Annotated in this window: 103 protein-coding genes, 1 tRNA gene and 2 pseudogenes (1 of these 106 running past the window's edge); 41 read left to right on the top strand and 65 right to left on the bottom strand. The window is 68.8% G+C overall.

The genetic code is table 11. The features are described from left to right. The 8 genes from SCI24_RS00595 to SCI24_RS00560 all read right to left on the bottom strand — a co-directional run. Positions 1-911, bottom strand: the 5' portion of a protein-coding gene (locus SCI24_RS00595; protein WP_318723431.1) for a septal ring lytic transglycosylase RlpA family protein. It extends 19 nt beyond the left edge of the window; only the first 911 of its 930 coding nucleotides appear in the window; its start codon is at positions 909-911; its stop codon lies off the left edge, out of view. Further along, a complete protein-coding gene (gene mltB, locus SCI24_RS00590; protein WP_318723430.1) occupies positions 908-1975 on the bottom strand; it encodes a lytic murein transglycosylase B in 1068 nt (355 codons plus the stop codon). The genes SCI24_RS00595 and mltB overlap by 4 nt, the downstream gene beginning before the upstream one ends. Before the next feature lie 29 nt (positions 1976-2004). After that, on the bottom strand, positions 2005-3165 hold the full coding sequence (gene rodA, locus SCI24_RS00585; protein ID WP_318723429.1) for a rod shape-determining protein RodA: 1161 nt from the start codon (positions 3163-3165) through the stop codon (positions 2005-2007). A 2-nt stretch (positions 3166-3167) separates the two neighbouring features. Next, a complete protein-coding gene (mrdA, locus tag SCI24_RS00580) occupies positions 3168-5075 on the bottom strand; it encodes a penicillin-binding protein 2 (RefSeq protein ID WP_318723428.1) in 1908 nt (635 codons plus the stop codon). 218 nt (positions 5076-5293) lie between these two features. Beyond that, positions 5294-5761, bottom strand: a complete 468-nt coding sequence (gene rlmH / locus SCI24_RS00575; protein WP_318723427.1) for a 23S rRNA (pseudouridine(1915)-N(3))-methyltransferase RlmH — start codon at positions 5759-5761, stop codon at positions 5294-5296. Beyond that, positions 5758-6126, bottom strand: coding sequence for a ribosome silencing factor (gene rsfS / locus SCI24_RS00570; RefSeq protein WP_318723426.1), 369 nt, complete (start codon positions 6124-6126; stop codon positions 5758-5760). Before rsfS ends, rlmH begins: the two co-directional genes overlap by 4 nt. 77 nt (positions 6127-6203) lie before the next feature. Next, a complete protein-coding gene (gene nadD, locus SCI24_RS00565; RefSeq protein WP_318723445.1) occupies positions 6204-6833 on the bottom strand; it encodes a nicotinate-nucleotide adenylyltransferase in 630 nt (209 codons plus the stop codon). A gap of 59 nt (positions 6834-6892) precedes the next feature. Continuing rightward, positions 6893-8200 (bottom strand): glutamate-5-semialdehyde dehydrogenase, encoded by a 1308-nt coding sequence (locus SCI24_RS00560; RefSeq protein ID WP_318723425.1) that lies wholly within the window; start codon positions 8198-8200, stop codon positions 6893-6895. A 97-nt stretch (positions 8201-8297) separates the two neighbouring features. Here SCI24_RS00560 and SCI24_RS00555 point away from each other — a divergent pair, with 97 nt between their 5' ends. From SCI24_RS00555 to SCI24_RS00545, 3 genes are read left to right on the top strand one after another with little or no spacing between them, the layout of a single operon-like run. Next, positions 8298-9164: a hypothetical protein gene (locus SCI24_RS00555; RefSeq protein ID WP_318723424.1), complete on the top strand. Its 867-nt coding sequence runs from the start codon at positions 8298-8300 to the stop codon at positions 9162-9164. Then, positions 9157-10092 (top strand): diguanylate cyclase domain-containing protein, encoded by a 936-nt coding sequence (locus SCI24_RS00550; RefSeq protein ID WP_318723423.1) that lies wholly within the window; start codon positions 9157-9159, stop codon positions 10090-10092. Before SCI24_RS00555 ends, SCI24_RS00550 begins: the two co-directional genes overlap by 8 nt. Before the next feature lie 42 nt (positions 10093-10134). Next, positions 10135-11538, top strand: a complete 1404-nt coding sequence (locus SCI24_RS00545; protein WP_318723422.1) for a bifunctional DedA family/phosphatase PAP2 family protein — start codon at positions 10135-10137, stop codon at positions 11536-11538. A 129-nt stretch (positions 11539-11667) separates the two neighbouring features. Here the strand turns inward: SCI24_RS00545 and SCI24_RS00540 are convergent, their stop codons facing one another. Genes SCI24_RS00540 through mpl form a run of 3 tightly spaced genes read right to left on the bottom strand, consistent with a single transcriptional unit; the run spans position 11668 to position 14289 of the window. Continuing rightward, positions 11668-12291 carry a LysE family translocator gene (locus SCI24_RS00540; protein ID WP_318723421.1) on the bottom strand — a complete coding sequence of 208 codons (624 nt, stop codon included), beginning with the start codon at positions 12289-12291 and terminating at the stop codon, positions 11668-11670. Further along, positions 12288-12905, bottom strand: coding sequence for a flavin prenyltransferase UbiX (locus SCI24_RS00535; protein WP_318723420.1), 618 nt, complete (start codon positions 12903-12905; stop codon positions 12288-12290). Before SCI24_RS00535 ends, SCI24_RS00540 begins: the two co-directional genes overlap by 4 nt. Next, complete coding sequence (gene mpl / locus SCI24_RS00530) at positions 12895-14289, bottom strand: UDP-N-acetylmuramate:L-alanyl-gamma-D-glutamyl-meso-diaminopimelate ligase (RefSeq protein WP_318723419.1); 1395 nt, start codon at positions 14287-14289, stop codon at positions 12895-12897. Before mpl ends, SCI24_RS00535 begins: the two co-directional genes overlap by 11 nt. 207 nt (positions 14290-14496) lie before the next feature. Between mpl and SCI24_RS00525 the strand changes: the two genes are divergently transcribed. Further along, positions 14497-15756: a 6-phosphofructokinase gene (locus SCI24_RS00525; protein ID WP_318723418.1), complete on the top strand. Its 1260-nt coding sequence runs from the start codon at positions 14497-14499 to the stop codon at positions 15754-15756. A gap of 212 nt (positions 15757-15968) precedes the next feature. Here the strand turns inward: SCI24_RS00525 and SCI24_RS00520 are convergent, their stop codons facing one another. Next, positions 15969-17624 (bottom strand): protein kinase domain-containing protein, encoded by a 1656-nt coding sequence (locus SCI24_RS00520; protein ID WP_412928711.1) that lies wholly within the window; start codon positions 17622-17624, stop codon positions 15969-15971. Positions 17625-17919: 295 nt separating this feature from the next. Between SCI24_RS00520 and ppa the strand changes: the two genes are divergently transcribed. Further along, positions 17920-18450: an inorganic diphosphatase gene (gene ppa, locus SCI24_RS00515; protein WP_106230354.1), complete on the top strand. Its 531-nt coding sequence runs from the start codon at positions 17920-17922 to the stop codon at positions 18448-18450. 91 nt (positions 18451-18541) lie between these two features. Here the strand turns inward: ppa and SCI24_RS00510 are convergent, their stop codons facing one another. Then, positions 18542-20008 (bottom strand): DUF2333 family protein, encoded by a 1467-nt coding sequence (locus tag SCI24_RS00510; protein WP_318723416.1) that lies wholly within the window; start codon positions 20006-20008, stop codon positions 18542-18544. A gap of 207 nt (positions 20009-20215) precedes the next feature. Between SCI24_RS00510 and dsbD the strand changes: the two genes are divergently transcribed. The 7 genes from dsbD to purH all read left to right on the top strand — a co-directional run bounded on the left by dsbD (position 20216) and on the right by purH (position 28443). Next, complete coding sequence (gene dsbD / locus SCI24_RS00505; protein ID WP_318723415.1) at positions 20216-22108, top strand: protein-disulfide reductase DsbD; 1893 nt, start codon at positions 20216-20218, stop codon at positions 22106-22108. Positions 22109-22312: 204 nt separating this feature from the next. Next, positions 22313-22771: an acetyl-CoA carboxylase biotin carboxyl carrier protein gene (accB, locus tag SCI24_RS00500; RefSeq protein WP_318723414.1), complete on the top strand. Its 459-nt coding sequence runs from the start codon at positions 22313-22315 to the stop codon at positions 22769-22771. Between the two features lie 39 nt (positions 22772-22810). Next, on the top strand, positions 22811-24151 hold the full coding sequence (gene accC, locus SCI24_RS00495; RefSeq protein ID WP_318723413.1) for an acetyl-CoA carboxylase biotin carboxylase subunit: 1341 nt from the start codon (positions 22811-22813) through the stop codon (positions 24149-24151). 230 nt (positions 24152-24381) lie between these two features. Further along, entirely contained in the window at positions 24382-25305 is a 924-nt protein-coding gene (gene prmA / locus SCI24_RS00490) for a 50S ribosomal protein L11 methyltransferase (protein ID WP_318723412.1), read from the top strand. Between the two features lie 82 nt (positions 25306-25387). Further along, positions 25388-26446 (top strand): tRNA dihydrouridine synthase DusB, encoded by a 1059-nt coding sequence (gene dusB / locus SCI24_RS00485; protein ID WP_318723411.1) that lies wholly within the window; start codon positions 25388-25390, stop codon positions 26444-26446. Further along, on the top strand, positions 26443-26781 hold the full coding sequence (gene fis, locus SCI24_RS00480; protein WP_318723410.1) for a DNA-binding transcriptional regulator Fis: 339 nt from the start codon (positions 26443-26445) through the stop codon (positions 26779-26781). Before dusB ends, fis begins: the two co-directional genes overlap by 4 nt. An 81-nt stretch (positions 26782-26862) precedes the next feature. Further along, the gene (gene purH, locus SCI24_RS00475; RefSeq protein WP_318723409.1) at positions 26863-28443 is read left to right on the top strand and encodes a bifunctional phosphoribosylaminoimidazolecarboxamide formyltransferase/IMP cyclohydrolase; all 1581 of its coding nucleotides are present in this window, start codon (positions 26863-26865) and stop codon (positions 28441-28443) included. A 173-nt stretch (positions 28444-28616) separates the two neighbouring features. Here the strand turns inward: purH and SCI24_RS00470 are convergent, their stop codons facing one another. The 3 genes from SCI24_RS00470 to folE form a co-directional block, all read right to left on the bottom strand. Further along, positions 28617-30074, bottom strand: a complete 1458-nt coding sequence (locus SCI24_RS00470) for an NAD-dependent succinate-semialdehyde dehydrogenase (protein WP_318723408.1) — start codon at positions 30072-30074, stop codon at positions 28617-28619. 113 nt (positions 30075-30187) lie between these two features. Further along, on the bottom strand, positions 30188-30598 hold the full coding sequence (folX, locus tag SCI24_RS00465; protein ID WP_318723407.1) for a dihydroneopterin triphosphate 2'-epimerase: 411 nt from the start codon (positions 30596-30598) through the stop codon (positions 30188-30190). Positions 30599-30620: 22 nt separating this feature from the next. Continuing rightward, positions 30621-31178 (bottom strand): GTP cyclohydrolase I FolE, encoded by a 558-nt coding sequence (gene folE / locus SCI24_RS00460; protein WP_106230364.1) that lies wholly within the window; start codon positions 31176-31178, stop codon positions 30621-30623. Between the two features lie 281 nt (positions 31179-31459). Between folE and SCI24_RS00455 the strand changes: the two genes are divergently transcribed. Beyond that, complete coding sequence (locus tag SCI24_RS00455) at positions 31460-32011, top strand: hypothetical protein (protein ID WP_318723406.1); 552 nt, start codon at positions 31460-31462, stop codon at positions 32009-32011. Positions 32012-32083: 72 nt separating this feature from the next. Here the strand turns inward: SCI24_RS00455 and SCI24_RS00450 are convergent, their stop codons facing one another. Both SCI24_RS00450 and SCI24_RS00445 read right to left on the bottom strand, forming a co-directional pair. Next, positions 32084-33070 (bottom strand): serine/threonine protein kinase, encoded by a 987-nt coding sequence (locus tag SCI24_RS00450; protein ID WP_318723405.1) that lies wholly within the window; start codon positions 33068-33070, stop codon positions 32084-32086. A gap of 282 nt (positions 33071-33352) precedes the next feature. Beyond that, entirely contained in the window at positions 33353-34069 is a 717-nt protein-coding gene (locus tag SCI24_RS00445; RefSeq protein ID WP_318723404.1) for a ComF family protein, read from the bottom strand. 70 nt (positions 34070-34139) lie between these two features. Between SCI24_RS00445 and bioB the strand changes: the two genes are divergently transcribed. The 7 genes and pseudogenes from bioB to bioA all read left to right on the top strand — a co-directional run bounded on the left by bioB (position 34140) and on the right by bioA (position 40381). Next, on the top strand, positions 34140-35282 hold the full coding sequence (gene bioB / locus SCI24_RS00440) for a biotin synthase BioB (RefSeq protein ID WP_318723403.1): 1143 nt from the start codon (positions 34140-34142) through the stop codon (positions 35280-35282). A gap of 6 nt (positions 35283-35288) precedes the next feature. Further along, positions 35289-36461, top strand: coding sequence for an 8-amino-7-oxononanoate synthase (bioF, locus tag SCI24_RS00435; RefSeq protein WP_318723402.1), 1173 nt, complete (start codon positions 35289-35291; stop codon positions 36459-36461). Further along, positions 36458-37165: an alpha/beta fold hydrolase gene (locus tag SCI24_RS00430; protein ID WP_318723401.1), complete on the top strand. Its 708-nt coding sequence runs from the start codon at positions 36458-36460 to the stop codon at positions 37163-37165. The genes bioF and SCI24_RS00430 overlap by 4 nt, the downstream gene beginning before the upstream one ends. Next, positions 37162-37974, top strand: coding sequence for a methyltransferase domain-containing protein (locus SCI24_RS00425; protein WP_318723400.1), 813 nt, complete (start codon positions 37162-37164; stop codon positions 37972-37974). Before SCI24_RS00430 ends, SCI24_RS00425 begins: the two co-directional genes overlap by 4 nt. A 1-nt stretch (position 37975) precedes the next feature. Continuing rightward, positions 37976-38677, top strand: a pseudogene (gene bioD / locus SCI24_RS00420) (dethiobiotin synthase); the annotation flags it as partial. Positions 38678-38907: 230 nt separating this feature from the next. Then, a tRNA-Leu gene (locus SCI24_RS00415) sits at positions 38908-38992 on the top strand. Positions 38993-39097: 105 nt separating this feature from the next. Next, positions 39098-40381: an adenosylmethionine--8-amino-7-oxononanoate transaminase gene (bioA, locus tag SCI24_RS00410; protein ID WP_318723399.1), complete on the top strand. Its 1284-nt coding sequence runs from the start codon at positions 39098-39100 to the stop codon at positions 40379-40381. Positions 40382-40392: 11 nt separating this feature from the next. Here bioA and SCI24_RS00405 read toward each other — a convergent pair whose 3' ends face one another. Both SCI24_RS00405 and SCI24_RS00400 read right to left on the bottom strand, forming a co-directional pair. Further along, positions 40393-42417 carry a CocE/NonD family hydrolase gene (locus tag SCI24_RS00405; RefSeq protein WP_318723398.1) on the bottom strand — a complete coding sequence of 675 codons (2025 nt, stop codon included), beginning with the start codon at positions 42415-42417 and terminating at the stop codon, positions 40393-40395. A gap of 28 nt (positions 42418-42445) precedes the next feature. Next, positions 42446-43750 carry an ATP-grasp domain-containing protein gene (locus SCI24_RS00400; RefSeq protein WP_318723397.1) on the bottom strand — a complete coding sequence of 435 codons (1305 nt, stop codon included), beginning with the start codon at positions 43748-43750 and terminating at the stop codon, positions 42446-42448. Between the two features lie 229 nt (positions 43751-43979). On the opposite strand from SCI24_RS00400, the gene SCI24_RS00395 reads away from it, so the two are divergent. From SCI24_RS00395 to SCI24_RS00375, 5 genes are all read left to right on the top strand, one after another. Then, on the top strand, positions 43980-44975 hold the full coding sequence (locus SCI24_RS00395; protein WP_318723396.1) for a hypothetical protein: 996 nt from the start codon (positions 43980-43982) through the stop codon (positions 44973-44975). A 17-nt stretch (positions 44976-44992) separates the two neighbouring features. Then, complete coding sequence (locus SCI24_RS00390) at positions 44993-45307, top strand: winged helix-turn-helix domain-containing protein (RefSeq protein WP_318723395.1); 315 nt, start codon at positions 44993-44995, stop codon at positions 45305-45307. Between the two features lie 14 nt (positions 45308-45321). Beyond that, positions 45322-46323, top strand: coding sequence for an alpha/beta hydrolase (locus tag SCI24_RS00385; protein WP_318723394.1), 1002 nt, complete (start codon positions 45322-45324; stop codon positions 46321-46323). A gap of 91 nt (positions 46324-46414) precedes the next feature. Next, positions 46415-48415 (top strand): hypothetical protein, encoded by a 2001-nt coding sequence (locus tag SCI24_RS00380; RefSeq protein WP_318723393.1) that lies wholly within the window; start codon positions 46415-46417, stop codon positions 48413-48415. A gap of 85 nt (positions 48416-48500) precedes the next feature. Next, a complete protein-coding gene (locus SCI24_RS00375) occupies positions 48501-49808 on the top strand; it encodes a carboxylate--amine ligase (protein ID WP_318723444.1) in 1308 nt (435 codons plus the stop codon). A 102-nt stretch (positions 49809-49910) separates the two neighbouring features. Here the strand turns inward: SCI24_RS00375 and SCI24_RS00370 are convergent, their stop codons facing one another. Further along, complete coding sequence (locus SCI24_RS00370) at positions 49911-50894, bottom strand: MDR family oxidoreductase (RefSeq protein WP_318723392.1); 984 nt, start codon at positions 50892-50894, stop codon at positions 49911-49913. Between the two features lie 68 nt (positions 50895-50962). Beyond that, positions 50963-51601, bottom strand: a complete 639-nt coding sequence (locus tag SCI24_RS00365) for a TetR/AcrR family transcriptional regulator (protein WP_318723391.1) — start codon at positions 51599-51601, stop codon at positions 50963-50965. Between the two features lie 197 nt (positions 51602-51798). On the opposite strand from SCI24_RS00365, the gene SCI24_RS00360 reads away from it, so the two are divergent. Both SCI24_RS00360 and SCI24_RS00355 read left to right on the top strand, forming a co-directional pair. After that, a complete protein-coding gene (locus SCI24_RS00360) occupies positions 51799-52203 on the top strand; it encodes a hypothetical protein (protein WP_318723390.1) in 405 nt (134 codons plus the stop codon). A gap of 314 nt (positions 52204-52517) precedes the next feature. After that, complete coding sequence (locus SCI24_RS00355) at positions 52518-52892, top strand: hypothetical protein (RefSeq protein WP_318723389.1); 375 nt, start codon at positions 52518-52520, stop codon at positions 52890-52892. Positions 52893-53003: 111 nt separating this feature from the next. On the opposite strand, the gene SCI24_RS00350 is transcribed toward SCI24_RS00355, so the two are convergent. Continuing rightward, entirely contained in the window at positions 53004-53363 is a 360-nt protein-coding gene (locus SCI24_RS00350; protein ID WP_318723388.1) for a hypothetical protein, read from the bottom strand. Between the two features lie 236 nt (positions 53364-53599). Here SCI24_RS00350 and SCI24_RS00345 point away from each other — a divergent pair, with 236 nt between their 5' ends. Further along, entirely contained in the window at positions 53600-54076 is a 477-nt protein-coding gene (locus SCI24_RS00345) for a nucleoside deaminase (RefSeq protein ID WP_318723387.1), read from the top strand. A gap of 5 nt (positions 54077-54081) precedes the next feature. Here the strand turns inward: SCI24_RS00345 and SCI24_RS00340 are convergent, their stop codons facing one another. The 8 genes from SCI24_RS00340 to SCI24_RS00305 form a co-directional block, all read right to left on the bottom strand. Beyond that, positions 54082-55233 (bottom strand): hypothetical protein, encoded by a 1152-nt coding sequence (locus SCI24_RS00340; RefSeq protein ID WP_318723386.1) that lies wholly within the window; start codon positions 55231-55233, stop codon positions 54082-54084. After that, a complete protein-coding gene (locus tag SCI24_RS00335; protein ID WP_318723385.1) occupies positions 55233-56066 on the bottom strand; it encodes a hypothetical protein in 834 nt (277 codons plus the stop codon). Before SCI24_RS00335 ends, SCI24_RS00340 begins: the two co-directional genes overlap by 1 nt. After that, complete coding sequence (locus SCI24_RS00330) at positions 56066-56920, bottom strand: glutathione S-transferase family protein (RefSeq protein WP_318723384.1); 855 nt, start codon at positions 56918-56920, stop codon at positions 56066-56068. Before SCI24_RS00330 ends, SCI24_RS00335 begins: the two co-directional genes overlap by 1 nt. Before the next feature lie 128 nt (positions 56921-57048). After that, complete coding sequence (locus SCI24_RS00325; RefSeq protein WP_318723383.1) at positions 57049-58014, bottom strand: putative zinc-binding metallopeptidase; 966 nt, start codon at positions 58012-58014, stop codon at positions 57049-57051. Positions 58015-58194: 180 nt separating this feature from the next. Continuing rightward, on the bottom strand, positions 58195-60006 hold the full coding sequence (locus tag SCI24_RS00320; protein ID WP_318723382.1) for an acyl-CoA dehydrogenase C-terminal domain-containing protein: 1812 nt from the start codon (positions 60004-60006) through the stop codon (positions 58195-58197). A 253-nt stretch (positions 60007-60259) separates the two neighbouring features. Further along, the gene (locus tag SCI24_RS00315; protein ID WP_318723381.1) at positions 60260-61027 is read right to left on the bottom strand and encodes an SDR family NAD(P)-dependent oxidoreductase; all 768 of its coding nucleotides are present in this window, start codon (positions 61025-61027) and stop codon (positions 60260-60262) included. Positions 61028-61042: 15 nt separating this feature from the next. Then, positions 61043-62707, bottom strand: a complete 1665-nt coding sequence (locus SCI24_RS00310; RefSeq protein WP_318723380.1) for an AMP-binding protein — start codon at positions 62705-62707, stop codon at positions 61043-61045. Between the two features lie 254 nt (positions 62708-62961). Further along, positions 62962-63528: a TetR/AcrR family transcriptional regulator gene (locus tag SCI24_RS00305; protein ID WP_318723379.1), complete on the bottom strand. Its 567-nt coding sequence runs from the start codon at positions 63526-63528 to the stop codon at positions 62962-62964. Between the two features lie 152 nt (positions 63529-63680). Between SCI24_RS00305 and SCI24_RS00300 the strand changes: the two genes are divergently transcribed. After that, a complete protein-coding gene (locus tag SCI24_RS00300; protein ID WP_318723378.1) occupies positions 63681-64868 on the top strand; it encodes an acetyl-CoA C-acyltransferase in 1188 nt (395 codons plus the stop codon). Continuing rightward, positions 64868-65650, top strand: coding sequence for an alpha/beta hydrolase (locus SCI24_RS00295; RefSeq protein WP_318723377.1), 783 nt, complete (start codon positions 64868-64870; stop codon positions 65648-65650). Before SCI24_RS00300 ends, SCI24_RS00295 begins: the two co-directional genes overlap by 1 nt. 18 nt (positions 65651-65668) lie before the next feature. On the opposite strand, the gene SCI24_RS00290 is transcribed toward SCI24_RS00295, so the two are convergent. Together SCI24_RS00290 and SCI24_RS00285 are read right to left on the bottom strand one after the other, a co-directional pair. Continuing rightward, the gene (locus SCI24_RS00290) at positions 65669-66472 is read right to left on the bottom strand and encodes an ABC transporter permease (protein WP_318723376.1); all 804 of its coding nucleotides are present in this window, start codon (positions 66470-66472) and stop codon (positions 65669-65671) included. After that, complete coding sequence (locus tag SCI24_RS00285) at positions 66463-67077, bottom strand: ATP-binding cassette domain-containing protein (protein WP_318723375.1); 615 nt, start codon at positions 67075-67077, stop codon at positions 66463-66465. Before SCI24_RS00285 ends, SCI24_RS00290 begins: the two co-directional genes overlap by 10 nt. Before the next feature lie 62 nt (positions 67078-67139). Here SCI24_RS00285 and SCI24_RS00280 point away from each other — a divergent pair. From SCI24_RS00280 to SCI24_RS00255, 6 genes and pseudogenes are all read left to right on the top strand, one after another. After that, a pseudogene (locus tag SCI24_RS00280) lies at positions 67140-67465 on the top strand (ATP-binding cassette domain-containing protein); the annotation flags it as partial. A gap of 93 nt (positions 67466-67558) precedes the next feature. After that, complete coding sequence (gene arsH, locus SCI24_RS00275) at positions 67559-68284, top strand: arsenical resistance protein ArsH (RefSeq protein ID WP_318723374.1); 726 nt, start codon at positions 67559-67561, stop codon at positions 68282-68284. Positions 68285-68297: 13 nt separating this feature from the next. Further along, complete coding sequence (gene arsB, locus SCI24_RS00270; protein ID WP_318723373.1) at positions 68298-69398, top strand: ACR3 family arsenite efflux transporter; 1101 nt, start codon at positions 68298-68300, stop codon at positions 69396-69398. Between the two features lie 65 nt (positions 69399-69463). Beyond that, positions 69464-70429, top strand: coding sequence for an arsenic resistance protein (locus SCI24_RS00265; protein ID WP_318723372.1), 966 nt, complete (start codon positions 69464-69466; stop codon positions 70427-70429). A gap of 36 nt (positions 70430-70465) precedes the next feature. After that, entirely contained in the window at positions 70466-71230 is a 765-nt protein-coding gene (locus tag SCI24_RS00260) for a permease (RefSeq protein WP_318723371.1), read from the top strand. Between the two features lie 40 nt (positions 71231-71270). Then, the gene (locus SCI24_RS00255) at positions 71271-71504 is read left to right on the top strand and encodes a thioredoxin family protein (protein WP_213312467.1); all 234 of its coding nucleotides are present in this window, start codon (positions 71271-71273) and stop codon (positions 71502-71504) included. 86 nt (positions 71505-71590) lie between these two features. Here the strand turns inward: SCI24_RS00255 and SCI24_RS00250 are convergent, their stop codons facing one another. From SCI24_RS00250 to SCI24_RS00240, 3 genes are all read right to left on the bottom strand, one after another. After that, positions 71591-71923, bottom strand: a complete 333-nt coding sequence (locus SCI24_RS00250) for a chaperone modulator CbpM (protein ID WP_318723370.1) — start codon at positions 71921-71923, stop codon at positions 71591-71593. Between the two features lie 3 nt (positions 71924-71926). Beyond that, the gene (locus tag SCI24_RS00245) at positions 71927-72868 is read right to left on the bottom strand and encodes a DnaJ C-terminal domain-containing protein (RefSeq protein WP_318723369.1); all 942 of its coding nucleotides are present in this window, start codon (positions 72866-72868) and stop codon (positions 71927-71929) included. Between the two features lie 173 nt (positions 72869-73041). After that, positions 73042-73392, bottom strand: coding sequence for a metalloregulator ArsR/SmtB family transcription factor (locus tag SCI24_RS00240; protein ID WP_318723368.1), 351 nt, complete (start codon positions 73390-73392; stop codon positions 73042-73044). Positions 73393-73516: 124 nt separating this feature from the next. Here SCI24_RS00240 and SCI24_RS00235 point away from each other — a divergent pair, with 124 nt between their 5' ends. Continuing rightward, positions 73517-74719: an MFS transporter gene (locus tag SCI24_RS00235; RefSeq protein ID WP_318723367.1), complete on the top strand. Its 1203-nt coding sequence runs from the start codon at positions 73517-73519 to the stop codon at positions 74717-74719. Between the two features lie 10 nt (positions 74720-74729). Here SCI24_RS00235 and arsJ read toward each other — a convergent pair whose 3' ends face one another. From arsJ to SCI24_RS00190, 9 genes are all read right to left on the bottom strand, one after another. Then, complete coding sequence (arsJ, locus tag SCI24_RS00230; RefSeq protein ID WP_318723366.1) at positions 74730-75965, bottom strand: organoarsenical effux MFS transporter ArsJ; 1236 nt, start codon at positions 75963-75965, stop codon at positions 74730-74732. After that, on the bottom strand, positions 75958-76998 hold the full coding sequence (locus tag SCI24_RS00225; protein ID WP_318723365.1) for an ArsJ-associated glyceraldehyde-3-phosphate dehydrogenase: 1041 nt from the start codon (positions 76996-76998) through the stop codon (positions 75958-75960). Before SCI24_RS00225 ends, arsJ begins: the two co-directional genes overlap by 8 nt. Before the next feature lie 39 nt (positions 76999-77037). Next, the gene (locus tag SCI24_RS00220; protein WP_318723364.1) at positions 77038-77460 is read right to left on the bottom strand and encodes an arsenate reductase ArsC; all 423 of its coding nucleotides are present in this window, start codon (positions 77458-77460) and stop codon (positions 77038-77040) included. A gap of 129 nt (positions 77461-77589) precedes the next feature. Further along, positions 77590-78429, bottom strand: coding sequence for a phosphate ABC transporter ATP-binding protein PstB (pstB, locus tag SCI24_RS00215; RefSeq protein WP_412928686.1), 840 nt, complete (start codon positions 78427-78429; stop codon positions 77590-77592). 64 nt (positions 78430-78493) lie between these two features. Then, on the bottom strand, positions 78494-79660 hold the full coding sequence (gene pstA, locus SCI24_RS00210) for a phosphate ABC transporter permease PstA (RefSeq protein ID WP_318723363.1): 1167 nt from the start codon (positions 79658-79660) through the stop codon (positions 78494-78496). 18 nt (positions 79661-79678) lie between these two features. Continuing rightward, positions 79679-80935: a phosphate ABC transporter permease subunit PstC gene (pstC, locus tag SCI24_RS00205; protein ID WP_318723362.1), complete on the bottom strand. Its 1257-nt coding sequence runs from the start codon at positions 80933-80935 to the stop codon at positions 79679-79681. 105 nt (positions 80936-81040) lie between these two features. Beyond that, positions 81041-82066: a substrate-binding domain-containing protein gene (locus tag SCI24_RS00200; RefSeq protein WP_318723361.1), complete on the bottom strand. Its 1026-nt coding sequence runs from the start codon at positions 82064-82066 to the stop codon at positions 81041-81043. Positions 82067-82268: 202 nt separating this feature from the next. Next, a complete protein-coding gene (locus SCI24_RS00195; RefSeq protein ID WP_318723360.1) occupies positions 82269-82730 on the bottom strand; it encodes a sulfite exporter TauE/SafE family protein in 462 nt (153 codons plus the stop codon). A gap of 266 nt (positions 82731-82996) precedes the next feature. Beyond that, positions 82997-84181, bottom strand: coding sequence for a Bcr/CflA family multidrug efflux MFS transporter (locus SCI24_RS00190; RefSeq protein ID WP_318723359.1), 1185 nt, complete (start codon positions 84179-84181; stop codon positions 82997-82999). Positions 84182-84317: 136 nt separating this feature from the next. Between SCI24_RS00190 and tal the strand changes: the two genes are divergently transcribed. Continuing rightward, a complete protein-coding gene (gene tal, locus SCI24_RS00185) occupies positions 84318-85256 on the top strand; it encodes a transaldolase (protein ID WP_318723358.1) in 939 nt (312 codons plus the stop codon). A 21-nt stretch (positions 85257-85277) separates the two neighbouring features. Here tal and SCI24_RS00180 read toward each other — a convergent pair whose 3' ends face one another. The 9 genes from SCI24_RS00180 to SCI24_RS00140 form a co-directional block, all read right to left on the bottom strand. Then, entirely contained in the window at positions 85278-85787 is a 510-nt protein-coding gene (locus SCI24_RS00180) for an STAS domain-containing protein (protein WP_106230419.1), read from the bottom strand. Continuing rightward, positions 85774-86988 (bottom strand): PP2C family protein-serine/threonine phosphatase, encoded by a 1215-nt coding sequence (locus tag SCI24_RS00175; RefSeq protein ID WP_318723357.1) that lies wholly within the window; start codon positions 86986-86988, stop codon positions 85774-85776. Before SCI24_RS00175 ends, SCI24_RS00180 begins: the two co-directional genes overlap by 14 nt. Positions 86989-87000: 12 nt before the next feature. Then, on the bottom strand, positions 87001-87768 hold the full coding sequence (locus SCI24_RS00170) for a VacJ family lipoprotein (RefSeq protein ID WP_318723356.1): 768 nt from the start codon (positions 87766-87768) through the stop codon (positions 87001-87003). A 38-nt stretch (positions 87769-87806) separates the two neighbouring features. Then, on the bottom strand, positions 87807-88928 hold the full coding sequence (locus SCI24_RS00165; RefSeq protein ID WP_318723355.1) for a beta-ketoacyl-ACP synthase III: 1122 nt from the start codon (positions 88926-88928) through the stop codon (positions 87807-87809). Then, entirely contained in the window at positions 88925-92971 is a 4047-nt protein-coding gene (hrpA, locus tag SCI24_RS00160) for an ATP-dependent RNA helicase HrpA (RefSeq protein ID WP_318723354.1), read from the bottom strand. Before hrpA ends, SCI24_RS00165 begins: the two co-directional genes overlap by 4 nt. A gap of 280 nt (positions 92972-93251) precedes the next feature. Then, positions 93252-94928, bottom strand: coding sequence for an AMP-binding protein (locus SCI24_RS00155; protein WP_318723353.1), 1677 nt, complete (start codon positions 94926-94928; stop codon positions 93252-93254). Between the two features lie 101 nt (positions 94929-95029). Further along, entirely contained in the window at positions 95030-95818 is a 789-nt protein-coding gene (locus tag SCI24_RS00150; protein WP_318723352.1) for a class II glutamine amidotransferase, read from the bottom strand. After that, positions 95811-97652 carry a vWA domain-containing protein gene (locus SCI24_RS00145; RefSeq protein WP_318723351.1) on the bottom strand — a complete coding sequence of 614 codons (1842 nt, stop codon included), beginning with the start codon at positions 97650-97652 and terminating at the stop codon, positions 95811-95813. Before SCI24_RS00145 ends, SCI24_RS00150 begins: the two co-directional genes overlap by 8 nt. A 24-nt stretch (positions 97653-97676) precedes the next feature. Beyond that, the gene (locus SCI24_RS00140; RefSeq protein ID WP_318723350.1) at positions 97677-98123 is read right to left on the bottom strand and encodes a hypothetical protein; all 447 of its coding nucleotides are present in this window, start codon (positions 98121-98123) and stop codon (positions 97677-97679) included. A 71-nt stretch (positions 98124-98194) separates the two neighbouring features. Between SCI24_RS00140 and SCI24_RS00135 the strand changes: the two genes are divergently transcribed. Then, positions 98195-100348, top strand: a complete 2154-nt coding sequence (locus SCI24_RS00135) for a S9 family peptidase (protein WP_318723349.1) — start codon at positions 98195-98197, stop codon at positions 100346-100348. 4 nt (positions 100349-100352) lie between these two features. Here SCI24_RS00135 and SCI24_RS00130 read toward each other — a convergent pair whose 3' ends face one another. From SCI24_RS00130 to SCI24_RS00080, 11 genes are all read right to left on the bottom strand, one after another. Next, complete coding sequence (locus SCI24_RS00130; protein WP_318723348.1) at positions 100353-100802, bottom strand: YcgN family cysteine cluster protein; 450 nt, start codon at positions 100800-100802, stop codon at positions 100353-100355. A gap of 112 nt (positions 100803-100914) precedes the next feature. After that, the gene (locus SCI24_RS00125) at positions 100915-101226 is read right to left on the bottom strand and encodes a YcgL domain-containing protein (RefSeq protein ID WP_318723347.1); all 312 of its coding nucleotides are present in this window, start codon (positions 101224-101226) and stop codon (positions 100915-100917) included. Further along, positions 101223-102350 (bottom strand): ribonuclease D, encoded by a 1128-nt coding sequence (gene rnd, locus SCI24_RS00120; protein ID WP_318723346.1) that lies wholly within the window; start codon positions 102348-102350, stop codon positions 101223-101225. The genes SCI24_RS00125 and rnd overlap by 4 nt, the downstream gene beginning before the upstream one ends. Before the next feature lie 26 nt (positions 102351-102376). Further along, a complete protein-coding gene (gene recR / locus SCI24_RS00115; protein WP_318723345.1) occupies positions 102377-102982 on the bottom strand; it encodes a recombination mediator RecR in 606 nt (201 codons plus the stop codon). Between the two features lie 22 nt (positions 102983-103004). Continuing rightward, positions 103005-103331 (bottom strand): YbaB/EbfC family nucleoid-associated protein, encoded by a 327-nt coding sequence (locus tag SCI24_RS00110; RefSeq protein ID WP_318723344.1) that lies wholly within the window; start codon positions 103329-103331, stop codon positions 103005-103007. Between the two features lie 46 nt (positions 103332-103377). Further along, on the bottom strand, positions 103378-103716 hold the full coding sequence (locus tag SCI24_RS00105) for a DNA polymerase III subunit gamma/tau C-terminal domain-containing protein (RefSeq protein WP_318723443.1): 339 nt from the start codon (positions 103714-103716) through the stop codon (positions 103378-103380). A gap of 8 nt (positions 103717-103724) precedes the next feature. Further along, the gene (dnaX, locus tag SCI24_RS00100) at positions 103725-105341 is read right to left on the bottom strand and encodes a DNA polymerase III subunit gamma/tau (RefSeq protein ID WP_318723343.1); all 1617 of its coding nucleotides are present in this window, start codon (positions 105339-105341) and stop codon (positions 103725-103727) included. A 97-nt stretch (positions 105342-105438) separates the two neighbouring features. Beyond that, the gene (locus SCI24_RS00095) at positions 105439-107742 is read right to left on the bottom strand and encodes a putative bifunctional diguanylate cyclase/phosphodiesterase (RefSeq protein ID WP_318723342.1); all 2304 of its coding nucleotides are present in this window, start codon (positions 107740-107742) and stop codon (positions 105439-105441) included. Between the two features lie 189 nt (positions 107743-107931). Continuing rightward, positions 107932-108903 carry a cysteine synthase A gene (gene cysK / locus SCI24_RS00090; protein ID WP_318723340.1) on the bottom strand — a complete coding sequence of 324 codons (972 nt, stop codon included), beginning with the start codon at positions 108901-108903 and terminating at the stop codon, positions 107932-107934. Between the two features lie 49 nt (positions 108904-108952). Then, positions 108953-109984 carry a histone deacetylase family protein gene (locus tag SCI24_RS00085; protein WP_318723339.1) on the bottom strand — a complete coding sequence of 344 codons (1032 nt, stop codon included), beginning with the start codon at positions 109982-109984 and terminating at the stop codon, positions 108953-108955. A 94-nt stretch (positions 109985-110078) separates the two neighbouring features. Then, on the bottom strand, positions 110079-110990 hold the full coding sequence (locus tag SCI24_RS00080; RefSeq protein WP_318723338.1) for a LysR family transcriptional regulator: 912 nt from the start codon (positions 110988-110990) through the stop codon (positions 110079-110081). 107 nt (positions 110991-111097) lie between these two features. Here SCI24_RS00080 and SCI24_RS00075 point away from each other — a divergent pair, with 107 nt between their 5' ends. Further along, a complete protein-coding gene (locus tag SCI24_RS00075; RefSeq protein WP_318723337.1) occupies positions 111098-112471 on the top strand; it encodes an aspartate aminotransferase family protein in 1374 nt (457 codons plus the stop codon). A gap of 5 nt (positions 112472-112476) precedes the next feature. Further along, on the top strand, positions 112477-112733 hold a 257-nt coding region (locus SCI24_RS00070; protein WP_318723336.1), incomplete at its 3' end, for a CoA-transferase.

The following is a 112733-nucleotide window of genomic DNA, read 5'->3' as shown; positions in this document are numbered from 1 at the left end:
ACAAAGGCCTGGGCAAAGCCCGCCCGGCGCAGCTGCTCGCGGACAGGGTCCACCTGGCCGGCATCGTCCAGGGGGCCGACCTGGACCCGATGCAGGCCGGTGGCACTGGCGACGCGCACGGGGCGGTCGATCTCGCCCTCCAGGCGCGACTTGAGCTGCCGGGCACTGTCGGCGGAGCCCAGGGCCGCGACCTGCAGGAAGACGCCGCCGCCGGCCATGGGCCGGACGCGGGCGGCCGCAGGAGCGGCGGGGGCCGGTGCCACGGCTTCGCTGCGGGGCGAGGGGCCCCCTGCCGCCCGGGAGGCATCGCCGTTGTCGGCGATCCAGCGCTCCACGTCGATGGCCTCTACCTTCACCCGGCCGGTGCCCTGCTCGAGGATACCCAGGCGGGCCGCCGCCGCGTAGGAGAGGTCGATCTCGCGGTCGCTATGGAAGGGGCCACGGTCGTTGACCCGCACGATCGCCGAGCGCCCGTTGTCCAGGCTGGTGACACGGACGAAGCTCGGCAGGGGCAGGGAGCGGTGGGCGGCGCTCATCTTGTACATGTCGTAGATCTCGCCATTGGAGGTCGCATAGCCATGGAACTTCTCGCCGTACCAGGAGGCCCTGCCCTGGCGGCTGTAGCCACTGGCATCCGCCATCACCTCATAGCGCTTGCCCCACACCTCGTAGGGCGACTTGTTGCCTCCCCTGGAGCGCGCCTCGCGACGCGGCTCCGCGTCGGGCACCTCGGCGACATCGGGCGGGTCCTCAGGATAGGCATCACCGGAGAGCGCATACCGCTCACCGCTTCCCGAGGTGACGGGCGCCTGGCCGGACGCCTCTCCCGAGGAAGGACGGGAACCACCACCACCTCCGGCACAGCCGGCCAGCAGCAGCAGCACGCTCAGGGCGGCAAAGGTGCGTCTCATGAGGCCTCCTCCGGAGTGGTGTCGGTGGCGTCGAGCCAGTGGGCCTCCAGGCCGCGCGCATCGGCAATCGCCTCGGCCAGCTCGGTCACCGCCATGGCATAGAGATGACTGTGGTTATAGCGGGTGATCACGTAGAAATTGTGCTCGCCGAGCACGTAGCGCCAGGCGTCCTCCCCAACCTCCAGCGCCACCGGCAGCAGGCGATGCTCGTCGGCCAGCGCGCCCGGGACCTCGAGGCCCGCCGCGGCGAGTTGTGCTGCCGGCACCGCGGGGGGCCGTGCGGCGCGATTGAAGTCGATCTCCTCGGGAGGCGTGGCGGGGCCCTCGGCCTCGTGGTAGATCGGCTCACCAGCGCGCCAGCCATGCTCGGCGAAGTAGTTGGCCACACTGCCGATGGCGTCCACCGGATTGGTCCAGAGGTCGCGCAGGCCATCGCCGTCGAAGTCCACGGCGTAGGCGCGGTAGCTGGTGGGAATGAACTGCGGATAGCCCATGGCCCCCGCGTAGGAGCCGGTCAGGCTGCCGGGAGCCCGCTCCTCCTCGTAGGCGATCTCCAGGAAGGCGGCCAGTTCACTGCGGAAGAAGCTCCCCCGGCTGGGGTGATGGAAGGCCAGGGTTGCCAGGGAATCGAGGACCCGGTGGCGGCCGGTGACGCCACCGTAGCGGGTCTCCACGCCGAGGATGGCGGCGATGACCTCCGGGGGCACGCCATACTCGACCTCGGCCCGCTCGAAGGCCGCCGGGTGGGCCTCGATGAAGGCGACCCCGTTGGCGATGCGTGGGGCATCCAGGAAGATGGCGCGATACTCGTGCCAGGTGAGGCGGCGTTCAGCGGCACCGGCCATGGCATCCAGGACCGTCTGGCGGAACTCGGCCTCCGCCAGGGCCGCCTGGAGCCAGTCGCGGTCGACGCCCTTGTCGACCAGCTCCTCCACCAGGCGCCGTGCCTCGGGATGGCGCTGAGGATCGAAGTCCGCCGCCAGGCCGGTCGTCGCCCCCCATGCCAGCAGCCCTCCCGCGAGCCAGGCCATCCAGCGCTTTCTCCGTGGTGACGACACCGTCATCGTTGCTCTCCCTGAATGCTGAATGCTGCCTAGCGCGGCAGCAGGCGGCGGTGGGCATGAATGGCCATGAGAATACCGAAACCCGCCATCAAGGTCACGCTGGAGGTCCCCCCGTAGCTGACCAGCGGGAGCGGCACGCCGACCACCGGCAGGATGCCGCTGACCATGCCCACGTTGACGAACACATAGATGAAGAAGGTCAGGATGATGCTGCCCGCCACCAGGCGCCCGAACGTCTCCTGGGCGGCGCCGGCGAGCCAGAGCCCGCGTCCCACGATCAGTAGGTAGAGCAGCAGGAAGGCCAGCATCCCCACCAGCCCGAACTCCTCGCCGAGCACCGCGACGATGAAGTCGGTATGGCGCTCGGGCAGGAACTCCAGCTGCGACTGGGTGCCCTGCAGCCAGCCCTTGCCCCAGAAGCCCCCGCTGCCGATGGCGGTGGTCGACTGGATGATGTTCCAGCCCGCGCCCAGCGGGTCGCTCTCGGGGTCGAGGAAGGTCAGAACCCGCTGGCGCTGGTAGTTGTGCATGTTCATCCACAGCAGCGGCAGCGCGGCCGCCGCCAGCGCGCCACAGAACAGGATGAAGCGCCAGGAGAGCCCCGCCAGCAGGATCACGAAGACCCCGGCAACGGTGACCAGCAGCGAAGTGCCGAGGTCGGGCTGCTTGGCGATCAGCACCACCGGCAGGCCGATGATCACCGCGCAGACCACCAGGTCGCGCCAGCGCGGGGGAAGCGGCTGGCGGCTCAGCCAGGCGGCGACCATCATCGGCATGGCCAGCTTCATCAGCTCCGAGGGCTGGAAGCGGATCACCCCGGGAATCACCAGCCAGCGCTGGGCGCCCATGCCCATGTCGCCGATCAGTTCCACGGCCACCAGCATCAGCACGCCGGCCACGTAGACCGGTGGCGTCCAGCGCAGCAGGGTCGTCGGCGAGAGCTGGGCGAGTCCTGCCATCACCACCAGGGCCACGCCGAAGCGGATCGCCTGGGCCGTCACCACCGGCAGGCGCTGGCCACTGGCACTGTAGAGCACCACCAGACCGGCCAGCATCAGCACGAGAAGCATGCCGAGCAGCCAGGGGTCCAGGTGGATCCGCTCCCAGAGGCTGCGCCGCCGGGCGATGCCGCTCAGGGAGGGCTTCACGGGATGGGCCCGCAGGCCACGGGTCAGCTCGCTCCAGCTCATCGTCAGTTCCCCGCCACCCGGCCGTCCTCGCGCTCGAGCACCTCGCGCACCTCCTCGGTATCCGGGGCCTCGTCCTCGAGCAGCCAGGCGTCGATCATCGCCTTGGCCAGGTGGGCGGCATGGGTGCTGCCCCCGCCGGCATTCTCGACGATCACCGCCACGGCAATCTGGGGATCCTCCACCGGGGCGAAGGCCATGAACAGGGCATGGTCGCGCAGCCGCTCCTTGAGCTCGTCGGCGTTGTACTTCTGGTCCTGGCCCAGGGAGAACACCTGAGCGGTACCGGACTTGCCGGCCATGCGGTACTCCAGGTCCTTGCCGATGCGCCGCGCGGTCCCCTCATGGCCCGAGACCACCTTTTCCATGCCGGAGAAGACCCGGTCCCACCACCCCTCGTTGCCGAGCGTGATATCGGGCGGGGTATCCGGCAGTTCGACGGGCACCTGCTCGTCACCGACCCGCCGGGCCAGGCGCGGCTTGACCCACTGGCCGCGGTTGGCCAGCACCGCCGTGGCGGTGGCCAGCTGCAGCGGGGTGAGCTGCCAGTAGCCCTGGCCGATGCCCACCGAGAGGGTCTCGCCGGGGTACCAGGGCTGGTTGAAGCGCCCGCGCTTCCAGTCCCGTGAGGGCATCAGTGCATCGCTCTCGCCCTGGACGTCATGGGCGACGCGCTGACCGAAGCCGAAGGCCGACATGTTCTCGTGGATGCGATCGATGCCCAGGTCATGGGCCAGGGAATAGAAATAGGTGTTGTTGGAGACGGCGATGGCGCGTTCCAGATCGACGCGGCCATGCCCCCAGCGCAGCCAGTTGCGGTAGCGCCGGGAGTCGTTGGGCAGCTGGTAGTAGCCGGGGTCGCGGATGGTGGTGTCGGGGGTGATCTTGCCCTCGGCCAGCCCCGCCAGCGCCAGGAAAGGCTTGATGGTGGAGCCCGGCGGATAGTGACCGCGGATCGCCCGGTTGTAGAGCGGCAGGTCCAGGTCCTCCTGCAGCGCCCGGTAGGAGGCGACGTCGATGCCGGTGACGAACTGGTTGCTGTCGAACCCCGGCACCGACGCCAGGGCGAGGATCTCGCCGCTCGGCGGGGCGATCGCCACGATGGAGCCGCGACGGCCGTCGAGCAGCTCCACGGCGAGCTTCTGCAGCTCGCTGTCCAGCGTCAGGGTCAGGTCCTTGCCCGGCACCGGGTCGGTGTGACCGAGCTCGCGCAGCACTCGGCCGCGGGCATTGGTCTCCACCTTGCGCAGCCCCGCCTGGCCGTGCAGTTCGTCCTCGTAGAAGCGCTCCACCCCCGTCTTGCCGATGAAGTGGGTGCCGGCATAGTTGCCCGAATCCAGGCCCGCGAGCTCCTCGGCGTTGATCCGCCCTACATAGCCCAGGGCGTGCACCATGGTCTCGGCATCGGGATAGTAGCGCAGCAGCTGGGCCTCCACCTCGACGCCAGGCAGGCGATGACGATTGACCGCGAGCCGGGCGATCTGCTGCTCCTCGAGGTCGCTCATCAGCAGTGCCGGCTGGAAGGGACGCTGGCGCTGGCGGGACCGTACCCGGAAGGCCTCGACCTCCTCCTCGGGAATCTCCAGCAGGTCGACCAGCAGCGACAAGGTGGCATCGAGGTCCTCGACCCGTTCGCGGACCAGGGTGAGGTTGTAGGTAGGGCGGTTCTCGGCCAGCAGCACGCCGTTGCGATCGTAGATCAGGCCACGCGTGGGCGGCAGCGGCTCGACCCGCACCCGGTTCTTCTCGGAGCGGGTGCTGTAGACCTCGTGCTGCACCACCTGCAGGTAGAACAGCCGCCCGCCCAGGAGCCCGGTCAGGCACACCACCACCAGCACGGCCAGCAGCGAGCGCATGCGGAAGACACGCAGCTCCTGTTCCGGGTTCTTCAGGGTTTCGCGGCGCCGACGCATGCTCGGTGATGACCTCGGTATTAATGAGCAGAAGAGCCTTCAGCGGCCCTGGAAAAAGAAGAGCCTTCAGCTGCTCTGGAACAAGAGAGCCTTTCAGTGGCTCTGGAAAAAGAGCCTTCAGCGGCTCTGGAACATGAGCCTTCAGCGGCCCTGGAACAAGAGCCTTCAGCGCAACTGGATCAGCGAGTCTGCCGCGATGACGGGGCAGAACTCGGGCGTCAGCGATGATAGGGATGGCCGACCAGCAGGGTCCAGGCACGGTAGAGCTGCTCGGCCAGCAGGATGCGCACCAGCGGATGGGGAAGCGTCAGCGGCGACAGCGACCAGTGCTGGTCGGCACTCGCCGAGAGCGACGGCTCCAGCCCATCCGGCCCCCCGACCAGCAGCACCACGTCACGCCCCTCGAGGCGCCAGGCGTCGGTTTCCCGGGCCAGTTGTTCGGTGCTCAAGGCCTTGCCCCCGACCTCCAGGGCGACCAGGTGCTCCCCACCCTTGAGGCGCCCCCGGATGCGCTCGGCCTCCAGGGCCATGGCCCGGGTCACATCGGCATTCTTGCCGCGCTGCCCCGGCGCGATCTCCTCCACCTCCAGGGAGAAGTCCCTGGGCAGGCGCTTGCGATACTCCTCGACACCCCGCGACACCCAGTCGGGCATGCGCGTGCCCACCGCCAGCAGGCGGAGCCTCATGAACCGGGCACCCCTTCCTCGAGACGGGATTCCGCATCGCTTGGCAGGTCGGCCCAGAGTCGCTCCAGGTCATAGAGCTGCCGGGTCTCGGGCAGCATCACGTGCACCACCAGGTTGCCCAGGTCGACCAGCACCCAGTCGGCGCCGTTCTCCCCCTCGACACCCAGCGGTGGAATGCCCTGCTCCTTGGCGGCCTGGACCACATGGTCGGCGAGCGCCGCCACATGGCGGCTGGAGGTACCGCTGGCCACCACCATCAGGTCGGTCACGCTAGTCAGCCGTGAGACATCCAGGACGGCAATGTCCTGGGCCTTGAGGTCCTCCAGTGCGTCGATCACCAGAGTCTTGAGTGCGTCGATATGCATAGCCCTTCGTGTCAGCCCTTCGTCAGCGGGAAATCCTCACCCCCATTGTACCGGCTCGACGCCCGCGTGGGCAGCACTCAGCCATGCCGATAGAGGCCCCGCGACAGGAGATGCGCCTCCACCGCCTCCGGCAGCAGGTAGCGCACGCTAAGGCCCGATGCCAGGCGCCGGCGCACCTCGGTGGCCGAGATCGCCATGCGCGATGGCAGCCTGAGGCGCAGCAGCCGCCCGGCGGGGCGGGCCATCAGCGCCTCGCCCTCCTCGACCTCGCGCCCGGCCAGCAGGTCGACCAGCGCCTCGGGCAGCGCCGCCTGGTGGTCCGGTCGATCGATCACCACGACATGGGCCAGCGCGAAGAGCCGCTCCGGCTCGTGCCAGTCGGCCAGCCGCAGGAAGGCATCGTGGCCCAGCGCCATTACCAGGCGCGCATCCGCGCCCAGCTCGCGGCGCAGGGAGGCAAGGGTATCGGCACTGTAGGAGGGACCCTCACGCTCGAGCTCCCGAGGGTCGGCGACCAGGCCCGGCGTGTCACCGATCCCCAGCCGCAGCAGGGCGAGGCGGTCGGCGGCCGAGACCCGGGGCTCGCCGCGCAGCGGCGGCATGGCGGCGGGCACCATGTGCACCCGATCCAGGGCCAGCGCCTCGCGAAGCTCCACGGCGCTGCGCAGGTGACCCAGGTGGACCGGATCGAAGGTGCCGCCGAGCATGGCGACCCGGGGCGGGCTCGGCGGGTCGCGCTCGGCCCTGACGGGCAGGCCAGTCAGGCTCACCGGCGCACCTGGCCGTCGCCGAGCACCACGTACTTGCGGGTGGTCAGCCCCTCGAGCCCCACGGGGCCCCGGGCATGCAGGCGATCGGTGGAGATGCCGATCTCGGCACCCAGCCCGTACTCGAAGCCGTCGGCGAAGCGGGTCGAGGCGTTGACCATCACCGAGCTCGAGTCCACCTCGGCGAGGAAGCGGCGCGCCAGGCCATAGTGCTCGGTGACGATGGCGTCGGTATGGCGCGAGCCATAGCGCTCGATATGCGCCATCGCGGCATCGATGCCATCGACCACGCGGATGGCCAGCACCGGGGCCAGGTACTCCGCCTGCCAGTCCGCCTCGGTGGCTTCAAGGATGTCACCGAGGATCGCCCGGGTCCGCTCGCAGCCGCGCAGCTCGACGCCATGCTCGCCATAGGCGCGGGCCAGGGTCGGCAGCAGGGTCTCGGCCACCGGCGCATCGACCAGCAGGGTCTCCATGGTGTTGCAGGTGCCGTAGCGATGGGTCTTGGCATTGACCGCGATGGCCAGGGCCTTGTCGGGGTCGGCACTGGCATCGATATAGACGTGGCAGACGCCGTCGAGGTGCTTGATCACCGGCACCCGCGCCTCCCGGGTGATGCGCTCGATCAGCGACTTGCCGCCACGCGGGATGATCACGTCGACGTACTCCGGCATGCTGATCAGGCGGCCCACGGCGGCCCTGTCGGTGGTGGCCACCACCTGGACGGCTCCCTCGGGAAGGCCGGCCCGCGCCAGGCCGGCGCGAATGCAGGCGGCGATGGCGGCGTTGGAGTCGCGTGCCTCGGACCCGCCCCGCAGGATGGCCGCGTTGCCGGACTTCAGGCACAGGCTCGCCGCCTCCAGGGTGACGTTGGGACGCGACTCGTAGATGATGCCGATCACCCCGAGGGGCACGCGCATCTGGCCCACCTGGATGCCGCTGGGCCGCGAGCGCAGGCCGTCGATCTCGCCGACCGGGTCCGGCAGGGCAGCGACCTGGGCGAGCCCGTCGATCATGGCATCGAGGCGCGTGTCGTCCAGCGCCAGCCGGTCGAGCAGCGCCGCCTCCAGGCCACTCTCGCGCCCCCGGGCGAGGTCGCGGGCGTTGGCGGCCAGCACCTCGCCCCGGGCCTGCTCGAGGTGCTCGGCCATGGCCAGCAGGGCGGCATTCTTGGCCGCGGTATCGACGCGACGCATCCGGGTGGCCGCCTCGCGGGCGCCCTGCCCCAGGCGCTGCATGTAGGCGTCGACATCGCCGATATCGGGGGTCGCGGGGTCGTGGTCCGAGCGGGAGGCTTGAGCTGTCATGCCGTTGCGTGTCTCCTGGGGCCGGCGACGCCGCGACAAGGGCGCTGCCGGCGTTATACTGTGCCGTAAACCGGGAAGGGAATCATACTAAGCCACCATGCAGACCAAGTACAAAGTCGGACTGCTGCGCGGCAACCTGCTGGTCGCGGCGCTGCTGCTGGCGCTGCTGGCCATCGTCACGACGACCCTGACCGAGGCCCTGCTGCTGTGGCTGGCCGCGACCTGGCTGGCCGTCACCGCACTGCTGCTCGCCTTCAACCATCGCCGCCCCGCCACCGTGCCCTGGCAGCTGCTGCCCGGCCTGCTGCTCGCCGCCCTGCTGTGGGTGGATCCCGAGCGGCACGTTACCTGGCTGTGGGCCTGGGCGGTGCTGCTGATGCTTCCCCAGCCCCGCTGGATCCTGCTGCTCGAGGCCCTGCTGGCCCTGGCCACCTGGTGGCCGCTGCGCGAGCTGCTGGGGCTCGAGCAGTGGGCCCTGGCCGGCCTGCTGCTCGCCGCCCTGATGCTGCTGGGGCTCTCACGGGCCCTCGACCTTCGCGCGCTGCGCCAGAGCAGCCTGCGCCGAGCCCGACTGGTCCCCGGCCTGCCGCTCTGGCCCGGCGCCAGGCTGGACCAGGACCTCGCCCTCGAGCGGGGCCGCAGCCGTCGCGAGGAGGTACATGCCGAACTGCTGCTGCTGCACGCCCCGCGACACCGCTGCTGGTCCCTGGCCCACCGGCTCTGCCGCCTGACCCACAGCTTCGAGCCCTGCTACCGCCTCGACCCGCGAACCCTGGCGGTGATCCTGACCAGCCGCAACCGCCGCGAGGCCGGGGAGCGTCGCGAGGCGCTATGGCGCCATCTCGACACGCGAGGCCCGGCGCGGGTGATCGCCCTGCCCGACCTGGCGTCGCTGGAAGACGAGCAACAGGCGCTGGCGCGACAGGTCGCAGGGCTACAAGTCACTGGAGCCGGCGATGCCTGAACGCCGATTCCGCTTCCTGCGGCTGTTCGCGGCCTGGTACGCCAGCGGCGCGCTGCTGCTGCTGGGCATGGCCCTGTGGCTCTACCTGATGGGCGAGTACGAGCGCATCCCCCTCCCCGCCGCCCTCTCCCTGCTGATGCTGGTGGCCACCCTGCTGAGCGTGACGCGCGAGGATCACTCGCGGCTGGCCGCCTATCTGGTGCTGATCTGCGGTTACCTGCTGATCGCCGTGGAGCTGCCCCGACAGTCGGGACTGCCATCGCTCTGGGTGGGGGTGCCGCCGGTCCTCACCCTGCTGCTGCTGCCGCTGGGCCCGGCCATGCTGCTCAACGTGGCGCTGACACCGGTCTGGCTGGCCCTGCTCGGCAATGGCGAGCTCGACCGGAACATGCTGCTGGGCTACCTGACGCTGGTGGTGGTGGCGGCCCTGGTCCCCTGGGAACAGGTCCGCCAGCATGCCCTGCTGCGGGCCACCGACCCTCGCGACCCCGAGTGCCCGGCGGTGGGACGCGAGGCCCTGCACGAACGGCTGGCCAGCGAGGCCGAACGCGCCGCGCTGCTCGGCCAGCCGCTGGCCGTGCTGCTGCTCCACCTGCCCCAGCTGGAGATGGCGGAGGAGCAGTTCGGTGCGCGGGCGCGACAGGCCCTGCTGGACGTCCTCTGCCAGTCCGTCGCCAGCCGCTGTCGCGACCACGACATCCTGGGCCGTGAGGGCCCGGCGGATTTCTGGCTGGTGCTGCCGGACACCACCGAGAGCGGCGCCCTGCTGGTGCAGCAGCGGCTCGGCCAGGCCCTCGAGCAGGCCACCCTGATGGAGACCGGCCCGCTGGAGGCACGGCTGCGCCTCTGCCGGCCTCGCCCGGGAGAGTCCCGGCAACGATTCGAGCAACGCCTGCAGGCCGTCAGCCAGTCCCTGGCCGATGGCTGAGCCGCGGCACCGCGAGCGCACGGCACGGCAACGGAGCACCTCTTGAGCATCGCCGACACCCTCTTCCAGCTGTCGCCCTCCCCGGAGCTGCTGCTGCTGATCATCGCCGTCATCGCCCTGGTGGAATCGCTGGCGCTGGTGGGGCTGCTGGTACCGGGGGTGGTCCTGATGACCGCCGCCACCTCCCTGGCCGGCCACCAGGAGCTGGCCGTGGGTCCGGTGCTCGGCGCGGCCTTCCTCGGCGCGGTGGCCGGCGACGGCCTGAGCTTCCTGCTCGGCTACACCCAGCGCGAGCGGGTGACCTCCCTGTGGCCGCTGTCGCGACATCCCGAATGGCTCGCGCGGGGCGCCCGCTTCTTCCAGCGCCACGGCCCGCTGTCGGTCTTCCTGGGCCGCTTCGTGGGGCCGGTGAGACCGGTGGTGCCGCTGATCGCTGGCATGCTGAGGATGTCGCCCCGCACCTTCACCTGGGCCAACCTGGGTTCGGCACTGCTCTGGGCACCCGCCTACGTGCTGCCGGGCTTCCTGTTGGGGCGCACCTGGCAGCAACTGCTGGACCTGCCCGAGGGCCTCAAGCCCTGGCTGGTCGCCCTGGGCGTGCTGGTGGTCATTCTTGCCGTGGTGTTCTCCTGGTGCCGTCACCTGGTGACCCGCGACGGGCTCGCCTACCGCGGCCTCGCCTGGCTGTCGCGGCGCACGCCCCTGGGCCGGCGCCTCTGGCGGCTGCTCGCCCCACCCCACGAGGAGGAGCCGCCCCTGGCCTCCTGGCTGCTGCTGATCCTCTCCCTGGCGGCCTTCTCGGCCTGGACCCTGGTGGTGATCCACCACCAGGGGCCATTGGCCATGGACCTGCGTCTCGCGGGACTGATGGGGAACCTCGCGCTGCCTGGCCTGGACGCCTTCGGGGAGGTGATGGCCAGGGCCGGCGACCTGCTGGGCGTGCTCGCCCTGACCCTGCCCTGGGCAGCCTGGCTGCTGCGGCGCCGCCACCGGGCGGCCTTCTGGCACATCGGCGGCGGGCTCGCCGGCATCGCGCTGCTCAACACCCTGCTCAAGGCGACCATCGGCCGGGCGCGGCCGGACACGCCCGCCCACCTGGCCGACTCGCTCTCCTACCCCAGCGCCCACACCTCGACCGCGGTGGTGCTGTTCGGCATGGCCGCGGCCTTCGCCAGCCGGGAGCTGCCCTACGGCAGGCGCTTCCTGGCCTACTGGGCCGCCATTGCCGTGATCCTGCCGATGGCCCTGTCACGCCTGCTGGTCGGCGTGCACTGGCTCAGCGACCTGATCGGCGGCGCCCTGCTCGGCCTGGTGGTCTGTGCGCTGGTACAGTTGGCCTGGCAGCGACATCCGCGCCTGCGCCTCGCCCCCTGCCCCTGGCACCTGCTGGGCGTGGCGTCGCTGGTGCTGGTCGCGGCCCGCATCGCCTGGCTGCCGCTGGTCTAGCGCCGAGCGCCGAGCGCCGAGCGCCGAGCGCCGAGCGCCGAGCGCCGAGCGCCGAGCGCCGAGCGCCGAGCAGAATGATGGCATCGGCCGTCATGACCTCAAGGCTGCTTGGCTGCTTATGGCTTCGGGTTACCCCAGGGCCAGCCAGAGCCCCACGCCGACCATCAGGCTCCCGGCGACGCGATTGAGGAGCCGCACATTGCCGCTCTCGCCGAGCAGCCGGCGCAGGGTGCGCCCGCCAGTGGCATAGAGCAGCAGGCAAAGGAATTCGATGGAGAGAATCACCGCGATCAGCGCCAGCAGCTGGCCGACCAGCGGGCGCGAGGCATCCAGGAAGGGCGGCAGCAGGGCCATGAAGAAGGCCCAGCCCTTGGGGTTGGCCACTGCGGTGACCAGCCCCTGCAGGGCCAGCTGGCCCCGGGCGGCAGGCGGCCCCGCCTCCAGGGTCTGAGGGATCGCCATGCGTCCCCGGGAACGCCACATCATCACCCCCAGATAGCCGAGGTAGGTACTGCCCAGCCACTTGAACAGCGCAAAGAGCTCGGGCTGGCGAAGCATCAGGGCCGCCACCCCGGCACCGGCGGCGAAGGCCACCAGGCCCACACCCACCAGCTCGCCGATCATCATCCACAGGGTGCGCCTCACGCCCTGGGTCATGCCCAGCACCATGGCCAGGGTCATGCACATGCCGGGGGTGAGCGAGACCAGCAGGAAGGTCGGCACGAAGACCGTCAGCACCGACAGCGGGATCATGCCTCGCCCCAGCGGGGCATCAGGCGATGCGCGACCCCCAGCTGGTTGAGGATCCGCGCCACGATGAAGTCGACCAGGTCGTCCACCGAGGTCGGCTGGTGGTAGAAGCCCGGCGCCGCGGGCAGGATCACCGCCCCCATGCGGGTCAGGGCGAGCATGTGCTCCAGGTGGATCGCCGAGAACGGGGTCTCGCGGGGTACCAGGACCAGCTTGCGTCGCTCCTTGAGCGCCACGTCGGCAGCGCGCTCGATCAGGTTGTTGCTGGCCCCGGTGGCGACCGCCGAGAGGGTCCCGGTGCTGCAGGGGCAGATCACCATGGCCGAGGGCGCCCCGGACCCGGAGGCGACCGGCGCCATCCAGTCCTCCCGCGCGAAGCAGCGGATCTGGCCGGGCGTCGCCCCGCTGCGCTCGGTGAGGACCTCGGCCAGCCGGGCGGGGCGCGCCGGCAGTTCGCGGTCGGTCTCGGTGGCGATCACCAGGTGGGCGGCCTTGGAGATCATCACCCAGACCTGGTGGTCGGCCGCCACCAGCGCCTCGATCAGCCGCAGGCCATACTGCGCCCCGGAGGCGCCGGTCAGGGCCACCGTGACCGGGTCACGCAGCTCAGTCGGCATGGGCCACCTCCAGCGCCGCCAGCAGCTTCTCGTGGATGCCGCCGAAGCCGCCGTTGGACATCACCACGATGCGATCCAGGGGTCGTGCCTCGGCGACCAGGGCCGCCACCAGGGCATCGAGGTCGTCGAGCAGCCGGGCCGGTACCGGGCTCGCCTCGAGCACCGGCGACAGCGACCAGTCGAGCCCCGGCGGCTGGAACCAGAAGGCGGCATCGGCGGCGGCGACGCTTGCCGCCAGCCGGTCGCGCAGGGTCCCCAGCCGCATGGTGTTGGAGCGCGGCTCGATCACCGCCAGCAGCCGCCCGCGCGGCGTCGCGGCACGCAGCCCCTCCAGGGTGGCGGCGATCGCCGTGGGATGGTGGGCGAAGTCGTCGATCACCTCGATGCCCGCCACCTCGCCGCGCAGTTCCTGTCGACGCCGCGGGGTCGCGAAGCGCGACAGGGCCGCCGCGCCGCGCGGCAGATCGATCCCGCAGGCGCTCGCTGCCGCCAGCGCGGCCAGGGCGTTGCGGGCATTGTGGGCACCGGTCAGCGCCCAGTCGACCACCGCATCCTCGTTCACCTCGGCTTCGCCATCGTGGCGCTCATGGATCACCCGGAAGCGGGAGGCATCCTCGCGCTCGAGCTCAAGCCGCCAGGGGCTTGTCGCCTGGGTGCCGAAGCGCTCCACCGGGGTCCAGGCGCCCATCTCGAGCACCCGGTCCAGGGCCGGCTCGCCATCCGCCACCAGCAGACGGCCCCGCCCGGGGACGGTACGCACCAGGTGATGGAACTGCCGCTCGATGGCGCCCAGGTCGTCGAAGATGTCGGCGTGATCGAACTCCAGGTTGCCCAGGATGGCGATCTCGGGGCGGTAGTGGACGAACTTGGAGCGCTTGTCGAAGAACGCCGTGTCGTACTCGTCGGCCTCCACCACGAAGGGGGCATCGTGGGCGCCGAGGCGCGCCGAGATGCCGAAGTTGCGCGGTACCCCGCCGATCAGGAAGCCCGGCGCCTGGCCGCCGGACTCCAGCAGCCAGGCCAGCAGGCTCGCCGTGGTGGTCTTGCCGTGGGTACCGGCCACGGCGATCACCCGCCGCCCCGGCAGCACCTCCTCGGCCAGCCACTCGGGCCCCGAGACGTAGGGCAGCCCCTGGTCCAGGACCGCCTCGACCTCGGGGTTGCCGCGGGAGAGGGCATTGCCGATCACCACCCGGTCCGGCCGCGGCGAGAGGTTGTCCGCCGAGTACCCCTCGCACAGCGCGATGCCCGCCTCCTCGAGCTGGGTGCTCATGGGCGGGTAGACGTTGGCATCCGAGCCGCTGACGGTGAGGCCCATCTCTCGGGCCAGCAGGGCCAGGCTGCCCATGAAGGTACCGCAGATACCGAGAATATGAAGGTGCATGCGCTCTCCGGGAATCTTTTCGCCGCCAGCCGCGGCGCGACCTGCGCGAGACTAGCATGGCGCCCTCGGCGCGCTCCAGCCGCCACCGTCGCCCGCTGCGCCCAAGGCGACTTGGGCCTGGGGGGCACGCGGGTGCAGCCAATGCCACTTTCGGCTAGACTCACGGGCTTTCGGAACCCTCGACGTGACCAGGAACAGGTAAGCCCCATGGCCCAGCACAATGCCTTCTACGCCCAGTCCGGCGGCGTCACCGCCGTGATCAACGCCAGCGCCTGCGGCGTGATCGAAGCCTGCCGCCGCCATCCGGACCGGATCGGCAAGGTCTTTGCCGGCCACAACGGCATCATCGGCGCCCTCACCGAGGACCTGATCGACGTCAGCCAGGAATCGGACGAGACCATCGCCGCCCTGCGCCACACGCCCGGCGGCGCCTTCGGCTCCTGCCGCTACAAGCTCAAGGACATCGAGTCCCACCGCGCCCAGTACGAGCGGCTGATCGAGGTCTTCAAGGCCCACGACATTCGCTACTTCTTCTACAACGGCGGCGGCGACAGCGCCGATACCTGCCTCAAGGTCTCGCAGCTCTCCGAGAAGCTCGGCTATCCGCTGACGGCCATCCACGTGCCCAAGACCGTGGACAACGACCTGCCGATCACCGACAACTCCCCGGGCTTCGGCAGCGTGGCCAAGTACATCGCCACCTCCACCCTGGAGGCCTCGCTGGACATCGCCTCGATGTGCGCCACCTCCACCAAGGTCTTCGTGCTCGAGGTGATGGGCCGCCACGCCGGCTGGATCGCCGCCGCCGGGGCGCTGGCCGGCCAGGGCGAGGGCGAGCCGCCCCACCTGGTGATCTTCCCCGAGGTGCACTTTGACCGCGCCAGGGTGATGGCCCGGGTGGAGGAGTCGGTCAAGAAGTACGGCTACTGCGTGATCGTGGTCTCCGAGGGCGCGCGCTACGAGGACGGCACCTTCCTCGCCGACTCCGGCAACACCGACGCCTTCGGCCACCGCCAGCTGGGCGGCGTGGCGCCGACCCTGGCCGGCATGGTCAAGCAGGATCTGGGCTACAAGTACCACTGGGCCGTGGCCGACTACCTGCAACGCGCCGCCCGCCACCTGGCCTCGAGGACCGACGTCGAGCAGGCCTACGCGGTGGGTGAGAAGGCCGTGGAGCTGGCCATCGAGGGCAAGAACTCCATGATGCCGGCGATCAAGCGCGTCAGCGAGACCCCCTACGAGTGGCGCATCGAGGCGGCTCCGCTGGCCGAGGTCGCCAACCGCGAGAAGTTCATGCCGCGGGAGTTCATCCGCGAGGATGGCTTCGGCATCACCGAGGCCTGTCGCCGGTACCTGTCGCCGCTGATCCAGGGCGAGGATTTCCCGCCCTTCGAGAACGGCCTGCCGAAGGTGGCGCACCTCAAGCTGGCCCGGGTCGAGCGCAAGCTGCCGGAATTCAAGATCTAAGCAGCCAAGCAGCCAAGCAGCCAAGCAGCCAAGCAGCCAAGCAGCCAAGCAGCCAATGATGAAAGATCGGCGCTAGCAGCGTTGCCAACGAGTCCCCGCACGGTATCAACTCCGGCGGGGGCTTTTTTGTTCTCGGCACGATCTCGCGACTTACCGCCTTCACCAGACTGCTCGGCGCTCGGTGCTTGTAGCTTGAAGCTGCCCGAAGGGCGTTATCGCAACAACCAGGAGAGCACCAGCAGCAACAGCAGGATGCCCGCCACCCCCTGCCAGAAGCGGTTTGGCTCCCCCGACCTGCGAGACCCGCCCTCTCCCGCGTCACGGGCCGGGTCCCGCGGCGGGCGCAGCGCACGACGGAACTCCGACATGCGCCGGAAGCGCAGCGCACGCTGGGGATCCAGGGCCCGGCGCAGGGCATCGTCCAGGGCCACGGGCACCTCCGGGTTGAGGGTGCGGGCGCTGCGATAGGCCAGCTGCTCCAGGTCGGTATGGCTGCGCAGCCGGTTCGGCGCGAGTGCATAGGGCAGCTCGCCGGTGAGCAGCCAGTAGATGGTCGAGGCCAGGGAGTACTGGTCGCTGCGCCGGCCGACATCATCCTCCAGCGCATACTCCGGCGCGCTGTGCTCGGTCAGCCCGAGCTGGCGAACCAGATCGCGGGAGCGGCGGTGGCCGTCCACGTCACGCAGGTGGCAGGCGCTGAAATCGGCCAGCACCACCTGACCATGCATATCGATCAGCACATTGTCGGGGTGGATCCGCTGGTGCAGCAGGTCGCGGTGGTGCAGCGCCTGCACCGCCTTGCCCAACTGGTTGGCAATGTCGAGGCGCTGCTCGAGGCTGGCCTGCGGGTGGCGCCTGGCCCATTCTGCCAGGGTCTCGCCCTTGACGTGGGCCATCAGGTAGTAGAGGAAGCGCCGCGGCCGCGAGGGCTCCATGATGCGCACCACGAAGGGCGACTTGACGCGCTCCACCACCCACTGCTGCAGCAGGAAGTGCTCGAGATAGGCATTGCGGCTGGAAAGCTCGGGACTCGGCGCCTTCATCACCATCTCGCGCCCGCTGTGCAGGTCGCGCACGTGATAGACCCGCGACTGGGCCGTGCGCGAGAGCGCCGACAGCACCTCGAGACCGTCGAGGCGATCACCGGGCGAGAGCTCCGGGGGGATCGGCAGGTCGCCGTAGACCCGGCCGGGCTTGTCCTCCGAGGCCTCATCGGGCAGGGCGTCGATGCGTACCAGCTGGAAGCAGAACTGGTCGCCGCCATACCCCCGCTCCTGGGCCCGCTCACGCGCCGCCACGCCCAGGCGCTCGCAGGCGGCATCCAGGTCACTGGCATCCTCGCGGATCAGCCGCACATAGTCCGAGGGCATCAGGGTGCCCTGTACGGCCTGGGTGGTGAAGAGGAAGATGTCCCCCTGCTTGAGCGGCATGCTGGCGTAATCGATCTCCAGGCCGCTGTCCATGCCCATGGCCCGGGAGGGATAGCGGTAGCCGCCCAGATCGGTGATATGATCCCGGGAGAGCTGCTCGAACTCGGCGCCGCGCAGGCGGAACACCAGGGTGTCCCCCATATGGAAGAGGTGTGCCTCGCGTCCCCGGTAGACCATGGCGGAGAGCGAGGACACATAGCTGCCGTCCGACATCTGGCGGTTCTGGCTGAAGCACCAGGCGTTCAAGGCCCGCAGCACGCGGGTCGCCGAGGTCTTGACGTCCCAGTGGTCGGGGGTGGAGAAGTAGTCGGCCAGGAAGCCCTTGACGCTGAGATCCCCCGCCTGCTTGGCCAGGTTGTTGCGCAGGGTGGAGTCACTGATCAGGGCGCAGGCGCCCTTCGCCGCGAGCAAGGGGGGCTCGGGGAAGCGCACCGACATCGAGCTGCGATGCCGCCGCCGATCAGGCGCGACGAACGCCTGTCCGTAGCTCAGTGACAGTTGCACGGGTGTCAAGGCAGTCTCCTCGGAGTCGACGCGATGCACCGGCCGGTGGCCGGCGCCTTCCATCGGAGACCCATGATACACCCTGCCCCGCCGGCTCGCCCATCGACCAAAGGCAAGGCCTCCAACCTAAGGCCCATTGGTAATCCCCGCCTCGGCTTCGTATAATTCGGCGGATTTTGCGCCTGCCCGATTCGCCAAGCCTCATTATTGCCAACCCAAGGAAGCGACGATGAACTTCGACAACATCCCCGCCGGCAAGGATCTCCCCAACGACGTCTACGTGGCGATCGAGATCCCGGCCAACCACGCGCCGATCAAGTACGAGATCGACAAGGACATGGGGGCACTGCTGGTCGACCGTTTCATGGCCACCCCGATGTTCTACCCGGCCAACTACGGCTTCATCCCCCACACCCTGGCCGACGACGGCGATGCCCTGGATGCCCTGGTGGTGACCCCCTACCCGGTCCAGCCCGGCGCCGTGATCCGTGCCCGCCCGGTGGGCATCCTCAACATGACCGACGAGGCCGGCGAGGACGCCAAGCTGGTGTGTGTCCCGCATCCCAAGCTCTCCAGCCTCTATGACGACGTCCATGAGGTCACCGACCTGCCCGAGCTGCTGCGCCAGCAGATCGCCCACTTCTTCGAGAACTACAAGGACCTCGAGAAGGGCAAGTGGGTCAAGGTGGAGTCCTGGGAAGGCTCCGAGGCGGCCTGCAAGGCCATCGAGAAGGCCGTGGCCGCCCACGAGAAGGCCTGAGCCCAGGCCAACCGACCTCGGCCGACCGCCTGAACGACAACGGGCCGCCCCTCTGGGCGGCCCGTTGTCGTTTCAGGGATAGCGGCTGTCCTCAGTTCGCCGGCTGCTCGCCCTCGGCGATGGCACCTTCGTCTGCGGTGGCCTCGTCGCTGCCATCCTCTGCGGCGTCGGGGGGCATCTGCTCACTCTTGGTCGCATCGCCGTCGGTCGCGGCGGCATCGTCGGCCGAGGCGTCCTCGCTGCCCGCCTCGGCGGGCGGCGGCTCGCTTTCGGAAGAGGCCGTGCCGCCCTCGCCGGAATCGTCGGCCTGCTGTGGGACGGCCGGTTCATCGGCGGCTTCCTCCCCAGCCGGCTCCGCCCCTTCGGCGGGTGCCGCGTCCTCGGATGCCTCGGCAGCGTCCGCGTCAGCGGCACCCTCGTCGGCGACGCCCTCCTCGGCGGGGGCGGCGGGCATCTGGGCCTCGCCCTGGTCAGCCGGCGCCTCTTCGGCGGCATCCTCGCTGCGCTCCACCTCCACCACCGGCGGCTCACTGGCCGTAGGGGTCGGGGCAGGCGTCACCTCGTCCAGGCCCTCGCTGACCTGCCTCGCCAGGTCCCGGGCACGCACCATGTGGTTGGCCAGCACCAGCGAGTGGTTGGCGAAGATGCCGAAGCCCGAACCGTTGAGGACCAGCGGGCTCCACAGCCGGCGCTGGCTGCGCTGGAGCTCGGCCACCAGCTGTTCCCAGCGCTCGGTGACCCCGGCCGAGGCCAGCACGTCGGCCTGGTCGCGCTGTACCGCCTCGAGCAGGTGCATCAGCGCCCAGGCCTGGCCGCGCGCCTCGAAGAAGACCTCGTCGACCCGATACCAGGGCGTCCGGGTCGGCAGGGCCTCGGCATCGATATCCAGGTCGCGCAGCTCATCGCGGCTGCCGATGCTCGCCGAGAGCCGCAAACCCAGGTCGTCCAGCGACCCGGTGATCGCCTCGAGCCAGGCCGCGAGGCCCTCCCCCTGGTCACCGAAGCCGGCGTCACCGCCCTCCCCGAGCGCAGCGAGGTAGTCGCCCAGCTCCTCCAGGGCCTGCTCCAGGCGCTTCTCGGTGGAGGGGTAGAGCCAGTCGCGGCTGTCCCCCATCAGGCGCTCCTGCACGCCTTCCAGCACCGGGGCAGAAGACTGCTCCATGGCCGGCAAGGACCTGGCGAGCCGGCGGGCCTGGTCGAGCACGCCCAACTCCCAGGCCGGCATGTTGTCGAGCCACAGCCCGGGCGGGGCGATGTCGTTGCGCAGGTAACCCCCCGGTTTCTCGAGCAGGGTCTCGACCAGGGTCATCAGGCCGGCGGTGGTCACGGCACCTCGGGCCGCCGGGCTGCCCGACGCCGCGCCACGCTGCTCGGCGACGGCCTGCTCCACGTCGAAGCCTGCCGGGGTCCGGCTCCACCAGATCCCCAGCCCCAGGCACACCACCAGATAGATGACCAGCAGTACCAGCAACGGCTTCCAGATCCAGCCATACTCCGGGCGCTCGAGCACCTCGGTCCGGCTGCGGCGCCTGGCGGCACCCTTATGCGACAACGCCATGGTCAGGTTCCCTTTGAAGATGAAAGCGTGCGGCGACGCGACAATACGGCGCAGCCTCCCAGGCGGGATGCCATCAACAGCCCCCTGCTACTGCGATATCCTAGCAGGACCTTGGCCTCGACGCCGATGGACGGAACCCGGCTTAGAGAAACGGGGTCCAATTCACGCCGTGCCACCCACCAAGTTCACCGCAATCAAGGAAGTGCCGTGCCGACCGCCCTGCGACTCACCCTGCTGATCACGCTGCTGCTGCCCCTGGGGGCCCAGGCCCAGTGGTTCTCCCAGGATGACGACGAGGCCTTTCTGCCGGTGCTGGAGGCCTTCCAGCCCAGCGCCTGGCACGATGGCGAGACCCTCCATGTGGGCTTCGAGAACGCCGAAGGCTACTACCTCTATCGCCACCAGTTTGCCGTCGAGACCGAGGTGGAGGGTCTCGATCTGGGGGACCCCGCGCTCCCCCCGGGGCTGGCCAAGAGCGACGAGTTCCTGGGCGACGTCAATGTCTTCTATGACAGCGTGGTCTTCGAGGTGCCCGTCGCGCCGGGCCACCAGGGCCCACTGGACATCACCCTGACCTTCCAGGGCTGCGCCGATGCCGGGCTCTGCTACCCGCCGGAACGGGTGGAGTTGACCGCCCCCGAGGGCGAGGCGCCGGCCACCTTCGCCGGCTGGACACCGAGCGATGATACGGGCACATCCGGTGGCGAGACGCCTGCCGCCAGCGAGGCGTCCGGCCGCGACGTCGCCGCGACCGGCGGCGGGGCCCCAGGCGCTGCCCCCCAGAGCGAGGATGGCCGCTTCCGCACCCTGATGGCCGAAGCCAGCCTGCCGCTGGTCCTCGGGCTCTTCTTCCTTGCCGGCCTGGGACTGACCTTTACCCCCTGCGTGCTGCCCATGGTGCCGATCCTCTCCTCGATCATCGTCGGCCAGCACCCGACCCGCCCCCGGGCCTTCGCCCTCTCGGCCAGCTACGTGGCCGGGATGGCGCTGACCTACGCCGCCGTGGGGGTGCTGATGGGCCTGTTCGGGGCGGGCCTCAACCTCCAGGCCCGCCTGCAGTCGGCCCCGGTGCTGATCACCTTCGCCGTTCTCTTCACCGTCTTCGCCCTGGCGATGTTCGGCGCCTTCGACCTGCGCTTCTCGTCCAGGCTGGCCGGCCGCATCGACGGCTGGCAGGCCCGCGCACAGCGCAGCGGCCCCGCCGGCCTGGCCCTGGCCGGGGCACTGTCGGTGCTGGTGGTCTCGCCCTGCGTCTCGGCGCCGCTGGCCGGCGCCCTGGTGTTCATCTCCACCACCGGCGATGCGCTGATGGGCGGGGCCGCGCTGTTCGCGCTGGCCCTGGGCATGGGCGTGCCGCTGCTGCTGGTGGGCACCTTCGGCACTACACTGCTGCCCCGCTCCGGCGCCTGGATGAATGGCGTCAAGGCCGCCTTCGGCATCCTGCTGCTGGGGGTCGCCATCTGGCTGGTGGAGCGGCTGCTGCCGGGCAGCATCGCCCTGCTGCTGTGGGCCGGACTGGCCATCGGCAGCGCCCTGGCCCTGGGGGCACTGACCGTCAACCAGGCCCAGGGCTGGCCGCGGGTCCGGCAGGCGGCGGGGCTGATGCTGCTGGCCTGGGGCATCGCCCTGGTAATCGGCGCCTCCCGCGGCGGGGAGGACCCGCTGCGCCCCCTGGCACCCGCCAACCCGGTGGCCGGCATCGGGGCCGGTGAGGCGGCCGACGTCGCCCGGGACGTCACCACCGTGGAGGACCTCGAGGCCCTGCAGGCCTCGCTGGCCGAGAGCGAGGAGCCGGCCTTCGTCAACTTCACCGCCGAGTGGTGTATCTCCTGCAAGGTGATGGAACGCGATGTCTACCCGGCACCCGAGGTGGCGGGCCAGTTGGCCAACTTCCGGCGCATCAACGTCGACGTCACCGACAGTGGCACCACCAGCCGCGAGGTGCTGGATCACTTCCAGCTGTTCGGCCCGCCCAGCCTGCTGTTCTTCGACGGCGGCAAGGAGCTGCGCGATGCCCGCGTTCAGGGCGAGGTGAATGCCCCCCAGCTGGCCAGCCACCTGGAGGGGGTGCTGGACTGGCTGGAGAGCCGGCAAGGCTGAACCCGCGACACACCCTGAGCGCCGCTCGAACAGTGTTCCTGCACGGCTGGACATCCTTGTCGATTTTCGGCAGACTCCGGCCTCATTGCTCTTTCATGGTCAATAGATGCATCAAGACACGTTATCTTGCCGCGATCTATTGCAAGTTGGCCGGGGTTGACAGCACCCCGGATCACCCCCAACCCCACCGGTCGAGACAACGTCATGGATATCCGCAAGGTCAAGAAGCTGATCGAGCTGCTCGAAGAGTCCAACATCAGCGAGATCGAGATCCAGGAAGGGGAGGAATCGGTCCGCATCAGCCGCCACCCCAACGGCACCAACTGGCAGGCGCCCATGCCGCAGCCCTATGAGGCACCGGCTGCAGCGACCCAGCAGGCGCCGGCACCGTCTGCCGAGCCCGCCGCCGATGCCGCGCCCGCCTACCAGGGACATACCGTCAACTCGCCGATGGTCGGCACCTTCTACCGTTCGCCGGCACCCGGCTCCAAGGCCTTCGTCGAGATCGGCTCGAGCGTCAAGAAGGGTGAGACCATCTGTATCGTCGAGGCGATGAAGATGATGAACCAGATCGAGGCCGACCGAGACGGCGTGATCGAGGCCTTCCTGGTCGAGGATGGCGAGCCGGTCGAGTTCGACCAGCCGATGCTCGTCATCGCCTGACGCCCCCGTCCTCATCATTCACCAACTGGCGGATTCCTAATGCTGGACAAGGTCCTCATCGCCAATCGCGGCGAGATTGCCCTGCGCATCCTGCGCGCCTGCAAGGAGCTGGGCATCAAGACGGTGGCGGTCCACTCGACGGCCGACCGCGAGCTCATGCACGTGCGCCTGGCAGACGAGGCCGTATGCATCGGGCCGGCGTCCTCGGCCAACTCCTACCTGAACATCCCGTCGCTGATCAGTGCCGCGGAAGTCACCGACTCCAGTGCCATCCACCCCGGCTACGGCTTCCTCTCCGAGAATGCCAACTTCGCCGAGCAGGTCGAACGCTCCGGCTTCATCTTCATTGGTCCCCGTGCCGAGACCATTCGCCTGATGGGCGACAAGGTCAGCGCCATCGAGTCGATGAAGAAGGCCGGCGTGCCGACGGTACCCGGCTCCGACGGCCCCCTGGGTGACGACGAGGGCGAGATCCTCGCCGTGGCCAAGCGCATCGGCTACCCGGTGATCATCAAGGCCGCCGCCGGCGGCGGCGGTCGCGGCATGCGCGTGGTGCACACCGAGGCGCACCTGCTCTCGGCGGTCAACGTCACCCGCACCGAGGCCTACTCCTCGTTCGGCGACGGCACCGTCTACATGGAGAAGTTCCTCGAGAACCCGCGCCACGTGGAGGTGCAAGTGCTGGCCGATGGCCAGGGCAATGCCATCCACCTCTATGACCGCGACTGCTCGCTGCAGCGCCGCCACCAGAAAGTGATCGAGGAGGCTCCCGCCCCGGGCATCGACGAGACCGCCCGCGCCGAGGTCCTCGAGGCCTGCCGTGAGGCGTGCATCACCATCGGCTACCGGGGCGCCGGCACCTTCGAGTTCCTCTACGAGGACGGCCAGTTCTTCTTCATCGAGATGAACACCCGGGTCCAGGTGGAGCACCCCGTCACCGAGATGGTCACCGGCGTGGACATCGTCCGCGAGCAACTGCGCATCGCCTCGGGTCTGCCGCTGTCGGTCCGACAGGAGGACGTCAAGCTCGCCGGCCACGCCTTCGAATGCCGCATCAACGCCGAGGATGCCCGGACCTTCATGCCCTCCCCCGGCAAGGTGACCCTCTACCACCCGCCCGGCGGGCTCGGCGTGCGCATGGACTCCCATGTCTACACGGGCTACACCGTGCCACCCCACTACGACTCGCTGATCGGCAAGCTGATCACCTGGGGCGTGGACCGGGAGACGGCGCTGATCCGCATGCGCAACGCCCTGGACGAGCTGCTGGTGGAAGGCATCAAGACCAACACCGACCTGCACAAGGACCTGGTGCGCGACGGCTACTTCCAGCAGGGCGGCGTCAATATCCACTACCTGGAGAAGAAGCTGGGGCTGTAACTCTCCCGCTTCATACCCAAGTGATTCAGCCCCGTGCGCGGAAGTGCTCGGGGCTGATCCGTCGACAGGCCTTCGAGGGGGCGCTGTGAACCCGTCCTTGGGCGCTACCGATGCCATCCCTGGCATAGGACCCCCTCTTCGGCCTGTCCCCGGCGCCCCTCGCTGCCAGCCCAAGCGACGACATCAGCCCGGCACTGGTTTCAACTCTCCTAGCGACCACGGAACGTCCCATGCCCTGGATGCAACTCAAGGCCCGCATCGCCCCCGAGCACGCCGAACTCCTCGAGGAACTGCTGCTCGCCGAGGGCGCCACCGCCATCACCCTGCAGGACGCCTTCGACGACCCGGTCTTCGAGCCGGAGCGGGGCACCACCCCGCTGTGGGACGAGACGGTGCTCACCGGCCTCTACGACGACCTGGAGGGCATTGATGCGATGCTCGACCGGGTCCGCCAGGCCTGGGCTGCCGAGTTTCCCGAGGAGCCCTGCCCCGAGGTCGAGGTCGAGCTGCTGGCCGACCGTGACTGGGAACGCGAGTGGATGGACGACTTCCACCCACTGCGGATGGGCGAGAAGCTGTGGATCGTGCCCAGCTGGCACGCCCCGCCGGAGCCTGACGCCGTCAACCTCCACCTGGACCCGGGGCTGGCCTTCGGCACCGGCACCCACCCCACCACGGCCCTCTGCCTGGCCTGGCTCGACGGCCTGTCGGTGGCCGGCGAGCTGCAGGGCCTGGCGGTGCTCGACGTGGGCTGCGGCTCGGGCATCCTGGCCATCGCCGCCCTCAAGCTCGGGGCCCGGCGGGCCACCGGCACCGATATCGACCCCCAGGCGCTGCAGGCCAGCCGCGACAATGCCGAGCGCAACGGCGTGGCTGAGGCCGACTTCCGGCTCTGCTATCCCGAGCAGCTCGAGCCGGGCGACTTCCCGCTGGTGGTCGCCAATATCCTCGCCGGGCCCCTGGTGGAGCTCGCCGAGGAGATCGCCGGCCGCGTGGCACCGGGGGGCCGCCTGGCCCTCTCGGGCATCCTCGAGGGCCAGGCCGAGGCGGTCCTCGAGGCCTACCGCGGACAGGGCCTGGTCATGGACGAGCCGGAGGTCCGCGAGGGCTGGGTGCGACTTTCCGGGCGGCGATCCGCAGGGCGCCGCCCCTGACAGGCATTCGCCTTGAGTAGCGGTTCACCAACGCCGACCGGGGGCGTATGATATGCAGCCCCTGACGCCAGCGACCCCGACCATGTCCGACTCTCGCCCCCTGCCCCGCATCGGCCGCCACCAGCTCCCCAACCGGGTGGTCCTGGCGCCCATGGCCGGGGTCACCGACCGCCCCTTCCGGACGCTCTGTCGCCGCCTCGGGGCCGGCCTGGTGGTGGGCGAGATGGTCACCTCGGACCCCGGCCTCTGGCATACTCGCAAGTCCCGGCTGCGCATGGACCACCGCGGAGAGCCGGGCCCGCGCAGCGTGCAGATCGCCGGTGGCGACGCACAGATGCTCGCCGAGGCGGCGCGCCTCAATGCCGAGATGGGCGCCGAGATCATCGACATCAACATGGGCTGCCCGGCCAAGAAGGTCTGCAACAAGGCGGCGGGCTCCGCCCTGCTGCGCGACGAGACCCTGGTGGCCGAGATCCTCGCGGCGGTGGTCGACGCGGTGGACGTGCCGGTGACGCTGAAGATCCGCACCGGCTGGTGCGCCGACAGCAACAACGGCGTGCGGGTCGCCCGCATCGCCGAGGAAGCCGGCATCCAGGCCCTGGCCGTGCATGGCCGCCATCGCCAGCAGCGCTACGGCGGCGAGGCGGAGTACGACACCATCGCCGCCATCAAGGCCGCCGTGGGCATCCCGGTATTCGCCAACGGCGATATCGATTCTCCCGCCAAGGCCGCCCGCGTCCTCGACTATACTGGTGCGGATGCGGTGATGGTTGGCCGCGCCGCCCAGGGCAACCCCTGGATCTTCCGCGAGATCGACCACTACCTGCGCCATGGCCAGCGGCTTGCCGCACCGGGGGATGGGGAGCGCGCCGAGGTCCTTCGCGACCATCTGGCGGCGCTGCATGGCTTCTACGGCGAGCATCTGGGGGTGCGCATCGCACGCAAGCATCTCGGCTGGTACCTGGCCGGAGATGGACGTTTCGACTACGCCGGGCGACGTGCCCTGCGGGCCACCTTCAATGGCCTGGAGAGTCGCCATGCCCAGCGCCGCTTCATCGATGAACTCTTTCGTCACGACCCCGCCGCGACCCCGGGTCGCATTGCCCGGGCCGTGGCACCGGATGGAATCTGTGCCGCATGACCAGCAGCCAATCCTTTGACCAGAATGCCGCGCTGCCCGAGCTGGATGCCCGGGCCTCCCGTGACCTCGCCATGCTGAGCGAGGGCGCGCGACCGGGCCCGTCGGACGACCGGCCCCTGCGCGAGGCAGTGGAGGCCTCGCTGGCCCGCTACTTCGACCATCTCGACGGCAGCAGCGTCAGCGACCTCTACGCCATGGTGATGGCCGAGGTCGAGGCCCCGTTGCTCTCCTCGGTCCTCGACCATACCCAGGGCAACCAGACCCGCGCCGCCGAGATGCTCGGCCTCAACCGCGGCACCCTGCGCAAGAAGCTCAAGCACTATGGCCTGATCTGACCGCTCCCCCGAGGGAGTCCGTGGCACTCCCTTCGCTTTCCCGCCGCTACCTTCACCACCACCGACAGAAGAGTGACCCCCATGGCTCAAGCCTCCTCCGCCGCGGTTCGCCGCGCCCTGATCAGCGTCTCCGACAAGACCGGCATCGTCGACTTCGCCCGCGGCCTCGTCGAGCAGGGCATCGCATTGCTCTCCACCGGCGGGACCTTCCGCCTGCTCCAGGAGAACGGCATCGACGTGACCGAGGTCTCCGAGCACACCGGGTTCCCGGAGATCATGGACGGCCGGGTCAAGACGCTGCATCCGAAGATCCACGGCGGCATCCTGGGCCGGCGCGGCCAGGACGATGCGGTGATGGCGGAGCACGGCATCGACCCCATCGACATGGTGGTGGTCAACCTCTACCCCTTCTCGGCCACCGTGGCACGGCCGGACTGCACCCTGGAGGACGCCATCGAGAATATCGACATCGGCGGCCCCACCATGGTGCGCGCCTGTGCCAAGAACCATGCCCACACCACCATCGTGGTGGATGCCGGCGACTACGCCCGGGTGCTGGGCGAGATCGCCGCCGGGGATGGCGCCGTGTCTGATGCCACCCGCTTCGACCTGGCAGTCAAGGCCTTCGAGCACACCGCCGGCTACGACGCCGCCATCGCCGACTACCTGGGACAGCGGGTACCCGGCGGCGAGGACGGTTTCCCGCGCACCTACAACCTGCAGTTCGAGAAGAAGCAGGCCATGCGCTATGGCGAGAACCCCCACCAGAATGCCGCCTTCTACGTGGAGGCCGATGCCAGTGAGGCCAGCGTGGCCACCGCGACCCAGCTGCAGGGCAAGGCGCTCTCCTTCAACAACGTCGCCGACACCGATGCCGCCTTCGAGTGCGTCAAGGCCTTCACCGACACCGCCTGCGTGATCGTCAAGCATGCCAACCCCTGCGGCGTGGCGGTGGGCGCCAGCCCCCGGGAGGCCTACGAGAAGGCCTTCGCCACCGACCCGACCAGCGCCTTCGGCGGCATCATCGCCTTCAACGTGCCGCTGGACGCCGAGACCGCCCGGGCCATCGTCGACCGCCAGTTCGTCGAGGTGATCATCGCCCCGGGGATCGAGGAGGCGGCGCTCGCCATCGTGGCCGAGAAGAAGAACGTGCGACTGCTCGATGTCGGCGCAAAGTGGCCCGGCGAGCGCGAGCACGCCCACGACTTCAAGCGGGTCACCGGTGGCCTGCTGGTGCAGGATCGCGACCTGGGGATGGTGGGGCGTGACGAGCTGACCGTGGTCACCGAGCGGGTGCCCAGCGAGCAGGAGATGCGCGACCTGGCCTTCGCCTGGAAGGTGGCCAAGTACGTCAAGTCCAATGCCATCGTCTACGCCAAGGATGGCCAGACCATCGGCGTGGGCGCCGGCCAGATGAGCCGGGTCTACTCGGCGAAGATCGCCGGCATCAAGGCCGCCGACGAGGGCCTCTCGGTCCCCGGCTCGGTGATGGCCAGTGACGCCTTCTTCCCCTTCCGCGACGGCATCGATGCCGCGGCGGCGGCCGGCATCGCCGCCGTGATCCAGCCCGGCGGCTCCATGCGCGACCAGGAAGTGATCGACGCCGCCAACGAGGCGGGCATCGCCATGGTGTTCACCGGGATGCGCCACTTCCGGCACTGAGCGACCCAGCAGCCAAGCAGCCAAGCAGCCAAGCAGCCAAGCAGCCAAGCAGCCAAGCAGCCAAGCAGCCAAGCAGCCAAGATGATTTTCGACTGCGCAAAAGCAAGCCCCGAAGGTCGCGGCCTTCGGGGCTTGCTTGTAGCTCGGCGCTTGGCGCTTTCAACTTGTCGCTGTCAGCCCAGGTCGATGCAGAGGTACTTGGTCTCCAGGAACTCCTCGAGGCCCTGGTGGCCACCCTCGCGCCCCAGGCCCGAGGCCTTGACCCCGCCGAAGGGTGCGGCGGCGTTGGAGATCAACCCGGTGTTGATGCCCACCATGCCGTACTCCAGGGCGTCGGCGACGCGCCAGACACGGCCCAGGTCCCGGGAATAGAAGTAGGAGGCCAGACCGTACTCGGTGTCGTTGGCCATGTTGACGGCGTCCTCCTCGTCATCGAAGGGGAAGACCGCCGCCAGCGGCCCGAAGGTCTCCTCGTGGGCCACCTTCATGCTGGTGTTGGCGAAGCTGATCAGGGTCGGCGTGAAGAAGTTGCCGCCCAGCGGGTGGGGATGGCCACCCAGCAAGAGCTCGGCGCCGTGGTCCACGGCATCATGGACATGCTCGCTGACCTTGGACACCGCCTTGTCGTCGATCAGCGGGCCGATGTTGATGCCCTCCTGGGTGCCGTCACCGACCTTGAGCTCGCTGTTCATGGCGACCGCCAGCTTCTCGCAGAAGGCGTTGACCACGCTGGACTGGACCAGGAAGCGATTGGTGCAGACGCAGGTCTGGCCGGCGTTGCGGAACTTGGCGGCCATGGCCCCCTCCACCGCGGCGTCCAGGTCGGCATCCTCGAAGACGATGAAGGGAGCGTTGCCGCCCAGCTCCAGTGAGATCTTCTGGATGTGCTGGGAGGCCTGGGCCATCAGCTGGCGCCCCACCTCGGTGGAGCCGGTGAAGGTGATCTTGCGCACCAGCGGCGACTCGGTCATCGCCGCGGCGATCTCGCTGGCCCGGCCCGGCACCACGTTGAACACCCCGCGCGGCACCCCCGCCCGCTCGGCCAGCTTGGCCAGAGCAGTGGCGGAGAACGGCGTCTGGCTGGCCGGCTTGACCACGATGGTACAGCCGGCGGCCAGGGCCGCGCCCGCCTTGCGGGTGATCATCGCCGCGGGGAAGTTCCAGGGGGTGATGGCGCCCACCACGCCGACGGGCTGCTTGGTGACCACGATGCGCTGGTTGGGCTTGGCGGCGGGCACGGTCTCGCCGTAGATGCGCCGCGCCTCCTCGGCGAACCAGCGCAGGAAGCTCGCCGCATAGGCGATCTCGCCGGCGGCCTCCTTGAGCGGCTTGCCCTGCTCGAAGGTCATGATCATGGCCAGGTCGTCCTGGTGCTCGAGCATCAGGTCGTGCCACTTCATCAGGATGTCGGCACGCTCCTGCGCGGTCATCGCACGCCATGCGGGCAGGGCGGCATCGGCCGCGGCGATGGCCCGCTCGGTCTCGGCCCGCCCCAGGCGCGGCACGTCCCCCATGGCCTCGCCGGTGGCCGGGTTGAGGACGTTGATCTGCTCGCCGCTGTCGGCGGCGACCCAGCTGCCGTCGATGTAGGCGAAGGGACAGTAGAGCTGCGTTTCCTTGAGGGCTTGCATGATCGTCTCCTGCCGCAAAGGCGGCCTCTTGTCGGTTTGCCCCCATGCTAAGCGAAAGACCCCGGTGCACCAAGCACCGGGGTCCTTTATCTGTCGCCGACGCGGGCCAGGGCTCAGCGTGGCCGGCGCGGCTCCCGGGTATCGGAGAGGGTGATGGAGACGGAGTCGGCGAAGCGCAGCGCATGGGGCTTGTCGATCTCCACCTGGGCGGTCAGCACCTGGTCGTGACCCATGATCAGGTCCAGCACCTCACGGGTCATGCGCTCGAGCAGCAGGAAGCGGTGGTCCTCCACCAGGGCGATCACCTGCTTGGTGATGGTGCGGTAGTTCAGCGCCTGCTCGATATGGTTGAACTCGACCGCCTTGTCGGCGCGATAGCGGATCACGGCATTGATCACCACGTCCTGGCGGTTCTTGATCTCGTCATCCTTGATGCCGATATGGGTCCGCAGCCGCAGGTTCTTGATGCGGATCGTGGCGAGGTCATGGTCGAAATGCTGGTCGTCCAGGGCATGCATCGGCATGGCGGGGCTCCTTGCAGGGGAATCAGCGGCCGTTGACCAGGGTGAGGAACTCCTGGCGCGTGCTCTGCTTCTCGCGGAAGGCACCGAGCATCACCGAGGAGGTCATGCTGGAGTTCTGCTTCTCCACCCCGCGCATCATCATGCACAGGTGGCGTGCCTCGATCACCACCGCCACCCCGCGGGCCTCGGTGACCTGCAGCACCGCCTCGGCGATCTGGCGGGTCAGGTTCTCCTGGATCTGCATGCGCCGGGCATACATGTCGACGATACGCGCGAACTTGGAGAGCCCCAGCACCTTGCCGCTGGGCAGGTAGGCGATATGGCACTTGCCGATGAACGGCAGCAGGTGGTGCTCGCACATGGAGTAGAGCTCGATGTCCTTGACCAGCACCATCTCGTCGGTCTCCGACTCGAACACCGCGCCATTGACGATCTCCTCCAGCGACTGGGTATAGCCGCGGTTGAGGAACTGCATCGCCTTGGCGGCCCGCTTCGGGGTGTCGCGCAGCCCCTCGCGATCGGGGTCCTCCCCCAGTTCGTGGATGATCCGGCGATAGTGGTTGGCGAGTTCTTCGGTCATGGTCAGGCCCCGTAGCAATGTCGGTGTCCGATGGGTCGTTGGTGGATGGCCTGGCCATCACAACATGTACAGAAGATATACAAGATTTTAATCTTGTACAATAAAAGAGTCTCGGGACTCGTTAGTCTAGCGCATGACACCCGACAACGCAGCGGCGGGCATTGCCTGAGAGTGACATCGTGTCGCGTCTTCGCCGCCACCGGCCGGCTGCCGGCCCGCCCGGCCTGTGATAAGGTAGCGACTGCTTCATGCTGTGCCCAAGTCACCCTCGAGAGCCCGACATGATCAAGACCCATGCCTCTCTGCTGATGGCCGCCATGCTGGCGATACCGACCCTGGCCATGAGCGATACCCTCGAACTGCCGGCCGATGCCACCGTCGACGTCCAGGTCATCGACGTGCTGACACTCTCCGCCCAGGCGCCGGAACGCAATGACGTGGTGCTCCACCCGGTGGCCGATGGCGACGCCTCCCACACCCTGCCGGAATACTGCGTGCTGATCGGCGACGCCCGCCTCGATGGCGAGCGCATCCGCCTGACCACCCAGTCGCTGACCTGCATCGAGACCGACGGCAGCGAGAGCGAGATCTACAGCGGCGAGATCTCCGCCGCCGCCTACGATGCGGACGGCAGCTTCGGACTCGCCGCCTGCCAGGAGGGCGACTGCAACCTGACCCCGGAGCAGACCTTCCAGCTGCGCCTGGCCAGCGACCTGGCCATCGAGCAGCAGGACAACCCCGCCGCCAGGATCAACGAGCAGCGCCGCCAGGCCGAGGGAGCCGGGGTCGCCAACCCGATCCCCGCCGAGGCACCGGATCCCGACGACGACTGAACGCCCCCGGCCACGACGAGACGCACCCTACGGGGTGCGTCTTTCATGCTGGCGGACAAGCCGCCGACCGCCTCAGGCCAGCCAGCGAGGCCGCGCCTCCAGGGCCTGACGCTGCTGCTCCAGCATGCGCAGGTGCCCGTCCCAGTAGCCGGCATCGGCCAGCCAGGGAAATGCCAGGGGGAAGGCCGGGTCCTCCCAGCGATCCACCAGCCAGGCGCTGTGGCGCAGCAGGCGCAGGGTGCGCAGCGGCTCCACCAGCGTAAGCTCACGGCGGTCGAAGTCGCGGTGCTGCTCGTAGCCTTCGGCCACCTCGGAGAGCTGCATCTGGCGCTCGCCCTCCTCCTGCGCGGTGAAGAGCATCCACAGGTCCTGGATGGCCGGGGCCATCAGGCAGTCGTCGAAGTCGACCAGTGCGAAGTGCTCGTCGCGGCCGAGCATGTTGCCGATATGGCAGTCGCCCTGCACGCGGATCGCCTGATCCGCGCTCCAGGCATGGGCTGCCAGGCGGCGATGCAGGGTCGCGGTGATCCGATCGTAGGCCTGGCGCTGGTGGCGGTCCAGCCAGCGGCTGGCCAGTACCTTGCCACGGGCCTCGAGCACCATGCCATCCAGGTCCAGGGCGCGGCGATGGACGAAGCGCCCCCGCTCGCCCACCGCATGCACCGCGCCGATCAACTCGCCCAGGGCAAACAGGTGGGCCGGGTTCTCCAGCTCGGGGGCCTGCCCCGGCAGGTGGGGAAAGAGCGTGAAGCGAAAGCCCTCGGCGCGGTGCAGGCTCTCGCCCGCCGCGTTGCGCCAGGGGGCGGCCACGGCCACCCCGGCCGCGGCGAGCTCGGCCAGGAAGTCATGCTCCTCGTGGATCTGGGCATCCGTCCAGCGCTCGGGGCGATAGAACTTCACCACCCAGCGGCGGCGCTCCTCGTCGTGCACAAGGAAGACCCGGTTCTCGTAGCTGTTGAGGGCAAAGGGCTCGCCGGGCAGCCAGAAGCCGAGCGACTCCACGGCCGCCACCACCCGGGCGGGCGAGAGCTGGGCAAAGGGATGAGGGGTGGTGTTCATGGGGGCTCCCGGGGCATCGAGGACCACATGCTAACAGGGAAGCGTCGGCCTGTGTCGCAGGAGGCGTGTCAGGCGCAGGGCTATCGCAGATGGAAGTAACGCTCGAAGCTGTTCCGGCGACAGGTCCCGAAGTGTCGGACCATCGAGGAGGCGCTGTGAACCCCTCCTTGGGCGCTACCGATGCCATCCCTGGCATAGGACCTCCCCTTCGACCTGTCCCCGGCGCCTCTCGCTTCGGGTAACTGCGATTGCCCTGGTGTCAGGCGGCGACCGTGCCGGTCGTCAATGTCGCCCTGCCGGCGTCCGGGCCACCGCCCAGGCCTGCACCTCCTCGGCACCGGCCTGGCGGCAGGCCACGGCCAGGGCATCCAGCGTCGCCCCGGTGGTCATGACGTCATCCACCAGCGCCACCCGCCGCGGCAGGCCTGGCGGGAGGCGAAAGGCGCCGCGCAGGTTGCGGCGCCGCTCGCCACGGTCCAGGCCGCGCTGGGTCCGGGTGTCGCGGGTACGCTGCGCCAGCGCCAGCGGACAGCCCAGCTGTCGTCCGAGACGTGAGGCCAGCCAGCGCGCCTGGTCGAAGCCCCGCTCGCGGGCCCGCCGGGGATGCAGGGGGACCGGCACCAGCGCCTCGGGCCAGCCTCGAGCCTCCGCCGGCAGCCCGGCGATCATCAGCTCCAGCAGCACCCGGCCAGCGCGTGGCGAGGCATCGAACTTGAAGCGCTGCACCAGGCCGGCCACCTCGGCGTCATACCGCAGCGGCACCCAGGCGCGGTCGAACCCTGGCGGGCGACGCAGGCAGTGACCGCAGCGACGTCCCTGCGCGGCCACCGGCTGGGGCTCGGCGCAGCCGGGACAGGCACTCGGGTTCCAGGACAACTCCCAGAAGCAGGCCTCGCACCAGGGATCCTTTCCCGGCAGGGGCGTCAGGCAGAAGACGCAGCGTCCGGGCAGGGCCCGTCCCAGCCAGCCGTCAACCCTGGCTTCCCAGGAGGTTGACATGGCCGCCGCAGGCCGTAGGCTATCCGTCAACCTGGATATGACCGACAAGTTGACCATAAGCGAGCCCACCATGCCCCCTGCGTCCCACGAATCCCGCACCGCTTCCCTGACCCTAGCCTCGCGGGGCGAGGTCCGCCACGACTGGACGGTCGAGGAGATCGAGGCGCTCTTCGCCCTGCCCTTCAACGACCTGCTGTTTCACGCCCAGCAGGTCCATCGTGCCCACTTCGACCCCAACGCCGTGCAGGTCTCCACGCTGCTCTCCATCAAGACCGGCGCCTGCCCCGAGGACTGCAAGTACTGCCCGCAATCGGGGCACTACAACACCGGCCTGGGCAAGGAGAAGCTGCTGGAGGTCGAGAAGGTGGTCGAGCAGGCCCGGGCCGCCCGCGAGGCCGGTGCCAGCCGCTTCTGCATGGGCGCGGCCTGGAAGAGCCCCCGCGAGAAGGACCTCGACGTGGTGCTGGAGATGGTCCGCCGGGTCAAGGCACTGGGCCTGGAGACCTGCATGACCCTGGGGATGGTCGACACCGACCAGGCCGGCCGCCTGGCCGAGGCGGGGCTCGACTACTACAACCACAACCTCGACACCTCGCCCGAGTACTATGGCGAGATCATCACCACCCGCAGCTATGCCGACCGACTGGCGACCCTGGGTAACGTGCGCGAGGCCGGCATGAAGGTCTGCTCGGGGGGCATCCTCGGCATGGGCGAGGCGCCCCGCGACCGCGCCGCCCTGCTCCAGCAGCTGGTCAGGCTCGAGCCGCATCCGGAGTCGGTGCCGATCAACATGCTGGTCAAGGTGCCCGGCACGCCGCTCGAGGACGTCGAGGACCTCGACCCCATCGAGTTCATCCGCGCCATCGCCGTGGCGCGCATCCTGATGCCGGCGAGCCATGTGCGCCTCTCCGCCGGTCGCGAGCAGATGAGTGAATCCACCCAGGCGCTGGCTTTCCTGGCCGGGGCCAACTCGATCTTCTACGGCGACCAGCTGCTGACCACGTCCAACCCCCAGGCGGAACAGGACCGGGCGCTGTTCGCCAAGCTGGGGCTGCATCCCGAGAGAGGAGAGACCTGCACCGACGATGCCCGTCAGCAGGCCGAACTTGAGGCCGCGCTTGACGCCAGTGCGGTACGCCAGGCCGTGACCGAGCTGGACACCGTTGCCAGCCGGCTCGCCTATGACGCCACCCAGTCCGCCACCCGGGCCTGACCCGCCATGCAGGATGCCTGGAGCACGTATCTCGCCGAGCGGGCCGCGGGGCAGCGCCAAAGCGGGCGTTGGCGCCGTCGCCACACCCGGCGCACGGGCGACGGATGCCATGACTTCGCCGGCAACGACTACCTGGGTCTTGCCGGCGACCCGCGCCTGGCCGAGGTCCAGGCCGAGGGCGCCCGGCGCCTTGGTGCCGGCGCCCGGGCCTCGCACCTGGTCAGCGGCCACCTCGAGGTGCACGAGGCCCTGGAACAGCGCCTGGCCACACTCACCGGCCGACCGGCAGCGCTGCTCTTCTCCACCGGTTACATGGCCAACCTCGGCACCCTGCAGGCGCTCTGTGACCCCGACACCCGTGTCTTCCAGGACCGCCTGAACCACGCCTCGCTGCTGGACGGCGCCAGGCTCGCCGGTGCCCGCTCGCGGCGCTTCCACCATAATGATCTTGGCGACCTGGAGCGGCTGCTCGCCCGCGCCCCTGGGGATACGCGCACGCTGGTGGTCAGCGACGGGGTGTTCAGCATGGATGGCGACGTGGCCGATATCGCCGGGCTGGCCGAGACGGCGGGCCGACACGGCGCCTGGCTGATGGTCGACGATGCCCACGGCCTGGGCGTGCTGGGCGAGGCCGGCGACGGCTGCGTGGGCCGCGCCCATGGCATCGACGAGGTGCCGGTGCTGGTCGGCACCCTGGGCAAGGCGCTGGGCTCCGCCGGCGCCTTCGTGGCCGGTAGCCGAGCGCTGGTCGACCACCTGATCCAGTTCGCCCGCCCCTACGTCTATACCACCGCCCAGCCGCCCGGGGTGGCCGCGGCCACCCTGAAGTCCCTGGACCTCCTGGAGGCCGAACCCGAACGACGCACCCGCCTGGCCACGCTGATCGCGCAATTCCGACGCGAGGCTGCCACCCTGGGCCTGCCACTGGCCGCCTCCACCACGCCGATCCAGCCGCTGGTGCTGGGCGATAGCCACCGGGTAATGGAATGGGCGGCGCGGCTGGCCGAGCGCGGGATCCTGGTCGGCGCGATCCGCGAGCCCACGGTGCCCCGCGGCCAGGCGCGACTGCGCATCACCCTGAGCGCCGCCCATACCGATGCCGACCTGGAGGCCCTGCTCGAGGGGCTGGCGGCCTGTCAGGCCCAGGACATCGCCAGCCGACGGGAGCTCACCCCATGACGACACTGGTGCTGCTCTCCGGCTGGGGCTGCGACGCGCGGCTCTGGCAGCCGCTGGCCGAGCACTGGCCGAGTGGCATGACGATCACCACCCCGGACTGGCCCGGCTACGGGGCGCGTCGCCCGCTGTCGGACCCCGGCAGCCTGGCCGAGCTGGCCGATGCCATGGCCGACGACCTGGCGCCGGACGCCATCTGGGTGGGCTGGTCGCTGGGCGGGCTGCTCGCCGCCGCGCTGCTCGACCAGCTGCCCGCGCCCCGAGCCCTGGTGCTGCTCGGCACGGGGGAGCGCTTCTGTCATGAAGCGGGCATCCCAAAAGCGGAGCTGGCCGCCTTCCGCCAGGCCTTCGCGCGTGCCCCGAAGGCGACCCACCGACACTTCCTGCGCTGGCAGCTCACCGGCGAGCCCGACCCACGCGCCGCCCATCGGCAATTGCGAGACTTGCTCGGCGATGATGGCGATGCCGACCGCGCCACCCTGGCCGCCGGGCTCGACCAGCTCGCCGGGCTCGATAACACTGGCCGCCTGGCCCGCGCGCCCTGCCCGGTATGGCGCGTTGCGGGAGAACGCGACCCGCTGCTCGCCCCGAGGCTGCGCAAGAGCGCCGACCATCGCCTGATTGAGGCCGGCCACTGCCCGATGCTCAGCCAGCCGGCCGCGCTCTCCGCCTGCCTCGCCGACATCGCTGGGGGGAGCGCGCCATGAGCGCCCTGCCGATTCCCACGCTGGCCTCCCGTAGCACGACCCCGGGAGATGACTGGCAGGCCCGTGTCGCCCGCGCCTTCTCCCGCGCGGCCCCGCGCTATGCCGAGTGCGCCGTCGCCCAACGGATCATGGCCGAGCCGCTGCTTTCCCGCCTGCCCGCGCGAGCCGGGAGGGTGCTGGACCTCGGCTGCGGGGCGGGCGAGCTGACCGCGAGCCTGGCCGGACGCTTCGGTCGCGGCTGCACGGTCATCGGCCTGGACCTGGCCCCGGGCATGCTCGAGGTGGCAAGGCGCACCCACGGAGACGCGGCCCGCTGGCTATTCGGCGATGCTGCCGCCCTGCCGCTGGCAGAAGCCAGCCAGGACCTGGTGGTCTCCAACCTGGCGATCCAGTGGTGCCCGGACCTCGACGCCGTGATGGCCGAGCTTCGCCGCGTCCTGCGCCCGGGGGGCCGAGCACTGGTCAACACCCTGGGCCCCGGCACCCTGGCCGAGGTGGGCCGTGCCTGGTCTCGCCCCGGCCGGCCCGCCGGCCTGCTGGCCTTCCGCGACGCCGCCCGTCACCGGCAAGCGGCCCGGGCGGCGGGCTTTCGCCGCCTCGACTGCCGGACACGGACGATGCGCTTCCACTATCCCGACCTCGCCGCGGTGATGGCCTCCATCAAGGGCATCGGTGCCCAGACATCACGGCCCGGCGGCCGGCTCACCCGCGCCGACCTGGCACGGGCGGCGCGCCGCTACGAGACACAGCGCGAGCCCGAGGGGCTGCCCGTGACCTATCGCCTGCTGACCCTGGAGCTTCACGCCTGAGATGAGCGCCTACTTCGTCACCGGCACCGACACCGACGCCGGCAAGACCCTGGTCACCAGCGGCCTGCTGGCCCTGGCGCGCCGTCGTGGCCTGACCACCCTGGGGCTCAAGCCCGTGGCCTCCGGCTGCGAGGCCACGTCCCAGGGCCTGCGCAATGCCGATGCCCTGGCGCTGCAGGCCCAGACCCGGCCTCCCCTGCCCTACGCGACCCTCAACCCCTTCGCCTTCGCCCCGGCCATCGCCCCGCACCTGGCCGCCCGCCGGGCCGGCGTAAGGCTGGCCCTCGCTGACCTGGTCGACCATGCCCGCCCGCTGCTTGCCGAGCAGCGCGACCTGGCCCTGGTCGAGGGCGCCGGTGGCTGGCGGGTGCCGCTGAACGAGCACGAGGACCTCTCGGGCCTGGCCGTCCGGCTCGAGCTGCCGGTGTTGCTGGTGGTGGGGCTGCGCCTGGGCTGCATCAGCCATGCACGGCTCACCTGTGATGCAATCCGGGCAGACGGCCTGCGCCTGGCGGGCTGGGTCGGCAGCCTGGTGGATCCCGGACTCTCCTTCGATGCGGCCGCCGACGAGGCCCTCTACCGTGACAACCTGGCCACCCTGGCGAACCACCTGACCGCCCCCTGCCTGGGCGTGGTGCCGCGGCTGACGGCGGAGTCTCCGGCTGTCATGGCCGAGGCCGCCGCCCATTATCTGATCCTGCCCGATGACGATTCCAAGCGAGGAGCGCCGGGTACAAGCCGAAGAGGAGGTCCTACGCCAGGGATGGCGTCGGTAGCGCCCAGGGAGGGGTTCACAGCGCCTCCTCGATGGTCCGACACTTCGGGGCTTGTGGACGGATCAGCTCCGAGCAATGGACACATGTTCAGTGAGCTTCCCGATGGCGATTGACTTGCGCGGGGGCGTCCGTAGAATGTGGTCGCCTGCCTGCCTGTGCGGATGTGGTGGAATTGGTAGACACGCCAGGTTTAGGTCCTGGTGCCTTCGGGCGTGGGAGTTCAAGTCTCCCCATCCGCACCATCTGACCTCCCCCCTATCGACGCGATCCTCTCCGTCATCTCAGCGAGATGTGCGGTGCTTTCGCGTGCCTGTCGTACCGCTTCATTTCTGCTACGGAGCCCACTGATGACCGCTCCCCTCTCCTCTCCCGTCTGGCACCCCTATGCCCATCTCAAGACCCAGCGCCCGGCGCCCAGGGTGGTCGGCGGCGAAGGGCCGCGCTTCACCCTCGAGAACGGCGAGACGCTGCTCGACGCCACCTGCTCCTGGTGGTGCATGATCCATGGCTACCGGCATCCTCGCCTCGTCCGGGCCATCCAGCAGCAGGCCGACGAACTCTGCCACGTGATGCTCGGCGGCCTGACCCACGAGCCCGCCGACCGCCTGGCCCGGGAACTGGTGCGTGTCACGCCCGAGGGCCTTAATCATGTCTTCTACTCCGACAGCGGCTCGGTGGGCATGGAGGTGGCCATGAAGATGGCCGTGCAGTACCACCAGCTACGCGGCCGGCCGGGCAAGCATCGGCTGCTCTCGCTGATGAAGGCCTACCACGGCGATACTGCCGGCTGCATGGCGGTCTGCGACCCCGATGAGGGCATGCACTCGCTGTTCGCCGGCTACCTGCCCCGCCACCACTTCGCCCCGGCGCCCACCGCGCCCTTCGATGCCCGGCCCGAGGCGGTGGCGGCGGACCTCACCGCCCTGCGCGAGGTACTCGAGCGCCACCACCATGAGATCGCGGCGCTGCTGATGGAGCCGCTGCTGCAGGCCGCCGGCGGGCTCAACATGACCTCGCCCCACTACCTGCGGGGAGCCCGGGCGCTGTGCGACGAGTTCGACGTGCTGCTGGTGTTCGACGAGGTCGCCACCGGCTTCGGTCGCACCGGGCGGATGTTCGCCGCCGACCATGCCGACGTCACGCCCGATATCATGGTGCTCTCCAAGGGGCTCACCGGGGGGTATCTCGGCCATGCGGCGACGCTGGCCACCGACCGGGTGCATGATGCCTTCGTGGGGGACTCCCCCGAGCACGCCTTTATGCACGGGCCTACCTTCATGGGCAACCCGCTGGCCTGCCGGGTGGCGCTGGAGAGCCTGGCGGTGTTCGAGGAGGAGGACTACCTGGGCAGGATCGCCGCGCTCAACGCGGTGCTTTGCGAGGCGCTGCTGGATGACGAGGCGCTGGCCGCCCACCCGGCGGTCGCGGACGTACGCGTGCTGGGGGCCACCGCGGTGATCGAGGCCCATGCCCCCTCGGCCCTTGCCGGGGTGGCAGACTGGGCCCGCGAGCAGGGCGTCTGGCTGCGCCCCATCGGGCGCTGGCTCTATACCATGCCGGCCTACATCACGACAGAGGCCGACCTGCGGCGCATCACCGACGTCATGAAGGGCTGGTTCCTGGCACGCTGATCGCGGCGGCTCTAGACCAGCCGGCGCGGGATGGCGAGATCCCAGTTGCGGCTGAAGACACGCTGCTCGCCCTCGTAGGCATCCAGGGTGGCATGCAACCGGAACTCCCCTGCCCTCGAGGTCAGCACGGTACGGGTCACCGTGCGCACTTCCCAGTCATCCCGCTTCAAGGCGCGCTCCCAGAGGGTCGTGCCCTCCAGGGAGTCGAAGTCATCATCCCGGGAGCGATAGGTCTCCACCGCGCGGGTCGCCACCTCGATACCGCTGTCCTCCAGGCGGATCCGGCCGTTGTCGTTGATCACCTCCAGGGTCGAGACGTCCTCGGCCAGGTCGCGATGCACGTACCAGTTGTGGTGCCCGGGCTCAAGGTGCGTAGTCGGGATGGACGGGGCGGCCTCGGCCTGGGCGAACGGGGCCAGGCGGTCATCCTCGTCGCGCGGCGGCCGCACCGGCAGGTGCAGCGCGCTCTCCCTGTCGAAGACCGTCAGGCGCACGCGCTCAGGGGGCGCCCAGGCCAGCGGCCAGTAGGAGGTGGAGAGCGAGAGCCTCAGTCGGTGGCCGCGGGGAAACACCTGGGCCACGTCGTTGAGCTGCACGCGCACCCGGTAGCGGCGCCCCGGCTCCAGAGGGGTCGGCGCCTCATGGCTCTCGCGGTGGGTCAGGTTGAGCAGGCCATAGGTCACCCGGGTGGCCTTGTCGTCGGGCGCCACGTCGGAGAGGCGCACCGCCACCATGGCCACGGGGCGGTCGGCGGCCAGCTCCAGTTCCAGCTCCGGCGCCCCCATCATCTCCAGGGTCTCCTCGAGCGGCGGCGTGTCGAAGGTCAGGGCGCCACCATCCTCTTCGCGCTGGTCATGGGCCAGGTCGGGGCCGGCGGCATAGGAGCACCACTTGCCGGCGAACAGGCCGCAGGTCAGCGGCGACTGCACCGTGAGGGCGCTCTCCTCCTCGCTGCGCGCCCCGTCCAGGGCCAGACGCCCCGGCGCCAGCGCCAGGCGCCAGTGACTGATATTGGGCGATGGCCAGCTGGGCTCCGCCACCCAGCGGCCCGGCCGGCAGCCGTAGCGGGTGGTCGGCGGCATGCTGTCCTGCATCCACACCCGGATCGCGGGATCCTGCTCCACGCCCCTGTCCACGCCCTTCAGCCACTGGTCCCACCAGCGCAGGCACTCCTGCAGGAAGCCGATGGCCGGGCCCGGTTCCCCCAGGTGGGGATACTTGTGACTCCAGGGGCCGATCAGCCCCTTGCAGCGCTCGGGCAGGTTCGCCACCAGCCGCTTGACCGCGTTGGAGTAGCCGTCCGCCCAGCCGCTGGCGGCCAGCACCGGCACCTCCACTCGCGAGAAGTCCTCGCAGATGGAGCCGTGCTGCCAGTAGGCGTCCCGGTGCGGATGCGCGAGCCAGGTCGAGAGCCACAGGCCGCTGCCCTCGAGCCGCTGGTGCCACATCTCGCGCCAGCCGTCGCCGACCACGCTGGGGTCCGGCGGCAGCGAGTTGTAGGCGAACATGGTCGAGGCCCAGGAGAGGTTGTCGCCCAGCAGGCAGCCCCCCATGTAGTGCACGTCGTCCGCGTAACGGTCATCCGTGGAGCAGACGCTGACCACTGCCTGGAGCTCGGGGGGCTGCCGGGCGGCCAACTGCAGGCCGTTGAAGCCGCCCCAGGAGATGCCGATCATTCCCACCTTGCCGTCGCACCAGGGCTGGGCGGCGATCCAGCGCAGGATCGCCTCGCCGTCCAGCAGCTCCTGCTCCAGGTATTCGTCGGCAAGTACGCCACCGGAGTCACCGCTGCCACGGATATCGACCCGCAGCGAGGCATAGCCGTGCCCGGCAAAGTAGGGGTGGTGCATGGCATCGCGCCGCGCGGAGCCGTCGCGCAGCCGGTAGGGAATATATTCGAGGATCGCCGGCACCGGGGCCCTTTCGGCGCCCTCAGGCAGCCAGAGTCGGGCGCACAGCTCGACCCCGTCGTCCATGGGAATCCAGACGGGATCAAGGCACTCGACCGGGTGGGGAAAGTCGGTCACGACACGCATGACGGCCTCCTTCAGGGATGGTGATGGCTCAACGAGGCGCCTGCGGGGCGAGCGGCTCGATCTCGAAAGGCAGCATCCGCCGGCACTCCTCGATCCGCTCCGTCAGCGCCTCGCGGGTCTCGGCCCCGGTGAACAGCACGCCGAGCTCCCAGGAGAAGGAGTCCTGGTGCTTGAGCTCCGAGAGCCGCATGCCCTCGTGGACATTGAGGTGCACCAGGGTACCCGGGAAGGCCTCCTCGACGCGGCGGATCTCCTCGTCGGACGGCACCCGGCGCACCCAGCCATCCTCGAAGACCCGCAGCATCTGCTTGGCGGCGACGGGATAGCGGCCCTCGCGGTGCGGCATGCGCGGCGGGATGCCCAGCGCCACATCCACCATCACCTGGAAGTGTGGCGCCCCGTCGACCAGCTGGAAGATCGCCGCGTGGGAACGCGAGATGCGGGCATTGATCTCCAGCAGCCAGATGTGGTCGGCCTGCTCGTCGAGGAAGAACTCGATATTGAAGGGCGCATCGTCATAACCGATCCGCGACAGGAAGCGCCGGGTGATCGCCAGCATCCTCTCCTGCACCGCATCGGGCAGCGAGGAGGGATACTCGTAGCGCAGCAGCACGGAGGGGTGCGTGGCGTCGCGCAGGCTGTCGACGAGGCCCACCAGATGAACCTCGCCGTTCTGGACGTAGCCCTCCAGGGTGCACTGGCGGCCAGAGGAGATGATCGCCTCGGCGATACAGTGATGCCCGGTGACCGCCGCCACCTCCTCGGGCAGCTCGGCCAGGGCGGTGATCTCGTCAAAGGGGCGGCCGAAGCGCCCGATCCCATCACGGATCACCGGCAGCACCTCGCGCAGCTGGTCGGCATCCTCGATACGGAAGCCAAGATGCGAGGAGTGGGCTTTCACCGGCTTGATCCAGAACGGGTAGTCGATCTCGACGGACTCCACGGCCCGGTCGTCGAAGGTGTCCAGCGCCTGGAAGGCCGGCACGCACTCCGGCACGACCCGGGCCTGCTCCAGGCGGCTCCAGTACTTGTGCTCGCACTTCAGGAAGGCCGCAAGCGACGGGCCGGGCAGCCCCCGCGCCCGGCGCAGGACCGGCAGCAGCCCGCTGGTGGGGAAGTCCCAGTACCCCACGATGGCGTCCACCGGGCCGGGGAAGCGCTCGAGCTGGGCGAGGGCATCATCCACCAGGCGAGCGAAGGGATACTCCTCGGCATGCACCACCTCGTCGAGCGTCAGCAGCTCATGGAAGGCATAGTCCTCGACATGGCGCAGGTTCTTCAGCATCCGCTTGCTCAGCGCATCGTGGCCGATGATAAAGACATTCCAGCTCATGAGACCTCCACAGACATGCCCCCTTCGGACGGCGCGGACAGTGCCGGCACGACCCAGTAACTCCCCACGTCCTTAAGGATGGCAGCTATCTGCCAGCCTGCCTTGATATCGAACAACATGCCCCTACGGATACCCGCGGCGCGACACCAGGACCGGGAAGGCGCATCACGATGGTATCGGGGGTGGAGAAGCCGGTAGACTTCCCCGAAAAAGGGCAAGGGACACGAAGATGAAGGGAGCGCGCTCACTGCTGGCCATAGGGCTGGTCACCCTCGGCCTCGCCGCCCATGCCGACACCCCGGGGGTCGACGACGACAGCGACCTGCCGGTATGGGCCGAGAAGCGGCTCGGACCCTTCCATGCCCGCCTCTCGCGCTGGGTGGAGAGCACCTCCCGCGGCATCGACGGCTTCTTCGGCACCACCGATGCGCTGACCGTGAACACCGACTCCTACCTGCGCCTCAGCCAGGAGTGGGACTGGCGCGAGGGCGAGCCCTTCGACCAGGACCTGGGGGCACGTTTCCGCCTCGACCTGCCCACCACCGAGGAGCGCCTGCGACTGGTCATCGAGAGTGATCCCGACGAGACCCGCGGCACCCTGGCGGAACGGGAGTCGGCACTCACCGACGACCGCGCTGACAGCCTCGGCGACCTGCTGGTGGGCCTGAACCGCCTCGGCGACAGGGACAAGACCCGCCACTGGAACACCCGGGTCGGCGCCGGCATCAAGCTGCGCCTGCCGCTGGAACCCTACGTGCGCCTGACCAGCCAGCGGCTCTGGACCCTGCAGGACGGCCCCTGGCAGTTGCACAGCGACAATCGCCTCTCCTGGTTCAACGGCGACGGCTACTCCGCCCGCACCCGCTGGGACCTGGGCAGGCCGCTGGACGAGAAGCGCCACCTGCGCTTTCTCACCAATGCGCAGTGGCGCGAAGAGGTCGACCACCTCGAGTTCAGCCAGGCCGTGGAGCTCAACCGCCGCCTCAACCGCCGCAGCGTGCTGCGCACCTCCGGCGGCGTGATCGGCGAGAGCGGGTCCCACCCCGTCATCGAGGACAGCTACCTCGAGGTGCGCTTTCGCCGCGACGTCCACAAGGGCTTCACCTTCCTGGACGTCGCTCCCTCGCTGCACTTCCCTCGGGAGGCCGACCGCGACCCGCGCTGGGCGCTGACCCTGCGCCTGGAGATGTACTTCCGCCGCCATATCGACCGCGTCACCCTGTAAGCGCGAAGGATGCCCGCATGACCCTGAGCAAGACCCGCACCAGCTTCTACCGCCGCCTCTACGTGGCCCACCTGGTCGCCACCGGCACCGCCAGCGTACCGGCCATCACCGCCGCCACCGGAATGCCCCGGCGCACCGCCCAGGACACCCTCGGGGCGCTGGGCGAACTGGACATCCTCTGCGAGTTCGAGCACCTGGCCGGCGAGCGCCACAACATCGGCGCCTACGTGATTCGCGACTGGGGCCCGATCGACCCGGCGTGGGTGGCGGCGCACGCCGAACGGCTGCGCGTCGCCCTGGGCTATCCGCATCGGCAATCAGGGGAAGGATGAGGGACGGCGTAGGGATGGCCCGAGGGCTCGCGACGCTGGTTCTCCTGCTCCTGCTGGCCGGCTGCGGCGAGGGGGCCGTGCGCCAGTCGCCGGGGCCGGGCAGCGACGAGGCCCGGCTGGCGCAGGGCCAGGTGATTGCCGAGGATGGCTACCGGCTGCCGCTTCACCTCTGGCCGGCCGAAGGCAATCCCCGGGCCATCGTGCTCGGGATCCACGGCTTCAACGAACATGGCGGCACTTTCCAGGTCCTCGCCGAGGCCCTGGCACCCCGCGGCATCACCCTCTATGCCCATGACCAGCGCGGCTTCGGCACCACCGCACAGCGGCGCCTCTGGCCCGGCCACGAGCGGCTGGCCGATGACGTCTCCCTGCTCGCTGCCCTGTTGCGCAAGCGCCATCCCGAGACCCCGCTCTACCTCGTCGGCCACAGCATGGGCGGTGCGGTGGCGATCCTCGCCATGAGCGGCGAGAACCCGCCGCCGGTGGAGGGCAGCGTGCTGATCGCGCCGGCGGTGTGGGGCTTCGAGGCCATGCCCTGGTACCAGCGCCTGGGCCTCTGGCTCGGCGTGCGCCTCTTCCCCGCGCTGAGCTTCACCTCGAGCACGGTCCAGCGCCTCGGCATCGAACCCACCGACGACCCCGAGATGAAGCGCCGGCTGGCCGAGGACCCGCTGATCCTGCGCCGCGCGCGGGTCGATACCCTGCACGGCGTGAGCCTGGCCATGGACGCGAGCCTTGAGGCCGCCCGACGGCTGCCTGCCCCGGCACTGATCCTCTATGGCACCGAGGACCACATCATTCCGCCGGAGGCGATCTGTGCCCTGCTCGAACGACTGCCCGAGAAGGAGAGCATCCGTCTGGCGCTCTACCCGCAGGGCTACCATATGCTCACCCGCTACACCAAGCGCGAGCGGACCGAGGCGGACATCGCGGCCTGGCTCGCCGACCCCGCGGCTCCCCTGCCCTCCGGCCAAGAGCGGACCCGAGACCAGGCCCACCACACCCTCTGCCACTGAGCGGGCGACGACGTCTCCGCAGCAGGCTGTCGGGCGCATGGCCTGCCCGAATGTGATTGACATCACTCGTGACAGGGCGGACCTTGGGTGGATGAGCGAAGAGACTGGCGAACCCGCCCATCACGACGACGAGGGGTCGAGCGAGCAGGTAAAGCAGCTCGACGCCGCCATCGAGCGGCTTGCCGCCGCCAATGCCATTGCCGAGGTCTCTCCCGTCTTCGAGGTCATCGAGGCGGCACGCCCCCTGATGTCCGATGACATGGGTCTGCAAGCCCTCTATGCGCGCGTGCCGGCGATCGAGGCCGCCGGGTTCTTCGGTGGCAGCGACTGGGACTCCCCCCAGACACTGGTGCCATCCCTCGCCGTGCGTACCGTGCGTCATGGCGACCCGGTCGCCACCCTGGTCGAGAGCCTGAGCCAGATTCGCCTGCTGGCCGTCGCCAAGGGCGACTATTCCCACCCTTCCATCTCGGCGGAGCACGCGCAGAACTTTCTCGCCCAGGTGATGGCCATGAACCTCGATCTCGTGGTCGGCGACCTGCACGAGGGCGACCGGCTGCGGCCTGAGCGGCTCGGCTACGCCGTCCAGGCCCTGTATCGCTACCTGCTGCGGCAACTGGGGTACGAGAACCTGCTGGAGCACCTGGTGGCCGAGGTGTGGCGCATCCTGGCGCAACGCCCGGTCCAGGTGGAGGGCGTGAAACAGATGGTGACCCAGATCGCCTCCTGCCTGCCCAGACTGGATGATCGGCCGGATGCCATGGCCGGCGAGGTCGGGGACGACGCCCTGCAGCTGATCAACGCCGTGTTCAGCCCCACCGAGGGCTGCCGCGAAGACCCCGGCCTCGAGACGTATGCCGAGCGTCTGGCGAGCATGGACGACGCGGCCCTGCTGCAGGAGGCCATTGCCTTTGCCCAGGCCATGCACAGCACCGGCCTGGTCTCGCCCTACATGCCGGGGTTCATCCGTTACCTGCGCAGCCGCTGGAACGCGCTGATCCCCACGGCACTGGGCCTGAGTTATACGGGAGCGGACGCCTTTCACTGCTACCCGGCGCTGATCCACGCCCTGATCGATGAGGCCCTGTTTGCCGAGACCAGCCAGGCCGCCTACGGCCTTGCCATGATGCTCGAGCGGGGCATCCTCTACTCGCCGCCGGTGGCCCCGTCGCTATGGCGGCAGCTGAGAATGACCTTGTGCGAAGCCGCAGCGGAGAAGGTCGTGGCAGTCTTCGGGCAGCGTCGCTCGCCGGAATGCTTCCTGCTCGCCGACGTTCTCAATGTGCTCGGCCGCCCGCTGGGCGTGGGCCAGGGGAACTACCCCACCTGCCAGTCGACACGCGCCCTGTCCATGTGGGCCTTCAATACCCCGGCCGACCTGCTCCGGGTCGTCGCCTGGGCGGCGCGAGACGACGAGATCGTGATGCGCTTCGAAGGTCACAGCATTTCCTCCCGCGACCTCGGTGCGGGACTGGCCAGCGAGCCTCCCGTGGATGTGGACGCCGTCTCCCTGCTCACCGTGCCGCACCTCGATCGCATCTACTTCGAGATGGGTCGCCGCAGCGCCGGGCGCGGGGAGGATCCCCACAAGTGGGTCAATGCCGAGTTCCATGGCGATCATGTGGGCCATGGCTTTCGCATCGCGGTCGATGTGTTTACCGGCGGCCTGAAGGACTTCGAGGGGTTTATCCGTGACTTCTATGCGGCCTATCACCCCTTCTACAACGGCAACATTCCGGTGATCAATCCGCAGCCGGCGGGCATTGCCGTGACCGATAGCGCCACGCGTTTTCTCGGCTGGCACGCCATCACGATCCAGCGTCTTGCGCTCGACCCGAGCCAGGTCATGCGGGTGTACTTCTTCAATCCCAACAACGACAGTGGGCAGGACTGGGGACAGGGCATCGTCACCTCGACCCAGGGCAATGGCGAACGCTTCGGTGAGGCCTCGCTGCCGGCTGCCCAGTTCACGTCGCGACTCTATGTCTTTCATTACGACCCGCTCGAGAAGGGCGAGCCGGCCGATGTACCAGACGATGAAGTGTATCGGGCCATGCATCTGGCTCGGGATAGCTGGGCGTCGGGGCGGTAGCCCGACAATGCCTGGCACTCAAGCTCGACACTACCGCTGGAATTCGAGCCTCAACTTCCTGCGCTACGCAGAAGGAGAACAACGTATGTCGACTGTATCGGAAACCCCGGCCGCCAAGGACGTTTCAAGCTGGACAGACCCGACACTGGATTCGGTCCGCGGCACTGAAACCCCCAAGGACCCCAACAAGGGCTACATCGCGCTGCTGGGCTGGAGCGTCAATGCCATCAAGGCCGCGCAGAAGTTTGACCGCCGCTATGTCGTGGTGGCGCCGGACTGGGCCGCCGATTTCTGCGAGGCCAACAAGATTCCCTACATTCAATGGGATTTTATCCGCCTGAACGACCGCTCCATGGAGATTGCGCAGACACTCAAGGAGGAAGGCGTCGACGTGGCCATCCCGCTGTTCGAGGAAACCGTCGAATGGTCGGGCGCGATCAACTCCGTGCTCATGGACAGCCCCCGCATGTACGGGCAGTCCATCCTGTTTCGCGACAAGGCCCTGATGAAGCGCCGTGCCCAGCTGGGCGGCATTCGCGTGGGGATCTTCGAGGAAGCCCACGAGAAGGATGACATCGTCCGCTTCATGAAACGCGTCAACCAGACGCTGCTCAAGCTCGATGGCGACCCCGATGACCCGATTCACGTCAAGGCCTTCGACAAGGCGGGCTGTCTCGGGCACCGCATGATCCGCAAGATCGACGAGATCGACAGCATTCCGGCCGAAGAGTATCCCTTGCTGATGGAAAGCCACCTCGACGGCTGGGAGTTTGCGGTCGAGGCCTGGATCCATGATGGCGAGATCAAGTTCCTCAACATCTCCGAGTACGTGACCCTGGGCTATTCGGTGTTCGTTCCGGCCACCCGGGAGCTCGAGAGCTGGCGCGATGCCATCACCAAGCAGATCGAGAAGTTGATCAAGACCTTCGACATCCGGTTCGGCCTGATCCATCCGGAGTACTTCGTGGCGGCAGACGGCGAGATGTATTTCGGCGAGGTCGCCTATCGCCCGCCCGGCTTCAAGGCCTTCGAGCTCATCGAGCGGGCCTACGGCTTCAGCCCCTACCAGGCATCGATGCTGGTCTTCGACCCCAAGAGCACCAAGGAAGAGGTCGAAGCCTTCTTCCCCCGCGAAGTGGTCGACGCGAAGGGCTATGCGGGCTGCTTCGGCGTCTACCCGCGGCGGCGTGTCGTCAGCAAGCTGGAGATGCCCAAGGAAACCATCGAACACCCCTACTTCGAGTCCCACGAGCTGGTGGCGCCCACCGAAGAGACGGTGCCGGACCGCTCGGCGTTCGGCACGCACTGGGGCCTGGTGTTCTTCTTCGGTGACGATCCGATCAGGATGCGGGACCTGCTCAAGGCACAGGAGGAGCTGGACTTCTACGTCTGATAACTTCTTGACGCCCGCCTCTTTGCGAGGCGGTAAATGAGCAAGGGCAGGGCCTGCGCCCTGCCCTTTTCATGCCTGTCGATCCACCATCCGATCGCCTGACTAGCGTGCCATGTCGACCACCACGCGCCCGCGCACCCGACCGGCGAGCAACTCGCCCGCCGTGTCGATGGCCTCCTCCAGGCCGATCGTGCGGGTGATGGCGTCGAGCTGCTCGGGGGCCAGCAGCTCACTGAGCCGGCGCCAGGCCTCGACGCGATCCTCGTAGGGGCGCATCACGCTGTCGATCCCTACCAGGGTCACGCCTCTCAGGATGAAGGGAGCGACGGTGCCCGGCAGGTCCATGCCCTGGGCCAGGCCACAGGCCGCGACGGTTCCGCCATAGCGGGTCCCGGCGAGGACGTTGGCCAGGGTGTGGCTGCCCACCGAGTCGATTGCCGCCGCCCAGCGCTCCTTGGCCAGGGGACGCCCCGGTTCGGAGAGCGTCTTGCGATCGATCACCTCCTGGGCCCCGAGTCCCTCGAGGTAGTCGGCTTCCTCCAGGCGTCCGGTGGAGGCCACGACCTTATAGCCCAGCCGCGCCAGGAGCGCGATGGCGTAGCTGCCGACGCCCCCGTTGGCGCCGGTCACCAGCACCTCGCCCTGATCCGGCGTGACACCCTGTTTCTCCAATGCCATCACCGAGAGCATGGCGGTATACCCGGCCGTGCCGATGGCCATGGATTGCCCGGCTCTGAAGGCCGACGGATGAGGGATCAGCCAGCGACTGTCCAGCCGGGCCTTCTCGGCCAGGCCGCCCCAGTGCGTTTCCCCGACGCCCCAGCCGTTGAGGAGTACGGCGTCACCGGGCCGGTAGGCGTCGCTGGACGAGCTCTCGACCGTCCCCGCCAGGTCGATCCCCGGCACCATGGGAAAGGCGCGCACCACCGGCCCCTTGCCGGTGATGGCCAGGGCGTCCTTGTAGTTGAGCGTGCTGCAGTCGACCCGCACCGTGACGTCCCCCTCGGGGAGTCGTGACTCGTCGAGCGTCTCCAGCGACACGTGCTGGCCGTCGTCTTGCTTGTCGATCAGGATTGCCTTGAACATCGTGCACCTCGTTGATATGCCCATTTATAGACCGATCGTCTACATGAAGACATGGAAACACCCCCGGCCTAGCGGGGCAGCCCTTCCATGTACGTCGTGATGAAGGTTTCGAGGGGATGGGCGCTTTCCTCCAGCCGGGCGCGCATCACCGCCCCTTCCCAGCCGATCCAGAAGGCCTCGGCGAGCCTGTCGCAATCCGCCTGGCCATCGAGCTCACCGGCCGCCTGGGCCTCGCGCAGGCAGCGCGCCACCCGCTGCTGCCAGTCGGCGAGGGTCGCCCGCAGCCACTGCCGGTAGCCTTCGGGCAGCCGTCCGGCCTCCTGGCCCAGGTTGCCCACCAGGCAGCCCCGGCGAAAGTGGTGACGTTCCATGCCGGCCCTGGCGTCGGCGACGAAGGCCGCGAGGCGCTCCAGGGGCTGGCGTGAGCCGTCCAGCAGGTGCTGGTCGAGCTTGTTGGCGAAGTAGGCGCCGTAATGCTCCATGACGGCGCGCCCGAAGGCTTCCTTGCTGTCGAAATAGTAGTAGAAGGAGCCCTTGGGCACCCCGACGCGCCGCAGGATGCCGTCGATGCCGGATGCGGTGAAGCCCTGTTCGGTCAGCACCTCGAGCCCGCTGCGGATCAGGGCCGCGCGGGTATCCGGGTCGTCGCGGGAGACCCTGGGCGGTCGACCACGGCGTGGCTTGGGAGAAGCGGTCGTCTGCGTCATGCCTTTAATATAGACCGATCGTCTATAAATTCAAGTCACCCAACAGCCAGCCCCTTGCGTGGCGGACATCCGACCGTTAACGCCCGAATCCTGGCGTCCAGCATGCCTCGCCCATTGCGCCGCATTGACAGGCACCGTCGGCCACGCCTACTATCGATAATCATTCTCACCGATAGGCTGTTGCCGGGTCGGCCATCATGACGCCCGAACGTCCCAGGATCACCACCACCGTCATCTTCCTGCAGGTCTCCTTCCAGGCCATCAAGCACTCCATGGCCGGCAAGGCGAGCGACGGCCTGCCCTGCTGGCTCGACGGCAGGATGCTGCGGATGCTCTGTCGTGACCTCAAGGCCTGTCGCGACCAGGCCATGGCCCATGAGGAGGCCCATCGGGCCCTGGAGGCCGCCTGTTCCCAGTGCGAGGAGCTGCTCGGCCACTGCCCCGGCGGGCTGGACAGCACCCTCTGCCACCGTCACCTGGATGCCATCCTGGCCGGATTGCAGCGCGCCCTCGTCGCGCTTTCTCCCCCGCCGGACGCCCCGACCGGCCTCTGGTACAGCGCCACCCGACACCTCCGCGAGGGCTGGCGCCGCCTCTCCTGAGTTCGGTGAACAGCCTTTCTCGCGGCCCTCGTTCCGCTCCCGCCGCCGAAACCGGCTCGTGCCCTCGGCTCAGGCCGCCTGTTACCTCGGTATCACGGCAATATCAGCCGGACCGGGCTCGCCCCGGCGCTATAGTTCTGATGATGGTCCAACCCGATTCGCGCCCCTGCGGCAAGCATTGGGGCGCTTTTCGTGTCATGCGCCTGCAGGCGCATGACACGACGTTTCCTGGAGGAACAACCCATGCACGGCATCCTGTAGGGAAGCGTCATCGCGGCGGGGCTGGCCTCGGCCTGCCTGCCGAGCTCGGCGACATGGGCATCCACTACCTGCGCCCGGACCTGCTCGGCCTCACCGTCACCGCTCCCCGGGTCGACGGCACCGGGACCCATACCGACTTCATGAACCCCGCCATCCTGCTCTACGAGCCCCAGGCGAATGGCTCCCTGGTGCTGGTCGGCGTCGAGAACCTGGTGTTCCGCAAGGCCTGGGAGGCCGCGGGCCATGGTGCGCCGCCGACCCTTGCGGGCCGCAGCTGGGACTACATGGTCGACGACCCGGATACGCCCACCGAGGAGGCCCACCACTTCGAGCCGCACTACGACCAGCATGTGTGGTTCCGCGACAACGCCAACGGCAACCTCGAGCCCTTCAACCCGGCGGTGGCCTGCAACTCCTGGAACGCTTGAGAATGCGAGGGAGCCCCCTGGAGGATCGCCCCTCCTGCCCCGACCCAGCCGACTCGGCGCGCCGCCCGCGCCGAGTCGGCTTGCCAGGCCCGATACCCATGGGGTTAACCGCTACTCTCCCGCCACGAGCCGATAGCCCAGCCCCTCGAGGCAGCGTCGCTGCGATGACGCCGGCGCCATCGACAGGTCATCGGCATCCTCCAGATCACCGGCAAGCACTGCCACGCCTGCCTCGCCATGGGCATACAACAGGCACTCGACGCATCGCCGGCATCCCCAGGCATCACCGCCCCTGCCATCCGGCGAGATATCGAGTTCATCGGCTCCTCCGCCGACCTGGATGGCCTCCAGCGGCCAGAAGGTGACGGGCTCGTCTCCCGCATCCAGGCCGCGGCCAAGGGGTGAGCCACACACCAGCAGCGTTACGGCGCCGCAGCGACACGCGATTTGCCCGTAGGGTCCGTTACTCATGGAATACTCCCTGTCGAGAGAGGGTCAGTCTGAATTAGGCATCCACACTAGCGGTCAACGTCGACCAAGCCTACGAGAGAGGGATAGAGCTGACGTTACCTTTCTCCTGGCTAGCTGTGATCTCTCGGTAGGCTTGGGGATGGAAACGGCAGGCGCACCGCACTGTGCCTGCCCGATGAAATCTCCATGTCTCGCCCCTATGCTGGAAGGTAACCCAACCCCAGGGAGAGCGAACGATGATCACCGAGACAGACCGAGAACACCTTGAGCGCTGCGTGGAACTGGCGGAGGAAGCCCTGGAGGCCGGTGACGGGCCGTTCGGCTCGGTGCTGGTGAGTGGCGATAGCGCGGTGCTGGTGGAGGACCACAACCATGTAGCCGGTGGGGATGCCACCCAGCATCCGGAGTTCTTCCTGGCGCGCTGGGCTGCGGAGAACCTGACGCCCGAGGAGCGCGCACGGGCCACCGTTTACACCTCCGGCGAGCATTGCCCCATGTGTGCGGCGGCCCACGGCTGGGTGGGGCTGGGGCGAATCGTGTATGCCAGCTCGTCCGAGCAGCTGGTGAGCTGGCTGCAGGAGCTGGGCGTGACCCCGCCACCGGTGCGCCCGCTGCCGATTCGGGAGGTGGTGCCGGACGCAGTGGTCGAGGGCCCGGTGCCGGAATTCGCCGAGCGCATCCGCGACCTGCATCGCCGGCTGCACGATGCCTGACGCCACTATTCGCCGCGCCGGCCGAGGATCCGGTAGGCGCGGGGCATTCCTTCATCGTCATCGGCCCGGGTCGCCTGAGCCTCGATCTGGCCCTTCAAGGTAGAGGCGCCGGCGGATGCCGAGGCTTCGAGGGAGACCCGCAAGGCCCTTCGAGTCTCGCCGATGGCCTCGATCAGCTGGGTCTGCTTCGCCGGCCGATGGAGCGCTTCCTGCACCTTGAGCATCGCGTACTCGCTTCCCACGATGCCGGCCAGGCTCACGGCAGTGGCCACCGTGCCCACCACCAGTGCGCCCGGGCCGGCAGGGGCAGCGACCGCCGAGGCGGCGCCACCGGCGGCCAGTGAGCGCATGCCACCCGCCCCAAGGCGTGACACCAGGGTGCGCAGGGCCAGGCGGCTGCCCTGTGCTGCGGCGGAGGCGCCGAAACGCCGGGCCAGGGCACGCCCCGCCAGCAGGCTGGCACCGCTACCCCCCACGGCGGCGGTGCTCCAGCGTGCCGTATCCAGGCCATCCCGCAGGGCCTCCTGCAGGACACCGTCCAGGTCGAGTGCATGGACGCGGCGCTCTCCCTCGCGTTCCGGCGTCACCTGTTGCGGGGCGTAGCGCGCCTGGAGCGTGGCCACCATCTCGTCAGCCAGGGCCTGCTGTTCGCTGACCAGGCGACGGGGATAGGCCGCCTGGAGGTCCGCCAGGGCGGACTCGAGCCCGGTTCTCTCGACCAGCCGCCTGTGGAGCTGCTCGTCCAGCCAGGCATCCAGGTCACCCATGAGCGCCACGCCGAGCCGCGTGTAGCTGCCGACGGGCGAGTAGTACCAGTCCAGATAGTCCGGCACCGCCGACTCGAGGGGGGCGAAGGCGCTATCCAGCCGCTCGTCCAGCCAGGGGCGCATGCGTGCCTGGAGTCGCTCCTCCGTCTCCATGGCGAGAGCCGAGAGATCTCGTGAGAACTCGGCATGGGTCTCGGCATCCAGGGTCAGCGACTCGCCGGCCACGATCACCCGGTACAGCGGCGCCTGGCTGCGTGACGCCAGCCAGCCCTGGCCGAGCTCGAACAGCACAAGCAGTGCCATGACCACCAGCAGCGACACCACCCAGCCGCGCCAGGAGCGCAGCCCGAAGGCCAGTCGATCGATCGACGATCGGATGACGTGAGTCATCACGGCTCCTCCTCTCGGCCGGTGCAGGAGGCCTCGCGGTGCGGCCGAGGCCCTCCCCGGCGCAACGCCTCGGCGCCGACCAGCAGGCGCACATAGGCCCAAGCGAAGGTGCTCTGGATGAGCAGCAACAGCAGCCAGCCCAGTATCGCCACGGGCGTGGCGAGCCGGAACCGCTCCACGGCATTCTGCATGCTCCAGTGCTGGGTGATCTCGGCCACGGTGGCCAGTCGCTCGAAGAATCCCAGCACGGCGCCCCCCGAGGGGTCCGGGAAATGACGCGCGATCGCCTCCTCCCAGCCGAGCCCGACCAGCCACGGCTGGGGCAGCCATAGGGCGGCCACCACCAGAAGCAGAGTCAGCAGGACAGCGGCCGGCACGACCACCAGGCGGCGGGTCACCGCCGACAGGTGGTCGGCGATGACATGGCGGGCCAGGCGTCGACGCAGCAGGTGCAGCGCCACCATCAGCCCTGGCACCCCGGCCAGCAGCAGGGGCCAGAGGACGGGTGAGAGCAGCCGCAGCTTGACCAGCAGCACCAGCGCCAGCAACGCGCCCATGAGCTGGTGGCGCACCACCATCATCGCCCCACCCCGCAGCCAGCCGTGCCAGGGCGAGTCATCGCGCAGGTACTGCTCCAGCCAGGCACGACGCCGCAGCCGGGCGGCCTCCAGGCTGCCGGCCACGATCAGCTGGGTGGCCAGCACCCAGACCGGCAGGAACAGCACGCCGGCAAGCGCCCCGCCCGACAGCGACCAGACCAGCAGCACCAGCGCCGTCAGGATCAGGTGGGCGTGGCGCCAGAGCGGCGCGACTCGCTGCCAGCGCCCTGCCATCAGGCGAGCGGCGAGAGGGCCTGTTCGACGAATGCCTGGCAGCGCAGCCTGGCCGGCCGGTCCTGCAGCCCTTCCCAGTAGGCCTCGAACTCGGGCCGGCGGGGAATGGTGCCGAAGTGCATGCCCCAGCCGAGGTGCGAGCCGACATAGACATCGGCCGCGCTGAAGGCCGTGCCGGCGATATGACGCCTTCCCTCGAGGGCGCCCGCCAGGGTCTCGATGACCGTCCAGTAGTCGCCGCTGCCGAGTTGCTTCTGCTGCTCGGCCGTCGGCTGAATGCCGAGGGTGTTCAGTGAGATGGCGGATTCCAGGGGCCCGGCCGCGAAGAACAGCCAGCGGTAGTAGTCGCCCCGGGCGGCGGGCGGCGGCGCCAGGCCTGCCTCCGGGAAGGCATCGGCCAGGTAGGCACAGATGGCCGCAGCCTCGGTGACTACCACGTCGCCGTGGCGGATCGCCGGCACCTTGCCCATGGGATTGAGGGCCAGGTAGTCCGGCGACTTCATGGCGGCGCCATACTCGAGGGTCACCGTGCGATAGGGCACGCCGAGTTCCTCGAGCATCCAGTGGACGATCCCGCCCCGGGAGAGCGGGTTGGTGTAGAAGGTGAGCTCGGCCGGCTCACGTGGGGCGGGTTCGGCCAGTGCCGCGGGCGGCAGCACGACCTCGGGCGGCAGCACATAGCCCTGGCCGGGCGCATTGACCACCTCGACCCCCACCGCCCGCAGCGCGGCGACATCCTGGTAGAGGGTGCGCAGCGTGATCCCCAGCCGCTCGGCAAGCTCGGGCCCGCCGAGCGGGCCAGCGTGGTGGCGCAGTTCCCGGATCAGGTCTTGCAGGCGCGTCGTTCGTGACATGGACGATTCCTCGTGCGCGTGGCAGTGACTCGCCGCCTCGGGGCGTCGAGGCGATCATCATGCCTCCGTCACGGCGGCGGTACCAGTCACGCGGCCAGGGGTCGACATGCCACCGAACCGGGGCCGGCTCACAGCCCCTGCGCACCCCGGCGCAGCCAGTCATGCACGAAGGCAAGCTTCTGGCGTGCGGCATCCGAGAGCACGAAGGGATAGAGGTCGGAGAGCCCCATGGAGCGATTGACGTGGTTGACCCCCGCCACCAGGCTGGCCGCGACATGGATCAGGCGGTCGGCGTCGGGTTCCATGTACGGGTCCCAGCCGGGGCTCGGCAGCTCCGGCGAGGAGAGGCCCGTCGCGACGAAGCTGTCGGTAATGTCCGTCAGGTGCAGCAGGTGGGCGGCGGTCTCGGCCCAGTCCTCGTGGGGATGCGCGGAGGCGTAGGTGGTCAGGAAGCGTAGCCTCCAGTCGGGCGGCGGGCCGTCATGGAAGTACCGCTGGAGCGCGGCGGGGTAATCCGCGCGCTCGTCGCCGAACATGGCCCGGAAGGCGTCGAGGAAGTCCTCGCGCAGGCTGAGGCGCCACCACAGCATGTGCGAGATCTCATGGCGCATGTGGCCGATCATGGTGCGATAGGGCTCCTCGAGCGCTTCCCGACGGGTGGTACGCAGGACCGGGTCCGCCTCCGCCACGCTGATCGTCACCACGCCCCCGACATGGCCCATGGGCACCGGGGTATGGCCCTCCGCCAGCATGTGAAACACCGGACGAGCGCCGGGATCCTCGGGGCGGAACCAGTGCCAGCGCCCCAGGTTGTCGAGCACCCAGCGCTTGGCGGCCTCGGTCTTCGCCCAGTTGGGCATGGCATCGGGGATGGAAGGATCCGGCGCCAGCGCGGTCATGGCGCAGGATCGACAGAAGGCCCCCGGCTCGGGAGCGATCCAGTTGCAGCCGATGACGTCGCGATTCACGCAGAACGGCGGCATGGGCAGGAAGGCCCTGGCCTGGGGGTCATAGGCGACGGGCGTTCCCTCGGCGGTGGCGAGGTTATCGAACCAGAGGGACCCGGCACCGACCGGGTTGGCAAAGACACGCATTAGGCAGTCACTCCGCAGTTACCGCAAGGCAGAAGGCCCGACGCTCCAGGCCATATCGTCCTCCTTCCGCGACTGCCGATCAAACTTCTCCGGCAAAGTAGGGCGGCAGGTGAAAAAAGGTGGCGAGGAACGCCCCGCCGCCTGTCGTTCGTTACCGCTCGAGTGAGTCCGGGACTCGCATCAGATCTCGAAGCCCAGGCCGAAGTCCTCGGCGCTGATCGCCATCAGCGGCTCGGCACCGGCTTCCAGCGCCGCCTTGTGGGCGCGGGTGCGCGGCAGCAGGCGCTGGTAGAAGAAGCGCGCGGTATCGAGCTTGGCGCGGTAGAAGGCGCCCTCCTCGGTGCCCTCGGAAAGCGCCATCCGGGCCTGTTTCGCGGCGCGGGCGAAGAGGTAGGCCAGGGTCGCGTAGCCCGAGTACATCAGGTAGTCGACGCTGGCCGCGCCCACCTCTTCGCGGTCGGTCATGGCCTTCATGCCGATGGCCATGGTCATCTCGCCCCACTCCTGGTTGAGCTTGGCCAGCGGGCGCACGAACTCGGCGAGTTCACTGTTGCCCTCCTCGGCCTGGCAGAACTTGTGGATCTCCTTGGTGAAGGCCTTGAGGCTCTCGCCCTGGCTCATCAGCACCTTGCGGCCCAGCAGGTCGAGGGCCTGGATGCCGGTGGTGCCCTCGTATAGGCGGGTGATGCGGGCGTCGCGCACCAGCTGCTCCATGCCCCACTCCTGGATGAAGCCGTGGCCGCCGAAGACCTGGACACCCTCGTTGGTGGCCTCGAAGCCCACCTCGGTGAGGAACGCCTTGACGATGGGGGTCAGCAGGCCCAGCAGGGTCTCGGCGCGCTCCTTCTCGGCGGCGTCGCTGCCGTGCTCGACGATATCGATCATCTGCGCGGTGTAGAGGGTCAGCATCCGGCCACCCTCGGCGAAGGCCTTCTGGGTCAGCAGCATGCGGCGCACGTCCGGGTGGACGATGATCGGGTCGGCGGCCTTATCCGGCGCCCTGGGGCCGGAGAGTGCGCGCATCTGCAGGCGGTCGCGGGCATAGGCCAGGGCGTTCTGGAAGCTCGCCTCGGTGAGGCCCAGGCCCTGGATACCGACGCCGATGCGGGCGGCGTTCATCATGGTGAACATGCAGGCCAGCCCCTTGTTGGGCGCCCCCACCAAGAAGCCTTTCGCCGCGTCGAAGTTCATCACGCAGGTGGCGTTGCCGTGGATGCCCATCTTGTGCTCGAGCGACCCGCACACCACGCCGTTGCGCTCGCCCGGCTCGCCCGCTTCATTGGGGAGATATTTCGGCACCACAAAGAGCGAGATGCCTTTCGAGCCCTCCGGGGCGTCGGGCAGCTTGGCCAGCACCAGGTGGACGATGTTCTCGGCCAGGTCGTGCTCGCCGGCGGAGATAAAGATCTTGGTGCCGGTAATCTCGAAGGCGCCGTCGGCAGTGGGCACCGCGCGGGTCTTGATCAGGCCGAGGTCGGTGCCGCAGTGGGGCTCGGTCAGGCACATGGTACCGGTCCAGGTGCCCTCCACCAGCCGGGTCAGGTAGGTGGCCTGCTGCTCCTCGGTGCCGTGGTGGCGCAGGGCGTCGGCGGCGCCGTGGGAGAGCCCCGGGTACATGCCCCAGGCCAGGTTGGTGGAGCAGACCATCTCGTTGAGCACCATGGCAAGCGATGGCGGCAGGCCCTGGCCGCCGTGCGCGGGGTCGGCGGCAAGGCTCGGCCAGCCGCCCTCCACGTACTGGGCGTAGGCCTCCCTGAAGCCCTTCGGCGCCTTCACCTCGCCGCCCTCCAGCAGGCAGCCTTCGCGGTCGCCGCTCTGGTTGAGCGGCAGCAGCACCTCGCGGGCGAAGCGCGCGCCCTCCTCCAGGATGGCGGCGACCACGTCGGGACTCGCCTCCTCGCCGCCCGGCAGGCGGGCGTAGTGGGCCGGATAGTCCAGCATCTCGTCCATGACGAAGCGGATATCGCGCAGGGGGGCCTGATAGTCGGGCATCTCGATCTCTCCAGTTCCACGGCCGGGCCGCAAGGGGCACCGAGTCATAGGGTCGCGAAGGCGGCGAGGGCCGCTTTCAAACATGTGTTTGAAATTATCCCTCATACTGGATGCAGTCAAGCGTTCGTTTAAAAGCTTCAAGTGACAAGGTACAAGGCGCCAGGGATGCCACCCAGGCGCAAGATGAAAAAGGGAGCAAGCCAAGGGGTTTCCTTGAAGCTTGCTCCTTGTGGCTTGCGGCTGGCCGAAGGCCTTATTGCATGCGAATCCCGCCGTCCAGGCGGATCACCTCGCCGTTGAGCATGGCGTTGGTGATGATCTGCTCGGCCAGGCGAGCGAACTCCTCGGGCTTGCCGAGCCGCTTGGGGAAGGGAACGGCGGCGGCCAGGGCCTGGGCGGCCTCGTCGGGGATCTCGCTCATCATGGGGGTCTCGAACACCCCGGGGGCAATGGCCATCACCCGCACGCCGTGGCGCGAGAGCTCGCGGGCCGCGGGCAGGCTCATGCCCACCACGCCGGCCTTGGAGGCGCTGTAGGCGCACTGCCCCACCTGGCCATCCATGGCGGCGATGGAGGCGGTGTTGATGATCACCCCGCGCTCACCGTCCTCACCCGGGGCGTTCTTCGCCATGGCGGCGGCGGCCAGGCGCATCACGTTGAAGGTGCCCACCAGGTTGATCTGGATGGTGCGATTGTAGGCCTCGAGGTCGGCGGGGTTGCCCTCGCGGTCGACGAGCTTGCCCACGCTGACCACCCCGGCGCAGTGCACCACGCCGGCGAGGCCGCGGCCATCGCTGAGCTCCACCGCCACATCGACGGCCGCCTGGATGTCCTCGCCGGAGGTGACGTCGCCATGCACCGCCCGGGCGGCACCGCCCAGGCGCTCGGCGTGGGCATCGACGGCATCGCTCAGGTCGCAGAGCACCACCCGGCCGCCGGCGGCGACCAGCCGCTCGGCGGTGGCCGCCCCCAGCCCGGAGGCGGCGCCGGTAATCAGAAAGGTATTGTCCTTGACTTTCATATCGGTGTCCTTGGGTTACTTGGCCGGCGCCGCATCCGCCTTGTCGACGGCATCGGCGCGCAGCTTGAAGCGCTGGATCTTGCCGCTGGGGGTCTTGGGCAGCTCCTCGACGAACTCGATCACCCGCGGGAAGGCGTGGGTCGAGAGGCGCTCGCGCACCTGCTTGCGGATCTCGTCGGCCAGTTCGTCGCTGGGCTCGAAGCCCTCGCGCAGCACCACGTAGGACTTGATGATCTCGCCACGGATCTCGTCGGGCTGGCCCACGGCGGCGGACTCCGCCACCGCCGGGTGGGTCATCACGCTGTTCTCCACGTCGGTGGGCCCCACGCGATAGCCGGCGGTGGTGATGATATCGTCGTCGCGGCCGGCGAACTGGAAGGTGCCGTCCTCGTTGCGGATCACCACGTCGCCGGTCAGATAGTACCCTTCGGCGAAGGGGTGCTTCTCCTGCCAGGTGTAGCCGGCGAAGAAGTGCGCCGGGGAGTTCTCGATATCCACCGCCAGCACGCCGGGCTGGCCCGGGGGCAACTCGTTGTACTCGGCATCGAGGATCGCCAGGCGGTAGCCCGGCATCGGCACGCCCATGGCGCCGACATGCTTGGGATGGTCCAGGGCATGGTGGTTGTTGCAGGTCATGCCGGTCTCGGTCTGGCCATAGTGGTCCATGACCGGGCAGCCCAGGGAGCGCTCGACCCAGGTCACCACCTCGGTGTTGAGCGGCTCGCCGGCGGAGCTCGCCGCGCGCAGCTCGAGGGTCTGGTGGGCGTCATCGAACAGGCCCGAGGCCTTCATCAGCCGGTAGGCGGTGGGCGCGGCCGCGAAGTTGGTGATGCGGTGGCGCTTCATGAAGGCCAGGGCGCCCTCGGCGGAGAAGCCCGCCTCGCAGAAGTGGGTGGTCACCCCCAGCAGCAGCGGCCCGGCGATGGCGTAGTAGAGACCATAGGCCCAGCCCGGGTCGGCCATGTTCCAGAAACGGTCGGTCTCGCGCAGGTCGACGGCCAGCTCCATGTAGAGGGCGAAGGCCGGCATGCCGGCCAGCGGCACGGCCACGCCCTTGGGCTTGCCCACGGTGCCGGAGGTGAACATCTGCAGGAAGGCCGCGTCGCGACCCAGGCGCGGCGGCGTGGCCTCGATCGGCGCATGTGCCAGGGCATCAGCCCAGTCCAGGTCGTCGCCGTGGTCGGCATCCGGGCCACCTACTGCCAGCACCGGCGGGCACTGGGTCAGGCCGTCGAACTTGAAGCGGTTGGCGTGATCGGTGATCACAAGCCGGGTGTCGGCGCGACCCAGGCGGTAATCCACCGCGTCCGGGCCGAAGGCGGTGAACAGCGGCTGGTAGACGGCGCCGATGCGCCAGGTGGCCAGCACCGCCACCAGCAGCTGCGGCGAGCGCGGCAGCATGCAGGCGATGCGGTCGCCCACGCCCAGGCCGCGCTCGGCGAACCAGCCGGCGAGCCTGGCGCTTTCGGCATCGAGTTCGGCGTAGGTCAGGGTGTTGACCTGGCCCCGGGTGTCCTCATGCACCAGGGCCAGGACGTCGCCGCGGCCGGCGCGCAGGTGGCGCCCGCAGCAGGACTCGAAGGCGTTGGCCTTGCCGTCGCGATGGTCATCGAGGCGCGCGATGACGTCGTCGATGGAAAAGGTCTCGAGGTAGCTCTGGTAGTCGGGAAGGGTGCTCATGTACTGCCCTCTCGCGGTTTGTGCTTGTTGTGGCGGCAAACAAGGTTGGTGGCGATCAATGCTGGCGACGAAGGAAACGGCAAGCGCCGACGCTGGCGTGCACGCCCACCTTCTGGTTAGATGCAGTTGACGTAAGCGTCAACCTAGCAAGCGCTAGGTACAAGCTAGAGGCTCCCGGTGAACGGGGCAACCCCTGAACGGCAGGATGGGACTAGACGATGGTCGAGCGTGGCGGACCGACGGCGCCCGGGAGGTCAGGCGCGATGGGTGATCATGGCGACCAGCTCGTGGGCCAGGTCATCCGGGGAGCGCGGGCCGGCGGGATCGTACCAGCGCACCGTCCAGTTGAGCGCCCCCATCACGAAGCGAGCCACCAGGAAGCGGTCGCCATGGATCAGCCCTTCGGCCAGGGCCGCGTCGATCACCTCTTCCCAGAGCGCCTCATAGGCATCGCGCAGGTGGCTCAGGTGGTCCCGGGCCTCGGGGTCGAGGCGGCGCCACTCGTAGAGGGCCACCACATGGGCATTGCGGTCGGTGAGCAGGGTCTCGAGGTGCGCGCGCGCCATGGCCTGCAACCGTGCCTCGGCAGAGTTGTCGCACTCCTCGAGGGCCGCCTTCGCGATGACCAGGGCGTTCTGGGTCCCCTCCTCGATCACCGCCGCCAGGATCTCCTGCTTGTCGCGGAAGTGATGGAAGAGGCTGCCGGACTTGATGCCCATCTCCTGGGCGAGCATGCGCACCGTGGTCCGGTCGAAGCCCTCCTGGACGAACAGCTGGGCGGCCTGACGGGTCAGCTCCTTGCGGCGCGGTGAGTCATTCATTACATTCATCGAGATTTACACTAGCGCTTGCTTGGTTGACCCTGAGAAAACCACAGCCCCGCGGACGGGTCAACGCGGCGCCGTCCGAGATAACGGCCACAATGACAATGCGGTCCCGCCCGGGACCGTAACGCCACACCGGAGAGCCCATCATGAGCCAGTCCAACGATATCGTCTTCCTCTCTGCCGCACGCACGCCCATGGGCGGCATGCTGGGCAGCCTTTCCAGCCTTACCGCCCCGCAGCTGGGCGCCACGGCGATCCAGGCCGCCATCGAGCGCGCCGGCATCAGTGCCGACAGCATCGACGAGGGCATCATGGGCTGCGTGCTGCCCGCCGGCGTCAAGCAGGGCCCGGCCCGCCAGGCCATGCGCCAAGCCGGCATTCCCGACGCCATCGGCGCCACCACCATCAACAAGCTGTGCGGCTCGGGCATGAAGGCCGCCATGCTGGCCCACGACCTGATCCGCGCCGGCAGCGGCGAGGTGATGCTCGCCGGCGGCATGGAGTCCATGTCCAACGCGCCGCATGTGCTGACCAAGGCCCGTGCCGGCTATCGCCTGGGCCATGGCGAGCTCAAGGACCACATGTTCCTGGATGGCCTGGAGGACGCCGAGACCGGCAAGCTGATGGGCGTCTTCGCCCAGGACGTCGCCAGCGATCGCAACTACGGCCGTGAACGCCTGGACGACTTCGCCATCGCCTCGCTGGAGCGTGCCATGGAGGCCACCAACGCCGGCCACCTGAAGGCCGAGATGGCGCCGGTCACCGTCACCAGCCGCCAGGGAGAAAGCGTGGTGGACCACGACGAGCAGCCCTTCCAGGCCAAGCTCGACAAGATCCGCTCGCTGCGGCCCGCCTTCGCCAAGGACGGCACCATCACCGCCGCCAACTCCAGTTCCATCTCCGACGGTGCCTCGGCGCTGATCCTGGCAAGCCAGGCAGCGGCCGATCGCCTGGGCGCCAAACCGATCGCGCGGATGCTGGGCCACAGCACCCACTCGCGCCACCCCAGCGAGTTCACCATCGCCCCGGTGGGCGCCATCGACAAGCTGATGAAGAAGCTCGACTGGGGCGTGAATGACGTCGACCTCTTCGAGATCAACGAGGCCTTCGCCGTGGTGACCCTGATGGCCATGGACGACCTGGGCCTGCCCCACGACAAGGTCAACGTCTTCGGCGGCGCCTGCGCCCAGGGCCATCCCATTGGTTCCACCGGCTCGCGGATCATCGCCACCCTGATCCATGCCCTGCGCACCAGGGGTGGCAGGCGCGGTATCGCGAGCCTGTGCATCGGCGGCGGCGAGGCCACCGCGGTGGCGGTCGAACTGGTCGACTGATGGAGAGCGTCACGCTCGACACCCCGGCGGGCGGGCTGCATGCCGCCCGCTGGCGTCCCGAGACGAGGGAGCCAACGCGCAGACCCATCGTGCTGCTGCACGACTCCCTGGGCTGCGTGGCGCTATGGCGGGACTTTCCCGCCAGGCTCGCCACGGCCAGCGGCCGGGAGGTGATCGCCTACGACCGCCAGGGCTACGGCCAGTCGGCGCCCTATCCGGGCCCGCAACCCTCCAGTTTCATCGCCGACGAGGCAGAGGCCTTCCACGCGCTGCGCGAGCACTTCGGGCTCGCGCGCTTCGTGCTCCTCGGCCATAGCGTGGGCGGGTGCATGGCGGCCGAGATCGCCGACCGGCATGCCGACGGCTGCGAAGTGCTGATCACCGTGGCGGCCCAGGCCTTCAACGAGCCATGCACCCTGGCCGGCATCCGCGAGGCGGAACAGGCCTTTGAGCATCCCGCCGCCATGGCGCGACTGGCGAAGTACCATGGCGACAAGGCCGACTGGGTGTTGAGAAGTTGGGTCGACAACTGGCACTCCGAGGCCTTCGCCGACTGGACACTGGACGGCGCACTGCGTCGGGTAACCTGCCCGACACTCGCCCTCCATGGCGAGCACGACGAGTATGGCTCTCGGGCCCAGCCCGAGCGCATTGCCTTGCTCACCCCCGGGCCGAGAGCGCCTCATATCCTGGCCGACTGCGGCCATGTACCCCACCGCGAATGCCCGGAACGGCTGACCGCCGCCCTGCTGCCCTTCCTGGCCGATCCCACCTCGGCCTGACACTCAGCGCTTCGCCCCTCACCCCCTGGGCGCCGCCAGGCGATCCAGGCGCAACCGCTCGCGGCCATCGAACAGCCGTCGACTGCCCGCGGCCACCGCCGCCAGGGTGCCGAAGCCGGTCCCCAGGGTGATGGTGAACATCACCAGTATCTGGTATTTCACCGCCAGCGCCGGCGGGCTGCCGGCGAGTATCTGGCCGGTCATCATGCCCGGCAGGCTGACCACCCCGGCGGCCGCCATGGCATTGATCATCGGCATCAGGCCGCTGCGCATCGCCTCGCGGCGGATGTCGCCGACCGCCTCCTGCCAGCGCTGGCCCAGCATCAGGCGGTTCTCGATCACCGCTTGCTGTCGCCAGGCGGTGTCGGTCAGCCGATCCAGTGCCAGGGCCACCCCGGTCATGGTGTTGCCGAGCATCATCCCCAGCAGCGGAATGGCGTACTGCGGCCGGAACCAGGGCTCGGGGCCGATGATCACGGTGAGCGTCAGCACCGTCACCGTGAACGAGGAGAGAAACATCGCCAGGGTGCCGATGCCGAAGGCCCAGCCGCCCAGCAGGCGACGCCTCTGGCGGGCCATCACCTCGCGCCCGGCGATCAGCAGCATGCCGAGCGCCATCAGCGCCACCCACACCAGCCGCTCGGCCGCAAAAAGCGCCTCCAGCACCAGGCCCACCAGGGCGAGCTGGATCACCGTGCGCGCCGCGGCGACCAGCAGGCTCCTGCCCATGCCCAGCCGTGCCACGGCCGTGCAGGCGGCCAGCGCCACCACCATCAGCGCCGCCAGGGCCAGCTGCCACCACGCCAGTTCGATCACGCCCATGTCGCCACCTCGACGAGCTTGGTCCCATCGATGCGCCAGTGGCGATCCGCCACCCGCTGGATCTGTCCCGGGTCGTGGGCGACCCAGATCACCGGCCAGCCCCGCTCACGGATGCGCGCCATCAGCCACGCCTCCACCCGGCGGGTGGTCACCTCGTCCAGGTTGGCGGTAGGCTCGTCAAGCAGCAGTGCCGAGGGCGCGCGGCTGATCGCCCGCAGCAGGGCCAGCCGCTGCTTCTCCCCCGACGAGAGCCGCGCCACCTGCCACTCCAGGACCTCGGCGGTGAAGCCCAGCGCTTCGAGATCCGCGGGGGCAGCCTTTGCCATATGCTCGCCCACCCTGTCCGCCCACCAGTGGCTCTCGGCCGGCACCAGCATCACTTGCGCCCGCCAGGCATGGGCCGGCAGCGACGCCTGGTCGATATCGCCCAGCCAAACCTCGCCGCCGTGGGGCTCCAGGTCGGCCACGGCGCGAAGCAGGCGACTCTTGCCCGAGCCACTGGAGCCGGAAAGGCAATGGATCTCGCCGGGGGCGAGGGTCAGGCTCACCCCGGCGAGCTCTCCGACGGTGAGACGCTCCAGGTGCAGGGCATCGGTGGCGGTCAAGGCAGCCTCCAGGCAGAAGGGAATGGCGGCGATGGTAGCAGCTTGCCCCGCCGAGGGGAGTCAGCTTCACGCGACGCTTTCCGGACCGGGACATCGAGAATGCCTACCGTCTGCTCGATCGGGTGGGACTGCTCGAGCATGCCGACAAGCGCGACGACGCCCTTTCAGGTGGCCAGCGACAGCGGGTGGGCATCGCCCGGGCCCTGGCCCGGAGCCAGAGCGGCTACTGGTGGACGAGCCCACGGCGCGCCTCGACCCCAGCACCAGCCGCCAGATCATGCGGCTGATCACCGAGATATGCGCCGAGCGCCTGCTGCCCGCCATCATCAACATCCATGATGTCCTCCTGGCCCAGCAGTTCGTCAACAGGCTGATAGGTCTGCGCGCCAGTCACGGCCGGTGACGTTGAGTATATACGATAATCCATATATTATCGGTGGCGACAGATCCGAATTCATCGAACCGTCTCACCGGATACACCGTGACAAGCACACCACCGAACGACCTACCCAATATCGATGGCGAACGGTTCCGGGTCCCCGATGCCGGGAGCCTCAGCCTGCCCGACAGCGGCGAGCACGCCCCGCGCATCCTGCTGCTCTACGGCTCGCTCAGGCAACGCTCCTTCAGTCGCCTGGTGGTGGTGGAAGCCGCGCGGCTGCTGCGCGCCATGGGCGCCGAGCCCCGCATCTTCGACCCGCGGGGCCTGCCGCTGCCCGACGCCGAGGAGGCGACCCACCCCAAGGTGGCGGAACTGCGCGAGTTGGCCGAGTGGGCCGAAGGCATGGTGTGGTGTTCTCCGGAGCGCCACGGCGCCATGACCGGCATCATGAAGGCACAGATCGACTGGATCCCCCTGGCGCTGGGGGCGGTGCGTCCCACCCAGGGCAAGACCCTGGCGGTCATGCAGGTGTGCGGCGGCTCCCAGTCGTTCAACACGGTCAACCAGCTGCGGGTGCTGGGGCGCTGGATGCGCATGGTGACCATCCCCAACCAGTCCTCGGTGCCCAGCGCCTTCAAGGAGTTCGACGACAACGACCGCATGAAGCCCTCCCCCTTCTATGACCGCATCGTCGACGTCATGGAGGAGCTGGTGAAATTCACCCTGCTGGTGCGCGGCCGCAGCGAGGCACTCACCGACCGCTACTCCGAACGCAAGGAGTCGGCCGTAGAGCTCTCCGCGCGGGTCAACCAGCGCGCCATCTGACAGGAGTCACACCATGAGCACACGGCAGGAATCACGGTCTCCCAGCACGTCCGAGGGCATGGGGTGCTTCGAACGCTTCCTCTCGGTCTGGGTGGCGCTGGCCATCGTCGCCGGGGTGGTGCTCGGCCAGCTCGCCCCTGCGGTGCCCGAGACGCTCTCGCGCTTCGAATACGCCCAGGTGTCTATCCCGGTGGCGATCCTGATCTGGGCGATGATCTTCCCGATGATGGCGCAGATCGACTTCTCCGCCGTGCTCGGCGTGCGCCGCCAGCCCAGGGGGCTGATCATCACCACCACGGTGAACTGGCTGATCAAGCCCTTCACCATGTTCGCCATCGCCTGGTTCTTCCTGACCGTGGTGTTCGCGCCGCTGATTCCCGAGCCCCTGGCCAGCCAGTACCTGGCCGGTGCCATCCTGCTGGGGGCAGCCCCCTGCACCGCCATGGTCTTCGTATGGAGCTACCTCACCCGCGGTGACGCCGCCTACACCCTGGTACAGGTCGCCCTCAACGACCTGATCATGCTGTTCGCCTTTGCCCCCATCGTGGTCTTCCTGCTCGGGGTCTCCAACATCCCGATACCCTGGGATACCGTGGCGCTGTCGGTGGTGCTCTACATTGCCATCCCCCTCACCGCCGGCGTCGTGACTCGCCGTACCCTGATTGCCCGCCACGGCAGCGAGTGGTACGACAACGTCTTCATGAAGCGCATTGGCCCAGTGACGCCGATTGGGCTAATCGTGACCCTGGTGCTGCTGTTCGCCTTTCAGGGCGAGGTGATCCTCGAGGCGCCGCTGCATATCGTGCTGATCGCCATCCCGTTGATCCTCCAGACCTTCCTGATCTTCTTCATCGCCTACGGCTGGGCCAAGGCCTGGAAGGTGCCCCACAGCGTGGCGGCCCCCGGCGCGATGATCGGCGCCAGCAACTTCTTCGAGTTGGCCGTGGCCGCCGCCATCTCGCTGTTCGGCCTTCAGTCCGGCGCGGCGCTGGCCACGGTGGTGGGCGTGCTGGTGGAGGTGCCGCTGATGCTGGCGCTGGTGCGCATCGCCAACCGGACCCGGCACCACTTCCCTGAGGCCGAGACCCAGGGCGCTGCCGAGACCAGGGGCTGACCCATGATGGCCATCGAGATCAGTGATCGGGCCCGGGAGAGGCTGCACAGGAAGGGAGCCGTAACATGCGCGAGGAATGGGAGCGCTACCAGTCCTGGATCTACCTGCTGTGTATAGTGGCGGGCCTGGCGTTCGGCCTGGCCCGCCCGGACCTTGCCGGCATGCTCGAGGCTGGCCTCTGGCCGCTGCTGGGGCTGCTGCTGTATGCCACCTTCACCCAGATTCCTCTGGTTCGCATCGCCGATGGCTTTCGGGACTGGCGCTTTCTCTCTGCCCTGCTGGTCGGGAACTTCCTGGTGATCCCGCTGGTGGTGGGCGGGGTGGTATCGGGACTGCCGCTGACGCCGGCCATCCAGGCCGGGATATTGCTGGTGCTGCTGGTGCCCTGTACCGACTGGTTCATCAGCTTCACCCACCTCGGCAAGGGGAATACGGCCAGAGCCATCAGCGCCGCGCCTCTGCTGCTGCTCATGCAGCTGCTTGCCCTGCCACTCTATCTATGGCTGTTCCTCGGCAAAGACTGGCTCCAGGTCGCCGTTGGCGCTCACCTGGTCGGCGCCTTCGCGGGCCTCATCCTCGCTCCCCTGCTGCTGGCATGGGTCACCGAGCACCTGGCCGCACACAACCCTCGGGCCGGGCGACTGATCCATGGCCTGGGCGTCCTGCCGGTCCCGCTGCTGGCCCTGGTGGTCATGGTGATTGCGGCCTCTCAGGTCAACGCCGTGATAGAGCTTCGGGACGTCCTGCTTCAGGTCCTGGCGGTGTTCGTTGCCTACCTGCTCTTCGCCGCCTGCCTGGGCAAGCTGCTCGGCCAGCTGTTTCGGGTCGACATCTTCCAGGCCCGCACCCTGGCCTTCAGCTTCGGGACCCGCAACTCCTTCGTGATGCTACCGCTGGCCCTGACGCTGCCGGAGGCCCTGCAGGCCACCGTGGTGGTCATCGTATTCCAGTCGCTGGTCGAGCTGTTCGGCATGGTGGCTTACCTGAGCTGGGTGCCGAGCAAGTTGCTACCGGAGCCCCCTGGCGCTTGATGCTCGTCAGGAGGGGAGCAAATCGCGCTGGGAAATATGGGCCTGGCGCGGGCCATCGGCGCCATCGTCTTCGCGGTGGTGATCGGCGTGATCATGCACCTCATCTATCGCCGCGAGGAGCTGGCACGCAGTCAGCAGAGTGCTCACGGCTTCGGCGCCGATGACGAGGGACGCCCGCTGGGCCAGGTAGCGGCCTTCTTCGGCCTGATGATCGGCATTCTGGTATTTGCCAACTGGGCCGCGGCCGACAGTCCCACCTGGATGGTCATCCACGCCTGGAAGTGGCAGATCACCGCGGCGCTCGGCGGGCTCTTCGCCCTGCTGCTGATGCGCCGCTGGGGTTGGCCGCTGCGCCAGGTGGCGGTGCTGGCCGGCGCCGTGGCGATGGCCGCCCTGCTGGTGCCGCGCGTGCCGGAGCTGGCCTTCGCGGTGGGCATCATCGGCATCATGCTGATCGCCACCCTGCGCGACGACGACCGTGAGTGGGCCGAGCAGAGCTGGGACTTCACCAAGCAGATCATGCCGCTGCTGCTGGCCGGGGTCTTCGTGGCCGGACTGCTGCTGGGCGGCTTCATGTACTTCTCGACCCTCACCGAGGTACCCATCGTCCAGGGCCTGATCGGCAACGGCATGGGCAAGGGCCCGGCGCTGGCGCTGCTGCTGGCCGGCCCCGCGCTGTCGCTGCCCAACATGCTGGTCATCCGCACCATCATGGGCACCCGGAAGACCCTGGTCTACTGCACGCTGGTGGTGGTCATGGCGACCCTGACCGGCTATCTCTATGGCCAGCTATGGCCCTGACCCCTGTCACCAGGGTCCGAACATCCACGAGGAGAATCCCATGAAACTGAGCATCTACGGCAAGGGCTGCAAGAAGTGCGAGCAGCTGACCGCCAACGCCCAGCAGGCCGCCGAGACCCTGGGCCTTACGGTGGAGATCGAGAAGGTCACCGACATGAATGCCATCATCGACAAGGGGGTGATGCGCACCCCGGCACTGGGCATCGACGGCGAGGTGGTACTCGAAGGCAAGGTGGCCAGCCCCGAGGAGCTCGAGGCACTGCTCAAGGCCTGAGCACGCCAGCCTTCGAGAATTGACTGGCCGCGAACTGCCTGACCCGTATGAGCCGCCGCTCCCCTCACCCGGGCAGCGGCGCCATCTCACCTTTCAGGCGGTGCTGGGTCATCCACCAGTCCCGCGGCTCGCAGCCGCTCCCTCAGGCGCTGGTTCTCCTCGATCAGGTCGGCGGCCAGGGCGGCGAGTTCAGGCGCTGCCTCGAAGTCGCGCTCCAGCTGACACATTCGGCGGGCACGAGTCAGGTCATGACTGGTGAAGCGCCAGCTCGCCACATAGGGTGAGCCATCGGCCAGCAGGCCGCTCTCGATGCGTTCGATCACCCAGTCGGTGTCTACCGAGCAGGCACGGGCCAGATCCTCGAGGGTCAGGGTCACCTCGTCGACCAGTTCACCGCTGACGATATGCTGCTGGGCCATGGCCTAGCCTCCCCTGCCTTGGCGCGGATTGAAAGCCAGTTCATCCGCCATGGTGGCATAGAGTTCCCGGGCCCTGTCGGTATCGGCCGGTGGCAACACGACCTCGAGTTCCACATACAGATCACCCGGCTCCGACCCCGGGATACCCCGGCCCTTGAGGCGCAACCGGCGACCGGTCTGCGACCCGCCGGGTACCTTGAGCTTTACCGGTCCCGAGGGTGTCGGGGTTTCGATGCTGGCCCCCAGGGCGGCCTCCCAGGGCGTCACCGGTACCCTTTGATACACATCCCGCCCCTCCACCCGATACTGGGAGTCCGGCCTGAAGTGGATCTCCAGATAGAGGTCCCCCACCGGGCCACCACCGAGGCCCGGACTCCCCTGGCCTGCGAGACGTATATGCTGGCCCTCCTTCACTCCCTTGGGGATGCGCACGCTCAGGGTGTGTTCCCGGGAGACCACGCGCCCCTGTGAGTCGACCTCGGGCACGTGCAGGACGATCTCGCGGGTCGCACCCTGAAAGGCATCCACCAGGTCGATGTTGATCTTGGCGTGACGATCCTCGCCGCGCATCCGATAGCCACGCCCTCCCTGCCCTGCCCGGCCGCCCTGACCGAACAGGTTGGCGAAGAAGTCGCTGAACTCGCCGAGGTCGGCCTCCTCGAAGCCGCGGCCGCTGAACTCGAAGCCGGCATCCCAGTCCGGGGGCGGCTGGAAATCCTGGCCCGACCGATACTGCTGGGCCAGCTGATCATAGGCGAGACGCTTCTCCGGATCGGAGAGCACCGCCTTGGCCTCGTTGATCTCCTGCATGCGCTGTGCAGCGTCGGGCTCCTTGCTGATGTCGGGATGAAACTTGCGCGCCAGCTTGCGGTAGGCCTTCTTGATCTCCTCGGCCGTCGCGGTCTTTGCCACCCCGAGCACCTGGTAGTAATCCTTGAATTCCACGTGTTGCAGCTCCGGCAAGGGCAATTGCCATCCTGAAGCACGATGCCACAGGTCCCACTCCTGAAAGGATCCAGCCACTAGGCCCAAGACTAGTCGAAATGCTCGGTAGCAGGTGGTGGGCGGGGGGAGGGGGAGGAAAGGTTGACGGGGAAAGGCGGGAGAACCGGTACGCCTCAGCACATCGCCAGGCGACGGTCCGGCCGATTGCCCATGCCGGCCAGGCGATTCTGCAGCAGGCCAAGGCGCTCCGCCTGTCCCTGCCGGGCGGCCTTCAGAACATCTTCAACCCAGTCCGGCAGCACCGGGACCAGGCCGTAATAGACCCACTGCCCCTCGCGCCGGTCGTTGAGCAGCCCACAGTTGCGCAGCTGGGCGAGATGACGCGACACCTTGGGCTGGGAGACCTCCAGGGCGTGGGTCATCTCGCAGACGCACAGCTCCCCCTCGCTCAGTATCAGCAGGGTAAGCATCAGGCGCGTCTCGTCACTCAGGCACTTGAACAGGCGCAACGGATCCAGCGACATCGAAGATTTCCTCGGGTTGCGATCGTCCCGATTCTACGTTATGCGGCCACGGAGGCGAAGCGACACCCACTGCGCGCCGTCGCCGGCACTTGTCTTGGCCCGAGACGAGGGCGAACATGGATGCATGATGACCTCCCTGCACCGCCATCCCCTGGCGATCATCGTCTTCGCCCAACTCTGCGGCACCTCGCTGTGGTTCAGCGTGAATGGCGTTGGCCTGTCCCTGTCCCGTGATCTGGGCCTCACCGAGGCCGATCTCGGACGGCTGACCCTCACCGTCCAGGCCGGCTTCATCATCGGCACCCTGAGCATCGCGGCCAGCGGCCTTGCCGACCGGTTCCGCGCAAGCCGCATCTTTGCCGTCTCCTGCCTGCTCGGTGCCCTGGTCAACGCGGCCTTCGTGCTGGCATCGGAGTCCTTCGCCGCAAGCCTGGCCCTGCGCTTTGCCACCGGCCTGTGCCTGGCCGGCATCTATCCGCTGGGCATGAAGCTGGTGATCGGCTGGACACCGACCCACAAGGGCGCGGCCCTGGCGTGGCTGGTCGGCATGCTGACCCTGGGAACCGCCCTGCCCCACCTGCTGCGTGGCACCACCCTGGGCATGCCCTGGGAATGGCCACTGATCGGTGCCTCGCTGCTGGCGCTGGCCGGCGGGGCCCTCATTCACCTGCTCGGCGATGGTCCCCACCTGCCACCGCCCGCCGGTCCCGCGCGACTGCAGGAGGGCCTTGCGGGCCTGCGCGAGCCGCGCTTCCGGGCCGTAGCCGGTGGTTACTTCGGCCACTGCTGGGAACTCTATGCCCTGTGGATGCTGACGCCCTTCCTGGTGGCCCGGGAGGTCCAGCGCCTGGGCGCCACCGGGGACCTGGTGCCCTGGTTGTCATTCGGCGTCATTGCCCTGGGGCTCATCGGCTGCGTGGGTGGCGGTGCCTTGAGCCGGCGCCTCGGCAGCCTGTGGGTGGCGCGGCGTGCCCTGGCCGCCTCCGGGATGATCTGTCTGGCCTATCCGCTGCTGCCCTGGGCGCCACCCGGCCTGCTGCTCGTACTGCTCGGCGCCTGGGGACTCACGGTCATCGCCGACTCGCCACAGTTCTCGGCGCTGGCCGCCGCTACCGCCCCCCAGGCCCGGGTCGGCTCCACGCTGGCGGTGATGAATGCCGTGGGGTTCGCGCTGACCATCCCGGCGATCTCGCTGACCAGCAGCCTGTGGGCGGCCCAAGGCCCCTGGGTGCTGTGGTGGCTGCTCCCGGGGCCGGCGCTGGGCCTCTGGGCACTGCACGGTCTCGCCGAGCGGGAGCCTCAAGCCGCGCCGCCGGCGTCCTCCTGAAACCAACATCTCACGAGGCTCTGGCCTCCCGCGGCAGCGCCAGGGCCATCAGCGCACTGGCCGCCACCAGGGCGGACGAGATCCACAGGCAGGCGGCCAGGCCGTGGACCTGGTAGACCCAGCCGGAGAGCAGCGTACCCGCGAGGCGGCCCATGGCGTTGGCCATGTAGTAGAAGCCCACGTCCATGGAGACGCCATCGGCGCGGGCATAGTGGACGATCAGGTAGCTGTGCCAGCTAGAGTTGACGGCGAAGAGCACGCCGAAGGCGAGCAGCCCTGCCACCAGGGCGCCCACTTCGGCCAGGGGCAGCAGCGCCAGCAGCGCCGGCAGGCCGGCAAGCATCAGGGCCCAGAACACCGTGACCCCGCGCGCCCCGCCCTTGACCAGGCCGGTGAGGCGCGGCGCCTGGGTCTGCACGCCGCCGTAGCCGATCACCCAGATCGCCAGCAGGCCGCCCACCGTCCAGTGGCTCCAGCCGTGCTGGTCGTAGAGGAACACCGGCAGGGCCACCACGAACCAGACGTCCCGGGAGGCGAAGAGGCACAGCCTTGCCGCCGAGAGCACGTTGATGGCTCGCGACTTGGAGAACACCTCGGAAAACTTCGGCTTGCGCTTCTGGCGTCCCAGGTCAGCCTTGAGGCGGGCAAGCGACAGCGCCAGCACCGCGACCAGCATCAACGCCATCAGGCCCACCGCCCCCTGGAAGCCGACCAGGGTCAGCAGCAACCCGCCCAGGAAGAAGCCGGCGCCCTTGAGGGCGTTCTTTGAGCCGGTGAGGATCGCCACCCAACGGTAGAGGGCGCTGCCGGCGCTGGGGCTGTCCCTGGGCACCAGCACCTTGACAGCACTCTTGGCGCTCATCTTGTTGAGGTCCTTGGCGATGCCCGAGAGCGCCTGGGCCGCCATCACCCAGGGCACCGTCAGCGCCGGGGCGGGCACCATCAACATGGAAAGCGCCACGATCTGCAGGCCAAGCCCCGCGTTCATGGTGCGGTTGAGCCCCAGGCGGGCGCCCAGCCATCCCCCTACCAGGTTGGTGACCACCCCGAAGGCCTCGTAGAAGAGGAACAGCAGCGCCACCTCCAGCGGCGAGTAGCCGAGCTGGTGAAAATGCAGCACCACCAGCATGCGCAGGGCCCCATCGGTGAGGGTGAAGGCCCAGTAGTTGCCGGTGATCAGCAGGTACTGGCGCACCTCGAAGGGCAGTGCCTTCACGCGGCTAGTGAGTCCTCCCGCCTCAGGCATTGCTCGCCTGCACCCCTTCTCTCCTTCCCACCTTCAGGGCCAGCTCGGCGGTGCGGTTGGCGTAGCCCCACTCGTTGTCATACCAGGCGTAGAGCTTGAGCTGGGTGCCGTTGACCACCATGGTCGAAAGCGCATCGATGATCGAGCTGCGCGGGTCGGTGCGGTAGTCGATCGAAACCAGCGGACGCGCCTCATAGCCCAGGATGCCGGCGAGTTCGCCCTCGGCGGCGGCCTCGAGCGCGGCGTTGACCTCCTCCACCGCCACCTCGCGCTCGAGCTCGAAGACCATGTCGGTGAGCGAGGCGTTGGCCAGCGGCACGCGGATGGCATGGCCGTTCAGCTTGCCCTCGAGTTCCGGGAAGATGGCGGTGATCGCCTTGGCTGAGCCGGTGGTGGTGGGGATCAGGCTCATGCCGCAGGCCCGAGCTCGGCGCAGATCCTTGTGGGGAGCATCCAGAATCGTCTGGGTGTTGGTGATGTTGTGCACCGTGGTCATGGAGCCGTGGCGGATGCCGAAGGTCTCGTGGATCACCTTGACCACCGGCGCCAGGCAGTTGGTGGTGCAGCTCGCCGCGGTGATGATGCGATGGACGTCGGGGTCGTAGGCGTCGTCGTTGACGCCCATCACCAGGTTGAGCACCCCCTCCTCCTTCACCGGCGCGCTGACCACCACCCGCTCGACGCCCTGGTCGAGATAGGCCTGAAGCGCCTCACGCGTCTTCCTCTTGCCGGAACACTCGATGGCCACGTCGCAGGCCGACCAGTCCCCGTCGTCAATTGCGCGATGGGCGCTGAAGGCGATGCGGCGGCCGTCGACCACAATGGCCTCCTCCTCGGCCCGGATGCCCTGCCCCGGCGACCAGTGGCCGTGGACCGAGTCGAACTCCAGCAGGTGGGCGAAGGTCGCGGCGTCACCACCCGGGTCATTGATGCGCGAAAGTTCGACCTCGCCCGCCGTAACGCGGGGCCAGAGGCTACGCAGGACCAGGCGTCCGATGCGCCCGAAGCCGTTGATGCCGACACGAAGGGTCATGTTGCTCTCCTGATGAAGAATGAACGCCGGGAGACGCCCTCAGAGATCGGCGTCCCGGGCCTTGATCTGCAGCCACAGCGAGAGGCGGTGGCGAATCTCGTTGAGGGCCTGCTCATAGGCGTCGACACGCCCGATCAGGCGCGGATCGCGTATGTCCCAGTAGAGATGCTCATCGCTCTCGCCTTGCCAGTCGCGGCACGCCTGCTGGGCCTTGTCGCACAGCACGATGACGGCAGTGAAATGTTCGCCGGCGAAGTCGTCCAGCGGCTTGCTGGCCAGCCCCTCGGTGGAAATGCCCTGTTTCTCCAATGCCGCCAGGGTCATCGCAGCGGGTTCATCGGGTTCGCTGCCCGCGCTGTAGGCCTCGAACCTGTCCCCGGCCAGGTGGCGCAGCAGGGCCTCGCCCATCAGCGAGCGGGCGGAATTGGCATTGCAGAGGAAGAGCACGCGCTGATTGGCCATGAGAGTGGCTCCCGAATATATATATGGAATGTCATATATAATGCCGTTGGATGTCAATCATGTGACAGCCCTTCACGACGACGGGGAGGCCGAAGCCTCCCCGTTTCTCGATGCCAGCCAGGATGGCGCTCAGCCATAGCGGCCGGTGATGTAGTCCTCGGCCTTCTTGGTGGCCGGGTTGGCGAACATCGTTCGGGTGTCGTTGTACTCGATGATCTCGCCGAGGTGGAAGAAGGCCGTGTAGTCGGCCACCCGCGCCGCCTGCTGCATGTTGTGGGTCACGGTGATGATGGTGAACTGCTGCTTGAGCTTGTCCATCAGGTCCTCGATGGTCGCCGTGGAGATCGGGTCGAGTGCCGAGGTGGGCTCGTCCATCAGGATCACGTCGGGCTGCACGGCGATGGCACGCGCGATGCACAGGCGCTGCTGCTGGCCACCGGAGAGCGAGGTGCCCGGCTGGTGCAGCTTGTCCTTGACCTCCTCCCACAGGCCGGCATCGCGCAGCGCCTTCTCCACCAGTTCGTCCTGCTCCGGCTTGCGGCTCACCAGGTCGTGCATGCGCGGCGCATAGACGACATTGTCGTAGATCGACTTGGGAAAGGGATTGGGCTTCTGGAAGACCATGCCCACCCGGCGGCGCAGGGCCACCTCGTCCATCTTGGCGGCGTTCACGTCGCGGCCATCCATCTCCACCAGCCCCTCGAGGCGCACGCTGGGGATCAGGTCGTTCATGCGATTCAGGCAGCGCAGGAAGGTGGACTTGCCGCAGCCCGAGGGCCCGATCAGGGCCGTGATGTTCTTCTGGTAGACATCGATGTTGATGTTCTTCAACGCCTGGCTCTGGCCGTACCAGAGGTTGAGGTCGCGGACGCGAATGCTCAGCTCGTGGTGGGCGTCGGTATTGCGGGTCACCGGCTGGCCGGGTTCGGGACGGGAGCTTTCGTGACGTGACCTTTCGTGACCTGACATGGGCGCGGTACTCCGCTCGGCAACGTGAATGTTCATCTGTGGATACCCTGTAACGTAGCGTGGCCTACCAGCGGCGCTCGAACTTCTTGCGCAGGACGACGGCGGTGGCGTTGAGGAAGATCAGGATCGCCAGCAGCACCAGGATCCCCCCGGCGGTCTTCTCGACGAAGGCCTGTTCCGGCTCCCCCGCCCAGGTGAAGACCTGCGCCGGCAGCACGGTGGCGGCCTGGGTGAAGGAGGCGCCCACGTCGGGGATGAAGGCCACCATGCCGACGATGATCAGCGGTGCGGTCTCGCCCATGGCCTGGGCCAGTCCGATGATCGAGCCGGTCATGATCCCCGGCATGGCCAGCGGCAGCACGTGGTCACGCACCACCTGCCAGCGCGAGCAGCCGACCCCGAAGGCGGCGTGGCGGATCGAGTCCGGCACGCTGCGCAGGGCCGTGCGGGTGGCGATGATGATCACCGGCAGGGTCATCAGCGCCAGGGTCATGCCGCCCACCAGCGGCGACGAACGCGGCACCCCGAAGAAGTTGATGAAGATCGCCAGGCCCAGCAGGCCGAAAAGGATCGAGGGGATCGCCGCCAGGTTGTTGATATTGATCTCGATGATCTGGGTCAGGCGGTTGTCCGGGGCGAACTCCTCCAGGTAGACCGCCGTCATCACGCCGATGGGGAAGGCGATGGCGAGCGTCACCAGCATGGTCATCACCGTGCCCACCGCGGCGGCGAGGATCCCCGAGGCCTCGGGCATCTTGGAGTCACCGCTGGTGAAGAAGGTGGTGTTGAACTTGAGCGCCGCCCTGCCCTGTTCCACCAGGGCATCGACGGTGGCCTGCTGGGATTCGCTGAGCTTGTGCCGATGCCCCTTGAGGTACTGGTCCACCTCACTGTCGGCGAGCACCCAGCGGGTCTCGCTGGTGCCCAGCAGCTCGGGGTTGTTGCGCATCCGCACCGGAATCAGGCGCTCGAAGGTACGGCTCACCAGGCGCGACACCTCGGGGTCCAGGGCGGCACGCCCCATGCGGCTGGCATCCTCGTTGTAGTCGATCTCCACCTGGATCTGCGCCTGCTGGAAGGCCGGCAGGCCCTTGGAGAACATGTCGGCGAAGAACAGCACCAGGAACAGGCCGGCGAGCCCCAGGGCGCCCATGGAGATCCATTTCAGCCGTGACGACTGGCGATGGCGGCGGCGCAACTGGGCGCTGATGTCGTCGAAGGATTGACTCATGTCGGCGATTCCTCGGCGTTACAGGTTGTTGACGCGATACTTCTCGCGGAAGCGGCGGATCATGAGTACCGACACCAGGTTCAGGCTCAGGGTGACGGCGAACAGCACCAGACCCAGGGCGAAGGCGGAGAGGGTCTCGGCACTCTCGAACTCCAGGTCACCGGTCAGCGCCGCGACGATGCGCACCGTCACCGTGGTCATGTCCTCCAGAGGGTTGGCGGTGAGGTTGGGCCGCATGCCCGCCGCCATCACCACGATCATCGTCTCGCCGAGCGCCCGCGACACCGCCAGCAGCGAGGCGGAGATGATCCCCGGCAGAGCCGCGGGAATGACCACGTCGCGGATGGTCTCGCCCTTGGTCATGCCCAACGCCAGCGAGCCCTGGCGCATGCTGTCCGGCACCGCATTGATCACGTCGTCGGAGAGCGAGGAGATGAAGGGGATGATCATGATGCCCATCACCAGCCCGGGCGCCACGGCATTGTTGAAGGAGGCATCCAGGCCGAAGAAGCCGGCCACGTCGACGATGATCGGCGCCACCGTGATGGCAGCGAAGAAGCCATAGACCACGGTGGGTATGCCGGCCAGGACCTCGAGGGTCGGCTTGGCCAGGGTGCGCACCCGCTTGGGGGCGAACTCCGCCATGTAGATGGCCGAGAGCAGGCCCACGGGGATGGCCACCAGCATGGCGATGGCGGTGATCATGAAGGTGCCGGCGAACAGCGGCACGGAGCCGAACTGGGCCGCACTGCCGGCCTCGTCGCCTCGCCCTGCGGCGGCCAGGAAGCTGGCGCCGGGGTTCCAGACGGTCCCGGTGACGAAGTCCCAGAAGCTGTGCATCTGGAAGAAGCGCAGCGCCTCGAAGACGATGGAGAAGAGGATGCCGAAGGTGGTGAAGATCGAGATCAGCGCCGCGGCGACCAGTACCCAGCGAATCACGCGCTCGATGGCCTGGCGGGCGTGGAAGTCCGGCTTCACCTGATTCATCCCCACCAGCAGGCCCACGGCGGCCACGACAAGACTGCCGGCCAGCAGGAAGAGCGTGGGGATATCGGCGCCCAGCAGCAGCATCAGGAAGGCTCCGATGACGCCCACGGTGATCGCCGGGCCGGCGGTGGCGAGCACGGCGAACCAGGCGTACTGGTCGGGCTGGGCGTACATGGCCGTGCCGGTGGCGCGCACCCGCGCGGCCTTGGCACGACCCAGGAAGAAGGCTATCAGACCCAGCAGCAGCAGGACGCCGCTGAACATGGCGAGGAGTTGGTTGGTCTGCATAGGTCTCTCTCGGTGGATAACGACGGCAGCGTGCCTGCCGGAACGTGCGACGGCCGGCAGCCGTGGGCTGCCGGCCGGATCAGGCGTCCCTGCCTGCGCGTTGCCTTACAGGTCGGACACCTGCAGCTTGGCGCGGTCGGCGACCTTCTGGCGGGTCTGCTCGCGCTCGGCTTCCGGCAGCGGGATCAAGCCCAGGTCTCCAAGGTAGCCACCCTCGCCGATCATGGTCTCGGAGACGAACATGTCGACGTAGTCGTACAGCGGCGGCACGGCCTCGGCATGCTGGTTCTTGACGTAGAAGAACAGCGAGCGAGCGATCGGGTAGTCGCCAGCGCTGATCGCCTCGGGCTCCGGCTCTACGCCATCGATGGCCGTGCCGACCAGGGCGTTGGGGTTCTCGGCCAGGAAGGAGTAGCCGAAGATGCCGAAGGCGTCGGTGTCCTCGCTCAGGCGCTGGACGATCAGGTTGTCGTTCTCGCCGGCATCGATGTAGACGCCGTCGGAGCGAATCTCAGTGTAGGCTTCGCCACCGTAGGCCTCCATTTCTTCCGACGGGACCTCCATGGCGAGCTCTTCGAAGGCGTCGCGGGTGCCGGAGGTGCTGGGCGGGCCGTAGATGGAGATCTCGCGATCCGGCAGGGAGGCGTCGATCTCGCTCCAGTTGGTGTAGGGGTTGTCGACCAGTTCGCCATCGACCGGCACCTTGGCCGCCACGGCCAGGAACAGCTGCTCGAGGGTCAACTCCATGGCCTCGTTGGTGCTGGACTGGGCGAAGACGATGCCGTCGGAACCGATCTTGACCTCGGTCACGTCGGTCACGCCGTTCTCGATGCAGCGCTCCAGCTCGGAGACCTTGATGCGACGGGACGAGTTGGAGATGTCCGGGGTGCCCTCACCCACGCCGTTGCAGAACAGACGGATGCCGCCGCCGGAGCCGGTAGACTCGATGACCGGCGTCGGATACTCGGTCACCGCGCCGAACTCCTCGGTCACATAGCTCGCGAACGGGTAGACGGTGCTGGAGCCGACGATGCGGATCTGGTCGCGGGCGTGGGCCACGGTGGCCACGCCCATGACGGCGGCGGCGATGGCCGTGGTCTTGAAAGCGCGGCTCTTGAGCATGCGATTCATGGAGCGATCTCCTGATGAGGACAGTGTACAACCTTCACGGGTGACACCTTGCCTCAGCCAGATGACAGCTTTATGACATCGCCGTCACGATAGCTGGGACAGGTCGACCCCGCTGCAGGTCACACCCTGCCGCAGGCAGATGACAGCTCCATGACATTGCTCGCCGCGGTCGCGAGAAAACCGCGGCAACAGACGAGTCGGGTCACAGCAGCAGCCCCAGCGCCGCCAGGGTACAGAGCGCAAGCGAAGCGCCCTGCAGCAGGCGACGATCGAGGCGATGGGCGACGCGGCCGGCCAGCCAGCTGCCGGCCAGCACCCCCGGGGCAAAGCTCAGCGCCATGCCGAAATGCCAGGGATGGATCAGCCCCGCCGGCGCCAGGGTGACCAGCGTCATCAGGGCCGTGACCACGAAGAAGGCCGAAAGCGTGCCGCGCAGGCGCTCCGGCGAGAAGCCGTGCAGCAGCAGCACCATGGGCGGCCCGCTCAGCGCGGCCACGGTGCCGAAGATCCCCGAGAGGATGCCCGCCCCGAACAGGGTGGTGCGGTTGACCGGCAGGCGGAAGCGGAACAGGGTCACCGCCACCGCGAAGAGCACGCTGCCGGCGATCAGCTTTTCCAGCACCGCCATGGGGGGCGGTGAGCAGCAGCCACAGCCCCAGGGCATTGCCGGGAACCCGCCCGACCAGGGCCATGCCGACCTCGGCCAGGCGCACCTCGCGCCAGTAGTGGCGCAGGGTGGTCAGCGCCACCGTGAAGCCGAACAGCACCAGGATCACCGGCACCAGACGCGGCTCCAGCATCAGCAGCAGCGGCGCCCCCACCACCGCCAGGCCGAAGCCGGTGGCACGTTGCACGAAGGCCCCCAGCGCCAGCACCGCGGCGCAGCCGAGCCAGACCGCGGGGCTCATGTCGGCCCAGGCCAGCAATGCCTCAGGCATGGTCGCCGCGGCCCGCCAGCAGGCATATCCCCAGGTTGGCCAGCAGCGAGGCGCCGAGCATGGTGCCCACCATCGGCCAGGCGCTGTCCACCTCGAAGGCGCCCACCAGCACCCCGGCCAGGGCGCCGCTGGAGAACTGCAGGCTGCCCTGCAGGGCCGCCGCCGTGGCGCTCATGTGGTGGAAGCGGTCGAGAAGCGAGGTGATGGCATTGGGGGCGATCAGGCCGATGGTGCCGGCAAACAGCATGATCAGCGGCACCATGGTGGCCAGCGACTCCAGTCCGGTGGCCACCACCAGCGCCAGCCCGATACCGGCGGTCAGCTGGATCCCCAGCCCCAGGCGCAGGTTCTGCAGGGGGGTGCGCCACCTCAGCAGGCGGATATTGAGGCGATTGGCGGCCACCATGACCACCACGTTGACGCCGAACACCAGGGGATAGAGGGACGGCGTCAGGCCGAAGTGCTCGAGGTAGAGAAACGGCGAGGCGGTGACGAAGGCGAACAGCCCGGCAAACGACATCGAGGCGGCGGCAATGAAGCCCATGGCCCGGCGATCGCCCAGCACGCTGGCGTAGTTGGCCAGCACCTTGGCCGGTGTTGCCGCCGACCGGCCGGGAGGACGCGTCTCGGGCAGCCGGGTGCCCAGCAGCCACATCAGGAAACCGGCGTAGCCGGCAAGGAACACGAAGATGAGCCACCAGTCGGCGAGGTAGAGCAGCCCGCTGCCCACCACCGGCGCCACCAGCGGCGCCATCAGCATGATGATGGCCATGGTCGACATCACCTTGGCGGCCTCGCGACCCTTGAAGCAGTCGCGCACGATGGCCGCCGAGTTGACCACGGTCGCGCCACCGCCCAGTGCCTGGACGAACCGCCAGGCCAGCAGTTCCCCCAGCGAGCCCACCGTGGTGATCACCAGGCTGGCCAGCAGGAAGACCACCAGGCCACCCAGCAGCACCGGCTTGCGCCCCACCCGATCGGACACCGGGCCGAACACCAGCTGCCCCAGGGCGAAGCCGGCCAGGAAGGTGGAGAGCGAGAGCTCCGTGTGATGGATGCTGGCGCCGATATGCCCGGCGATCGCCGACATGGCCGGCAGGTAGGCATCGATGGCAAAGGGCGCCAGGGCCGTGTTGGCGGCCACCAGCAGCGCCACGCGTCGCGAGTTCAGGGTCAAGGCGCCTCCATGGCAGCACGAGATAAAAGGTAGAGGGCTAATGATACCCGAAACCCTGGTCCCCGGCCTCGCTCGCCTATATTCGCCCCTCTCGCCTTGCTAGAGTGGCTGCCACGACAACCGGAGGGATCCCGCCATGGCAGATGACCTGCTCTCACAACTCAAGACCATGACCACCGTGGTCGCCGACACCGGCGACCTCGAGGCGATTCGCCGCTTCGAGCCCACCGACGCCACCACCAATCCGTCACTGATCCTCCAGGCGGCCCAGCAGGAGGCGCGCCGCGCGCGGCTGGCCGAGATCGCCCGCCATGCCACCGACATCGACGATGCCCTGGACGCGGTGGCCGTGGAGATCGGCAGCGAGGTCAGCGCCCTGATCCCGGGCTACGTCTCCACCGAGGTCAGCGCCCGCCTCTCCTTCGACACCGACGCCACCCTGGCGCGGGCCCGCTCGCTGATCGAGCGCTACGGGCGCCACGGCGTCGGTCCCGAGCGCATCCTGATCAAGGTCGCCGCCACCTGGGAGGGTATCCGTGCCGCCCGGATCCTCGAGCGCGAGGGCATCCACACCAACCTCACCCTGCTGTTCAGCTTCGCCCAGGCCCGGGCCTGCGCGGATGCCGGCGTCACCCTGGTCTCGCCCTTCGTGGGCCGGATACTGGACTGGCACAAGGCACAGGAGCCCGATGCCGACTTCAGCGGCGACCGTGACCCGGGCGTGCAGTCCGTCAGGCGCATCTACGAGCACTTCAAGGGGCATGGCTACGACACCATCGTGATGGGCGCGAGCTTCCGTAACGCCGGCGAGATCATCGCCCTGGCCGGCTGTGACCGGCTGACCATCTCGCCCAAGCTGCTGGAAGAGCTGGCCGGCACCACCGGCGTGCTGGAGCGTCGGCTCACGCCGCTGGATGCCGAGACACGCGCCCCGGAGCCCCAGGACGAGGCGGAGTTCCGCTGGGAGATGAACGAGGATGCCATGGCCACCGAGAAGCTGGCGGAGGGCATCCGCAAGTTCATGGCCGACCAGCGCAAGCTGGAGGCGCTGCTGGGAGAGCTGAGGAAGGAGTGACCCGCGACCGACGGGGCCCGGTTAGTGGTCGTGCGAGGCGGCCTCCTGGGCCTCGAGCATCTCGACCAGCGGCTGGAACTCCTCGCGGTTATGCTCGTTGAGGCGCATCAGGATGCGGTGCGCCTCGAGGACCCGCTGGCGGGTTTCCTCGACGTCGGTGGGAATCTCGGGAAGATCGCAGAGCTCACAGGTCTCGGTGATCGGCGTCTCCACCAGGGTGAAGATGCGCGAGAACCCCATGACGTCGAGCATCCGCCGGACATCGGGGTTGTCGGCGATGATGGTCGGTCGCTCGGTGACGCGCCCCTGCACCGCCATCGCCACCTTGGCGAGGAACCCCAGGGCGGTGGAATCCACGTTGGTGGTGTCGCGCAGGTCGATGATCAGCGTCTCGAGGCCCGGCGTCTCGGCCAATTGCCGGGCCTGCCGGTCCAGGGTGGCACAGAGGGTCAGGCGCACGTCCCCGCAAAGCTTGAGGACGAAGACCCCGGAATCGAACGCCGCCTTGATGCGGCCTTCATGATTTATCATTGCCAAATCCGCTCACCATCATGATCGTCAGGTCGTCTGGCAGTTCCTCGTGTCCCGGGGCGCTCTGGGCGACGCCTTCATCATCGTCCGCCAATGCCCCCAGTGCAAGGCTGCCACGTAGGTCCTCCAGCGTCTCGCTGGCCAGGACCCGCCGCTCGAGTTCCCTGAGCCGCAGATCGAGGGTGTCGCCCGGCAGACACTCCAGTATCCCATCCGAACACAGCCACAGCCGGAAGTTCTCCGGCAGCTCGCAGCCCAGCATGGGATAGTCGATCCCCGGGAAGAGGCCGACCGGCATGCCCTCGCCGGGCAGTGGCGTCACCTTGCCATCGGCCACCAGCAGGGGCATGGGGAGCTGCGCGCCCAGCGAATAGTGGAGATAACGACGGTGATGGTCAATGACCCCGACCAGCAGGGTCGCATGCTTGCCGATGCCGGCGTCCAGCAGTTCGCGGTTGAGTGCCGCCAGCCAGCGCGGCGCCAGGGCCTCGGGATGTTCGCCGTCCCACTCGTGCTGCCAGTGATTGGAGAGATACTTCAGCAGCACGGTCACGAAGGCCGAGGAGGCCCCGTGGCCCGAGACATCGGCAAAGTAGAACAGGCTGTAGCGCTCGCTGAAGGCCTGGAAGTCGAGGAAGTCGCCGGACAGGTAGAGCGAGGGCGCCAGCCAGTAGTCGAAGGTGACATCGTTCAGGGTCTGCGGCCGCGGGGGCAGCAGCTTGCGCTGGATCTGCCCGCCGGCCTGCTGGTCGAGGCGCAGCATCGCCAGGTGGGTCTCGAGGCTCTCGTTGAGTTCCTCGAGGTGCTCGTTGAGCTGGGCCAGCCGGGCGCGGTCATGCTCTCGTTCAGCGGCCAGGCGATGCACCTCGATGGCCTTGCCGATCATGCGCCGCAGCAGGGAGCCGTGGCGCAGCGGGTCGACGATGTAGTCCACCAGGCCGGCATCGACCGCACGCAGCAGGTCGGCATCCTGGCGCTCGTCGCTGACCACCAGGGTCGGCAGGCGTTCGGCGAGCCGCGTCCACTCGCCGCTGGGCACCGCCCGGGCATGGGCCACGATGAAGGCGGTTTCCGGCGGGAGTCCCTCGATGCTGTCGGCGGCATACACCGCCAGGCCGTCACGGGCGATGGTCTCGGCCAGGGCATCACGCTCCGGCCCCGGCACGTCGATCACGCCAATCAGTTGCTTGGCTGGTGGCATGCTGTCATGGCCTCAATCGGCGAAAGCATCATCTAAGTCCGCGTCATCGAAGTCGAACTCCTCGCTGGCGAAGGGATCCTCGCCCTGCTCGCCATCGCTGACCTCGAAGCGGCGCTGCTGCAGCCAGGTATCGCGGATGAAGCTGTAGCGGTCGCCACGGATCAGTTCCTCCTGGTCGAGCAGGCCGGCCCGGGCATCGATCACCCGCAGGGCGGTGAGCCCGATGCGCACCTCGTCATCCTCCACGTAGGTGGTCGGATAGGTGTACATGTCCACCGGCAGCCCGGCGGTATCGCGCACCGTGCTGGGACCCAGCAGCGGCAGCACCAGGTAGGCCCCCTCGCCCACGCCCCAGGCTCCGAGCGTCTGCCCGAAGTCCTCCTCGCGGCCGGTGACCTCCATTCGCGAGGCGACGTCGAACAGGCCACCGATGCCGACGGTGCTGTTGATCAGGAAGCGGCCGGTGGCCACGCTGGCGTTGGTGCCCTTGCCCTGCAACAGGCTGTTGAGCGCGGTGCGGATCTCCCCCAGGTTGGAGAAGAAGTTGCCGACGCCGGTCTCCACCGGGTCCGGGGTGATGAAGCGGTAGCCCCGGGCCGCCGGCTTGAGCGCGTAGCGGTCGATCACGTCGTTGAAGGCGAACACCTTGCGGTTGAAGCCCTCCCAGGGGTCGTCGGGGTTGCGCTCCTGCACCTCCCCGCTGGTGGCGCACCCCGCGCTGGCCACCAGCAACAGCGCCAGTGCTCCCCGCCCGACCCATCTCGTCAGCCCCTGTCTCATCGGCTTGCTCGCCTCCCAGCGATTCCTTGTCATGACGCTCATTGGCGACGCACCACCACGCTGCCGGCACTGTATCCCGCGCCGAAGGAACAGACCACCCCGAACGCGCCGGCCGGCAGGTCACTCCGGTGCAGGTGGAAGGCGATGATCGAGCCCGCCGAGCTGGTGTTGGCGTAGCGATCGAGGATGATCGGCGCCTGTTCGGGGCTTGGGTCGTGGCCCAGCACGCGCCGGGCGATCAGGTCGTTCATGTGGCGGTTGGCCTGGTGCAGCCAGAGCCGCGACAGGTCGCCGCCGGCGAGCTCGAGGCTCGCCAGGTGGTCGGTGATCAGCGCCGCCACCAGCGGGCAGACCTCCTTGAACACCCGCCGCCCCTCCTGGACGAAGAGCTTGTCGACGGCCTGCGGGTCGCTGTCGGTGACCCGGTTGAGGAAGCCGGCGTTGTTGCGGATGGCGTTGGAGAAGCGCGTCACCAGGCGGGTGCCGAGGATCTCGAAGCGCTCCTCGGCCGTGGCCACCGCGTCGCTCTCCAGCACGATGGCGGTGCAGGCATCACCGAAGATGAAGTGGCTGTCGCGGTCCCGGAAGTTGAGGTGCGCCGAGCAGATCTCGGGGTTGACCACCAGGGCACGCTTGACGCTGCCCGCGCGGATGGCGTTGGCGGCGGTCTCGATGGCGAAGGTCGCCGAGCTGCAGGCGACGTTCATGTCGAAGGCGTAGCCGCCCGCGCCGAGGGCCTCCTGGAGTTCCACCGCGACGGCCGGGTAGGGCCGCTCCAGGTTGGAGCAGCCGACGATGACCAGCTCGATATCCGCGGCATCGACGCCCGCCGCGTCGAGGGCCTCGCGCGCCGCGGCCAGGCCCATCTCGCACTGGATCGAGGGCTCGTCGTTGGCGCGTTCCCGCAGCCGGGGACGCATCCGCGCGGGGTCGAGGATGCCCTCGGCATCGAGCACGTAGCGGCTGTGGATGCCCGAGGCCTTGACGATGAACTCGGTGCTGGAGTGCGGCAGCGGCTCCCGCTCGCCGGCGGCGATGGCAGCGGCATGGCGCGCGTTCTCGGCGTCCACCCAGGCGTTGAACGAGGCCACCAGGGCCGCGTTGTCGATGGCGTGCGGCGGGGTAAAGAGTCCCGTCCCGGTGATCACCACTTGGCTCATGCTTTTCTCCCTGTGAGTTCTGCCCAGCGCTTCTCGAGGCGCTTGGTGGAAACCGGGAACCGCGTGCCCAGCTGCTGGGCGAAGAGCGAGACCCGCAGCTCCTCGATCCACCAGCCGAACTCCACCAGTGCCGGGTCCTCCACCCCGCCACGGCGCTCGCTGTCGCGACGGGCGGCCAGGCGGGCCTCGAAGTCCTGGACCTCCTGCATGTGCATCTGGTCGCGCATGCGCTCCCGCGGCGCCTTCTCCAGGCGGATCAGCGCCGCTTCCATGTAGCGGGGGTACTCCTCGAGCCACTCCCCCGCCTCGCTGACGAAACCGGGATGCACCAGCCGCTGCATCTGGGCCTTGAGGTCACTGTAGACCAGCGCCAGGGCCAGGTTCAGCTGCCCCTTGAGCGCCCTGGTCACGGCGAGGTGCCCCTTGAGCGCCTGCTCCAGGGTGGCCACCAGGGCCTCCGCCCGGGGCAGCAGAGCATCGCGCGTCGCCTCGAGGCGCCGTTCCAGCTCGCCCTGCGACCGCGGCAGCGGGTCGCTGGCCACCACCTGGCGGAACACCCCGGCCACCACATCATCGATGAGCTGTCGCTTGCTGCCGACCTTGGCGAACAGCAGCGTACAGGTCTCCAGTCCCTTCAGGCGCTCGATGGCCCGCACCTGATCGGGCAGGCGCTCCATGGCTGCCCTGACCACGCCCCGGCGATGGGCCTCGCGGGCCTTGTCGGGATGGTCGAAGAGCTCGACCCGGAAGGCCTCCTTGGCGGGCACCAGGGCCGGGTAGGCCTCCACCCGGATACCGGCCTGGGTGGTGACACGGGACTCGGGCAGGGGCGTCTCGGGGAGGGCCTCGAGCTCGCCTTCGCTGCTCGCCTGCTCGGCCAGGGCCCGGGCGCCCTCCCCCGCAGCGGCCTCGAAGCGTCGCTCCAGCTCGCGAGCATCTCTGCCCTGTCCCAGGGTCCGGCCCTGGTGGTCCACCACCCGCAGGTTCATCACAAGGTGCGGCTCCAGCTGGTCGAGGCGCCAGTCGTCGGGATGCAGTCGCACCCCGGTCTTGCGGCGCAGGAACTCGCCCAGCGCCTCGGTGAGCGGCACATCGTCCGGCGTCATGGCCTCGAGGGCGGCGTCGACCCAGTCAGGAATCGGCACCACCTGGCGACGCACCGCCTTGGGCAGCGACTTCATCAGCGCGATGCACTTCTCGCGCAGCAGGCCCGGGACCAGCCACTCGAGCCGCGCCTGGGGCAGCTGGGGCAGCATGGCGGCCGGCACGGTCAGCGTCACACCATCGTCCGCGGCCCCGGGCTCGAAATGGTAGGAGAGCGGATAGCGCACGCCCCCGAGCACCAGCTCGTCGGGGTAGTCGGCCTCGGTGACTTCCCCGGCCTCCCGCGCCAGCAGGGCCGCGCGGTCGAACTTGAGGATGTCGGGATTGTCGCGCTCCGCCTTGCGGCGCCAGGCCTCGAAGCCCTTGCCGTTGACGATCTCCGCGGGGATGCGCTCGTCGTAGAAGGCGAACAGGGTCTCCTCGTCGACCAGGATATCGCGCCTGCGGGCCCGATCCTCCAGGTCCTCGACCTCCTCCACCAGCGCCCGGTTATGGGCGAAGAAGTCACCCCGGGTCCTGAACTCGCCCTCCACCAGCGCCCGGCGGATAAAGAGCTCCCGGGACTCCTGCGGGGCAATGGGACCATAGTGGACCTTGCGTCCGGTGACGATCGGCAGGCCGAAGAGGGTGACCTGCTCGGTGGCGACCACCTGGGCACGCTTCATCTCCCAGTGCGGCTCGGCATGGGAGCGCTTCACCAGGTGGCCGGCCAGCGGCTCGATCCACTGGGGCTCGATCCTCGCCACGGTGCGGGCGAAGAGCCTGCTGGTCTCGACCAGCTCGAAGGCCATCACCCACTTGGGGGACTTCTTGGCAAGCCCCGACCCCGGGTGGATCAGGAACTTGCGGTTGCGTGCCCCCAGGTACTCGCGATTCTCCGTGAGCAGTCCCAGGTGCGAGAGCAGCCCGGTGAGCAGGGCCTGGTGCAGGGCCACGCCACTCTCTCGACGGGCTTCGCGGCGGGCCTTGTCGTCCATGTCCGGTTCATCGGTGGCGGGCCGCGGGGCCGGCGGCGGCACCTCGATCTCCATGTCGCGCAGCAGCTGGCGAAGCTGGCGGAAGGTGTCGTGCCACTCGCGCAGGCGCAGGTAGTTGAGGTAGTGCTCCTTGCACCAGCGCCGCAGCCGGTTGCCGGAGAGCTCCTCCCGGGCGGCCTCGAAGCCGTTCCAGAGGTTGAGCAGGGCCACGAAGTCGGAATCCGGGTCCTGCCAGCGACGGTGGGCCTGGTCGGCGGCCTGGCGCTTGTCGGCCGGCCGGTCGCGGGGATCCTGCACCGCCAGGCCGGCGACCACGATCAGCACCTCGCGCAGCCCGCCCTGCTCGGCGCCGGCCAGCACCATGCGCGCCAGGCGCGGGTCGATGGGCAACCTCGCCAGCTTGCGCCCCAGCGGGGTCAGGCGGTTGCCGGCGTCCACTGCGCCCAGTTCGAAGAGCAGCCGGAAGCCATCGGTGACGAAGCGCGAGTCCGGCGGATCGACGAAGGGAAACGCCTCGATGTCACCGAGCTTCAGCGACAGCATCGAGAGGATCACCGAGGCGAGGTTGGTACGGCGGATCTCGGGGTCGGTGAACTCGGGCCGGGCGAGGAAGTCCTCCTCGTCGTAGAGGCGGATGCAGACGCCCTCGGCGACGCGCCCGCAGCGCCCCTTGCGCTGGTTGGCGCTGGCCTGGCTGACCGGCTCCACCGGCAGGCGCTGGATCTTGGCCTTGTAGCTGTAGCGGCTGAGGCGCACCAGGCCCGGGTCGATGACGTAACGGATGCCCGGCACCGTGAGCGAGGTCTCCGCCACGTTGGTGGAGAGCACGATGCGCCGCCCCGCGTGGGGGGCGAAGACGCGGTTCTGCTCGGCATTGGAGAGCCGCGCGTAGAGCGGCAGGATCTCGGTGCCCTTGAGGTCGGCGCGGCGCAGGGTGTCGGCGGTCTCGCGGATCTCGCGCTCGCCGGGCAGAAACACCAGGATGTCACGCGGCCCATGGAACCAGCGCTTCTCCCGCTCGACCTGCTCGATCTCCTCCACGGCGTGGAGGATCCCCTCCTGAAGGGTACGATCCTCCTCGTCGTCCTCATCGCGCACCAGCGGCCGGTAGCGCACCTCCACCGGATAGGTGCGCCCGGAGACCTCCACCACCGGCGCCGGCTGAAGCTCCCCCTGTGCATCCTGGCGCCCGAAGTGCTCGGCGAAGCGGGTCACGTCGATGGTTGCCGAGGTGATGATCACCTTGAGGCCGGGACGCCGCGCGGTGAGGCGCTTTAGGTAGCCGAGCAGGAAGTCGATGTTGAGGCTGCGCTCGTGGGCCTCGTCGATGATGATTGCCTCGTAGCGCATGAGATCCGGGTCGTGGCGGGTCTCGGCGAGCAGGATGCCGTCGGTCATCAGCTTGACCAGGGTGTCGTCGCTGCTCTGGTCGGTGAAGCGCACCTGGTAGCCCACCTGCTCGCCCAGCGGCACCTTGAGCTCCTCGGCGAGGCGACTGGCCACCGAGCGTGCCGCCAGGCGCCGGGGCTGGGTGTGGCCGATCAGCCCGCGGCGCCCCAGGCCCAGCTCCAGGCAGAGCTTGGGCAGCTGGGTGGTCTTGCCCGAGCCGGTCTCGCCGGCCACCACCACCACCTGGTGGTCGCGCAGGGCCGCGAGGATGTCTTCCCGACGTTCCGCCACCGGCAGCGATGGCGGGTACTCGAGGGCCACCGGCCGCGCCCGGCGACGTTCCACTAGCTGCCGCGACCGCTCGAGCGAACGCCGGACCTCGGCGAGGCCCCGGTCCACGGGCTTGCCCTCCCGGAGCCGCCGGCGCAGGCCGCGCAGGCGCTTGTCCAGGGTCGGGACGTCGCGCCGCAGGGCATCATCGAGCTCGCGGCTCAGGGCGTCGAGCTCGGCGGCATCCCGGGTGTTCGTGGCGGTATCCTGGCGGGTCTCGGTGGTCACGGTCTCGACGGTCATCTCCGGGTCACGGTCATCAAAAAAACGGCCCGCCCGGGACATCCGGAGCGGGCCGTGCATTGTAACGCCGAGGCCGCGGCGGCGCCTAATCGGCACCATCAAGCGTGGCTATCGGGCGGCAAGAGGAAGGCTATCGCCTTGCCGCTGATTGCCGTGACGGCGTGCTGGGCAGCCCAGCCTGCCGGGTCACCCCTCCGCCTTATCGCGCTCCTCGTCGCGTAACTGGCGACGCAGTACCTTCCTGAACATGACAGCGTCTTGGGCAGCTCGGGCTGCCGGCTCACCCATCCGCCTTATCGCGCTCCTCGTCGCGTAACTGGCGACGCAGTACCTTTCCCACATTCGTCTTGGGCAGCTCGTCACGGAACTCCACATGCTTCGGCACCTTGTAGCCGGAGAGGTCCTTCTTGCACCAGGTCCGCAGGGTCTCGGCATCCAGGGTCTCGTCCCGGGCGACGACGAACAGCTTGATCGCCTCGCCGCTGGTCTCGTCGGGTACCCCCACGGCCGCGGACTCGATCACACCCGGGTGGGCGGCCACCACGTCCTCGATCTCGTTGGGATACACGTTGAAGCCGGAGACGAGGATCATGTCCTTCTTGCGATCGACGATGCGGATGTAGCCATCCGCCTGGAGCACGGCAATGTCGCCGGTATGGAACCAGCCCTGGTCGTCGATCACCCGGGCGGTCTCATCGTCCCGGCTCCAGTAGCCCTTCATCACCTGGGGCCCCCTGACGCAGAGTTCCCCGGCGGCGTCGAGGGGCGCATCCCGGCCATCGGCATCCACCACCTTCACCTCGGTTCCCGCCACCGGCTTGCCGATGGTGCCGAGCTGGATGGCATCCACGGGATTGAAGCTGACGATGGGCGAGGTCTCGGTCAGGCCATAGCCCTCGGCCACCGGACAGCCGGTGACCTCCTCCCAGCGCTGCGCGGCCGCCCGGGTCAGGGCCATCCCGCCGGAGATGGTCAGGTGCAACCGGGAGAAGTCGAGACGGCGGAAGTCCTCGCGATTGCACAGGGCATTGAAGAGGGTGTTGAGCCCGATGAAGCCGGTGAAGGAGATGCCCTTGAGGGTCTTGACGAAAGTGTCCAGGTCACGAGGATTGGTGATCAGCACCGAGTGGTTGCCGGTCTCCATCATGAACAGGCAGTTCACCGTGAAGGTGTAGATATGGTAGACGGGCAGCGGCGCGATGATGGTCTCGGCGCCGTCGGTCAGCGCGGGGCCGATGGCCTGGCGGGCCTGGAGCATGTTGGCCACCAGATTGCGATGGGTGAGCATGGCGCCCTTGGCAAGCCCCGTGGTGCCGCCGGTGTACTGCAGCGCGGCGATATCGTCGGGGCCGCACGTCACCTCCTGGTGGCGACGCCCGGCACCTGCCCGGAGGGCCTGGCGCAACGGCGTGGCACCGGGCAGCGAGTAGGCCGGCACCATCCTCTTGACGTGCTTGACCACGGCATTGATCAGCTGGCGCTTGGGGAAGCCATGCAGATCCCCGAGCTGCGTCACCACCACATGCTGGATATCGGTGCGCTCGAGGATCCGTTCGAGCTTGTCGGCCATGTTGGCCAGGATGACGATGGCCCGGACCCCGGAATCCTTGAACTGGTGGGCCATCTCCCGCTGGGTATAGAGCGGGTTGGTGTTGACCACCACCAGCCCCGCCCGCAGGGCACCGAAGACCGCCACCGGGAACTGCAGCACGTTGGGCAGCTGGATGGCGATGCGATCCCCCGGTTGCAGCGTGGTCTCCTGCTGCAGCCAGGCGGCGAAATCGCCGGAGAGGCGGTCGAGTTCGGCATAGGTCAGCACTCGTCCCATGCAGCTGAACGCCGGCTTGTCGGCGAAGCGCGCCACGGAGGAGTGGAAGACATCCATCACCGAGGCGTAGGCGTCGAGTCCCTCCAGGGGCTGTCCGGTCAGGATGGCGGGCTTGTCGTTCTCGCTCATGGGCAATCTCCATGCTGCGGCTGATGTCATCAGCCGGCTTGTTGTTCTGTGCGCCTACCTTATACCAGCGGTTTCGCGGCTGTAAAACACGCGATTGAAACTTACGTTTTAAACCGTGCCTGGATCACGCCACCCTGCCAGACCAGCAGCTCGCCGGGCACCATGCGCACCCACTCCTCGTTGTCGGTGAGCGGCTCGGTGGCAATCACCGAGACCACGTCGTCGGACGTGGTGTGCTCGGCGAAGTTGACCGTCAGCTCGGCATCCGAGAGGCTTGCCCGGCCGAAGGGCGCCCGCCGCGTGATGTGCGCCAGCTTGGTGGAACAGTAGGTGTAGAGGTAGTCGCCATCGGCCAGCAGCAGGTTGAAGACTCCCAGGCCCCGCAGCCGTTCACAGAGCCCGTGGAGGGTCCCCCAGAGGGCGTGGCGCCCGGCGTCGTCCACCGGCGGGTCGGGAAAGGCGCTGCGCAGCTCGCCGAGCAGCCAGCAGAAGGCATGCTCGCTGTCGGTGCTTCCCACCGGACGGTAGAAGGAGTGCGGCAGGGCCTGCCAGTCGGCCAGCTGGCCATTGTGGGCGTAGCACCAGGGGCGTCCCCACATCTCGCGGACGAAGGGGTGGGTGTTGGCCAGCCGCACCTGGCCGACATTGGCCTGGCGGATATGGCTGATGACGATGTTCGACTTGATGGGGTAATCGCAGATCAGCCGGGCGATGGGGGAATGCACCGAGGGGTGCGGATCCCGGAAGTCCCGGTAGCCACCCTCCTCATAGAAGGCGATGCCCCAGCCGTCGCGGTGAGGCCCGGTCCCCCCGCCACGGTGCAGGAAGCCGGTGAAGCTGAAGCAGATGTCGGTAGGCACGTTGGCGCTCATGCCAAGCAGCTCACACATGGGGTTCCTCCCGGCGCATGGGGCGTCGCGTACGGCGACGCCGGATCAGGCTGACCACCAGCCACACGAGCACCACCAGCGCCACGGCGCCCCACAGGCGCGGGTCGCGGCGGTGTGCCTCCCAGAGCCGCTGCAGGCCCGGCACGCCCGACTGCCACAGCTCACGCGCCGCCTCGGGCAGGCGATTGACCCAGTCGACGAAGCGGTCGGCAGCGCGTTCGGCCGAGGTCTCGGGGGGCGGCAATGAGGTGTCGCTGCGCTCCCCGTCCTCGACGCGCTCGGTGCCGAGGGTCGGCCCGGCCACGTCCGCCAGGTCGATGCCGACCCGGCCTTCGGGATTGAGCATCAGCCGCGGCAGAGCCAGCTCGCGGGTCTCGCCATCCAGCTCGAGGGTGGCGGTGAGCAGCAGCGGCTGACTCAGCTCCTCGTCGAGCTCGGGCAGCTCGAGGTGCCAGCGCGCCGCCCCGACAGCCCGAGCCTCGAGACGCTCCCCCTGCAGCTCGCCATGGATCTCGGTATTGTCGCGATTCAGCCGGGGATGCTCGGCGGCCAGCACCACCCGATCCTCCTCGGGGCGGTGCACCGCCCCGATGGCCGGCAGCACGTTCACCGCCTGCACCCGCTGGCGATGGAATGCCTCCCCCTCGGCCCGGAACACCAGCCGCGCGTTGCCGGTCAGGGCCGGCGCCGGCAGGCGGCCGTGGAAGCGTCCCGCCTCGGCCTGCAAGGTGACCCGGGACTGTGCCTCGCCCTCGGCGTCCTGCAGCGAGACCGAGAGGGTGAGTGTCTCGACCTCATCGCCGAGGGGGTCACCATCTCGCTCCACCCAGGCCTCCACCGGCACCTCGAAGCCCAGGTAGAGGGTGGTCGGCAGATCGGCGATCCGCAGGTGGAGCAGGGAGGCAACGTTGATGCGACTGCCCTCGCCTACCGATCCTTCCAGGCGCCACTCGCCGACCTGGGGATCGGGCACCCGGATCAGGTCGAAGCGTGGCTCCACCTGCCAGCGGATGTCGTCCGGCGCCTCGTCGGCCCGGTAGCGGGTGCCGTCCGGCGCGACCAGGGTCAGGGGGGCGTCGTCGGGCTCGTGGAAGAGCAGCGCCGAGAAGGTTTCCACACCCTCGTCGATGACGAAACGCCCCTCCTCCAGCGGCACCTGGTCGGCGGGGAAGATACGCTCGACGATATCGAGGAAGGCGCCCAGCAGGCTCTCGGGATTCTCCGCGAGTGCCGCCAGCCCGCCGGTGGACTGGGCCAGACGCTCCACCAGGGCCAGGTCGGCCTGGTCGGAGAAGGCGATGGCATGGATGGTGACGCCCTGGTCGGCCAGTTCGGCGGCGAGTTCATCCACCAGCCGACGACGCGAGGCATCGTCGACCTCGGGCTTGGCCCCTCGTGCCGGTGACAGGTCGATCATGCCATCGGTGAGCAGCACCAGGTGGCGCCAGCCGTTGGCCTCGGCGCTTGCCGCTTCGCGAAGCGCCACCTCGATATCGGTGTATTGCTGGTACTCCTGCAGGGCCGGCGGCAGGGCCAGGGCCCGCTCGCGCCAGGCCGCATCCACCTCGCCCAGCGGCAGGGGGTTGTCGACCGTCTCACCGAAGGTCCAGACGCCCGCCGTGGCGCCGTTGGGTAATAGCGCCACCAGCATGTCCAGGGCACTGAGCGCCAGGCGGTCGGGATCGTTCTCCTTCATGCTGCCGGAGACATCGACCACCACCCGGACGTCCGGCCGCTCCTCCCCGCCGACCTGTGCCGGCGCCAGGTTCGCCCACAGCCACAGGGCACAGCCGATGGCCAGTATCCAGGCCAGCCGGCCGAAGGGCCTTTCCATGCCATACCCGCCCATTGGGGCTCCTTAGCCGATCATCGGCTCCTGGCGCTCGCCTCGGCCACCCCGGCGGCGGCCGGCGGGCGCCTCGTCATCCATGTCCACGTAGTCATCGTCGTCGAGGGTGTCGCGATGGCGGCCACGCCACCACAGCAGCAGCCCCACCACCAGACCCAGCCCGGCCCCCACCGCGGCCAGCATGGCGGCCGGCATGAAGGCCGCGCCATTGCGCTCGAGGAAGGCCACGGCCGCCACCACCACCGCCGGGGCGAAGCCGGAGTAGAACTCGCCCTCCTCCAGCAGCGGCAGGCGGAAATGGGCCGGCGTCCACATCACGCCGGCCACCAGCCAGGTGATCACCAGACGCGGCAACCGCGGCAGAAAGGCCAGCCCCAGGTAACCGGTCAGTAGCACCACCAGCGACAACACGACATAGACCAGCCATAGTAGGGATATCGAATCCGAAATCAGCATCACGCCCTCGCGACCTGTGCGTCCACGACGCACCTTCTTGAAAATACACTGAGTATGGTACATCTCGCGCAATGAAAGCACAGCCGCCACGTGACCAGGCCACCGAGACGCCTGCCGACGACCCCGTCACCCGCTTCCGCCGCGCCGACGACCCGGCGTGGCACTGGCTGGAGAACCGCGATGATCCAGCGGTCACCGACTTCCTGGAGGCGGCCAACGGGGAATCTCGCCGCTGGTTCGCCCCCCTCGACGACCTGGTCGAGCGCCTCTACCACGGCCACCTGGCCCGCCGCGAACTGGCCGTGCACGGGCTGAGAACGCCGCTGGACCACTACACGGTGTGGAGCGAGACGGCGGTGGACGCCGACTACCCGGTCTGGTGGCGCCACCCCAATGGCGACCCCGATGCCGCGGAGTGCTTCCTCGACCTGCAGGCCCGGGCCAGCGAGCACGACTTCCTCGAGGTCGGCGACATGGCCCTCTCCCCGGACGAGGACTGGCTGGCCTGGAGCGAGGACACCCGCGGCGACGAGACCTACACCCTCTACCTCAAGCAGCTGCCCGACGGTGAGCCCAGGGTGCTGCTCGAGGAGGTCGGCCCCGAGATCGGCTGGGCCGAGGACAACGCCACCCTGCTGTTCACCCGCTATGACGCCACCCAGCGCCCCGAGAGCATCTGGCGCCTGCCCCTGGCGGCCGGCAGGGCCGGTGAGCCGGCACTGGTGCTGCGCGAGGAGGACCCGGAATTCTGGCTGGGCCTCGGCAAGACCCGATCCCGCGAGTGGCTGATCCTGGAGAGCGCCTCCAAGGACACCAGCGAGAGCCACCTGATTCCCGCGCGGGCGCCGGCCAGTCCGCCCCGCTGCTTCCGCCGCCGGGAAAGCGGGGTGGAGTACGCCCTGGACCATCGCCCGGGGCACTTCTATGTGCTGCACAACCGCGAGGCCACCCACTTCCGGCTGGACGTGCTGGCCGAGCAACGGCTGGGCGAGGCCGACCCCGCCAGCGCCTGGCAGCCGCTGATCGCCCATCGCGACGATGACACCCTGGAGGGCGTCGATGCCTTCGACTGGGGGCTGGTGGTCACCGAGCGCGACCACCACGAGGCCCAGGTGCACCTGCGCATCCTCGAGCTGGGTGCCGACCACGCCATCACCCGCGACGAGCGGCTGCCGCTGCCGGAGCTGCCCTGCAGCCTGGCGCTGGGCAACGCGCCCCACTTCGATAGCCGGCGCCTGCGCCTGCGGGAGGAATCCTTCACCCTGCCGGTGACCTGGCTCGAGCATGACCTCGACAGCGGCCAGCGGCGCCTCCTCAAGCAGCAACCCATCCATGGCGACCTCGCGCCCGAGCAGCTGGTCTGCGAGCGGCTCTGGGCGACCTCCCACGACGGCGAGCGGGTCCCCGTCTCGGTGGTGATGCGCGCGGACCTTGCCGGCCACCCGTTGCCCACCCTGCTCTACGGCTACGGCGCCTATGGCGAGGTGCTCGATCCCTGGTTCTCGGTTGCCCGGCTCGAGCTGCTGGCACGCGGCGCGGCCTTTGCCGTGGCGCATGTGCGCGGCGGTGGCGACCGCGGCGAGCCCTGGTACCTGGCCGGCAAGCTCGAGCACAAGGCCAACAGCTTCCACGATTTCCTCGCCGCCCGCGACGCCCTGGTCGAGAAGGGCTTCAGCGACGGCGAGCGCATTGCGGCCTACGGCGCCAGTGCCGGAGGGCTGCTGGTCAGCGCCAGCCTCAACCTCGCCCCGGAGGCCTTCTGTGCCGCGGTCCTCGACGTGCCCTTCGTCGACGTGCTGCGCACCATGGAGAACCCCGACCTGCCATTGACCACCGCGGAGTACACCGAATGGGGCGACCCCCGCGAGCCCGAGGCACGACGCCGCATCGGCAACTACTCACCGCTGGACAACCTCTCGGCACAACCCTGGCCGGCGGTGTTCCTGCAGGGCAGCTGGCACGACACCCGGGTGCCCTACTGGGAACCGGCCAAGCTCTATGCTCGCCTCAAGGAGCTGGGCCACGACCCGGCCGGTGAGGACCGTGCGTCGAACGCCGACCGAACCGCGGAAGGCCGCCCCGCGGATCGCCGCCCCATCATGCTGCGGACCGACATGGCGGCCGGCCACGGTGGGGCCTCGGGCCGCTTCAAGGCCTGGCACGACAACGCCCGCCAGGATGCCTTCATCCTCTGGGCACTAGGGCTCGAGCACCGAGAGGGCTGAGCACTCAGCCATCGATGGGCAGGATGGCGATGATGTGCTCCTCGAGCTCTTCCTCGGGAACCTCGCGCTGCGAGACGGCGAAGCTGCGAACGCTGATGCCCTTGCGGTGCATGCGCTCCGGCCCGCCGGCGATCAGGGGGTGCCAGGCGGCGAGCTTGCGTCCTTCCGCCACCCGCCGATAGGCGCAGGACCTTGGCAGCCAGCGGAAATCGTCGATGCGCTCGGCGGTCAGTTGCGTGCAGTCGGGCACCCTCGCGAAGCGATGGGCGTAGTCGCTGCACTGACAGCTGTGGATATCCAGCAGTTCGCAGGCGAGGTTGAGCACCGCCAGGTCGCCGGACGCCTCGTCCTGGAACTTGAGCAGGCAGCACTGGCCGCAGCCGTCGCAGAGCGCCTCCCACTCCTCGTCGGTGAGCTCCTCCAGGTCGAAGCGCTCCCAGAACCGGTCTCTCATGATCTCTCCTGCGCGACTGGGGCGCGGCTCGGTGTCGAGTACGAACCCGCGAGTCTCGCGGGGCCTCCGGGCGCGATAAAAGCGAATGTCGCGCGGCGTCGGGCGCGATAAACTAGTCGCGAGCCTCGGTGGGGGTGCGATGAAGGTCCAGCAGGTAATCCTCCTTGGCCGGCGGCATCTGCAGGTAGTAGCCCTTGTCGCGGATGGCGGCCATGACGTCCGTGGCCCTGGCTCGCCCCAGCGATTTCTCGGGGGTGAGGATCAGGGTCATGGCCGGCAGCGGCTTGCCGAACTGCTCGAGCAGCGCCTCGGGGACTTCCACGAGGCCCTGGCGCTTGTCCACGTAGAGATACATCTGTTCCTTGCGCGAGCTCTTGAACACCTCGCACAGCAGCTTGTCACCCCGCATGCGGTCATCGCTCATCGAGATACCTCCTCCAGGGCCGCCGCCAGGCCCGCATTCAGTCGGTCGCCACGCCAGCCGCCCGGCAGCGGCAGCGGCTGGCCCGTGAGGTCGGCGCCCACCAGGGCCTCCAGGTCACGCCGCTTCAGCAGCACCTCGGGGGCCACGCCGAGCGTCTCCGCCTCGGCATTCACCACCTTCTTGAGTGCCTTGAGGCGCTGCTTGAACTCGGGGGCCATGGGCGAGAGCGGGGCCGGCGGCAGCTCACGCTCGTCGACGTTCAAGGCCTCACGTACCAGCCCAAGAAGATCGTCGCCCTCGCGCTTGACCAGGGGCGGCTTGAGACCCTCGACCCGGGCCAGCTCATGGCGGTTCTCCGGCAGCTGTTCGGCGATGGCGTAGAGCAGCCGGTCGGGCACCAGCCAGCCCCGAGGCACATCGCGACGCCGGGCCTCCCCCTCGCGCCAGCGCGTCAGGCGTCGGTAGGCCTCCACCTGACGCGGCGAAAGCCGCCACAGTTGGCGATGGCGCAGGTACCACTGGCCATCGGCGGCGTCGCTGCGGGCCGACTGGGCCACCAGGTCGGCACAGTCCGCCTCGACCCAGGCCCGTCGCCCCTGCCGCTCCAGCGCCTCGCGCTGGTGCTGCCACACCTGCAGCAGGTAGACGACGTCGAGGGCGGCATAGAGCCGCTGGGTCTCGCTGAGCGGGCGCTTGAGCCAGTCGGAGCGGGTCTCGTCCTTGGGCAGGGTCTCGCCGACCCAATACTCCACCAGCTTCTGGTAGCCCATGGAGGGCACCTCGCCGAGCAGCGACTGGGCGATCTGGGTATCCACCAGCGGCGCGACCGGCACACCGGCCCAGTGGGCGAAGACCTCGAGGTCCTCGCTGGAGGCATGCAGCAGCTTGAGGGGGCCCGACGAGAGCAGGCGCCGGAAGGCCTCGGTACAGGCCACCTCCAGGGGATCCACCAGGAAGGCGGGGCCGCCCGCGGTGAACTGGATCAGCGCCGGCACCGGATGGAAGGTGCTCTCGCGGAAGAACTCGGTGTCCAGGGCGATGACGTCGGCCGAGGCCACCTCGGCGCAGGCGGCATCCAGGGCCTCGGGGGTATCGATCCAGCGAATCTCGGGAGTCAGTGGCATGCAGGATTCCGGCAGGGAAAGGGGGATCACTCACCCCGGAAGGGCAGGCGACCATTGAAGGCGCGGCTCAGGGTGCCACCGTCGACGTACTCGAGCTCACCGCCCATGGGCACACCATAGGCCAGCCGCGAGAGCCTCACGCCCAGGGGCGAGAGCTGGGCGGCGATGTAGTGGGCGGTCGCCTCACCCTCCACGGTGGGGTTGGTGGCGAGCACCACCTCCTCCACGCCGCCCTCGGCGACGCGTGCCTCGAGCTGGTCGAGGCCGATGTCCTCGGGGCCGATGCCGTCCAGCGGCGAGAGGTGGCCATGCAGCACGAAGTAGCGGCCGCGGTAACCGCCCGCCTCCTCGATGGCGAGCTGGTCGGCGGGGGATTCCACCACGCAGAGCACGTCATCGTCGCGTCGCGCGCTCATGCAGATGCCACAGACGTCTTCTTCGGTGAGGGTCCGGCAGCGTCGACAGTAGCCGACCTCCTCCAGCGCCACGCCCAGTGACTCCACCAGGCGCCGGCCGCCGTCGCGGTCGCGCTCGAGCAGGTGCATGGCCATGCGCTGGGCCGTCTTGGGCCCGACGCCCGGCAGCACGCGCAGCGACTCCATCAGTCTCTCGACCAGCGGGGAAAAGCTCATCGGCGGTCCATCTCGGCGTCGCTCAGAAGGGCATCTTGAAGCCCGGCGGCAGGTTGAGGCCGGCCGTGGCCTCCTCCATCTTGGCCTTGGAGCTGGCCTCCACCTTGCGCACCGCATCGTTCACCGCCGCGGCCAGCAGGTCCTCGAGCAGCTCCTTGTCCTCTTCCATGACGCTCTGGTCGATGTCGACCTTGCTCACGTCATGGCGTCCGTTCATGGTCACCTTGACCATGCCGGCCCCGGCCTCGCCCTGGACCTCGGCCTTGGCGACCTCCTCCTGGACGCGCTGCATCTTCTCCTGCATCTCCTGGGCCTGCTTCATCAGGTTGCCCATTCCACCCTTCATCATGGCGGATTCCTCTCGTCGTTGGTGTGTCCGGTGGCAGCGCCGCGGTTCAACCGCGAGCCTCGGCATCGGCGGGCTTGACCGTGGATTCGATCAGCCGCGCACCGAAGGCCTGCTGCAGTTTCTGTACATGGGGGTCACGGCTCAAGGCTTCAATCGCCTCGGCATGCCGCTGGGCGGCCAGGCGGTCGGCCTGCTGCCTGGGGGTCTCGACCTCAGGCGGCAGCGCGCCCGGCGTCAGAGCCAGGCGACGCTCGACCCCGATCGCCGCCAGCGCCTCGCGAATGCGCGTCACGTGGACCTCGGCCTGCATCGCCTCCTGGGAGGGGTCGAGACGCAGCGTGAGCTGCTCGCCGTCGTCGGCCTCGACCACGCAGTGGGCGGCCAGGTTGCGGGTCAGCCCGCCCAGCCCCAGCGAGTCGAAGCAGGCCAGCCAGTCGGCATGGCCGAAGTGCCCTTCCGCAACGGGCGCGGGGGCCGCCTGGGTGTCGGACGCCGGCGCCTCGGCGGACGCCGGCGCCTCGGCGGTCGCCGGTGCCGCCGCGGCTTGCTGTGCCGGACGCTCCGTCGCCGCGAGGTCATGCGACGCGGAGGGCGCTGCCGTGCCTGGCTCGGGCCCGCTATCTGGCGCTGCGGGTGCCGAGGCCGCTGCGACCTCCTCTTCCCGCTCGACCCAGGGGGGAGGCGGATCGTCCGTCGACTCGGCCGACACGGCCTCGGCGGTCGGCGCCGGCGGGGGGATGTCCGGAGGCGGGCTGGCCGCCGGCGGCTCGTTGGCGGGCTCGGCCGGGGTGTCGGGGGCTTCTCGGGGGCCTGCCCCTCCTGCGGGGATGGTGCGTCCGCCGGCCCCGCGCCACTGGGCTCGCCCTGGCCACGCATCGGCAGCGGCGTCTGCGCGGGACGCGGCACGCCCTGGGGGCGGAAGGCCAGCATGCGCAGCAGGGTCATCTCCAGGGCGGTGCGCAGGTCCGGGGCATGCTCCATGTCGCCACGCCCCTGGATGCCGATCTGATAGTAGAGCTGAATGTCCTCGGCGGTGAAGCGCGCGGCAAGCTGGAGCAGCGCCTCGCGGTCGCCATGGCCGTTGTCCACGGCATCGGGCACCATCTGGGCGATGGCCAGGCGGTGGAGCACCCCGGTGATGTCGTCCAGCACCGCGGCGAAGTCCGGGCCCTGCTCGGCCAGGGCAGCCACCTCGGCGAGCAGCCGGGGAGCATCCACCGCCGCCAGGGCCTCGACCAGCGCCAGCACATGGCGATGGTCGAGGGTTCCGAGCATCGCCGCCACGTCGGCATGGTGAACCTCACCCTGGCCGAAGGCGATCGCCTGGTCGGTAAGGCTCATGGCATCGCGCATGGAGCCCTCGGCGGCCTTGCCCAGCAGCCACAGGGCACTCTCCTCGAAGGGCACTCCCTCGACCTCGAGCACCTTGGCCAGGTGGCCGACGATGCGCTCGGGCGGCATGTGCTTGAGGGTGAACTGCAGGCAGCGCGACAGCACCGTGGGGGGAAGCTTCTGCGGGTCGGTGGTCGCCAGCAGGAACTTCACATGGGGCGGCGGCTCCTCCAGGGTCTTCAGCAGGGCATTGAAGCTGCTGGTGGAGAGCATGTGCACCTCGTCGATGAGGTACACCTTGTAGCGCCCCTGGGTCGGCGCGTACTGGACGTTGTCGAGCAGCTCGCGGGTATCCTCCACCTTGGTGCGCGAGGCGGCGTCGACCTCGATCAGGTCGACGAAGCGCCCCTCGTCGATGGAGCGGCAGCTGTCGCACTCGCCGCAGGGTGTCGAGGTCACGCCCGCGTCGCCCTGGCCGTTGGCAGTGCAATTCAGGCACTTGGCCAGGATCCGCGCCAGGGTGGTCTTGCCCACCCCCCGGGTCCCGGTGAACAGGTAGGCATGGTGCAGCCGCCCCTGGTCCAGGGCATTGACCAGCGCACGCTGGACATGCTCCTGGCCGACCAGTTCATGGAAGGTACGCGGTCGCCACTTGCGGGCCAGAACCTGATAGCTCATGCAGCGCGGGATCCTTGCGGTGTAAAGCGAACAGCAGCTGTGGGGTGACGGACGCCGGGGCCTGCAATGACCGGGCCCGATGCCCGACTGGAAACGGTCATTCTAGCGACCGGGGCGCTCCGCGGGAAGCAGCGCCCGCCTCAGGCATCGCGAACCACCCCCCGCCGCCCCAGCGGTGCTCGAACTGTTCGGCGGTGAGTGGCGGACTGAGGTAGTCGCCCTGATAGGCGGGGCAGCCCAGGGCCTCCAGGAAGGCCAGCTGCTCGGCGGTCTCCACTCCCTCGGCAATCACGTCCAGCCCCAGGCGCTCGGCGATCGACAGGATGGCGGCGACGATCGTCTCGTCATCGGGGTCACCCGGCACGTCGGCGACGAAGGACTGGTCGATCTTCAGGCACTGTACCGGCAGGCGCTTGAGGTAGGAGAGCGAGGAGTAGCCGGTACCGAAATCGTCCACGGCCAGCTCGACGCCCAGCTGGCGCAGGCCGTGAAGCCGCTCGAGCCCCTCGTCGGCATGGCCGATCACGAAGCCCTCGGTGATCTCGAGCTCCAGTCGCGAGGGCGAGAGCCCGCTCTCGTGCAGCGCGGCACGCACGTCACCCACGATGTCGCCCTGCACCACCTGCAGTCCCGAGAGGTTGACCGAGACCCGCAGCGGCAGCCCCCTCAGCTCCCACTGCCGCGCCTGACGGCAGGCCTCGTGCAGCACCCAGCGACCGATCGCATGGATCAGACCGGCCTCCTCGGCCAGGGCGATGAAGCGCCCGGGGCCGACCAGCTGGCCCTCGGGGGTCGTCCAGCGCACCAGGGCCTCGGCCCCGAATACCTGGTCGCCTGCCACCCTCGCCTGGGGCTGGAAGTGCAGCACCAGCTCGTCACGCTCCAGGGCGCGACGCAGCCCGGTATCCATGGCGAAGCGCTCGCGGCTCGCCTCGCCCAGCTCCGGGGTGAAGAACTGCCAGGTGTTGCGCTTGAGGGCCTTGGCGCCGTACATCGCGGTATCGGCATGCTGGATCAGTTCCTCGGCATTGCGCCCGTCGCGGGGGTAGAGGCTGATGCCGATGGAGGCCCCGATGAAGATCTCGTGCTCTTCGATATCGAAGGGCTGCACCAGGGCATCGATCAGCTTCTGTGCCACCCGGCCGGCATCGGCAGGCTCGTGCAGGTGCTCCATCACCAGCAGGAACTCGTCTCCCCCCAGCCGCCCCAGGGCATCCTCGTCGCGTACCACCCGTCTCAGTCGCTGGCCCACCGCCTGGAGCAGGCGATCCCCCAGCGGATGGCCCAGGCTGTCGTTGATGTCCTTGAAGTGGTCCAGGTCGAGAAACAGCACCGCCAGCTGCCCCTGGGCCTCATCGGCCCTCGCCAGCGCCCCGTCGAGACGCTGGTTGAGATGCGCCCGGTTGGGCAGGCCGGTCAGCGGGTCATAGTTGGCCGAGATGCGCAGCCGTCCGGCCTGATCGGTGATGCGCGACAGCAGCGGGCTGATGGTGCGTGCCGTGGCGAAGGCGCCCAGGGCCATCAGCACCAGCACCAGAATGGCGGGCCAGAGCAGCTCGTGGTAGACAGAACCGTAGAACGCCCGTACGGGAATCTGCACCAGCAGCCCCCAGCCGCGAGAGGCCAGGGGCACGTGCACCAGCACCCGGCCACCCCGCCAGCCGCCCTCGCGGACCAGTCCGGCGCGCCCCTCCTCCAGGGCCTCGCGGACCCGGCCGGGCACCAGGGGCGCCGCGTCGGCCAGCGTCAATGCCCCCTCCTCGCCATGCGCCAGCAGGGTCTCGCCGGGCGGACCCAGCAACCACTGCCGGGAGTCGCCACCAAAGCGCGTGGTGTCCTCGAGCATCGCCGTCACGGCAGCCGGGTCGAAATAGAGCACGTCAGTGCCGATGCGCTCGCTGTCCATGGAGATGATCGGCGCCGCCACTTCCAGCAGCAGTTCATCGTCCTGCCTGACCAGCCGAAGGGTGCCTGGCCCGGTGACCTCCACCACCTCGGGGCTCGGCGACGGCCAGGGCGTGCGCCCGAGCGTCACCAGCGGCTGGCCCGCCGGGCCGAGCCGCACCAGCCCCACCAGGTCGGGGGACTGCAGCATGGCATCCACCAGCCGCGGCGTGGTGAAGGCAACCAGCGACTGGCGATCCAGGGCCTGCTCGGCATAGCGCGCCAGCCGGCGGCGGATCTCCGTGCGGCTGGTGAACTGCCTGGCCAGGTCCCGATAGCGCGCCAGAAGGTGTTCCAGGGATTCCGCCTGGGCCGAGGCGCTGACCAGGGTATTGTTCTCAAGCGCCTGGCGATGAGCCTGGAACAGCGGCCAGGCCGTGGCGAGGCCCACCAGGGCCCCGGTGACCAGGATGCCGAGCATGGCCAGCAACACGATGCGCCGCTGCGATCGCCTCATCACCGCTTGTCACCCGGGAGCACGCCAACTGCAAACCGGACCAGCGGGATCTCGGCATCGTGGCTCGCCCGAACGGCTTCGTCATACCCTGGATCGTCGTGCATGCTTCTTTCCTGGCCGCTTCGGACCCTAGTGTGGCCTCACGCTGGTTAAACGCCAAGCCCGCCGGCTGCCAGGGCGGCTAACTCGCTACTGCACGCTCTCCTGCTCGCCGAAGCGCCCCTCGAAGAGCGCCGAGGAGAGATAGCGTTCGGCGCTGTCGGGCAGGATGACGACGATGTTCCGGCCCTGAAACTCAGGCAGGCGGCCGAGGCGCACCGCGGCCACCACGGCGGCCCCGCAGGAAATGCCGCACAGGATGCCCTCCTCCTGCATCAGCCGATGCGCCATGGCCATCGCCGCCTCGTTGGTGACCGTCTCGACCCGGTCGACCAGCGACAGGTCGAGGTTGGCCGGCACGAAGCCGGCACCGATGCCCTGGATCTTGTGGGGCATCGGCGTCGGCGCCTCGCCGTTCATTGCCTGGGTGATCACCGGCGAGTCGCTGGGCTCTACCGCCACGGTGATGACCGCCTTGCCCTGGCCCTGCTTGAGGTAGCGGGCCACACCGGTCAGGGTGCCACCGGTCCCCACGCCGGCCACGAAGATATCCACCTGGCCGTCGGTGTCGTCCCATATCTCGGGCCCCGTGGTGGTCTCGTGGATGCCGGGGTTGGCGGGGTTCTCGAACTGCTGGGGCAGGAAGTAGCGGCCGGGGTCGGCGGCGGCGAGCTCCTTGGCCCGGGCGATCGCACCGGGCATCCCGCTGGCCGGCTCGGTGAGCACGATCTCGGCGCCGAGGGCCTTGAGCACCTTGCGCCGCTCCAGGCTCATGGAGGCCGGCATGGTCAGCACCAGCGGGTAGCCGCGGGCGGCGGCCACGAAGGCCAGGGCGATGCCGGTGTTGCCGCTGGTGGGCTCGATGATCGTCATGCCCGGTGTGAGCACGCCACGGGCCTCGGCATCCCAGATCATCGCCGCCCCGATGCGACACTTGACCGAGCAGGCCGGATTGCGGCCCTCGATCTTGGCCAAGATGGTCGCCCCCTCGTTGACCCGATTGAGCCTGACCAGCGGGGTGTTGCCGATCGATCGGGAGTTGTCCTCGTAGATGCGTGACATGGGGGCTTCCTCGTCGGGATGGGATGGCATCAGTGTAGGCCGGAGTGGCTCAGGCCCCCTCGAATCCGCTCAGCACGTTCACCGCATTGAGGCCGATTTCCGCCACGGCGTAGCCGCCCTCGAGCAGGAAGACGGTGGGCAGGCCCAGCTGCCCCAGCCGACGTCCCACGTCGGTGAAGTCGTCGCTGGCCAGCCGGAAGGCACTGATGGGGTCATGCTCGAAGGCATCCACGCCCAGGGAGACCACCAGCAGTTCGCAGCCGGCCTCGAGGATGCGCTGCTTGGCATCCTCCAGACCCTTCACCCAGGCGGCATAGTCGGTCCCCGGCGCCATGGGGTAGTTGACGTTGAAGCCCTCGCCTGCGCCCTCGCCGACCTCATCGGCATGGCCCAGGAAGTGGGGGAAGCAGTGCCGCGGGTCGCCGTGCAGGGAGAGGAAGAGCACGTCGTCGCGTGCATAGAAGATCTGCTGGGTGCCGTTGCCGTGGTGGAAGTCGACGTCCAGCACCGCCACTCGCGTACAGCCGGCAGCCAGGGCTCGCTGGGCAGCGATGGCGGCGTTGTTGAAGAAGCAGTAGCCGCCGAACTGGTCGGTGGCGGCATGGTGTCCCGGCGGACGGCACAGCCCGAAGGCCGGCTCGCCGGTGGCCAGCACGTGGTCCACCGCGGAGAGCGCGATATCCTTGCTGGCCATGGCCGCCTCGAAGGTGCCCTCGCAGATGGAGGTGTCGGCCCCCAGCGCATAGTGGCCCAGCCGGCCGTCGATGTGGTCGGGGATGACCCGTCCCGGCATGGTCCGGGTGGGCCAGATCCAGGCAATCGCTTCGCCCCTGCGACCGGCGGCGACCCAGTCCGCCCAGCAGTGTTCGAGGAACGCGACATACCCGCGGTCGTGCACGGCCAGCACGGGCTCCAGCCCGTGGACGGCCGGCTCACGCACCTCGCCGAGGCCGCTCTCCCGGACCCGCTGCAGCACCAGGTCGACGCGTTCGGGACACTCGTAGGGGGTCACCAGCTGGCCGCCATCCAGTTCGGTGCGCGCCCGGCGCAGCTTGGTGGTCTCGCTGTGAAAGGTCAGCATCGCGCAATTCAGTCCTCGTGGCGTGGGTGGGTGGGTGGGTGGCGGCATTGCCGCAGCCGCCATGGAGTCCCGGAAGGGAATGTGCGGTGGGCCGTCAACCGGGATATTCCCGCAGCAGGCCTCGGCCACAGGACCGGATGAACTCCAGGGCCCGGACATGCTTCCAGTCCTCGCGATAGACCAGTCCGAAACTGAAATCGATCTCGGGGGAAAAGGGCAGCATCACCACTCCGTCCCGCGGAGAGAGCTGGTCGCTGGCGGTGATCGGGTTCATCACGCTGATGCCGACGCCGTTTGCCACCAGCGCGGTGATGGCCCCGATATTGGCCTCGGTCTTACCGGCGATATGGATGCCGTGCGTGGTAGCCAAATTGAGCAGCGGGTCGGCCCCGACGTTGGGCTGGTTGCTGATCACCAGATACTCGTCCTTGAGATCCCCGATGGTCACCGTTGTCCGGGACTCCAGGGGATGCCCCTTGGGGATCAGGCAGCGAGCCTGGGTGGTCAGCCACTCCTCGACGCGCAGCATACGAGAGCTGGCCGGCAGCGTCACGAAGCCGATATCGGCATGACCGGACTCCACCTCCCTGAGCACGTCATGGCTCGACATCATGTCGAAGCTGATGCTGAAGCCGCGGTTGTCCTCGAGCAGCGCGGCGATCAGCCGCGGCACGAAGCCGAACGCCAACCCCGGAATGGCCGCGATGCGCAGCCGCGAGGTGCCGAACTCCTTGAGCGCCAGCACGCTGTGGCGCAGTTCATCGATATTGCCCATCAGTCGCAGGATCTCCTCGTAGAGCTCCCGCGCCTCGGGCGTGGCAACCAGGCGGTTCTTCTCGCGCAGGAACAGCTCGAGCCCGAGATTCTGTTCGAGCTGGGAGAGCGAGCGACTGACCCCGGACTGGGTGATGCCCAGCGTTCGCGCCGCCTGTGAGGCGCTTCCCGCCTCGAACAGCGTCTTGAAGATGGCGAGCGCCTTGAGCGAATGGATGTTGACGTCAGGCATGATTAAAAGTCATTTAATACAGTAAAAACATCATATCTTGAAATAGCTTGTCGCAGCTACCTAGACTGACAGCCATCCGAACAACACCACCCCAACGGATCGACACGATGACGTCCTCCCCCCTCTTCTATCAGGCCGGTCCCGCGATGCCGGAAGTCAGCCACGGCGATGGCGTCTTCCTGTGGGACACCCACGGCAAGGAGTACCTCGACGGCTGCTCCGGTGCCATCTCCTGCAACCTCGGCCATGGCCGGCAGGACCTGCGCGATGCCATGCTGGCCCAGCTCGACCGCGTCGCCTTCACCTACCGCACCCAGTTCGAGAACGCACCGGCCGTGGCGCTGGCCAAGGCACTGGTCGAGATGACCGAGGGCACGCTCGATAAGGTTTTCTTCGTCTCCAGCGGCTCCGAGGCGGTGGAGTCCGCCCTCAAGCTGGCGCGCCAGTACTTCGTGGCCCGGGGCGAGTCCCACCGTCGCCACTTCGTGTCGCTGCGCCCCTCCTATCATGGCAGCACCCTGGGCGCGCTGGGCGTCACCGGCTACCAGCCCCTGGAGGCGCCCTTCGCCGACATCACCGCAGGCTCGCTGAAGGTGCCCGGCCCGGACTTCTATCGCCAACGGGACGGCGATCGCGACGCCCATGTCCAGCGCGTGCTCGCCGAGACCCGCGCGACGATCGAGGCGGCCGCGGGCGAGAGCATCATCGCCATCGTGCTCGAGCCCGTCGGCGGTGCCAGCACCGGGGCGCGGCTGGTCGACCAAGCCTACCTCGAGGGCCTGCGCGCACTGTGTGACGAGTTCGGCTGCCTGCTGATCTTCGACGAGGTGCTCTGCGGCATCGGCCGCACCGGCACCTGGTTCGCCTACCAGCAGTGGGGCGTGATGCCGGACCTGCTGATCACCGCCAAGGGGCTGGGCGCCGGCTACTACCCGGTGGGGGCGCTGCTGGCTCGCGAGGAGATCGTCGACACGGTGATGGCCGCTGGCGGCTTCCAGCACGGCCACACCTACGCCGGCAACCCGCTGGCCTGCGCCACGGGCCTGGCAGCCATTGAGGCGATTCGCCGCGAGGGGCTGCTCGACAACGTGCGCGCCCGCGGCGAGCAGCTCAGGCGCGGCCTCGAGGCGCTCCAGGCACGCCACGCCTGGATCGGTGACGTGCGCGGCCTGGGGCTGCTGTGGGGCGTGGAGCTGGTCATGGACCCGGTGGCGAAGACGCCCTTCCCCGCCGAGGCCAATCTCTTTGCCCGGGTGACGGCGCTGGCCAAGGAGGAGGGACTGCTGATCTATCCCCGGCGCACCCTGAACGGCCTGGCCGGCGATCACTTCCTGGTCAGCCCGCCCTTCACCATCACCGAGCACGAGGTCGAGCAGCTGCTCGAGCGGCTCGGCCGCGCCCTGGACCGGCTGGACCGCGAGGTGGTGACCCCGCTGCTCGACGATGCCAGCGCCTCCCCCGCTCACAGCATCACAGGCTGAGACCCATGACACTGCTCAACCAGAAACACGCGACGCTCGAGGCGGCCATCGCCGAGATCCCCGACGGGGCCTCGATCATGGTCGGCGGCTTCGGCTCGCCCGGCACCCCCTTCGCGCTGCTCGACGAGCTGCTGGCACAGGGCCAGACGCGCCTGACGCTGATCAAGAACGACGCCAACGAGCCCGGCATCGGCATCGGCCGGCTGATCCGCGCCGGCCGCGTCGACAGGCTGATCACCTCGCACATCGGCCTCAACCGGAT

The organism is Halomonas sp., from assembly GCF_033549285.1.
Lineage (GTDB): Bacteria > Pseudomonadota > Gammaproteobacteria > Pseudomonadales > Halomonadaceae > Halomonas.
The sequence above is the reverse complement of the archived record's forward strand: the minus strand, read 5'-3'. Positions and strand labels throughout refer to the sequence as shown.

Coding starts and splice junctions, on each gene's coding strand:
- mltB (WP_318723430.1), bottom strand. CDS start 1,975: ATGACGGTGTCGTCACCACGGAGAAAGCGCTGGATGGCCTGGCTCGCG.
- rodA (WP_318723429.1), bottom strand. CDS start 3,165: ATGAGCTGGAGCGAGCTGACCCGTGGCCTGCGGGCCCATCCCGTGAAG.
- mrdA (WP_318723428.1), bottom strand. CDS start 5,075: ATGCGTCGGCGCCGCGAAACCCTGAAGAACCCGGAACAGGAGCTGCGT.
- rlmH (WP_318723427.1), bottom strand. CDS start 5,761: ATGAGGCTCCGCCTGCTGGCGGTGGGCACGCGCATGCCCGACTGGGTG.
- rsfS (WP_318723426.1), bottom strand. CDS start 6,126: ATGCATATCGACGCACTCAAGACTCTGGTGATCGACGCACTGGAGGAC.
- nadD (WP_318723445.1), bottom strand. CDS start 6,833: ATGCTCGGCGGCACCTTCGATCCGGTCCACCTGGGTCACCTGCGCAGC.
- SCI24_RS00560 (WP_318723425.1), bottom strand. CDS start 8,200: ATGACAGCTCAAGCCTCCCGCTCGGACCACGACCCCGCGACCCCCGAT.
- SCI24_RS00555 (WP_318723424.1), top strand. CDS start 8,298: ATGCAGACCAAGTACAAAGTCGGACTGCTGCGCGGCAACCTGCTGGTC.
- SCI24_RS00550 (WP_318723423.1), top strand. CDS start 9,157: ATGCCTGAACGCCGATTCCGCTTCCTGCGGCTGTTCGCGGCCTGGTAC.
- SCI24_RS00540 (WP_318723421.1), bottom strand. CDS start 12,291: ATGATCCCGCTGTCGGTGCTGACGGTCTTCGTGCCGACCTTCCTGCTG.
- SCI24_RS00535 (WP_318723420.1), bottom strand. CDS start 12,905: ATGCCGACTGAGCTGCGTGACCCGGTCACGGTGGCCCTGACCGGCGCC.
- mpl (WP_318723419.1), bottom strand. CDS start 14,289: ATGCACCTTCATATTCTCGGTATCTGCGGTACCTTCATGGGCAGCCTG.
- SCI24_RS00525 (WP_318723418.1), top strand. CDS start 14,497: ATGGCCCAGCACAATGCCTTCTACGCCCAGTCCGGCGGCGTCACCGCC.
- SCI24_RS00520 (WP_412928711.1), bottom strand. CDS start 17,624: ATGTCGGTGCGCTTCCCCGAGCCCCCCTTGCTCGCGGCGAAGGGCGCC.
- ppa (WP_106230354.1), top strand. CDS start 17,920: ATGAACTTCGACAACATCCCCGCCGGCAAGGATCTCCCCAACGACGTC.
- SCI24_RS00510 (WP_318723416.1), bottom strand. CDS start 20,008: ATGGCGTTGTCGCATAAGGGTGCCGCCAGGCGCCGCAGCCGGACCGAG.
- accB (WP_318723414.1), top strand. CDS start 22,313: ATGGATATCCGCAAGGTCAAGAAGCTGATCGAGCTGCTCGAAGAGTCC.
- accC (WP_318723413.1), top strand. CDS start 22,811: ATGCTGGACAAGGTCCTCATCGCCAATCGCGGCGAGATTGCCCTGCGC.
- prmA (WP_318723412.1), top strand. CDS start 24,382: ATGCCCTGGATGCAACTCAAGGCCCGCATCGCCCCCGAGCACGCCGAA.
- dusB (WP_318723411.1), top strand. CDS start 25,388: ATGTCCGACTCTCGCCCCCTGCCCCGCATCGGCCGCCACCAGCTCCCC.
- fis (WP_318723410.1), top strand. CDS start 26,443: ATGACCAGCAGCCAATCCTTTGACCAGAATGCCGCGCTGCCCGAGCTG.
- purH (WP_318723409.1), top strand. CDS start 26,863: ATGGCTCAAGCCTCCTCCGCCGCGGTTCGCCGCGCCCTGATCAGCGTC.
- SCI24_RS00470 (WP_318723408.1), bottom strand. CDS start 30,074: ATGCAAGCCCTCAAGGAAACGCAGCTCTACTGTCCCTTCGCCTACATC.
- folX (WP_318723407.1), bottom strand. CDS start 30,598: ATGCCGATGCATGCCCTGGACGACCAGCATTTCGACCATGACCTCGCC.
- folE (WP_106230364.1), bottom strand. CDS start 31,178: ATGACCGAAGAACTCGCCAACCACTATCGCCGGATCATCCACGAACTG.
- SCI24_RS00455 (WP_318723406.1), top strand. CDS start 31,460: ATGATCAAGACCCATGCCTCTCTGCTGATGGCCGCCATGCTGGCGATA.
- SCI24_RS00450 (WP_318723405.1), bottom strand. CDS start 33,070: ATGAACACCACCCCTCATCCCTTTGCCCAGCTCTCGCCCGCCCGGGTG.
- SCI24_RS00445 (WP_318723404.1), bottom strand. CDS start 34,069: ATGTCAACCTCCTGGGAAGCCAGGGTTGACGGCTGGCTGGGACGGGCC.
- bioB (WP_318723403.1), top strand. CDS start 34,140: ATGCCCCCTGCGTCCCACGAATCCCGCACCGCTTCCCTGACCCTAGCC.
- bioF (WP_318723402.1), top strand. CDS start 35,289: ATGCAGGATGCCTGGAGCACGTATCTCGCCGAGCGGGCCGCGGGGCAG.
- SCI24_RS00430 (WP_318723401.1), top strand. CDS start 36,458: ATGACGACACTGGTGCTGCTCTCCGGCTGGGGCTGCGACGCGCGGCTC.
- SCI24_RS00425 (WP_318723400.1), top strand. CDS start 37,162: ATGAGCGCCCTGCCGATTCCCACGCTGGCCTCCCGTAGCACGACCCCG.
- bioA (WP_318723399.1), top strand. CDS start 39,098: ATGACCGCTCCCCTCTCCTCTCCCGTCTGGCACCCCTATGCCCATCTC.
- SCI24_RS00405 (WP_318723398.1), bottom strand. CDS start 42,417: ATGCGTGTCGTGACCGACTTTCCCCACCCGGTCGAGTGCCTTGATCCC.
- SCI24_RS00400 (WP_318723397.1), bottom strand. CDS start 43,750: ATGAGCTGGAATGTCTTTATCATCGGCCACGATGCGCTGAGCAAGCGG.
- SCI24_RS00395 (WP_318723396.1), top strand. CDS start 43,980: ATGAAGGGAGCGCGCTCACTGCTGGCCATAGGGCTGGTCACCCTCGGC.
- SCI24_RS00390 (WP_318723395.1), top strand. CDS start 44,993: ATGACCCTGAGCAAGACCCGCACCAGCTTCTACCGCCGCCTCTACGTG.
- SCI24_RS00385 (WP_318723394.1), top strand. CDS start 45,322: ATGGCCCGAGGGCTCGCGACGCTGGTTCTCCTGCTCCTGCTGGCCGGC.
- SCI24_RS00380 (WP_318723393.1), top strand. CDS start 46,415: ATGAGCGAAGAGACTGGCGAACCCGCCCATCACGACGACGAGGGGTCG.
- SCI24_RS00375 (WP_318723444.1), top strand. CDS start 48,501: ATGTCGACTGTATCGGAAACCCCGGCCGCCAAGGACGTTTCAAGCTGG.
- SCI24_RS00370 (WP_318723392.1), bottom strand. CDS start 50,894: ATGTTCAAGGCAATCCTGATCGACAAGCAAGACGACGGCCAGCACGTG.
- SCI24_RS00365 (WP_318723391.1), bottom strand. CDS start 51,601: ATGACGCAGACGACCGCTTCTCCCAAGCCACGCCGTGGTCGACCGCCC.
- SCI24_RS00360 (WP_318723390.1), top strand. CDS start 51,799: ATGACGCCCGAACGTCCCAGGATCACCACCACCGTCATCTTCCTGCAG.
- SCI24_RS00355 (WP_318723389.1), top strand. CDS start 52,518: ATGGGCATCCACTACCTGCGCCCGGACCTGCTCGGCCTCACCGTCACC.
- SCI24_RS00350 (WP_318723388.1), bottom strand. CDS start 53,363: ATGAGTAACGGACCCTACGGGCAAATCGCGTGTCGCTGCGGCGCCGTA.
- SCI24_RS00345 (WP_318723387.1), top strand. CDS start 53,600: ATGATCACCGAGACAGACCGAGAACACCTTGAGCGCTGCGTGGAACTG.
- SCI24_RS00340 (WP_318723386.1), bottom strand. CDS start 55,233: ATGACTCACGTCATCCGATCGTCGATCGATCGACTGGCCTTCGGGCTG.
- SCI24_RS00335 (WP_318723385.1), bottom strand. CDS start 56,066: ATGGCAGGGCGCTGGCAGCGAGTCGCGCCGCTCTGGCGCCACGCCCAC.
- SCI24_RS00330 (WP_318723384.1), bottom strand. CDS start 56,920: ATGTCACGAACGACGCGCCTGCAAGACCTGATCCGGGAACTGCGCCAC.
- SCI24_RS00325 (WP_318723383.1), bottom strand. CDS start 58,014: ATGCGTGTCTTTGCCAACCCGGTCGGTGCCGGGTCCCTCTGGTTCGAT.
- SCI24_RS00320 (WP_318723382.1), bottom strand. CDS start 60,006: ATGCCCGACTATCAGGCCCCCCTGCGCGATATCCGCTTCGTCATGGAC.
- SCI24_RS00315 (WP_318723381.1), bottom strand. CDS start 61,027: ATGAAAGTCAAGGACAATACCTTTCTGATTACCGGCGCCGCCTCCGGG.
- SCI24_RS00310 (WP_318723380.1), bottom strand. CDS start 62,707: ATGAGCACCCTTCCCGACTACCAGAGCTACCTCGAGACCTTTTCCATC.
- SCI24_RS00305 (WP_318723379.1), bottom strand. CDS start 63,528: ATGAATGACTCACCGCGCCGCAAGGAGCTGACCCGTCAGGCCGCCCAG.
- SCI24_RS00300 (WP_318723378.1), top strand. CDS start 63,681: ATGAGCCAGTCCAACGATATCGTCTTCCTCTCTGCCGCACGCACGCCC.
- SCI24_RS00295 (WP_318723377.1), top strand. CDS start 64,868: ATGGAGAGCGTCACGCTCGACACCCCGGCGGGCGGGCTGCATGCCGCC.
- SCI24_RS00290 (WP_318723376.1), bottom strand. CDS start 66,472: ATGGGCGTGATCGAACTGGCGTGGTGGCAGCTGGCCCTGGCGGCGCTG.
- arsB (WP_318723373.1), top strand. CDS start 68,298: ATGAGCACACGGCAGGAATCACGGTCTCCCAGCACGTCCGAGGGCATG.
- SCI24_RS00265 (WP_318723372.1), top strand. CDS start 69,464: ATGCGCGAGGAATGGGAGCGCTACCAGTCCTGGATCTACCTGCTGTGT.
- SCI24_RS00260 (WP_318723371.1), top strand. CDS start 70,466: ATGGGCCTGGCGCGGGCCATCGGCGCCATCGTCTTCGCGGTGGTGATC.
- SCI24_RS00255 (WP_213312467.1), top strand. CDS start 71,271: ATGAAACTGAGCATCTACGGCAAGGGCTGCAAGAAGTGCGAGCAGCTG.
- SCI24_RS00250 (WP_318723370.1), bottom strand. CDS start 71,923: ATGGCCCAGCAGCATATCGTCAGCGGTGAACTGGTCGACGAGGTGACC.
- SCI24_RS00240 (WP_318723368.1), bottom strand. CDS start 73,392: ATGTCGCTGGATCCGTTGCGCCTGTTCAAGTGCCTGAGTGACGAGACG.
- SCI24_RS00235 (WP_318723367.1), top strand. CDS start 73,517: ATGATGACCTCCCTGCACCGCCATCCCCTGGCGATCATCGTCTTCGCC.
- arsJ (WP_318723366.1), bottom strand. CDS start 75,965: ATGCCTGAGGCGGGAGGACTCACTAGCCGCGTGAAGGCACTGCCCTTC.
- SCI24_RS00225 (WP_318723365.1), bottom strand. CDS start 76,998: ATGACCCTTCGTGTCGGCATCAACGGCTTCGGGCGCATCGGACGCCTG.
- SCI24_RS00220 (WP_318723364.1), bottom strand. CDS start 77,460: ATGGCCAATCAGCGCGTGCTCTTCCTCTGCAATGCCAATTCCGCCCGC.
- pstB (WP_412928686.1), bottom strand. CDS start 78,429: ATGTCAGGTCACGAAAGGTCACGTCACGAAAGCTCCCGTCCCGAACCC.
- pstA (WP_318723363.1), bottom strand. CDS start 79,660: ATGAGTCAATCCTTCGACGACATCAGCGCCCAGTTGCGCCGCCGCCAT.
- pstC (WP_318723362.1), bottom strand. CDS start 80,935: ATGCAGACCAACCAACTCCTCGCCATGTTCAGCGGCGTCCTGCTGCTG.
- SCI24_RS00200 (WP_318723361.1), bottom strand. CDS start 82,066: ATGAATCGCATGCTCAAGAGCCGCGCTTTCAAGACCACGGCCATCGCC.
- SCI24_RS00195 (WP_318723360.1), bottom strand. CDS start 82,730: ATGCCCTGGGGCTGTGGCTGCTGCTCACCGCCCCCCATGGCGGTGCTG.
- tal (WP_318723358.1), top strand. CDS start 84,318: ATGGCAGATGACCTGCTCTCACAACTCAAGACCATGACCACCGTGGTC.
- SCI24_RS00180 (WP_106230419.1), bottom strand. CDS start 85,787: ATGATAAATCATGAAGGCCGCATCAAGGCGGCGTTCGATTCCGGGGTC.
- SCI24_RS00175 (WP_318723357.1), bottom strand. CDS start 86,988: ATGCCACCAGCCAAGCAACTGATTGGCGTGATCGACGTGCCGGGGCCG.
- SCI24_RS00170 (WP_318723356.1), bottom strand. CDS start 87,768: ATGAGACAGGGGCTGACGAGATGGGTCGGGCGGGGAGCACTGGCGCTG.
- SCI24_RS00165 (WP_318723355.1), bottom strand. CDS start 88,928: ATGAGCCAAGTGGTGATCACCGGGACGGGACTCTTTACCCCGCCGCAC.
- hrpA (WP_318723354.1), bottom strand. CDS start 92,971: ATGACCGTCGAGACCGTGACCACCGAGACCCGCCAGGATACCGCCACG.
- SCI24_RS00155 (WP_318723353.1), bottom strand. CDS start 94,928: ATGAGCGAGAACGACAAGCCCGCCATCCTGACCGGACAGCCCCTGGAG.
- SCI24_RS00150 (WP_318723352.1), bottom strand. CDS start 95,818: ATGTGTGAGCTGCTTGGCATGAGCGCCAACGTGCCTACCGACATCTGC.
- SCI24_RS00145 (WP_318723351.1), bottom strand. CDS start 97,652: ATGGAAAGGCCCTTCGGCCGGCTGGCCTGGATACTGGCCATCGGCTGT.
- SCI24_RS00140 (WP_318723350.1), bottom strand. CDS start 98,123: ATGCTGATTTCGGATTCGATATCCCTACTATGGCTGGTCTATGTCGTG.
- SCI24_RS00135 (WP_318723349.1), top strand. CDS start 98,195: ATGAAAGCACAGCCGCCACGTGACCAGGCCACCGAGACGCCTGCCGAC.
- SCI24_RS00130 (WP_318723348.1), bottom strand. CDS start 100,802: ATGAGAGACCGGTTCTGGGAGCGCTTCGACCTGGAGGAGCTCACCGAC.
- SCI24_RS00125 (WP_318723347.1), bottom strand. CDS start 101,226: ATGAGCGATGACCGCATGCGGGGTGACAAGCTGCTGTGCGAGGTGTTC.
- rnd (WP_318723346.1), bottom strand. CDS start 102,350: ATGCCACTGACTCCCGAGATTCGCTGGATCGATACCCCCGAGGCCCTG.
- recR (WP_318723345.1), bottom strand. CDS start 102,982: ATGAGCTTTTCCCCGCTGGTCGAGAGACTGATGGAGTCGCTGCGCGTG.
- SCI24_RS00110 (WP_318723344.1), bottom strand. CDS start 103,331: ATGATGAAGGGTGGAATGGGCAACCTGATGAAGCAGGCCCAGGAGATG.
- dnaX (WP_318723343.1), bottom strand. CDS start 105,341: ATGAGCTATCAGGTTCTGGCCCGCAAGTGGCGACCGCGTACCTTCCAT.
- SCI24_RS00095 (WP_318723342.1), bottom strand. CDS start 107,742: ATGAGGCGATCGCAGCGGCGCATCGTGTTGCTGGCCATGCTCGGCATC.
- cysK (WP_318723340.1), bottom strand. CDS start 108,903: ATGTCACGCATCTACGAGGACAACTCCCGATCGATCGGCAACACCCCG.
- SCI24_RS00085 (WP_318723339.1), bottom strand. CDS start 109,984: ATGCTGACCTTTCACAGCGAGACCACCAAGCTGCGCCGGGCGCGCACC.
- SCI24_RS00080 (WP_318723338.1), bottom strand. CDS start 110,990: ATGCCTGACGTCAACATCCATTCGCTCAAGGCGCTCGCCATCTTCAAG.
- SCI24_RS00075 (WP_318723337.1), top strand. CDS start 111,098: ATGACGTCCTCCCCCCTCTTCTATCAGGCCGGTCCCGCGATGCCGGAA.